110 protein-coding genes and 7 pseudogenes (2 of these 117 running past the window's edge) are annotated in these 110296 nt (G+C 73.1%); 55 read left to right on the top strand and 62 right to left on the bottom strand.

From position 1 onward, the window contains the following. Positions 1-562, top strand: partial view of a ribose-phosphate diphosphokinase gene (locus ACH4J0_RS24815; protein ID WP_396242734.1) — the 3' portion only. 377 nt of this gene lie to the left of the window's left edge; the window shows 562 of its 939 coding nt (coding positions 378-939); its start codon lies beyond the left edge, outside the window; the stop codon is at positions 560-562. Positions 563-747: 185 nt separating this feature from the next. Here ACH4J0_RS24815 and ACH4J0_RS24810 read toward each other — a convergent pair. The 4 genes and pseudogenes from ACH4J0_RS24810 to ACH4J0_RS24795 all read right to left on the bottom strand — a co-directional run bounded on the left by ACH4J0_RS24810 (position 748) and on the right by ACH4J0_RS24795 (position 3598). Next, a pseudogene (locus ACH4J0_RS24810) lies at positions 748-1499 on the bottom strand (RtcB family protein). A 52-nt stretch (positions 1500-1551) separates the two neighbouring features. After that, positions 1552-2175 carry an RtcB family protein gene (locus ACH4J0_RS24805; protein ID WP_396242733.1) on the bottom strand — a complete coding sequence of 208 codons (624 nt, stop codon included), beginning with the start codon at positions 2173-2175 and terminating at the stop codon, positions 1552-1554. Between the two features lie 5 nt (positions 2176-2180). Beyond that, complete coding sequence (locus ACH4J0_RS24800; RefSeq protein ID WP_396242732.1) at positions 2181-3164, bottom strand: CapA family protein; 984 nt, start codon at positions 3162-3164, stop codon at positions 2181-2183. Positions 3165-3190: 26 nt separating this feature from the next. Further along, the gene (locus ACH4J0_RS24795) at positions 3191-3598 is read right to left on the bottom strand and encodes an archease (protein WP_396242731.1); all 408 of its coding nucleotides are present in this window, start codon (positions 3596-3598) and stop codon (positions 3191-3193) included. Between the two features lie 196 nt (positions 3599-3794). Here ACH4J0_RS24795 and ACH4J0_RS24790 point away from each other — a divergent pair, with 196 nt between their 5' ends. After that, positions 3795-4283 carry a DUF2267 domain-containing protein gene (locus ACH4J0_RS24790; RefSeq protein WP_396242730.1) on the top strand — a complete coding sequence of 163 codons (489 nt, stop codon included), beginning with the start codon at positions 3795-3797 and terminating at the stop codon, positions 4281-4283. A 99-nt stretch (positions 4284-4382) separates the two neighbouring features. Continuing rightward, positions 4383-4478 (top strand): annotated as a pseudogene (locus ACH4J0_RS24785) (IS5/IS1182 family transposase); the annotation flags it as partial. Positions 4479-4493: 15 nt separating this feature from the next. On the opposite strand, the gene ACH4J0_RS24780 reads toward ACH4J0_RS24785, so the two are convergent. Further along, on the bottom strand, positions 4494-5366 hold the full coding sequence (locus tag ACH4J0_RS24780; protein ID WP_396242729.1) for an aldo/keto reductase family oxidoreductase: 873 nt from the start codon (positions 5364-5366) through the stop codon (positions 4494-4496). Positions 5367-5496: 130 nt separating this feature from the next. On the opposite strand from ACH4J0_RS24780, the gene ACH4J0_RS24775 reads away from it, so the two are divergent. Beyond that, positions 5497-5940, top strand: coding sequence for a winged helix-turn-helix transcriptional regulator (locus ACH4J0_RS24775; RefSeq protein ID WP_396242728.1), 444 nt, complete (start codon positions 5497-5499; stop codon positions 5938-5940). Between the two features lie 78 nt (positions 5941-6018). On the opposite strand, the pseudogene ACH4J0_RS24770 reads toward ACH4J0_RS24775, so the two are convergent. Beyond that, positions 6019-6299 (bottom strand): annotated as a pseudogene (locus ACH4J0_RS24770) (IS5/IS1182 family transposase); the annotation flags it as partial. 360 nt (positions 6300-6659) lie between these two features. On the opposite strand from ACH4J0_RS24770, the gene ACH4J0_RS24765 reads away from it, so the two are divergent. Beyond that, on the top strand, positions 6660-7787 hold the full coding sequence (locus ACH4J0_RS24765; protein WP_396242727.1) for a site-2 protease family protein: 1128 nt from the start codon (positions 6660-6662) through the stop codon (positions 7785-7787). Positions 7788-8044: 257 nt separating this feature from the next. Here the strand turns inward: ACH4J0_RS24765 and ACH4J0_RS24760 are convergent, their stop codons facing one another. The 3 genes and pseudogenes from ACH4J0_RS24760 to ACH4J0_RS24750 form a co-directional block, all read right to left on the bottom strand. Then, positions 8045-8380, bottom strand: coding sequence for a universal stress protein (locus ACH4J0_RS24760; protein WP_396242726.1), 336 nt, complete (start codon positions 8378-8380; stop codon positions 8045-8047). 256 nt (positions 8381-8636) lie between these two features. Then, a complete protein-coding gene (locus tag ACH4J0_RS24755) occupies positions 8637-9680 on the bottom strand; it encodes an AAA family ATPase (protein ID WP_396242756.1) in 1044 nt (347 codons plus the stop codon). 118 nt (positions 9681-9798) lie between these two features. After that, positions 9799-10623 (bottom strand): annotated as a pseudogene (locus ACH4J0_RS24750) (ATP-dependent metallopeptidase FtsH/Yme1/Tma family protein); the annotation flags it as partial. A gap of 351 nt (positions 10624-10974) precedes the next feature. Between ACH4J0_RS24750 and ACH4J0_RS24745 the strand changes: the two are divergent. Beyond that, the gene (locus tag ACH4J0_RS24745; RefSeq protein ID WP_030555660.1) at positions 10975-11391 is read left to right on the top strand and encodes an Hsp20/alpha crystallin family protein; all 417 of its coding nucleotides are present in this window, start codon (positions 10975-10977) and stop codon (positions 11389-11391) included. A 212-nt stretch (positions 11392-11603) separates the two neighbouring features. Here the strand turns inward: ACH4J0_RS24745 and ACH4J0_RS24740 are convergent, their stop codons facing one another. The 4 genes from ACH4J0_RS24740 to ACH4J0_RS24725 form a co-directional block, all read right to left on the bottom strand. Beyond that, complete coding sequence (locus ACH4J0_RS24740; protein WP_396242725.1) at positions 11604-12167, bottom strand: hypothetical protein; 564 nt, start codon at positions 12165-12167, stop codon at positions 11604-11606. Between the two features lie 926 nt (positions 12168-13093). After that, a complete protein-coding gene (locus ACH4J0_RS24735) occupies positions 13094-13504 on the bottom strand; it encodes a BON domain-containing protein (RefSeq protein WP_396242755.1) in 411 nt (136 codons plus the stop codon). Between the two features lie 250 nt (positions 13505-13754). After that, on the bottom strand, positions 13755-14621 hold the full coding sequence (locus ACH4J0_RS24730; RefSeq protein ID WP_396242724.1) for a universal stress protein: 867 nt from the start codon (positions 14619-14621) through the stop codon (positions 13755-13757). A gap of 243 nt (positions 14622-14864) precedes the next feature. Then, positions 14865-15221: a universal stress protein gene (locus ACH4J0_RS24725; protein ID WP_396242723.1), complete on the bottom strand. Its 357-nt coding sequence runs from the start codon at positions 15219-15221 to the stop codon at positions 14865-14867. 411 nt (positions 15222-15632) lie between these two features. Between ACH4J0_RS24725 and ACH4J0_RS24720 the strand changes: the two genes are divergently transcribed. After that, positions 15633-16985: a phosphoribosyltransferase family protein gene (locus ACH4J0_RS24720; protein WP_396242722.1), complete on the top strand. Its 1353-nt coding sequence runs from the start codon at positions 15633-15635 to the stop codon at positions 16983-16985. Here ACH4J0_RS24720 and ACH4J0_RS24715 read toward each other — a convergent pair. Together ACH4J0_RS24715 and ACH4J0_RS24710 are read right to left on the bottom strand one after the other, a co-directional pair. Continuing rightward, positions 16945-18273 (bottom strand): acyltransferase, encoded by a 1329-nt coding sequence (locus tag ACH4J0_RS24715; protein WP_396242721.1) that lies wholly within the window; start codon positions 18271-18273, stop codon positions 16945-16947. The two genes, ACH4J0_RS24720 and ACH4J0_RS24715, sit on opposite strands and share 41 nt — an antisense overlap. A gap of 158 nt (positions 18274-18431) precedes the next feature. Next, positions 18432-18716, bottom strand: coding sequence for a DUF1540 domain-containing protein (locus ACH4J0_RS24710; RefSeq protein WP_030556207.1), 285 nt, complete (start codon positions 18714-18716; stop codon positions 18432-18434). A gap of 163 nt (positions 18717-18879) precedes the next feature. Between ACH4J0_RS24710 and ACH4J0_RS24705 the strand changes: the two genes are divergently transcribed. After that, a complete protein-coding gene (locus ACH4J0_RS24705; protein WP_396242720.1) occupies positions 18880-19770 on the top strand; it encodes a universal stress protein in 891 nt (296 codons plus the stop codon). Here ACH4J0_RS24705 and ACH4J0_RS24700 read toward each other — a convergent pair. The 4 genes from ACH4J0_RS24700 to ACH4J0_RS24685 form a co-directional block, all read right to left on the bottom strand. Beyond that, a complete protein-coding gene (locus ACH4J0_RS24700; protein WP_396242719.1) occupies positions 19688-20290 on the bottom strand; it encodes a GNAT family N-acetyltransferase in 603 nt (200 codons plus the stop codon). The genes ACH4J0_RS24705 and ACH4J0_RS24700 overlap by 83 nt on opposite strands. Positions 20291-21010: 720 nt before the next feature. Next, entirely contained in the window at positions 21011-21385 is a 375-nt protein-coding gene (locus ACH4J0_RS24695; protein ID WP_396242718.1) for a CBS domain-containing protein, read from the bottom strand. A 98-nt stretch (positions 21386-21483) separates the two neighbouring features. Then, a complete protein-coding gene (locus ACH4J0_RS24690; protein WP_396242717.1) occupies positions 21484-22989 on the bottom strand; it encodes a DEAD/DEAH box helicase in 1506 nt (501 codons plus the stop codon). Between the two features lie 372 nt (positions 22990-23361). Next, positions 23362-23565, bottom strand: a complete 204-nt coding sequence (locus ACH4J0_RS24685; protein WP_344640564.1) for a cold-shock protein — start codon at positions 23563-23565, stop codon at positions 23362-23364. Positions 23566-24035: 470 nt separating this feature from the next. Here ACH4J0_RS24685 and ACH4J0_RS24680 point away from each other — a divergent pair, with 470 nt between their 5' ends. Beyond that, positions 24036-24266, top strand: a complete 231-nt coding sequence (locus ACH4J0_RS24680; protein ID WP_396242716.1) for a hypothetical protein — start codon at positions 24036-24038, stop codon at positions 24264-24266. 240 nt (positions 24267-24506) lie between these two features. Here the strand turns inward: ACH4J0_RS24680 and ACH4J0_RS24675 are convergent, their stop codons facing one another. From ACH4J0_RS24675 to ACH4J0_RS24655, 5 genes are all read right to left on the bottom strand, one after another. Further along, complete coding sequence (locus ACH4J0_RS24675) at positions 24507-24782, bottom strand: MerR family DNA-binding transcriptional regulator (protein ID WP_396242754.1); 276 nt, start codon at positions 24780-24782, stop codon at positions 24507-24509. A 288-nt stretch (positions 24783-25070) separates the two neighbouring features. Continuing rightward, positions 25071-26372: a ferritin-like protein gene (locus ACH4J0_RS24670; protein ID WP_396242715.1), complete on the bottom strand. Its 1302-nt coding sequence runs from the start codon at positions 26370-26372 to the stop codon at positions 25071-25073. Between the two features lie 54 nt (positions 26373-26426). Next, positions 26427-27119 (bottom strand): putative DNA-binding domain-containing protein, encoded by a 693-nt coding sequence (locus tag ACH4J0_RS24665; protein WP_396242714.1) that lies wholly within the window; start codon positions 27117-27119, stop codon positions 26427-26429. Further along, positions 27119-28003 carry a DUF692 domain-containing protein gene (locus ACH4J0_RS24660; RefSeq protein ID WP_396242713.1) on the bottom strand — a complete coding sequence of 295 codons (885 nt, stop codon included), beginning with the start codon at positions 28001-28003 and terminating at the stop codon, positions 27119-27121. The genes ACH4J0_RS24665 and ACH4J0_RS24660 overlap by 1 nt, the downstream gene beginning before the upstream one ends. After that, positions 28000-28656, bottom strand: coding sequence for a hypothetical protein (locus ACH4J0_RS24655; protein WP_396242712.1), 657 nt, complete (start codon positions 28654-28656; stop codon positions 28000-28002). Before ACH4J0_RS24655 ends, ACH4J0_RS24660 begins: the two co-directional genes overlap by 4 nt. A 438-nt stretch (positions 28657-29094) precedes the next feature. On the opposite strand from ACH4J0_RS24655, the gene ACH4J0_RS24650 reads away from it, so the two are divergent. The 5 genes and pseudogenes from ACH4J0_RS24650 to ACH4J0_RS24630 all read left to right on the top strand — a co-directional run bounded on the left by ACH4J0_RS24650 (position 29095) and on the right by ACH4J0_RS24630 (position 34648). Further along, complete coding sequence (locus ACH4J0_RS24650) at positions 29095-29493, top strand: hypothetical protein (protein ID WP_396242711.1); 399 nt, start codon at positions 29095-29097, stop codon at positions 29491-29493. A 543-nt stretch (positions 29494-30036) separates the two neighbouring features. Beyond that, positions 30037-30240, top strand: a complete 204-nt coding sequence (locus tag ACH4J0_RS24645) for a cold-shock protein (protein WP_280697877.1) — start codon at positions 30037-30039, stop codon at positions 30238-30240. A gap of 277 nt (positions 30241-30517) precedes the next feature. Then, a pseudogene (locus ACH4J0_RS24640) lies at positions 30518-30670 on the top strand (STAS domain-containing protein); the annotation flags it as partial. Between the two features lie 425 nt (positions 30671-31095). Beyond that, positions 31096-33090 (top strand): glycoside hydrolase family 6 protein, encoded by a 1995-nt coding sequence (locus ACH4J0_RS24635; protein WP_396242710.1) that lies wholly within the window; start codon positions 31096-31098, stop codon positions 33088-33090. Positions 33091-33145: 55 nt separating this feature from the next. Next, positions 33146-34648 carry a cellulase family glycosylhydrolase gene (locus ACH4J0_RS24630; RefSeq protein ID WP_396242709.1) on the top strand — a complete coding sequence of 501 codons (1503 nt, stop codon included), beginning with the start codon at positions 33146-33148 and terminating at the stop codon, positions 34646-34648. Between the two features lie 282 nt (positions 34649-34930). On the opposite strand, the gene ACH4J0_RS24625 is transcribed toward ACH4J0_RS24630, so the two are convergent. Then, positions 34931-36115: an ROK family protein gene (locus tag ACH4J0_RS24625; RefSeq protein WP_396242708.1), complete on the bottom strand. Its 1185-nt coding sequence runs from the start codon at positions 36113-36115 to the stop codon at positions 34931-34933. A 73-nt stretch (positions 36116-36188) separates the two neighbouring features. Beyond that, a complete protein-coding gene (gene xylB, locus ACH4J0_RS24620; RefSeq protein WP_396242707.1) occupies positions 36189-37619 on the bottom strand; it encodes a xylulokinase in 1431 nt (476 codons plus the stop codon). Positions 37620-37715: 96 nt separating this feature from the next. On the opposite strand from xylB, the gene xylA reads away from it, so the two are divergent. Further along, complete coding sequence (xylA, locus tag ACH4J0_RS24615) at positions 37716-38888, top strand: xylose isomerase (protein ID WP_396242705.1); 1173 nt, start codon at positions 37716-37718, stop codon at positions 38886-38888. A gap of 50 nt (positions 38889-38938) precedes the next feature. Then, the gene (locus ACH4J0_RS24610) at positions 38939-39085 is read left to right on the top strand and encodes a hypothetical protein (protein ID WP_396242704.1); all 147 of its coding nucleotides are present in this window, start codon (positions 38939-38941) and stop codon (positions 39083-39085) included. Positions 39086-39155: 70 nt separating this feature from the next. Here ACH4J0_RS24610 and ACH4J0_RS24605 read toward each other — a convergent pair whose 3' ends face one another. From ACH4J0_RS24605 to ACH4J0_RS24580, 6 genes are all read right to left on the bottom strand, one after another. Beyond that, positions 39156-40244: an aldose epimerase family protein gene (locus ACH4J0_RS24605; RefSeq protein ID WP_396242703.1), complete on the bottom strand. Its 1089-nt coding sequence runs from the start codon at positions 40242-40244 to the stop codon at positions 39156-39158. 131 nt (positions 40245-40375) lie between these two features. After that, positions 40376-41884, bottom strand: coding sequence for an L-arabinose isomerase (araA, locus tag ACH4J0_RS24600; protein ID WP_396242702.1), 1509 nt, complete (start codon positions 41882-41884; stop codon positions 40376-40378). An 11-nt stretch (positions 41885-41895) separates the two neighbouring features. Continuing rightward, a complete protein-coding gene (locus tag ACH4J0_RS24595; RefSeq protein ID WP_396242701.1) occupies positions 41896-42564 on the bottom strand; it encodes an L-ribulose-5-phosphate 4-epimerase in 669 nt (222 codons plus the stop codon). Further along, entirely contained in the window at positions 42561-44267 is a 1707-nt protein-coding gene (locus ACH4J0_RS24590) for a ribulokinase (RefSeq protein WP_396242700.1), read from the bottom strand. The genes ACH4J0_RS24595 and ACH4J0_RS24590 overlap by 4 nt, the downstream gene beginning before the upstream one ends. Before the next feature lie 298 nt (positions 44268-44565). After that, positions 44566-45597: a LacI family DNA-binding transcriptional regulator gene (locus tag ACH4J0_RS24585; RefSeq protein WP_396242699.1), complete on the bottom strand. Its 1032-nt coding sequence runs from the start codon at positions 45595-45597 to the stop codon at positions 44566-44568. Positions 45598-46235: 638 nt separating this feature from the next. Further along, the gene (locus tag ACH4J0_RS24580; RefSeq protein ID WP_396242698.1) at positions 46236-47720 is read right to left on the bottom strand and encodes an arabinofuranosidase catalytic domain-containing protein; all 1485 of its coding nucleotides are present in this window, start codon (positions 47718-47720) and stop codon (positions 46236-46238) included. A 646-nt stretch (positions 47721-48366) separates the two neighbouring features. On the opposite strand from ACH4J0_RS24580, the gene chvE reads away from it, so the two are divergent. From chvE to mmsB, 3 genes are all read left to right on the top strand, one after another. Continuing rightward, positions 48367-49461 carry a multiple monosaccharide ABC transporter substrate-binding protein gene (chvE, locus tag ACH4J0_RS24575; RefSeq protein WP_396242697.1) on the top strand — a complete coding sequence of 365 codons (1095 nt, stop codon included), beginning with the start codon at positions 48367-48369 and terminating at the stop codon, positions 49459-49461. 115 nt (positions 49462-49576) lie between these two features. Continuing rightward, the gene (gene mmsA, locus ACH4J0_RS24570; protein WP_396242696.1) at positions 49577-51124 is read left to right on the top strand and encodes a multiple monosaccharide ABC transporter ATP-binding protein; all 1548 of its coding nucleotides are present in this window, start codon (positions 49577-49579) and stop codon (positions 51122-51124) included. 3 nt (positions 51125-51127) lie between these two features. Next, positions 51128-52363, top strand: coding sequence for a multiple monosaccharide ABC transporter permease (gene mmsB / locus ACH4J0_RS24565; RefSeq protein ID WP_396242695.1), 1236 nt, complete (start codon positions 51128-51130; stop codon positions 52361-52363). Between the two features lie 524 nt (positions 52364-52887). Here mmsB and ACH4J0_RS24560 read toward each other — a convergent pair. The 4 genes from ACH4J0_RS24560 to ACH4J0_RS24545 form a co-directional block, all read right to left on the bottom strand. Next, positions 52888-53259 carry a DUF1304 domain-containing protein gene (locus tag ACH4J0_RS24560; protein WP_396242694.1) on the bottom strand — a complete coding sequence of 124 codons (372 nt, stop codon included), beginning with the start codon at positions 53257-53259 and terminating at the stop codon, positions 52888-52890. Between the two features lie 138 nt (positions 53260-53397). Beyond that, positions 53398-54885, bottom strand: coding sequence for a SulP family inorganic anion transporter (locus tag ACH4J0_RS24555; protein WP_396242693.1), 1488 nt, complete (start codon positions 54883-54885; stop codon positions 53398-53400). Next, positions 54882-55037 carry a hypothetical protein gene (locus ACH4J0_RS24550; RefSeq protein WP_396242692.1) on the bottom strand — a complete coding sequence of 52 codons (156 nt, stop codon included), beginning with the start codon at positions 55035-55037 and terminating at the stop codon, positions 54882-54884. The genes ACH4J0_RS24555 and ACH4J0_RS24550 overlap by 4 nt, the downstream gene beginning before the upstream one ends. Before the next feature lie 28 nt (positions 55038-55065). Then, on the bottom strand, positions 55066-55668 hold the full coding sequence (locus ACH4J0_RS24545; protein WP_396242691.1) for a carbonic anhydrase: 603 nt from the start codon (positions 55666-55668) through the stop codon (positions 55066-55068). A 478-nt stretch (positions 55669-56146) separates the two neighbouring features. Between ACH4J0_RS24545 and ACH4J0_RS24540 the strand changes: the two genes are divergently transcribed. The 3 genes from ACH4J0_RS24540 (at position 56147) to ACH4J0_RS24530 (ending at position 58604) form a co-directional block, all read left to right on the top strand. Further along, positions 56147-57160, top strand: coding sequence for an expansin EXLX1 family cellulose-binding protein (locus tag ACH4J0_RS24540; protein ID WP_396242690.1), 1014 nt, complete (start codon positions 56147-56149; stop codon positions 57158-57160). A gap of 128 nt (positions 57161-57288) precedes the next feature. After that, positions 57289-57819, top strand: coding sequence for a SigE family RNA polymerase sigma factor (locus ACH4J0_RS24535; protein ID WP_396242689.1), 531 nt, complete (start codon positions 57289-57291; stop codon positions 57817-57819). After that, complete coding sequence (locus ACH4J0_RS24530; RefSeq protein WP_396242688.1) at positions 57816-58604, top strand: hypothetical protein; 789 nt, start codon at positions 57816-57818, stop codon at positions 58602-58604. Before ACH4J0_RS24535 ends, ACH4J0_RS24530 begins: the two co-directional genes overlap by 4 nt. Before the next feature lie 124 nt (positions 58605-58728). Here the strand turns inward: ACH4J0_RS24530 and ACH4J0_RS24525 are convergent, their stop codons facing one another. The 3 genes from ACH4J0_RS24525 to ACH4J0_RS24515 all read right to left on the bottom strand — a co-directional run bounded on the left by ACH4J0_RS24525 (position 58729) and on the right by ACH4J0_RS24515 (position 62579). Further along, positions 58729-60756, bottom strand: coding sequence for a fructose-specific PTS transporter subunit EIIC (locus ACH4J0_RS24525; RefSeq protein WP_396242687.1), 2028 nt, complete (start codon positions 60754-60756; stop codon positions 58729-58731). A 105-nt stretch (positions 60757-60861) separates the two neighbouring features. Further along, positions 60862-61821, bottom strand: coding sequence for a 1-phosphofructokinase (gene pfkB, locus ACH4J0_RS24520; RefSeq protein ID WP_396242686.1), 960 nt, complete (start codon positions 61819-61821; stop codon positions 60862-60864). Beyond that, positions 61818-62579: a DeoR/GlpR family DNA-binding transcription regulator gene (locus ACH4J0_RS24515; RefSeq protein ID WP_396242753.1), complete on the bottom strand. Its 762-nt coding sequence runs from the start codon at positions 62577-62579 to the stop codon at positions 61818-61820. Before ACH4J0_RS24515 ends, pfkB begins: the two co-directional genes overlap by 4 nt. 333 nt (positions 62580-62912) lie before the next feature. On the opposite strand from ACH4J0_RS24515, the gene ACH4J0_RS24510 reads away from it, so the two are divergent. Then, positions 62913-63185, top strand: coding sequence for an HPr family phosphocarrier protein (locus ACH4J0_RS24510; RefSeq protein WP_396242684.1), 273 nt, complete (start codon positions 62913-62915; stop codon positions 63183-63185). A 26-nt stretch (positions 63186-63211) separates the two neighbouring features. After that, on the top strand, positions 63212-64885 hold the full coding sequence (gene ptsP / locus ACH4J0_RS24505; protein ID WP_396242683.1) for a phosphoenolpyruvate--protein phosphotransferase: 1674 nt from the start codon (positions 63212-63214) through the stop codon (positions 64883-64885). An 89-nt stretch (positions 64886-64974) separates the two neighbouring features. Here the strand turns inward: ptsP and ACH4J0_RS24500 are convergent, their stop codons facing one another. Beyond that, positions 64975-65100, bottom strand: a complete 126-nt coding sequence (locus tag ACH4J0_RS24500) for a hypothetical protein (protein WP_396242682.1) — start codon at positions 65098-65100, stop codon at positions 64975-64977. Here ACH4J0_RS24500 and ACH4J0_RS24495 point away from each other — a divergent pair. Continuing rightward, on the top strand, positions 65045-65218 hold the full coding sequence (locus ACH4J0_RS24495; RefSeq protein WP_396242752.1) for a beta-propeller fold lactonase family protein: 174 nt from the start codon (positions 65045-65047) through the stop codon (positions 65216-65218). The genes ACH4J0_RS24500 and ACH4J0_RS24495 overlap by 56 nt on opposite strands. Positions 65219-65302: 84 nt before the next feature. After that, positions 65303-65449: pseudogene (locus ACH4J0_RS24490) on the top strand (MFS transporter); the annotation flags it as partial. Positions 65450-65532: 83 nt separating this feature from the next. On the opposite strand, the gene ACH4J0_RS24485 reads toward ACH4J0_RS24490, so the two are convergent. Beyond that, positions 65533-65670 (bottom strand): hypothetical protein, encoded by a 138-nt coding sequence (locus ACH4J0_RS24485; protein WP_396242758.1) that lies wholly within the window; start codon positions 65668-65670, stop codon positions 65533-65535. Positions 65671-65945: 275 nt separating this feature from the next. On the opposite strand from ACH4J0_RS24485, the gene ACH4J0_RS24480 reads away from it, so the two are divergent. Next, the gene (locus ACH4J0_RS24480) at positions 65946-67709 is read left to right on the top strand and encodes an RICIN domain-containing protein (RefSeq protein ID WP_396242681.1); all 1764 of its coding nucleotides are present in this window, start codon (positions 65946-65948) and stop codon (positions 67707-67709) included. A 102-nt stretch (positions 67710-67811) separates the two neighbouring features. On the opposite strand, the gene ACH4J0_RS24475 is transcribed toward ACH4J0_RS24480, so the two are convergent. Further along, positions 67812-67946 (bottom strand): hypothetical protein, encoded by a 135-nt coding sequence (locus ACH4J0_RS24475; RefSeq protein ID WP_396242680.1) that lies wholly within the window; start codon positions 67944-67946, stop codon positions 67812-67814. 191 nt (positions 67947-68137) lie between these two features. On the opposite strand from ACH4J0_RS24475, the gene ACH4J0_RS24470 reads away from it, so the two are divergent. Continuing rightward, the gene (locus tag ACH4J0_RS24470) at positions 68138-69142 is read left to right on the top strand and encodes a LacI family DNA-binding transcriptional regulator (RefSeq protein ID WP_396242679.1); all 1005 of its coding nucleotides are present in this window, start codon (positions 68138-68140) and stop codon (positions 69140-69142) included. A 126-nt stretch (positions 69143-69268) separates the two neighbouring features. On the opposite strand, the gene ACH4J0_RS24465 is transcribed toward ACH4J0_RS24470, so the two are convergent. From ACH4J0_RS24465 to ACH4J0_RS24455, 3 genes and pseudogenes are all read right to left on the bottom strand, one after another. Next, entirely contained in the window at positions 69269-69670 is a 402-nt protein-coding gene (locus tag ACH4J0_RS24465; RefSeq protein ID WP_396242678.1) for a prolyl oligopeptidase family serine peptidase, read from the bottom strand. Positions 69671-69708: 38 nt separating this feature from the next. Then, a complete protein-coding gene (locus tag ACH4J0_RS24460) occupies positions 69709-69906 on the bottom strand; it encodes a PHB depolymerase family esterase (protein ID WP_396242677.1) in 198 nt (65 codons plus the stop codon). Between the two features lie 284 nt (positions 69907-70190). Further along, a pseudogene (locus ACH4J0_RS24455) lies at positions 70191-70445 on the bottom strand (fibronectin type III-like domain-contianing protein); the annotation flags it as partial. A gap of 62 nt (positions 70446-70507) precedes the next feature. Here ACH4J0_RS24455 and ACH4J0_RS24450 point away from each other — a divergent pair. Together ACH4J0_RS24450 and ACH4J0_RS24445 are read left to right on the top strand one after the other, a co-directional pair. Beyond that, entirely contained in the window at positions 70508-70897 is a 390-nt protein-coding gene (locus tag ACH4J0_RS24450; RefSeq protein WP_396242675.1) for a hypothetical protein, read from the top strand. Between the two features lie 40 nt (positions 70898-70937). Further along, positions 70938-71129, top strand: a complete 192-nt coding sequence (locus ACH4J0_RS24445; RefSeq protein ID WP_396242674.1) for a hypothetical protein — start codon at positions 70938-70940, stop codon at positions 71127-71129. A gap of 67 nt (positions 71130-71196) precedes the next feature. Here ACH4J0_RS24445 and ACH4J0_RS24440 read toward each other — a convergent pair whose 3' ends face one another. Further along, complete coding sequence (locus tag ACH4J0_RS24440; RefSeq protein WP_396242673.1) at positions 71197-72144, bottom strand: LysR substrate-binding domain-containing protein; 948 nt, start codon at positions 72142-72144, stop codon at positions 71197-71199. A gap of 138 nt (positions 72145-72282) precedes the next feature. Here ACH4J0_RS24440 and ACH4J0_RS24435 point away from each other — a divergent pair, with 138 nt between their 5' ends. From ACH4J0_RS24435 to ACH4J0_RS24425, 3 genes are all read left to right on the top strand, one after another. Continuing rightward, a complete protein-coding gene (locus tag ACH4J0_RS24435) occupies positions 72283-73008 on the top strand; it encodes an SDR family oxidoreductase (RefSeq protein ID WP_396242672.1) in 726 nt (241 codons plus the stop codon). Positions 73009-73053: 45 nt separating this feature from the next. Further along, positions 73054-73665, top strand: a complete 612-nt coding sequence (locus ACH4J0_RS24430) for an ester cyclase (RefSeq protein WP_396242671.1) — start codon at positions 73054-73056, stop codon at positions 73663-73665. 81 nt (positions 73666-73746) lie between these two features. Then, a complete protein-coding gene (locus tag ACH4J0_RS24425; RefSeq protein ID WP_396242670.1) occupies positions 73747-74715 on the top strand; it encodes an NAD-dependent epimerase/dehydratase family protein in 969 nt (322 codons plus the stop codon). Positions 74716-74801: 86 nt separating this feature from the next. On the opposite strand, the gene ACH4J0_RS24420 is transcribed toward ACH4J0_RS24425, so the two are convergent. Next, positions 74802-75161, bottom strand: coding sequence for an ArsR/SmtB family transcription factor (locus ACH4J0_RS24420; protein WP_396242669.1), 360 nt, complete (start codon positions 75159-75161; stop codon positions 74802-74804). Positions 75162-75259: 98 nt separating this feature from the next. On the opposite strand from ACH4J0_RS24420, the gene ACH4J0_RS24415 reads away from it, so the two are divergent. The 3 genes from ACH4J0_RS24415 (at position 75260) to ACH4J0_RS24405 (ending at position 80399) form a co-directional block, all read left to right on the top strand. Then, positions 75260-77254: a heavy metal translocating P-type ATPase gene (locus ACH4J0_RS24415; RefSeq protein WP_396242668.1), complete on the top strand. Its 1995-nt coding sequence runs from the start codon at positions 75260-75262 to the stop codon at positions 77252-77254. Positions 77255-77467: 213 nt separating this feature from the next. Beyond that, positions 77468-78190 carry a hypothetical protein gene (locus ACH4J0_RS24410; protein WP_396242667.1) on the top strand — a complete coding sequence of 241 codons (723 nt, stop codon included), beginning with the start codon at positions 77468-77470 and terminating at the stop codon, positions 78188-78190. A 46-nt stretch (positions 78191-78236) separates the two neighbouring features. Continuing rightward, entirely contained in the window at positions 78237-80399 is a 2163-nt protein-coding gene (locus ACH4J0_RS24405) for a bifunctional polysaccharide deacetylase/glycosyltransferase family 2 protein (RefSeq protein WP_396242666.1), read from the top strand. 48 nt (positions 80400-80447) lie between these two features. Here the strand turns inward: ACH4J0_RS24405 and ACH4J0_RS24400 are convergent, their stop codons facing one another. Together ACH4J0_RS24400 and ACH4J0_RS24395 are read right to left on the bottom strand one after the other, a co-directional pair. Further along, the gene (locus tag ACH4J0_RS24400; RefSeq protein WP_396242665.1) at positions 80448-81191 is read right to left on the bottom strand and encodes a G1 family glutamic endopeptidase; all 744 of its coding nucleotides are present in this window, start codon (positions 81189-81191) and stop codon (positions 80448-80450) included. Positions 81192-81376: 185 nt separating this feature from the next. Beyond that, positions 81377-82846, bottom strand: coding sequence for a PTS transporter subunit EIIC (locus ACH4J0_RS24395; RefSeq protein ID WP_396242664.1), 1470 nt, complete (start codon positions 82844-82846; stop codon positions 81377-81379). Positions 82847-83069: 223 nt separating this feature from the next. Here ACH4J0_RS24395 and ACH4J0_RS24390 point away from each other — a divergent pair, with 223 nt between their 5' ends. From ACH4J0_RS24390 to ACH4J0_RS24365, 6 genes are all read left to right on the top strand, one after another. Further along, on the top strand, positions 83070-84848 hold the full coding sequence (locus ACH4J0_RS24390; RefSeq protein WP_396242751.1) for an MFS transporter: 1779 nt from the start codon (positions 83070-83072) through the stop codon (positions 84846-84848). Then, complete coding sequence (locus ACH4J0_RS24385; protein ID WP_396242663.1) at positions 84845-85315, top strand: MarR family winged helix-turn-helix transcriptional regulator; 471 nt, start codon at positions 84845-84847, stop codon at positions 85313-85315. Before ACH4J0_RS24390 ends, ACH4J0_RS24385 begins: the two co-directional genes overlap by 4 nt. A gap of 124 nt (positions 85316-85439) precedes the next feature. Further along, the gene (locus ACH4J0_RS24380) at positions 85440-85685 is read left to right on the top strand and encodes a hypothetical protein (RefSeq protein ID WP_396242662.1); all 246 of its coding nucleotides are present in this window, start codon (positions 85440-85442) and stop codon (positions 85683-85685) included. A gap of 1052 nt (positions 85686-86737) precedes the next feature. Next, on the top strand, positions 86738-87175 hold the full coding sequence (locus ACH4J0_RS24375; protein WP_396242661.1) for a universal stress protein: 438 nt from the start codon (positions 86738-86740) through the stop codon (positions 87173-87175). A gap of 68 nt (positions 87176-87243) precedes the next feature. After that, positions 87244-87900, top strand: a complete 657-nt coding sequence (locus tag ACH4J0_RS24370) for a HemK2/MTQ2 family protein methyltransferase (protein WP_396242660.1) — start codon at positions 87244-87246, stop codon at positions 87898-87900. Continuing rightward, positions 87884-88180, top strand: coding sequence for a CDGSH iron-sulfur domain-containing protein (locus ACH4J0_RS24365; protein ID WP_396242659.1), 297 nt, complete (start codon positions 87884-87886; stop codon positions 88178-88180). The genes ACH4J0_RS24370 and ACH4J0_RS24365 overlap by 17 nt, the downstream gene beginning before the upstream one ends. Here ACH4J0_RS24365 and ACH4J0_RS24360 read toward each other — a convergent pair. Continuing rightward, a complete protein-coding gene (locus ACH4J0_RS24360; RefSeq protein ID WP_396242658.1) occupies positions 88127-89215 on the bottom strand; it encodes an iron-containing redox enzyme family protein in 1089 nt (362 codons plus the stop codon). The genes ACH4J0_RS24365 and ACH4J0_RS24360 overlap by 54 nt on opposite strands. A 197-nt stretch (positions 89216-89412) precedes the next feature. Further along, positions 89413-91227, bottom strand: coding sequence for an alkaline phosphatase family protein (locus ACH4J0_RS24355; RefSeq protein ID WP_396242657.1), 1815 nt, complete (start codon positions 91225-91227; stop codon positions 89413-89415). 238 nt (positions 91228-91465) lie between these two features. On the opposite strand from ACH4J0_RS24355, the gene ACH4J0_RS24350 reads away from it, so the two are divergent. Further along, entirely contained in the window at positions 91466-91699 is a 234-nt protein-coding gene (locus ACH4J0_RS24350) for a hypothetical protein (RefSeq protein WP_396242656.1), read from the top strand. On the opposite strand, the gene ACH4J0_RS24345 is transcribed toward ACH4J0_RS24350, so the two are convergent. Both ACH4J0_RS24345 and ACH4J0_RS24340 read right to left on the bottom strand, forming a co-directional pair. Continuing rightward, the gene (locus tag ACH4J0_RS24345) at positions 91681-92055 is read right to left on the bottom strand and encodes a hypothetical protein (RefSeq protein ID WP_396242655.1); all 375 of its coding nucleotides are present in this window, start codon (positions 92053-92055) and stop codon (positions 91681-91683) included. The two genes, ACH4J0_RS24350 and ACH4J0_RS24345, sit on opposite strands and share 19 nt — an antisense overlap. Further along, entirely contained in the window at positions 92030-92701 is a 672-nt protein-coding gene (locus ACH4J0_RS24340) for a hypothetical protein (RefSeq protein WP_396242654.1), read from the bottom strand. Before ACH4J0_RS24340 ends, ACH4J0_RS24345 begins: the two co-directional genes overlap by 26 nt. A 109-nt stretch (positions 92702-92810) precedes the next feature. On the opposite strand from ACH4J0_RS24340, the gene ACH4J0_RS24335 reads away from it, so the two are divergent. The 6 genes from ACH4J0_RS24335 to ACH4J0_RS24310 all read left to right on the top strand — a co-directional run bounded on the left by ACH4J0_RS24335 (position 92811) and on the right by ACH4J0_RS24310 (position 97871). After that, positions 92811-93245 carry an Hsp20/alpha crystallin family protein gene (locus ACH4J0_RS24335; protein ID WP_396242653.1) on the top strand — a complete coding sequence of 145 codons (435 nt, stop codon included), beginning with the start codon at positions 92811-92813 and terminating at the stop codon, positions 93243-93245. Positions 93246-93360: 115 nt separating this feature from the next. Beyond that, on the top strand, positions 93361-93645 hold the full coding sequence (locus tag ACH4J0_RS24330) for an STAS domain-containing protein (protein ID WP_396242652.1): 285 nt from the start codon (positions 93361-93363) through the stop codon (positions 93643-93645). A 58-nt stretch (positions 93646-93703) separates the two neighbouring features. Continuing rightward, entirely contained in the window at positions 93704-94108 is a 405-nt protein-coding gene (locus ACH4J0_RS24325; RefSeq protein WP_396242651.1) for a DUF2267 domain-containing protein, read from the top strand. A gap of 85 nt (positions 94109-94193) precedes the next feature. Next, on the top strand, positions 94194-94595 hold the full coding sequence (locus ACH4J0_RS24320) for a DUF2267 domain-containing protein (RefSeq protein WP_396242650.1): 402 nt from the start codon (positions 94194-94196) through the stop codon (positions 94593-94595). Between the two features lie 536 nt (positions 94596-95131). Then, positions 95132-96034 carry a universal stress protein gene (locus ACH4J0_RS24315; RefSeq protein WP_396242649.1) on the top strand — a complete coding sequence of 301 codons (903 nt, stop codon included), beginning with the start codon at positions 95132-95134 and terminating at the stop codon, positions 96032-96034. A 310-nt stretch (positions 96035-96344) separates the two neighbouring features. Continuing rightward, the gene (locus tag ACH4J0_RS24310) at positions 96345-97871 is read left to right on the top strand and encodes an FMN-binding glutamate synthase family protein (protein WP_396242648.1); all 1527 of its coding nucleotides are present in this window, start codon (positions 96345-96347) and stop codon (positions 97869-97871) included. Between the two features lie 83 nt (positions 97872-97954). Here the strand turns inward: ACH4J0_RS24310 and ACH4J0_RS24305 are convergent, their stop codons facing one another. The 4 genes from ACH4J0_RS24305 to ACH4J0_RS24290 form a co-directional block, all read right to left on the bottom strand. Beyond that, a complete protein-coding gene (locus ACH4J0_RS24305; protein WP_396242647.1) occupies positions 97955-99274 on the bottom strand; it encodes a cryptochrome/photolyase family protein in 1320 nt (439 codons plus the stop codon). Beyond that, positions 99271-100818 carry an SDR family oxidoreductase gene (locus tag ACH4J0_RS24300; RefSeq protein ID WP_396242646.1) on the bottom strand — a complete coding sequence of 516 codons (1548 nt, stop codon included), beginning with the start codon at positions 100816-100818 and terminating at the stop codon, positions 99271-99273. The genes ACH4J0_RS24305 and ACH4J0_RS24300 overlap by 4 nt, the downstream gene beginning before the upstream one ends. A gap of 52 nt (positions 100819-100870) precedes the next feature. Continuing rightward, complete coding sequence (locus tag ACH4J0_RS24295) at positions 100871-101812, bottom strand: MerR family transcriptional regulator (RefSeq protein ID WP_396242645.1); 942 nt, start codon at positions 101810-101812, stop codon at positions 100871-100873. Positions 101813-102138: 326 nt separating this feature from the next. Next, entirely contained in the window at positions 102139-102615 is a 477-nt protein-coding gene (locus tag ACH4J0_RS24290) for a hypothetical protein (protein ID WP_396242644.1), read from the bottom strand. Between the two features lie 175 nt (positions 102616-102790). On the opposite strand from ACH4J0_RS24290, the gene ACH4J0_RS24285 reads away from it, so the two are divergent. Further along, positions 102791-104278, top strand: a complete 1488-nt coding sequence (locus tag ACH4J0_RS24285; RefSeq protein ID WP_396242643.1) for an MFS transporter — start codon at positions 102791-102793, stop codon at positions 104276-104278. 3 nt (positions 104279-104281) lie between these two features. After that, the gene (locus ACH4J0_RS24280; RefSeq protein ID WP_396242642.1) at positions 104282-104761 is read left to right on the top strand and encodes a flavin reductase family protein; all 480 of its coding nucleotides are present in this window, start codon (positions 104282-104284) and stop codon (positions 104759-104761) included. A gap of 172 nt (positions 104762-104933) precedes the next feature. On the opposite strand, the gene ACH4J0_RS24275 is transcribed toward ACH4J0_RS24280, so the two are convergent. Beyond that, complete coding sequence (locus ACH4J0_RS24275) at positions 104934-105410, bottom strand: DNA starvation/stationary phase protection protein (RefSeq protein ID WP_396242641.1); 477 nt, start codon at positions 105408-105410, stop codon at positions 104934-104936. A 429-nt stretch (positions 105411-105839) separates the two neighbouring features. Here ACH4J0_RS24275 and ACH4J0_RS24270 point away from each other — a divergent pair, with 429 nt between their 5' ends. Further along, the gene (locus tag ACH4J0_RS24270) at positions 105840-106109 is read left to right on the top strand and encodes a hypothetical protein (protein WP_396242640.1); all 270 of its coding nucleotides are present in this window, start codon (positions 105840-105842) and stop codon (positions 106107-106109) included. Positions 106110-106253: 144 nt separating this feature from the next. Here ACH4J0_RS24270 and ACH4J0_RS24265 read toward each other — a convergent pair whose 3' ends face one another. Continuing rightward, positions 106254-106409, bottom strand: a complete 156-nt coding sequence (locus ACH4J0_RS24265; protein ID WP_396242639.1) for a DUF6131 family protein — start codon at positions 106407-106409, stop codon at positions 106254-106256. A 265-nt stretch (positions 106410-106674) separates the two neighbouring features. On the opposite strand from ACH4J0_RS24265, the gene ACH4J0_RS24260 reads away from it, so the two are divergent. Continuing rightward, on the top strand, positions 106675-107643 hold the full coding sequence (locus ACH4J0_RS24260; protein WP_396242638.1) for an LLM class F420-dependent oxidoreductase: 969 nt from the start codon (positions 106675-106677) through the stop codon (positions 107641-107643). Between the two features lie 106 nt (positions 107644-107749). Continuing rightward, a complete protein-coding gene (locus ACH4J0_RS24255; RefSeq protein ID WP_396242637.1) occupies positions 107750-107920 on the top strand; it encodes a hydrophobic protein in 171 nt (56 codons plus the stop codon). A 140-nt stretch (positions 107921-108060) separates the two neighbouring features. On the opposite strand, the gene ACH4J0_RS24250 is transcribed toward ACH4J0_RS24255, so the two are convergent. From ACH4J0_RS24250 to ACH4J0_RS24240, 3 genes are all read right to left on the bottom strand, one after another. Continuing rightward, the gene (locus tag ACH4J0_RS24250) at positions 108061-108534 is read right to left on the bottom strand and encodes an ATP-binding protein (protein ID WP_396242636.1); all 474 of its coding nucleotides are present in this window, start codon (positions 108532-108534) and stop codon (positions 108061-108063) included. 118 nt (positions 108535-108652) lie between these two features. Further along, entirely contained in the window at positions 108653-109048 is a 396-nt protein-coding gene (locus ACH4J0_RS24245; protein ID WP_396242635.1) for an STAS domain-containing protein, read from the bottom strand. A 75-nt stretch (positions 109049-109123) separates the two neighbouring features. Further along, a complete protein-coding gene (locus tag ACH4J0_RS24240) occupies positions 109124-109996 on the bottom strand; it encodes a SigB/SigF/SigG family RNA polymerase sigma factor (RefSeq protein ID WP_396242634.1) in 873 nt (290 codons plus the stop codon). 287 nt (positions 109997-110283) lie between these two features. On the opposite strand from ACH4J0_RS24240, the gene ACH4J0_RS24235 reads away from it, so the two are divergent. Then, positions 110284-110296 carry the start of a HAMP domain-containing protein gene (locus ACH4J0_RS24235; protein ID WP_396242633.1) on the top strand. It continues 3443 nt past the right edge of the window, so only the first 13 of its 3456 coding nucleotides appear in the window; the start codon lies at positions 110284-110286; its stop codon lies off the right edge, out of view.

The following is a 110296-nucleotide window of genomic DNA, read 5'->3' as shown; positions in this document are numbered from 1 at the left end:
CGACCCGCACACCCCGACCCTCGAAGCGATGAGCAGCATCCCCGTCGAGACGCTCAGCGCGGTACCGCTGCTCGCCGCCGCGCTGGCCGAGCACACACCCGCAGCCGCCGTGGTGGTCTCGCCCGACCTCGGCGCCGTCAAACTCGCTGAACACTACGGCGAGTTGCTCGGCCGGCCGGTCGCCGTCGTCCGCAAGACCCGCCTGTCCGGCAGCAACGTAAAGGCCGAGGAACTGGTCGGCGATGTCGTCGGCCGGCCCGCGGTGATCGTCGACGACATGATCAGCACCGGCGGCACCGTCAGGGCGGCCGTCAAGGTCCTGCTGGCCCATGACGCGGCACCGGACATCACCGTCGCCGCCACCCACCCCCTGCTCGTGGACCGCGCCACCGACCGGCTCGCCCGGCTACCGATCAGCCGCCTCGTGGTCGCCGACACCGTCCCCCCGCCCCGTATCCCCACGCTGCCCCACCGCGTACGCACCGTGGCGCCGCTGCTCGCCGAAGCCATCGCTCTGCTGCACGGCGGCGAGCCGTTGGACACCCTTCTGCTGCGCGGCTGACGCACTCCGCCCAACCCGCCGCTCCACGCCCCCGCATCCACCTCGGGCAGCCTCTGGCTCGGCAGCGCCCGGGGCACCAGGCAGGACGCGGCCACCCCCTTCCCGGGCTCAGATCTTCTCCAAGCCCCTGGCTCATCACCGCCGGGTGACCCGGCGATCGGGGCCGCCTTCCGCCGCGACCATCGTCAGCCCTTAACAACACCCAGCGGCACCAGGCGGGCGACGAGCCGGGCGAGCCCCGCGCCCCCGGTGGCGGCGGCAACGGCGTCGACGTCCTTGTACGCCTCGGGCGCCTCCTCCGCGAGCCCGCGCCACGACGACGGGCGCACCGCGATGCCGCTCGCCTCCAGTTGGTCGCGCAGCCGCTCGCCGCGCACCATGCGCAGCGCGTGGTGGCGGCTCCAGACGCGGCCGGCGCCGTGGCAGGCGGAGTGGAAGGCGTCGTTGCCGGGCAGGCCGACCATCACGTAGGAGGCGGTGCCCATCGTGCCGGGGCCAGTACCGGCTGGCCGGCGTCGGCGAGGTCCTCGGGCAGGTCGGGGTGGCCGGGCGGCAGTGCGCGGGTGGCGCCCTTGCGGTGGACGCACAGCGGTCGTTCGACGCCGTCCACCTCGTGTGTCTCGAGTTTGGCGGTGTTGTGGGAGATGTCGTAGATCAGTTCCAGTCCCGCCCCGGCGGCTGTGGCGAAGGCGCGGCGGGTGGCCTCGGTGAGCAGTTGCCGGTTGGCGCGGGCGTAGTTGGCGGCGGCGGCCATCGCGCCGAGGTAGTCGCGGCCGGGCGGGGAGTCCACGGGTGTGCAGGCGAGCTGCTGGTCGGGGACGACGATGCGGTAGCCGTGCATCGAGCGGTCCATGGTGCGGACGTGGTCGGTGCAGACCTGGTGGCCCAGTCCCCGCGAGCCGCAGTGGATCATGGCGCAGACCTGGCCGGTGTGCAGCCCGAAGGCGGCGGCGACGTCGGGGGCGTAGAGGTGGTCGACGGTTTGTACTTCAAAGGAAGTGGTTGCCGCTGCCGAGGCTGCCGACCTGGTGGAGGCCGCGTTCCACGGCCCGGTTGCTGACCTGTCCGGGGGCGGCGCCTGCGAGGACGCCGTGGTCCTCGCAGCGGGCAAGGTCGCGTGGGACGCCGTGGCCGTGCTCGACGGCGTAGCGGGCGCCGCCGACCAGCAGGTCGTCCATCTCCTCGGTGCCCGACAGCTTCCACAGGCCGCCGCGTCCCATGCCGCGCGGGATGGTGGTGTCCAGGATGTCCATCAGGTGCCGCATCCGGTGGTGGCCGAGTTCCTCGCGGTCGATGCCGGCGGCCAGCAGCCGTACGCCGCAGGAGATGTCGAAGCCGACGCCGCCGGGCGAGACGACCCCTCCGTGGGCGATGTCGGTGGCGGCCACCCCGCCGATCGGGAAGCCGTAGCCCCAGTGCACGTCCGGCATGGCGAAGGAGGCGCGGACGATGCCGGGCAGGGTCGCCACGTTCGCCACCTGTTCCAGCGCCTTGTCGCCCGCAGCCTGCGGCAGCAGCTCCCTGGACGCGAACACCACCCCGGGTACCCGCATCTGATCCCTCTGCTCGATACGGAAGCGGTAGGGGCTCTCCTCGACAAGCGTGATCTCCACGTCACTCATCTCCAGTCGACCGTCAGCCGCCCGGCCCGCTCGCCCACGTCGGTGCCGAACTCGGCGCAGGCGGCGGTGAACCGCCCGCGAATCCACTCCCACTCCTCGCCGCGAGCAAGGCGGGTGTGGCAGAAATCGAGGAACAGGGGCAGCGCCTCCAGCCGGACCGGGGCCAGATGTGCGGGCTCGAGCCCGTCGAAAGTGACCAGGAACAGCAGCCCCAGGTCGTTGCGCAGCGCCGGGTGGACGGCGTAGTCGTCGACGAAGTCGCCCATGTCGTAGATGATCCGGTCGGCGACGCCGTGGAAGACGTGGGCGGAGTGCCCGGCGACCAGCGTCGCACCGGCCGCCAGCAGCTGTGGGGCCGCCGCGAGCACGTGTGCCGGCGGCCGCGAGGTCATGTTGGGGCCCCAGTGCGCCGTGACCAGCACGACATCCGTCTCCCGCGCGGCCCGGGCCACCAGCGAAGCCAGCCAGTCGGGCACGCCACTGTGAAGGTCGGCCCAGGCCACCCCCGGACGCTGCCCACCGGCCGCGTAGTCCTCCGGGTGGTCCGTGACACCGACCACCGCCAGCCGCGCCCCGCCTGCTTCCAGCACCGCGAACTCCCGTGCCGCCAGAACGTCCCGACCTGCGCCCACCGTGCGAACGCCTGCGCGCTCCAGCAGGCCTCGGGTGTCGACGAGGGCGTCGTAGCCGTAGTCCAGGGCGTGGTTGTTGGCCAGGGTCACGCAGTCCACGCCCAGCTCGGCGAGCACGTCGGCGGCGGCGGGAGGGGCGCGGAAGAAGAACGGCTTGTACGGGTTCGGCCAGCGGTTCCCCCGGTCGGAGATGCAGCACTCCAGGTCGAGCACGACGAGGTCGGCTTCCGCGAGTGCCCGCCGTACCTCTGTGGCGAACAGTGCCTGCGGCGTCGGCGAGCGCCGCAGATGCTCGGCCACGCCGCGCCCGAGCATCGTGTCACCGGCCAGTGCCACCGTGAGCGCCATTCTTCCGCCCCGTTTCCCCATCGTGTTCAGACGTCGAGCGTCACCTGGCAGCTCCAGCCCTCGCGGCCGCCGGTCAGGTGGAGGCGGTGCAGCGAGACGGCCTTGGGCACCGCCCCGATCTGTTCGGCGGTGTCGGCTTCCGCCATCGTGAAGCGGACCGACACCGCCCGGCCGCCCCCGGCGGCGCGGACCGTTTCGACCTCCGTGTCGAGGGGGATCTCGCCGTCGACGTCCATCCGGTAGATGACCTCCTCCAGGACGGACACCAGCAGATCCTCGTCGCTGTCCGCCGTGACCGCGCACACGCGCTCCCCAGCCGGCCGGGCCCCGGAGGTGTCCGCGAAGCCCTCGACCACGGCGCGCACCGCCTCGCGGACGCAGCCCTCCGCAGTCGGCGCCCACGCCTCCACTCGCAGGTCCGCCGTGTGCGCCACAGCCCGATGACCGCTCCGTGGCCCCTGCTGCCCGGTCACCGGCGACAACTCCCCTCGTGCCCATCTGCGGCTGAAACCGCTCACCCTTCCAGGCTCATCCCTCGCACCACCGCAGGCAATCCGTGCCAGGTACCGCAGGCGGACACGGCCACGAAGCGCTCGGCAGGCCTTACCCTCCCCGGCAGACACGCGCCAGGTGCCCGACGACCGGCTCTCGGGATGCGAAGCCTCCACAACCAGGACAACTCTGGAGGGGACGGCCCCCGTCCACTGGGCGCTGTCCGACGAGCCCTGGCCGGAACGGATCGGCACATTCGACGTGATTCCGGCGGTTCGCCAGTCGCCGGGTCGCGCTCCCACAAGCCCGGAACCCGCACCACCGAGGAGGCAACTGCGCGACCGGCTCCCGACCGACGTCGTGGCTCACCTCGGCGCGCAGCTGCCGACCCTCGTCCGGGGCGTCTTCTACGAGGGCTGGAACCCGCACCCCACACCGGCGAAGTTCGACCGGCAGGAGTACCTCGACCGTTTCTCCCACGAGGCCTCCCTCCCGGCCGAGGATGCCGAGGACATCGTCCGCGCCGTCACCCGAGCCGTGTTCCTGCACATCCCACCGGAGCAGCTGGAGCACGTCTTCGACACGCTTCCGCACGATCTGCGGTCACTCGTCACCCCTGCGGCATAGGGGCTGCGCAGATAGGCGGGGTGGGGTGCCGGGTAGTGAGGCGGGCACAGGTGTACGTGATCATGGAGTTGCGACGCTCTGTGATCACTGGGGAGACCTGTGCCCGTCCTTCGAGGATGGCTGACTGACCCGCTGTGGGACCAATTCGCGGCGCTGCTGTCCGAGCGTCCCGCGGTCGGTCCGGCCCACCCGCTGTGTAGCGCCGTGGGATCAGGAGCCGATCTTGTCAAGCTCGGCGAGATCGTCCTCGGAGAGCGGAAGTGCCGCACCGGCGACGTTTTCGCGCAGGTGTGCCACCGATGAGGTGCCGGGGATCAGCAGGATGTTCGGCGACCGCTGCAGCAGCCAGGCCAGGGCGACGGACATCGGCGTCGCGTTCAGCCGGGTGGCTACGGCCGTGAGCGCCGAGGACTGCAGCGGGCTGAAGCCGCCGAGGGGGAAGAAGGGCACGTAGGCGATCCCCTGCTCGGCTAGATCGTCGATCAGACCGTCGTCGTGACGGTGGGCAAGGTTGTACATGTTCTGCACGCACACGATCGGCGCGATCGAGCGTGCCTCGGCGACCTGTTCCGCCGTCGCGTTGCTCACGCCGAGGTGCCGGATCAGGCCCTGCCGCTGGAGGTCGACGAGCGCCCCGAACGCCTCCGCGAGCGAACCGGGCACGGGGCCCTGGGCGTCGCCGAGCCGAAGGTTGACCACGTCCAGCGTGTCGAGGCCGAGGTTCTCCAGGTTCTCGGTGACGGCCCGGCGCAGCTCTTCAGGCTTTCGTGCCGGAGGCCAGCCTCCCTCCTCGTCGCGGGTCGCGCCGACCTTGGTCACGATGTGCAGCGAGTCGGAGTACGGGTGCAGCGCTTCGCGGATCAGCTGGTTGGTGATGTGCGGCCCGTAGGCATCGGCGGTGTCGATGTGGGTGATGCCGAGGCCGACGGCCTCGTGGAGAACAGCGAGTGCCCCGTCGCGGTCGGCGGGCGGACCCATGACCCAGGGGCCCGCGAGCTGCATGGCGCCGTAGCCGAACCGGGTGACGGTCAGGTCGCCCAGGGTCCAGGTGCCGCCGGGAAGCGAGGTGGAGGGGGTGCTCATGGTGTGCCTTTCGTGTCGAGCCAGGGGATGGTGCCTGACGGCGCCTTGCACCACTATTAGTGCGTAGCTTTATATCGGGAAGTAGGCACTTCGAAGTGCGTAGGGCACCCGCGGGTGAGAGGAACGGTCCATGGCGACGATGACGGCGGCCCAGCAAAGGGCACAGGCCAAGGTGGAGTACGACGCCTTCGTGGCAGCCTGCCCCAGCCGCAAGCTGCTCGACCGGATCTCGGACAAGTGGGTCACGCTGATCCTGGCCGCGCTCGGCAGCGACAGCGCGCATCAGCCCGGCGCCGGCTGCGCCGGCGGGCCCCGGGTGATGCGCTACTCAGAGCTGCAGCGCCTGCTGGCCGGCGTCAGCCAGAAGATGCTCACCCAGACGCTGCGCTCCCTGGAGCGCGACGGCCTGGTGTCCCGCACCGTCGTACCGACCGTGCCGGTCACGGTGTCCTACGAGCTGACCGATCTCGGCCTGTCGCTGTACGAGATGATGCGCGGCCTCAAGGCATGGGCCGAGGTGCACATGGACGAGGTGCTGGCCAACCGCGAGACCTACGACACCCGCGGCGCCTGAACCACAACAGGGCTGCTGATCAGCGCCGAACGGTCTGCGCGGAAGAGGCCGGGCAGATGGGCGGGGCTCATGGGCGTCGATCCGGTCGTAGGACTCCAGCGCGATCTGCTTGAGCCGGGCGAAGACGCCAAGCCGGATCCACTCGTCGCGGCGGTTGCCGAGCAGGTGGTGTCGGCGATCGCCTGGTACGAGCAGCCGAACCGCAGCAGTTGCAGTAACTTGTCGAACACGATCCGGTCACCGATGGGTGGCCGGTGACACCCCAGCGGGTGGGCCGGATCGACCGCGGGACGCTTGGGCAGCAGCGCCGCGAATTGGTCCCACAGCGGGTCGGTCAGCCATGCTGGAAGGACGGGCACAGGCCACGACCCGCGCACCCACCCCGGCGCCGTCCGCTACACCAGCCTCAGCCACCAGGGCGCCCTCGCCCAGGGCGCCCGGGTGACGGACACCACCGCCTTGGTCCTCACTGCCGAACACCACCTGACCGTGCACGTCTTCGACGCCGCCCCACCGGTGCGATGCGCGCGATCTGCCAGGACCGCGACATCGGCACCCGTATCTCCGGCCGCGATCCGGCCGGGCAATCCCGGCAGCATGAGGCGGCGGTCCTGGGCCCGGCAGCCCTGGCGGCAGGCCCGTACGGCCCTGTGCCAGCCCTCGCGGCGGGAGGACAGTGGAGGCTCGAAGGCGTTCGGGGAGCCTTGGGAGAGGTCAGGATGCACGGGTCCGTGCGGCTGGGCAGGGTCTTCGGCATACCGCTGCGGATCCACTGGAGCGCGCCCGTCCTGATCCTGTTCCTCGGCGTCGGCCTGGCGGGGCAGACGCTCCCCGCGTGGGTCCCCGGCCGCTCCTCCGTAGCCTACGGCTTCGCTGGCCTGGCCGGGGCCCTGCTGCTCACTGTGAGCCTCCTGCTGCACGAAACGGCCCACGCGGTCACCGCACGCCGCGCGGGCATTCGCGTCGACGACATGACCGTCTTCGCGCTCGGCGGCGTCACGCGGATGGGACGTCCCCCGAGCCCACGGCTGCAGTTCGCCGTCGCCGGGATCGGGCCGCTCACCAGCCTGGTACTGGGTGGGCTGTCCCTGGCCGCCGGGCTCGGCGCGCTGCACACCGTGCACTGGGCGATGCCCTCGGCGGTACTGCTGTGGACCGGCTGGACCAACCTGCTGCTCGGTGTGTTCAACCTGCTGCCCGCCGCGCCCCTGGACGGCGGCCGACTCCTCCAGGCGGCGGTCTGGTGGCGCCGGGGCGACCGCGAACGCGCCGAGCGCGTCGCCGGCCGGGCCGGCCAGGCCGTCGGCCTCCTGCTGTCAGCCGCCGGCTGGGTAGAACTGCTCTACGGCAACGGAGCCGGAATCTGGTTCGTCCTCATCGGCCTGTTCATGTGGTCCTCCGCCACGGCCGAGGTCCGCCGCGCCGCGCTGGTGGCCGCGCTACGCGGCGTCCGGATCGGCCAGGCCATGATCCCCGCGACCGCCGCGCCCGACTGGCTCACCGCGGACCGCCTCCTCGCCGACCCCGCCGCCCGCGCCGCTCACCAGCCGATGGTCCCCCTGGTCGACGTCGACGGCCGAGCGAGCGGCCTGCTCGACCTGCGCCGCCTCACAGCGGTCCCGCCCGCCCACCGTGGCGAGGTGCGAGCCCGCGAGTTCGCCACACCGCTGTCGCGATGCCTGACCGCCGCACCGCAGGACGATCTCGTCGAGGTCCTGGACCGTGCGGCCGCTCCGCCACCGGTCCTCGTCCTGGACGACGGCCGACTGGCCGGGATCGTCACCGCCGAGGTCCTCGACCGGCTGGCCCGCAGACGCCTTGCCACGACTGGGACCACCCCGCGCTGATCCCGGCGTACGACCGATCGGCGGTCTCCGCGGATACCGCGGGGCGGGGCGCAGAACCGGCATCGGAGCAGATGCCTGCCACCGCCGACGGCCTTGGCCTGCCCTGGAATTCGTGTCGCGCGAACCGGGCCGGGGCCCGAGGCGCCGCCGGACTCGGGGCCGGGTGGCCCTGGCCCGCGGAGGCCACCGGGCCGCCCTACGGGGCGGCCGAGGAAGCCAGGCGGTGACCCGCGTTCGGCAGGCGCGGCGGCTCTGCGTCAGCGACCGCGCATGATCACGACTGGACACGGGGCGTGCTGGGCGCAGTGCTGGCTGACGGAGCCCAGCAGGGCACCGGTGAAGCCGCCGACCCCGCGGCTGCCCACCACCAGCAGCCTTACGTCGTCAGCCGCGGCGGCCTTCAGTAGCGCCTGAGCCGCAGTGCTCTCCTCCACGCGGGTGGTGAAGTCCACCGGGGGTTCGGTGCCCACCGCCTTCTCGATGCTCTCGGCCAGGACCTTCCCTGCGATGTCCGCGAGCACCTGCTCCTCGACGGCCGGGACCTTGCTGCCCCACCCGGAGAACGGCGGCTCCCAGGCGAGGACGGCCTCCACGCCTGCGCTTGTACGCGGCGTCCAGGTACGGGTGCGCCCGCCGACACCCCGGCGAGCGTGCCGAGTGTGGACAGGTCGATCGGCGCTCCGGCGCGGACCAGTTCGCCGATGGCGTAGTCATCCAGGCCACCGCCGGCCGTGATCCGGACCCTCGGCAGCCCGGCGGCATCCGACAGCACACGGCCGCCCGGCCATGGAAGGCGTGCCGGACGGTTGGCGCCGGCCGGCTCGGGAACGGTCTCGGCCGACTCCCTGCTCATTCCTCCGCGCCGGGCCCAGCACGCCCCGCGTCCCGCGCGGGAACCCGGGCGTGATCCGGCGGCTCGCGGGACGGGGTGGGTAGCGGCTTCGCGCCGAGGATGGCGAGTACGACCTTCCCGTCCACGGTCTCTTCCGCCATGAGCAGCGCGGCGAGTTCGTCCAGGTGCTGGCGGTGTCCGCGCAGGAGGGCCACCGCCCGCTGCTCGGCCTGGCGCAGCAGCCGGGCGACTTCTTCGTCGACCGTGCGCTGGGTCTGCTCGGAGTAGGGGCGGTGCAGCCGGTCGTCGGGGTTCTCGCCGAGGTACTGGGGGGTGCCGGCCGCGTAGCCGACGGGTCCCAGGGCTGAGGAGAGGCCGAACTCGCGGACCATGCGGGTGGCGACCGAGGTGGCGCCCGCGAGGTCGTTGGCGGCGCCGGTGGAGCCCTCGCCGAAGACGATCAGTTCCGCGGCCCGGCCGCCGAGTTGGACGGTGAGCAGGTCGTTCAGGTAACTCTGGCTGTAGAGGTGCCGTTCGGCCTCGGGGAGTTGTTCGGTGGCGCCGAGGGTCGTGCCGGCGGGCAGGATGGTGACCTTGGCGACCGGGTCGGCGTGTTCGCACAGGGCGGCCATCAGGGCGTGGCCGGACTCGTGCACGGCGACCGCATGGCGCTCCTCCGGGAGCAGGGCGTTGGAGGACTCGCGGCGGCCGAGGAGGACCCGGTCGCGTGCGGTGTCGAGGTCGCGCGCGGTGATGACGGTGCGCTCGGCCCGTACGGCGTTGATGGCGGCCTCGTTGACCAGGTTGGCCAGGTCCGCGCCGGAGAAGCCGGGGGTGCCCCGGGCGATGCGGTCCAGGTCAACGTCGGCGGCGAGGGTCTTTCCGAGGGCGTGGACGGCGAGGATCGCCGAGCGCTCGGCCTGGTTCGGCAGCGGGACGGTGACCTGCCGGTCGAAGCGGCCGGGCCGCAGCAGCGCCGGGTCGAGGGCGTCGGGGCGGTTGGTCGCGGCGAGCACCACGATGCCGGTGGACTGGTCGAAGCCGTCCGTCTCGGCGAGCAGCTGGTTGAGGGTCTGTTCGCGTTCGTCGTTTGCCGCCGAGCCGCGCGCCGCCGGCGCGCCGGCCGCCGACCGCGTCGATCTCGTCGATGAAGATGATCGACGGTGCGCGCTTGCGAGCCTCCTCGAACAGGTCGCGGACCCGGGAGGCGCCGACGCCGACGAACATCTCGACGAACGCGGAGCCGGTCACGGAGAGGAACGGCACCTCGGCCTCGCCGGCGACGGCGCGGGCGAGCAGGGTCTTGCCGGTACCGGGCGGGCCGACCATGATCACCCCGCGCGGCCCCTTCGCGCCCGCGGCGGCGTACCGGCCGGGGCTGCGCAGGAAGTCGACGACCTCGCTGACCTCCTGCTTCACACCCTCGTAGCCGGCGACGTCGGCGAAGCGGGTGTTCGGCCGCTCCGCCTCGATGATCTTCGCGCGGGACCGCCCGACCGTGCTCAGGCCGCCGCCCATCGTTCTCGTCGCCGTCCGCCCTGACCAGAGGAGGAGCCCCAGGAGGATGAGCATCGGCAGGAACGCGAGCAGGGCGGTCAGCGCCGAGCCTCCACTGGTGGTCTTCGCCGTGATCACGACGTGCTGGGACTGCAGCTGCCGGCTGAGCCCGCTGGTGTCCAGCGCGGTCGGGATCTGGGTGGTGAACTTGGTGCCGTCCTTGAGGGTGCCGCTGACCGCGCCCTTGTCGGTGATCTCGACGGTCTTGACCTGGCCCGCGTCCACCCTGCCGGCGAAGTCCGTGTAGGCGTAGCGCGTCCCCGTTCCGGACGGAGCCCGGGACAGCAGGACGAACAGCGTCACGGCCACGGCGATCGGCAGGATCCACCGCCGCCAGCTCGGTGGCTCCTGCGCCGGCTTCGGCGCGGGCTTCGGCGGGTCGGACGGTGGCCCGGGTCTGGCCCGCCCGGTCGGATGCCGGGCGGGGAAGCGACTGCGCGTGATCATCACGTACCTCCGCCCCCATCGTCCGCCACCGGGAACACCGCAGGCAGGGCCGACCGGACCACCCGACCGGGCCCGCCGACCCTGCCGCACTCCGGGAATGTGGCACTGGGCTGAACCCGCCGGAGGGCCGCGGCGCAGCACAGCCTCAGAAGCTTGGAGCCGCGGTGCTGCCCGGAGTCGCGTGTCGGCCGCCTGCGTCCGATCGGGGCCGCAGCCGTAGCGCACTGTCACAGCACGTGAACACTCCGACCGGAGACGGGAGTTGATGCCGGACGGTTGGCTCCGATCGCGGCCTCGCGGTCGGCGCCGCAGCATGGAGGAAAGGGATCAGCCGAGCGAGGAGGATGCGAGATGGCCGGCGATCTGCTTCAGCGGCGTGCGCACTGGTGGCCGTCGTTCTCGGAGCTGTTCGAGGACTTTCCCGCGGACCTGCGGATGGGCGAGCACCTCATCCGGGTCGAGGAGTCCGAGGAGGACGGGGCCTACGTGGTGAAGGCCGAGCTTCCGGGGATCGACCCGGACAAGGACGTCGAGATCACCTTCGAGGGCGGGGTCCTGACCGTCCACGCCGAACGCAGCGAGGAGAAGAAGGAGAAACAGCGTTCCGAGTTCCGCTACGGCTCCTTCACCCGCAGCATCCGGCTGCCCGAAGGCGTGAAGGAGCAGGAGATCACGGCCAGTTACGACAACGGCGTGCTGACCGTGAAGGCCCCGATCGGTGAGGTCGAGAAGCCGACCCGACGGATAGAGATCTCCAGAGGAACCTGACACACGACCAGAGCGGGGCCTGGCCGGACCGCTTCCGGGGCCGGCGGGGCCCGCTCGTCCGCCCGCCTCAAGCTGTCGGAAGGTGCTCTGGCCTGTCGCGGTCGGACATGTTGTCCCCCAAGCGGGCAGTGGCTGAACGGCCCGCCTCCGCGGGCCGGTCGGCCCGATCCGACCGGACAGCGACGGTCCGATCCTCGGCCCCGCCGCCTCGCTCAGCTGGGAAGCCGCTTGGACCAGCGCGGCTCGACCTGGCTCCACTCCGCGTCCCACTGGGCGTAGCGGTGGTGGTCCAGCACGCGGACCGAGCCCTTCCAGGCGGCCAGGCACAGGAGTGAAAGGGTTCCGGCGGTCATGGCGGCGGTCGTCCAGGCGGCCGCGGCGGCCTGGACGCGGGTGATGGGCGCGGAGGTGACCGCGTCCTGGTGGTCGACCCATAGCGGGACGGGGGTACCGGCCCGTTCTCCGGGCCACACCCGGACGGTGGCGGTATGAGTGGTGCCGTCGGCTGCCGTCCAGGCGGCGGTTGCCGGGACCTGGCTGTAGTCGTTGTTCGACGGGACGGGCGCGGCGGCGGTCAGGTGCGCGGTGACGGTGTGCCGGGCCGAGGACTGGACGTGCCCGGTGTGCATCTGGGCTCGGTAGGTCAGTAGGCCGGCACTGACCGCGGCGGCGGGAAGGCCGATGACCATGACGGCGAGCAGGATGCGGGCGAGCCACCACTGGATGCGGTCCGAGGTCCGCCGTACCGGGTTGTGCCGGTTCGGATGCGTGGACATGGTGTCCGCCTCCCACCCTTCCTGGGGCATCGGCTGGGCTGTCTTCCATCCTTGACCTCAGGGCCTCGCCGGTCATGGTCCAGGTGGCCCATATCGGACCGAAGACCGGCCCTGAACGGACAGGGCCGACTATGCGAACGAGACCTGGTCACGCGCTGATAGGGCCGGTGGGTCCCTATCCGCGTGACAGTCCGTCTGGCGACGGGGGCTACGCTCGTCCGTCTTCCGGCCGGTTGGGACGTGGGGGGTGTGTAGGTGCGGCCCTCGCTCCCCCATTCGCCCCACGGTGGCCGGTGGCCGGCGTCGATCGCACGCAGGCTGGGGCGGCCGATGTGGGCGAACACCAGACGCCGCACGCCCCGCCGCTGGGCTTCGGCGGCGACATCGCGGACGCTCATGTGACCGCCGACGCCGCCGTGGAAGCGGATCGGCCGATCCCAGCCGGAGGCCTCGGCGAACATCAGGTCGGCTCCGGCGGCCCAGGCGGGGAACTTCCAGCACTCCGGTGCCCACACGGCAACCAGGCCGTCGGCCTCGATCCGGCAGCCCCAGGCGGGATGTGAGGTGTGCACGACCGGACACGCCCGGACGACCAGCCCGTCCAGGTCGAGGTCCCCCGCGTGGAGGACGAGTCCGTGCTCGGCTGCCATTCGGTGCATGGCGGAACGGAGTTCCGCGTGTTCGTCCGTCACCAGCCAAGCGTCCAGGCTCACCGGGGGTTCTGCGCCCGGGCCGTCGTCGAAGGCCACGGCACTCCGGCCGTGGCGCAGCAGAAGTCCGGCGGGCGCGTACCGGGGGAGTTCATGGCGCCCACGCCCAGCAGCGTCAGGTGCGGGCCCTTTCCGCGCGACCTGCGGGCGGGGGGTGTCGGCATCGCCGCGCCTGCCAAGCGGCGTGGCGGTCCGGGGCAGGGAACTCGGGTGCGGTCACTTCGGGTGGTGAGCTGCGGAGTGTGGTCCGGGCATGCCGCGTGTCGCGGCGGTGCTGATGTCGATGTGGCTGTCGTCGGACGTGTGGTGGAGCGTCTGGTGGACGACCACGACTCCGTCGACGCCGCGGCAGAGGCGCTCGATGATGGGGACGAGGCTCTTGCGTTCGACCGTCCCGGTCAGGGTGACGACGCCGTTGTCGACGGTGACGTCGACGGCGTCCGGCGGGAGCCAGAGCGTGTGGTCGAGGATGTCCTCGACGATCTCCTTGCGCAGCATGTCGTCCGGGCGCAGGAACGGCCGCAGCAGGTCGCGGCGGCTGAGGATGCCGACCAGGCGGCCGTCGCGGTCGGTCACCGGCAGGTGCTTGACGCTGCGGCGGTCCATCAGCCGGGCGGCCTCCACCAGGGTCCATTTCGGGCCGTGCCGTGACGGCCGGGCTGCTCATCAGGGTGTCGGCGTTCTCGGCCTCGGCGCGGGACCTGCCGTGGGGAGGGAGCCAGCGCGCCTCGGGGCGGCCGGTGGCGTCCGGTCGGTGGGCCTGCGCGCGGATGAGGCGGTGTCACGGTGCGCGACGACCACCTCCCGGGTCATCACGTCCTGGACGGTGCGGTGCATGGTCTTCGCTCCTTCTCGGGCGCGCGGGTGGCCTCTTGCCTCAGTCATGCGGGATGACGGCGAGCGGGCAGGGCGCGTGGTGGATGGCGGCCTGGGTGACGGGGCCGATCCGAGGTGCCAGGGTGGTCCGGTACCCGCCGCGGCCGACCACGAGCAGACGCGCTCCGGTCGCGGCGTCGACGACGGCCCGGGCGGGGCTGTCGTGGCTGAGCCGCTCCACCACGTCCACGCCCGGGAACTTCTCCCGCCAGGGGCGCAGCGTCGCGCTCAGTTCGTGGCGGTCGGCCTGCTGGACGGTCTCGTCGGGCGAGCCCTGCCAGGTGGTCAGGGACGGGCGGCGACTGGTGGCGTGGACAGCCAGCAGTGAGGTGTGCCGTCGGTCGGCGGCGTCGAAGGCGACCTCCAGGACGTGGTCGTAGCCGGAGCGCTGGCTCACGGCGACGGCGACCGGCCCGGACTGAGCGGCCGGGGTCAGGGTGCCGTCGGGGTCGTCGTGGGCGCGGACGAGCACGACCGGGTGCTCGGCGCGGGCGACGGTGTACAGGGCGAGCGAGCCGACCAGGTAGCCCCCTGCGGTGCCGATGCCCTGTGAGCCGAGTACCAGCAGTTGCTCGTCGCCCGCGGCGGACAGCAGGGCGGCGGGAGTGGCGGCGGGCAGCAGTTCGGTGGTGAAGGAAACGTCCGGGTAGTGCTCGCGCAGCTCGCTCTCCGCGTCCCGGAGAATGCGCTGCCCCACGGCTGTCCGAACCTCCCCGCTCGGGAGGTGCGGCGCCGCGACAGGGCTGAGCAGCCACAGGTGCAGCAGCCGTACGGGCAGTCCGCGCAGTTGGGCCTCCCGCGCTGCCCACCGGGCGGCCGACAGGCTTTCGGGGGAGCCGTCGAGGCCCACGGTGATCTCCGGTCGCATGCGAGTTCGCCTCCTACGAGGTGTCCGGGCCGACGAGGCTGTGCGGCAAGCGGCTGGGCCGGCCGCCTGCCCGCGCTGATCAGGACGTCAGTCGGCCTGCTTCTCATCGTGGCCCCGCGGAACCGTCCCGACATGGGCCGGTGGGCCCATACCGGGACAGTGATGGACCTTGCCCGTGCCGGGTCCGAGCTGGCGAAGTCGCCCGGCCCGGGCAGCCCGCCCCCTGGTCACCGGCCCGCCGGTTCAAGCGGGCGGCGCGCCCGGCACGACGAGGACGGGCAGGTGGGCGTGATAGACGATCTCGGTGCTCGTCGAGCCGAGTGCGAGACGGCCCCAGAGGCCTGCGCCGCGGGACCCGACCACGAGCAGGCCCGCGTCCTGGCTCGCGTCCAGCAGGACCTGCGCGGGGCGGCCGCGCTCGCAGTGGACCTCGACCTCGACGAACGGCTCGCCGACCTGTCGGCGCAGTTCCTCGACGGAGTCCGTCACCTCGCGGGCGACCACGTCGTGCAGGTGCGTCACCGGCTCACCGCTCGTGCGGGGCTGGACAGGCGTGCTCAGGCCGGACGGGTCGGCGTGGCCGGAACCGTAGGCGTGCACGGCCCGTACCGACGCCGCGCACCTGGGCCTCGCGCAGGGCGAAGACCACGGCCTGGCGGGCGGGCTCCGAACCATCCGTGCCGACCACGACGGGACCGGCGGAGCCCGGTGTGGGAGTGCTGCTCACGGGGGCCTCCAGGGCGCGCGCCTCGACTGTCCGTACGGACCGGCGCGACGGATCCGGATGCTCCGAGGGCGTGCGGTCGCCGACTGGCCCGCCTGCTTTCATGCTCCCCCGCCGCCACCACCGCGGCACGTCCGCCCCCGGCGCCCGGCGTCCGTCCGGGAGTCGGCGGACGGCCGCGGCGCTCCGGCTCGGTCACTCGCGCGCGTCCGGCGGCAAGAGGATCGTGGAAAGCGGCGGGCCGGCGCGGGGTCCGGGTCCGGCCGCGATCCCGGAAGAGGTGGATCATGTACTTCGTCGATCGTGTGGACGCGGGGCGGCGTCTCGCCGAGCGGGTCAGGCACCTCGCGGGCCGCGAGGTGATCGTCCTCGGGCTTCCCCGCGGCGGTGTTCCGGTGGCAGCCGAGGTCGCGAAGGCGCTGCACGCCCCGCTGGACGTGATCGTGGTGCGCAAGCTCGGCGTGCCGTTCCAGCCCGAGCTGGGCATGGGCGCGATCGGCGAGGGCGGGGTGCGCATCGTCAACGACGCGGTGATGCGGGCAACCCGGACCACCGAGCAGGACCTCGCCGAGGTGGAGGCGCGGGAGCGGATCGAGCTCGACCGAAGGGCACGGCGGTACCGCGGTGACCGGCCCCGCACTGAGCTCGCCGGCCGTACGGCGATCGTGGTGGACGACGGGATCGCGACCGGCTCGACCGCGCTGGCGGCGTGTCTGATCGCCAGGAACCAGGGCGCGGCCCGCGTGGTCCTCGCCGTCCCCGTCGCCCCACCGGGCTGGACCCGCAGACTGGCGGACGCGGCGGACGAGCTGGTGGCGCTGTCGACGCCCGGGGAGTTCTACGGGATCGGGCAGTTCTACGAGGACTTCGCGCAGACCACCGACGCCGAGGTGATCGCCTGCCTGGACGAGGCCGCCGTCCGGATGGCCGGTGGCCGGCCACCCGACCCCGCCTCGCGGCTGCCCGCTCGGTCCGTTCCGGCGAGGGCCGACGATCCGGAAGTGGTCGTGGACGCCGGGCCGGTGCGGCTCGGCGGCCAGCTGACCGTACCCGAGGGGGCGGCGGGGATCGTGGTGTTCGCCCACGGCAGCGGCAGCAGCCGGCACAGTCCGCGCAACCGGTTCGTCGCGGGCGCGCTGAACCGGGCGGGTCTGGCCACCCTGCTGTTCGACCTGCTCACCGAGGAGGAGGCGTTCGACCGGGCGAACGTTTTCGACACCGCGCTGCTCGCCCGACGCCTGACCGACGCCACCCGCTGGCTGCACGGCCGCGACGACGTCGGCGGGCTCGCGGTCGGCTACTTCGGGGCCAGCACCGGAGCCGCCGCGGCACTGTGGGCGGCCGCGGAACCGGCCTCCACGGTCCGGGCGGTCGTCTCCCGCGGCGGGCGGCCCGACCTCGCAGGCCCCCGCCTGCCCGCCGTCACCGCACCCACCCTGCTCATCGTCGGCGGCGACGACCACGTGGTCCTCGACCTCAACCAGCAGGCCCAGGCACGGCTGCACTGCGAGAACCAGCTCGCCGTCATCCCGGGCGCCACTCATCTGTTCGAGGAACCCGGCACACTCGAAGAGGCCGCGGACCTGGCCGCGCAGTGGTTCACCGCCCACCTCGCCCCGGCGCCGGACCGCGCACCCTGAGGCCGACGCCCCGCAGCCGACCCGACCGACGGCGCCGGCGGCAGGAGAACAGCACCAGCAGGAACCCGCCGACGTACGCCGCGAGAACACCCCACCCCAGGTGCCCGGCCGGGGCGAAGCCGCCAATGGCCAGTCGGGCCAGGGCGGGCAGGACCACGGCCAGGCCGCAGGCGAGCAGAACGGCCGCCCCGCGCCCACCGCCTCCCGGGCCTGCGGCAAGGCGGCGCAGCGGCCGCTGCGCCCGTTGCACGGCCAGGGTCAGCGGGGCGAGCAGAAGGGCCAGGGCGGCGAGCCAGAGCGGCCGCAGTGCCCACCACTGCCAGGAGCCGACAGCGGGCTGGGGCGCGATCCCGGGCGGGTAGAGCGTGATCGTGACGATCACCACCGGGACGGGGTGCCACAGGTAGACCGTCATCACCGCCCGGTTGAGGCGGGCGAGCCGGTCCTGCCGCTTCGCGGTGGCGAGCAGACGCTGCCCGGAGGGCTCCGCCGCCAGGAGGAGGCCGCACTGCGCGGCGGCGAAGGCGAGCAGGGCGATGGACGGCGGCGTGGTGTTGCCGGCGCGGCTGCCGGTACCGACCATGTCCACCGGGAACGGGCCCCAGGCCAGCAGACCCGCGAGGAGGACGGCGCCGGCTGCGGCCAGTGCGAACGGGCGTCGACCGCTGGTGAGTTGACCGTCGTACCAGGTGAATCCCCACTGGTGCATGGAGCCCCACACCAGCAGGTAGTTGGCGAAGCCGACCACTGGCAGACGCGGGCCGAGTACCGCGAGATCCACGGCCGCGGCGGCGACCGCCATCACAAAGGGCACCCGGAGACCCCATCGGTGGTGCGCGGCAAGAAGTACGGGAGTGAGGGCGATCAGCAGCAGGTAGACCGGCAGGAACCACAGGTGCAGGGCGATGTACCAACCGGTCAGCGCCAGTTCACTCGCACCGGCGCCGCTCGCCCGGGCGGCGGTGACCCCGAGGAAGGCGGCGGCCAGATACACCGTGGCGGGCCAGAGCAGCCGGAGGGCCCGTCGGCGCACCCAGCTCACCCAGTCGCCGCCGTGGCTGCGGTGCTCGGTCCAGGAGGCCGCGTTGGCGAAGCCTCCGACCAGGAAGACGGCGGGCATCACCTGGAAGAGCAGGGTGAGCCAGCGGCCCCAGGCGACGTACTGCAGCGCGTCCTGACCCGAGAGCTGCCCGCTCTGGTAGGTGGGGTTCGTCAGCAGCCAGTGGCCGAGGACGACCGTGCCGATCGCCCCCACGCGCAGGAGGTCCGCGTAGCGGTTGCGTTCCACGGTCCGCCTCCCCGGCCACGGACGGTCCGGGCCCACGCGCTGCGGGGACGATCACGCGCAGGAGCCCGGCGCGGACGGATCTCGGCGTGCTCCCCTTTGCGGGCGTCGGCGATTCGCAACGGCGCGCCCCTCTCAACCCGGGCCAGGGGTGCCCTCCGTCAGGCGGGTGCGTACGTCAGACAGTCGATGTCGCTCTGGTGGAACCCGACCGTGATGCCGGTGGCGCGGCACTCCAGGCCGACGTTGTGACGGCAGTCCGACATCTTGCACGCACCGACCCTGCCGTTGGCGGAGGGGTCGCCGCCCTTGGGCGGGGCCTGCAAGTAGGTGTCGCAGTGCGCGTGACGGGCGTCGCCGACTGTGATGGCCAGGGCGTGGCAGGCGAGGTCCTGGTTGTAGGCGCAGCCGTCGACCGAGCATCCGGTGATGACGGGCATTTCCATGGCGGGGTCCTTCGGTCGTGGCTTGCTCACGTGACGGCAGCTGGTGGCCGGGGTGAGCATGCGAGCCTTCCGTTCGAGCATGGGCAGTGGTGTGGTCCGCGGCCACTGGCGTTAGCCCAGCGGGAGCCGCGCTGCGGCTCTTCGTTTCGCCGCAGCGCGACATGTGAAGGCCGAGCGGCGGCGGGGTCGGTGCCCGGGCTCCTGTGGCAGGCTGCGCCCGCGAGGCGGAGCCTGGAGAGGGGTGAAGGAAACGGTCTTCCACGCAGGGCGGTGCCCGTTGCTGATCGCCCATGTGCTTCCGGCCTGGGAGTTCGATTTCCCGTTCTTCCCCCCGGGGCGTTCTCAGGGCCTCAGTCGCCGGGGCGCGGAGATCCTGGCCGAGGCGGTGGCGATAGCCAAGGAAAGCCATCCGGGACTCGAAGTGGAGTCCGACCAGGTCTCGGGTTCCCCAGCCGAGGTTCTTCGTGCGGCGACCGAGCGGGCGTGCTGTATGGTGCTCGGCGCCCGCGGCGAGGGAGGGCTCGGCAACCTGCTGATGGGCTCCGTGAGTCTGCAGGTCGCCGGGCACGCGGCCTGCCCAGTGGGCGTGGTCGGCGAGATCGCCACCGGTCACGGACGTGTCCTCGTCGGCACCGACGGCTCCGAACACTCGACCGCCGCCATGGAGTTCGCCTTCGAGGAGGCGTCCCTGCGCGGCGTCCACGTTCACTCCCTGCGCGCTTGGAGCATGCCGACCAAGCCGGAACCGTCCGAGGACGGACCTGGCCCGGACGAGGTCGAAGCCGAGCAACGCCGCCAGCTCGACGACCAGCTCGCACCCCTCCGGCACCGCTATCCCGACGTCGAGATCGAGACAACCCTGGTCCGGGGGAAGCCGGTGACCGAACTCGTCCGCGCCTCCGGCCGAGCGGACCTCGCCGTGGTCGGCTCACGCGGCAAGGGCGGCTTCCACGGCCTGGCCCTCGGCTCGGTCAGCCACGGCCTGCTCCACTACGGCATCTGCCCCGTCGCGGTCGTACGCCCGCCGCAGCCTCGGCACACACCATCGGCGTGATCGCCGGCCCCTTCCAGAACGGAGCTGCCTCGTCCACGATCCACAGCCTCGACGGTCCCCAGCAGCACCCGAGCCATAGATCCCACCACCGAGCGGCACTGACCCGATTGCCGCTCGGCTCAGCAGCCGGAGAAGTCCCGCACCGAGCGGCCTGCCCCGTCGCCGTCGTCCCCCCGCCGACCACGGTGCCCGTTTTGGCCGCTCCCCGGCCGCATCGTCGTCTCAACTGCATCTCGACAGCCTCCCCGCCGGGCTGCTCCCCCTGGTCCGGGCCCACGTGTCCAAGGGCCCGGCCCAGCGTTGCGATCTTCCGAAGCTCGTGGACGAGGGCGGATCCGATGCCGCGGCCGCGGAAAGCGGGGTGGGTCTGGAGGTGGTGGATGGTGCCCCAGTGCCCGACGAGTCGGTAGGGATCGCGGTTGAGGATGACCCATCCGGCAAGGACGCCGTCGACCTGGGCGGTGAGGAGTCGGCTCTGCTGCGGGTCGAGACGGCTGAGGAGCTTGTCCGCGACCGGCACGACGTCGTCCTGGCCGACCGGAGGGAACGGGAATCCTGCGGCGCCGCCGGCATTGGTGACCGCGTCCCTGCACCCGTTCGCCGGCGGCGGCACCGCCGCAGCCGGGCGGGCCGGTGTTCAGCATCTCCGGCCGCAGCCGGTGTCCAGCTGCGCCCAGACCGCTTTCCCCCGGTCTGGGCGCAGCTGGCATCCCAGCAGGTGGTGAGCTGGGCGAGGATGCGCAGGCCGTAGCCGGCGGGCTCGCCGGTCCGGGAACGCGCCGCTGCGGCGGCTCGGGATTGGGGTCGCTGATCGTGATGCGCAGGACGCCGGGGCCGATGTCGAGGATGAGTTCGGCAGGGCCATGGCCGTGGCCCTGCCGCAGTGGAACCTGCTCGTGCCAACGCTGTGCCGGCCCCCATCTGGCCGAGGACGTTCTCCTGGTCGTCGGGGAGCTCGTGGCCAACGCCTGCCGCCCGGGTGAAGGCCCGGGCGGCAGTGCTGGGGCCGTCGGCGAGAGGTGGGCGAAGCCGCGGGCGCAACTGCCCGTGGTGGGTGGGACGCATCGCACGGTGACCCCGTCTACCGTCGCGGGTTCTTCGACTGCCCGGCTACCCCGGCCGTGGGCGGGGCCACGCTGCAGCTCGCGGGACACGAGCTGCACCGCGGGCTGTGGAACCGACGGACCCTTGTCACGGCAGGTTCCCTGCCTGCCGCTGTGGTGCCGCGATTCGGGTCTAGCTAGAGGCTGAGCAGGCCGATGGCGTGGCCGTCGTGGTCGACTACCGGCCATGCGCGCAGGTCGCGGGAGCGCATGGCGGCTGCTGCGGTGGTGGCCGGCATGTCGGCTGTGGCGAAGGGGGCGCGGTCGAGGGCTACGTCTCGGACCGGGGTGTGGTCGGTGTACCAGGACCGGGCGTGGAACGGTGCGAGGTGCGGGCGGGTGAGCAGCCCGGCGCAGCGGCCGTCCTCGTCGCGGACCAGGAGGTGGTCGGCGCCGGAGCTCTGCAGGATGTGCATCGCGGTGTCGACGGTGACGTCGTCGCTGATCTGCAGTGTCGGGAGGTTCATGAGGTCGCCGACGGTGGCGGTGGGGTGTTCGAGGGCAAGGGTCATTGTGGTGTCCTGGTCTCGATGTGGCCGGGGGATTGTGAGGCCCGGTTTCAGCCGGGCGACGCGGCCGTTCGCGGTTTGGCGCGAGGCGCTTGGCGCTGCTACCTGGCAGCTACGGGGCGCCCGAGTGTTCGGCGACGGTCTGAGGGGCTCTGGTTGTCGCGGCCGTTGGCAGTGCGGGTGCCGGCAGCGGTGCGGGCGGGCCGACCGTATCGGTCTCGGCTGGTGGAGGCGTTGCGCCGCGGCCGTTCGACGACGGGGTCGGGGATCGTGGTGGGGATGCCGGTGGGTGTGCGGGCGCCGGTGATGCGGGCCAGGTCATCGCCGCCGGCGCGGACCTTGGTGGTGGCGGGGGTGATGGCGGCCTTGGCCATCAGGCGGGCCATCTCGCGGCGTTGGGCGGGCAGCACCAGGGTGACGACGGTGCCGGATTCGCCGGCGCGGGCGGTTCGCCCGCCCCGGTGGAGGTAGTCCTTGTGGTCGGCCGGCGGGTCCAGGTTGACGACGAGGTCCAGTCCGTCGACGTGGATGCCGCGGGCGGCGACGTTGGTCGCGATCAGCGCGGTCACCGTGCCGGTGCGGAACTGCTCCAGGGTGCGGGTGCGCTGGGGCTGGGACTTGCCGCCGTGCAGGGCCGCGGCCTTCACCCCGTTCGCGAGCAGGACGTCCACCAGGCGGTCCGCGCCGTGCTTGGTGTCGGTGAACATGATCACCCCGCCCTCGCGGGAGGCGATGTGGGTGATCGTGGCGTCCTTGTCGAAGGACTGCACGTGCAGCACGTGGTGCTCCATCGTGCCGACCGCCGCGGTCGACGGGTCCACCGAGTGCGTGACCGGGTCGTTCAGGAAGCGCCGCACCAGGCGGTCCACGTTCCGGTCCAACGTGGCGGAGAACAGCATCGTCTGACCGTCTTCGGCGACCTGCTCGAGAAGCTCGGTGACGTGCGGCAGGAAGCCCATGTCGGCCATCTGGTCGGCCTCGTCCAGCACCGTGACGCCGACCTGATCCAGTTGGCAGTCGCCGCGCTGGATCAGGTCCTTGAGCCGCCCCGGGGTGGCCACCACGATCTCGGCCCCGCGGTTCAGCAGCCGTGCCTGCCCGCCGATCGACATTCCGCCCACCACGCTCGCCGTTCGCAGCCGCAGAGCGTGGGCGAAGGGTGTGAGCGCCTGGGTGACCTGCTGCGCGAGCTCGCGGGTCGGTACCAGCACCAGCGCCAGCGGGCGGCACGGCTCGGCCATGCGCCCAGCGGTGCGGGCCAGCAGCGCGAGCCCGAACGCGAGGGTCTTGCCCGAACCCGTCTGCCCGCGCCCCAGCACGTCGCGGCCCGCGAGCGAGTTCGGCAGCGTCGCGGCCTGGATGGGGAACGGCACGGTGACGCCCTGGCGGGCCAGGATCGACAGCAGCGCCTTCGGCATGTCCAACTCCTCGAAGGACGTGACGGCCGGCAGTATCGGCGTGGCGCTGACCGGCATCGCGAACTCACCCCGTGCTGAGCCTCCCTGACGGTCAATCCGACTGGAGGAGAGGCGGCCGGTCTGGACGGAGCCGCCGCCGACGGGGCGGCGGCGGGCGTCGTGGTGCGGGGAGCGGCTGGAGCGGTTCATGCGGGAAACCTTCCTCGGAGCGGCGCGTCACGAGGAAGACTCGGCCGGCGCTGGGCGTCGGCGAAGACCGCAAGGAAACGGGCCGGGAACTGCGATGGGCGGAGCGTGGACGGGAGAACCGTGCGGCACGCCACCCACTGGCTGCGGCTCGCCGCGCAGGGCCGAAAGCGGACAAGCGCGGCGATGAGGCGTGACATGGGTAGAACGCCGATCCGACCGCGGCGCTGTGTGTCTCGCGGGGCTGGTGCGGTCGGCCGCGGTGGAGCCGAGAGCTTTCCCCCGGCCCGGTGCGTTGGCCTGCGATGCCGAGGGGCCCGCACTGGCATGTAAGCAGTGCGGGCCCCTCGCTGCCAGGCGGGTGCCGTGGCAGTACTACAGCGGGCGAATGTTCTCGGCCTGCGGGCCCTTCTGGCCCTGCGTGACGTCGAACTCGACCTTCTGGCCCTCGAGCAGCTCACGGAAGCCGTTGGCGTTGATGTTCGAGAAGTGGGCGAAGACGTCCGGGCCGCCACCCTCCTGCTCGATGAAGCCGAAGCCCTTCTCCGAGTTGAACCACTTCACAGTGCCATTAGCCATAAAAAAATCTCCTTCAGGGGGCTGTTCGAAGTACGCGACCGCGACTCCGTACGCCGCATGGAGAACCCGCCCGGGGAAGAGCCGGGGGAACAAAAATGCGCCCGCAACACAGGCAGGCGCACACAAAGTTCATGGGAACCACTACTGCAACTAAGACGACTCTAGCAGCCCGGAGCCCGAAACGGCAGGATTTCTTCTCCCCGGTTCCACGCGAGCCGAGCCCTCAGGGCCTCACCCACACACCCAGATCAGGACCAAGCCGCATACCCAGAAGGCTACTTGAGGAGGATATCGCCCTCCCGTCGGCGCCCGTCCGTCCCCGGTCCCTGCTTCGCGACGGGGCCGGGGCAGACAGGTTGCCCAGAACGGGCGCCCGAAACCTGCGGGACAACCACGACTCCGGCGCGACCCGCAATTTCCACACAGCGCCGGGGTGTCCATTTCCCGTTTTCCGGCGCACACTGACAGCAATGAAAAATTTCGCAGCACCTCGCCGCCCCATGCCTACCAGCCCCTTCAAGAGCCGAACGCAGGCCCCGCCGCCCAAGCACTTCGCCATCGGCGACCGTGTCACCCACGACCGATTCGGCCTCGGCCGGGTCATCGACGTCGAAGGCGAGGGCGCCATCGCAGCCCTCGTCGACTTCGGAACGCGCCAGGAACGCCTCACCCAGCCCTACACCGCGATGTACAAGCTCTGACCCCGGCCGCGCCGGTCCTGGGCCTGCCGCAGGACCCGCGAAGCAGGACGTCGGTGCTCTGCCCGGCGGGCAACCCGCTGGGCAGCCGCTCGCAGGCGAGCTCGAAGGTCGATGACCGGCGGGCGGCGGCAGCAGATCCGTGCGATTCGGGCACCCGGATGCGGCAGCCGGCTCACGTCAGCACGTCCGGTGCAGGGGTTCGATCTTCGCGCTCCCGAGTGAAGCACGTCGGCGCGTGCGCTAGCCGGGGTGGTCGCGGCGGAGTTCGGCGTTGATGCGCAGGGCCTCTTCGAGCTGGCCTTCTAGGATGATGATGTGGCATGCCGCGTCGAGGGGGGTCCCCTGGTCGACGATCTCGCGGGCGCGGGCGCGGGCGCGGGCGCGGGCGGCGATGCGCGAGGGGTACCGGTAGCGGCGGTGGCCGCCGGCGGAGCGCTGCGGGGTGATGAGTTTGGCCTCGTCGAGGCTGCGGAGGAAGCCCGGTGTGGTGCCCAGGATCTCTGCGGCCCGGCCCATGGTGTAGGCGGGGTAGTCGTCGTCGAACTTGCTCTCTGCGAGACACCCGCCGCGGGACACCGCGCGCTGCCCAGCCACCGGCGCTTCGCAGGAGGTGACCACTGCGGACGGACTAGACGCCAGTCGGCCAGACTGAGGCGGGTGAAGGTCAGGCCGCTGTGGACCGGGTCGTCCGAGCTGCCCGTCTGGAGGTCGAGGGGTACGACTTTCAGTGTCGCGGGGTCATGGGGAACGGTTTCGTTGCGGGGTGTTCCCGCGGCTTCGGGGAGCTGGACGTCCGGCCGGTCACTACGACCGGGGGCGGGCGGCGGGTGGTTGGGAGGGGAGGTGGTCGATGTCGGGCATCTTGGTGATCAGCCAGTGGACGCTGTTGTCCCCTCCCAGTCGGGGGAAGTCGGTGATGGCCTGGTTGCAGAGGTGGATCAGGTGCTCCTTCCTGGTGTGGTGGGCGCCGACCTTCCTGATCTCGCTCGGGAAGTCGTAGAACTCGAAGGTCGGCGCGGCGCACGGCGGTGGGGCGTCCGGGTTCGGGTGCGGCCTGCCGGTCGGTGTCTGCATGAGCAGGTCGGCGATGGGGTAGAGCAGGCCGCTCATCGCTGAGACGAAGGTGCGCTCCACGTGGTAGCGGGGGCTGGGCGTCTCGGCGGTGAAGGTGGCGGGCAGGTTGTAGAGCTCGTCGAGCATTGCGAGGGTGTAGCAGTACGAGGCGTTGAAGAGCCTCGCCAGGCCGGCGACGGGCTCCTCGAAGTCGCCGACCTTCGGGTCGGTCACGATGTTGCGGACGGTCCCGATCGGCTCGATGCCCTGCTCGATGCGCTTGAAGCGGGCGTAGTGGGAGAGTTCGTCCAGCCCGGGGGTGGGGTTGACCGGGTCGATGGGGACGGTGGCCTTCGCGGGGTCGACCCCTTCACCCTGCTCGACGACCACCTTCAGTGCCTCCAGGGCGGAGGGGAGATCGGTGATCAGGATGGGCTCCCCACCGCCGTCACGGTTCCAGTAGGCGCGCTGGTACTGCCAGGGGATGCTGTCCTCGGCGTACTTCCAGAGGTTCTTTCCCTCGGCGGCGTCCACGCGGATCAGGCCGTCCTCGATCGCCTGGTAGAACTGGCCGAGCGTCTGGTACCGGTCGGGCTGCGGCGGGGCGTCCTGCGCGGCGGGCAGCTCCAGCGGCATGAAGACGTTCTTCATCAGGTCGGGTGAGCAGGCCTGCAGATGCAGCTCGAGGTCGGGCACCCGGTGCAGCATCTTGCTGGGGTAGCCGGGGATGAACTGTGGGTCGTTGAAGGTGATCCGGTCGCCGGCGCCGAGGGCGACCAGGAGGTTGCGCACCAGGCACAGGTGCAGCATCTCCTCGATCGCGATCGCGACGATGGTGCGGAAAGCGGAGATGCCGGGCTGCCACTGGTTGTGGCCCTTGGTCTGGATGGAGTAGGCGGCGAACAGGTACATCGGGATGGTGGACATCTCCACCTGGGCTGCCTGGTGCAGGTGGTTGACCAGGGTCTCGTAGTCCTGGATCGGCTCGTTCGCTCTCACCGGGGCCAGCGGCTTGACGGCGAACGGTAGGCCGGAGGAGGCGAGGGTTGTCATCAGTGCTCCGTTCGGGTGTCCGGGTACGGGCGACCCGGACGGGTGGGAGGGGGGTCATGCCGGCGTGGGGGCATGTGCCGGGTGGGGCTGGGTGTCGAGGGGGTTGGTGACCAGCAGTGATTCCTCGCTGACGGCTACCCTGTGGCCGAGGCGGCGCAGTGTCAGCAGGACCGGCCGGGCCGGGGGAGGCACGGGGTCCCGCCCGCGGGCGACGGCGTGCACGTAGGTGTGCACGGGGTGGCGGCAGCGCAGGACACGGCGGGGGTCGGGTTCGGCGGCGTCGTAGACCTCGGCGAAGGCCCGTTCGTAGCAAGCCAGTTCGACCACCAGATCGACCCACGGATCCCGTTCGTCGACGGGATCGTCCGCGTCGGGCCGGTCCTCGGCCAGGTGGACGGGAAAGCCCTGGACGAAGTGGTCGAGGGTGTAGCTGCTCGGGGGGACGGCGTCGAGGTACTCCTCCGCCAGTACGTCGAACGCCTGGTGGCCCAGCAGGTGGCGTAGTGCCGGGAAGCTGGCGTGCAGGCAGCCCAGCAGGCGCAATCGGTAGGCGCGTTGATACACGGCCAGACGCTCGGCTGCCGTCTGTCGCGCAGAGCAGGTCAGTACCGCCGGGACGTCGTCGACTACTCCGCGATCCGGGCACACGATTGCTTTCCGGAGCCAGAGTTGAAGACCAACCAGGTCGGCCGGAGGGACGGCGTTGGCGCGGTCGACCGCGCCATGCGTCCGGGCGTTGCTGCGCATCACGCTCCCGCCGGTGCGGCTGTCCCCGCAAACTGCCGGGCCGGGCCGAGTTCACGTACCAGCTCGGGGAACGAGGGAAGCCGGTCGTCCCACTCCAACAGGGCGGAGACCGGGCCCACTCGGGCCAGAACGTCGGCGTACAGGTCCCACACGGGGGACGCGACCGGCGCGTCGTGGGTGTCCACCAGGTGCGTGCCGGCGTCGGTGTGGCCGGCCAGGTGGATCTGCACCACACGGTCAAGCGGAAGCGCCGCCAGGTACTCGGACGGGTCGGTGTCGTGGTTGACCGCTGAGACGTACAGGTTGTTCACGTCCAGCAGCAGCGCGCAGTCCGCCTCGACGGCAAGGCGCGCGACGAACTCCTGCTCCGGCATCGCGGAGGCGGCGAAACCCACGTACGAGCTGGGGTTCTCCAGCACCAACGGGCGCTCCAGCAGGTCCTGGGCGGTCCGTACCCGCTCGGCCATGTGAGCCAGCGCCTCCTCGGTGAACGGCACCGGAAGCAGGTCGTGCGTGTTGAGGCCCGCCACGCCGGTCCAGCAGATGTGGTCCGATACCCACGCCGCACCGACGGCGTCCGCCAGCTGGCTTAACCGGCGCAGATAGTCGACGTCCAGTGGATCGACGCTGCCCACGGACATCGACACCCCGTGCAGCACCACCGGACACCGCTCGGCCACTCGGTCCAGCACATGGCGCGGGAAGCCGCCGGAGTCCAGGTAGTTCTCGGTGATCACCTCCAGCCAGTCCACCCCCAGGCCGGTGTCGAGATGCTCAAGTACCCACCCGTGGTGCAGAGCGCGAAGACCGACTCCGAACCCCAGGAAGGGAAGATCGAACCGCGACCCCGCACCGGTACCGACGACCCCGGACGGCGACGTCACGCGACGGCCCCGTCCGACCCACTACCGTCGCCGCTTCCGGCGGAGCCGCTGCCGGCCGCCACGGTGGTGTCTCCCAGCGGCCGCCGGTCGCGCTTCGGCGCCTCGTACGAGGGGACCAGGTCGTCCGGGTAGCCCTCGCCGGGCGCGGGGCCGAACGGGATCCCGGCCTCGTACATCCGGGCCTCGAAGATCTGCCGGGCCAGCTTCCACACACTCTTGCCCTTCAGCGGGCCGCCGGCGAACACCCGGCTCTCGTTGATCGGGCTCGCGCAGCTGCCGTTATAGCGGCAGGCCTGCTCCCCCGGCTTGGCCAGCTCGGCGTCCGACCCGGTGTAGCCGCACCCGCCCTGCCCTCGGCACTCGTTGGCGCCATGGCACACATGCAGCACCGTCGCGCACCGGCCCATGCCCGCCATCGGCGCGGTGCCGTCCCGATCGTGGCCCTTGCAGGCGTTCAGGCCCATGCACACATGCAACTCGGTGAGTTTCTGCAGCTCCGCTGCCTCGGCCCGCGGCCCGCCCGACTCGCTCGCCATCCGCCGACGCGCCCGGCCCAGCGACCCGCCGACGCGGACCGCCTCGATCGCCTCCAGGGTCGCCGGATCGCGGGTCACCTGGCCGTTGTCGCTGCCATCACTGCCGGTTACGGACATCCGTCCTCCATCCAGAACGCCCCGAACATGGGCCGGTCGGGTCGGTACGGAGTGCCGACCCGCTCCAATCCCAGCATCGGGGCACCCGACGGACGGCGCACGGACGGCGCCGCCATCCGAAACAGCACCGCCGCCGACCCGACGGTGATCACCGGCCGTGGTACGCCCGGGGCATGGGTCGTAGCGGACGGCGTGTCCCCTGCCGTGGTGGAACGCCACTGAAGCCTCCCGAATCTGCCCGTGGCCGGTCGTTTGCCGCGATCGGCTGTGGGAGGCCGCGCCGGGACCGCCAACACGGGAATGATCAACAGGTCCCGGTGCTCCCCGGGCCTCCCGCACGTGGAACGGAATGGCGGTGGCGACGATTCTCGAACGGACTCGGAAATCGATTAGAGGAGGGGGGCCTGACCGGTTTCCCCTTCTCGGTAGGCTGCAGGTATGACGGATGACTACCAGCAGCGAGAAGAGTGGCGGGCTGCCTTCGCCCAGCAGGTCATCACCGACTGCCTGGGCCAATGGCTGCGATCGGCCAATGAGGCGGCGGTGGCCGCGGTCGGCTCGGAGCACGCCGCCGAGAGTGCCCGCCTGGCGCGGCAGGCAAAGGACAAATTGACCCGCTGGCGGGAGAAAGGCGACCTCCGCGGCGACACGGCGGCCCGGATCGCCGACGCCGTGGTCGAGAGAATGGAGCACGACCAGAAGAACTCCCCGCCTCCGGAGGAGCCCGACGAGTCCTTTCCCTGCTTCGACAGCGGCTACCGAGCCGCGGTGACCTGCCAGTGGCTTCGCGACCAGGGCTACGACATCCCCGCCTACCCCGGGGGCCCCGAGCTGTGAGCGGGATCCCGCGGACCTGCGCGGACCTCCAGCAGCCGGACCTGTGCAAGAGCGTTCTCCTTGCACAGCCGGAAGTCCGCCGGCTCCCGGTTCCTCCTTCCCGCGGTGTCAGCCCGCCACCTCGCTCACCCCTGTCCGCCTCGTCCCGGCGGATCCAGTCCGGCAGCACCGAATATCTCCATGGGGCACGGACGCAACTCCAATGGCCGATCGCCATCTCCTGGGACCCACTCCCGCCGACCGGGTGCGGTCACTCTCTCAACCAGCCTGCCCGCCTGGCGAGTTGACGGCGTAGGAGTCTCGCTGCCGACGGCCCCGGGGGAGACTCCCCGGAATTCCGGGATGAAATGTCCACCCGCAGCGAGCCCAGGCCTGCTAGGTTCGAAGTCAGCTGCAGTAGTGGTCCCCATGAACTTTGTGTGCGCCTGCTGACGTATCGCAGGCGCATTTTTGTTCCCCGGATCTTCCCCGGTGGGCGATCATCGCGGCGACTCGAAGCCCGTGCCGTGCGGGCGTCGGGCAGTCCCTTAAAGGAGATTTTCAATGGCTAATGGCACTGTCAAGTGGTTCAATTCGGAAAAGGGTTTCGGCTTCATCGAGCAGGACGGTGGCGGCGCTGACGTCTTCGCCCACTACTCGAACATCAACGCCAACGGTTTCCGTGAGCTGCTCGAGGGCCAGAAGGTCGAATTCGACGTCACGCAGGGCCAGAAGGGCCCGCAGGCCGAGAACATTCGTCCGCTGTAGTTCATCTGTCAAGACACCTGCCCAGCAGCGAGGGGCCGGCACCGCGTCCATGATGCCCGGTGCGGGCCCCTCGGTATTGCGCCGTCACGCGCACCCGGCCTTCAGCACGCCGGGCTCCTCACCCCGAGCAGGCCGTGGACACGGGGCACCGTGCTCGCCGTCCTCGGGGAACTCGACCTCGACTCGGTCGACAACCCGTAGGCAGCGCTCGACGACGCGCTGAGGCTGCCCGGCACGGTCGTCGTGAGCGACTGCGCCGGGATGCTTCTGTGACTCCACCGGGCTCAGAGTGCTGTTCCGGGCCCATACCGAAGCCGCCTCGGAGGGCAGCCGCATCGTCCTGGCCCGCCCCCGGCCGCTGGTTCGACGGCCGCTCGAACTGGCAGGCGCCGCCGACGTATTCATGATCCGCGCACCCCTGCCCGGGTGACACTTCGGCCGTCCCGCCGACGGCGACGCCGCGTGCACGCCGTCCTTCTGATGCGGGCCCCTCGGACCGCGCGGACGGAGCCCGGGCGCAGCGTGTTTGTCGCCCCCATCCGGAACGCGACGTTGTCGCGCGGGGGCGAGGCCCACCACGACGCCGCGAGTGGGTCCTCGACCAACTCCGCAAGCTCACCGCCGAACTCGGACTCCTGAAGATCGGGCTGCACGACCTGCGCCACACCGGGATCCGGCCCGCAGGCGTGGCGGCGTGTAAGTTACAGGGTCGCATGGGAGCGCTCCCGCAAGTTGTTGACGGCGATTCGGGCGCGCTGGCTTGATGTGGAGGGGATCGCCGCGCCCCGCGGTGGGCGCGTTCCCACCCGGTTCCGCGATCCGCCCGTAATCCCACCCAGCCGAAAGGACCCGGACGTGCCCCATCCCGCCCTGCGTCGCCTGCGCACGGCAGCGGCCGCCACGCTGCTCGGCGCCACCGGCCTGCTGCCGAGCCTCGGAGCCGCCACCCCCGCACACGCGGCCACCGTCCACGTCGCCAACCCGTTCGCCGGCGCGATCGGGTACCTCAACCCCGACTTCACGGCCGAGGTCAAGGCCCAGGCCGCCTCCGACGGCGGCACCCTGGGCGCTCTGGAATCCCAGGTCGCCGCCAACCCCACCGCCGTCTGGCTGGACCGCATCGGCGCGATCACCGGTGACGCCTCACACCTCGGACTCCAGGCCCACCTCGACCACGCGCTCGCCCAGCAGCAGGGGAGCACGCCGGTCGTCTTCCAGGTCGTCGTCTACGACCTTCCGGGCCGGGACTGCGCAGCCCTCGCCTCCAATGGGGAACTACCCGCCACAGCAGCCGGGTTGACCACGTACGAGACGCAGTACATCGACCCGATCGCGGCCGTGCTCTCCAACCCGAAGTACGCCGGCGTCCGGGTCGCGGCCGTCATCGAGCCGGACTCGCTGCCCAACGCCGTGACCAACCAGTCCAAGCCGGCCTGCGCCACCGCCACCCCGTACTACGAAGCGGGCATCGAGTACGCGCTCGACAAGCTGCACGCGATCCCCAACGTGTACGACTACCTGGACATCGGCCACGCGGGCTGGCTCGGCTGGTCCAACAACATGGTGCCGGCGGGCCGGGAGTACGCCAAGATCGCCCAGGCCACCACCGCCGGGTTCGCCAGCATCGACGGCTTCGTCAGCGACACCGCCAACACCACGCCGCTCAGCGAGCCGTTCCTCCCCGACTCCGGCCTGACCGTCGGCGGGCAGCCGCTCAAGTCGGCCAACTTCTACCAGTACAACCCCCAGTTCGACGAGTACCACTACGACACCGCGATGTACGCCACCCTGGTGTCCAACGGGTTCCCGAGCAGCATCGGCATGCTGGTCGACACCTCGCGCAACGGCTGGGGCGGCTCCACCCGGCCCACCGCGCTCAACTCCGCCCCCACCACGGTGGACGCCTACGTCGCGGCCAACAAGGTCGACCAGAAGCACTTCCGGGGCAGCTGGTGCAACATCAACGGGGCCGGCATCGGCGCCCGTCCGCAGGCGCAGCCGTACGGCGCCGGCAGCCCGATCATCGCGTTCCTGTGGGTCAAGCCGCCGGGCGAGTCGGACGGCGACTACCCGACCGCTTCCCACCCCCACGGCGACCCGCACTGCGACCCGAACGGCACCCAGACCGACGGCAACGGCAACACCTATCCCACCGACGCCATCCCCGGTGACGACATCCCTGCCGGACAGTGGTTCCCCGCCCAGTTCCGGCAGTTGGTGCAGAACGCCTACCCGGCGTTCGGCAGCACCGGCGGCGGCACCGGCCCGACCGCGCCGAGCGGACTGACCGTCACCGGAACCACCAGCGGCAGCGTGTCGCTCAGCTGGACGGCGTCCACCGATCCGGCCGGCGTGACCGGCTACTCGGTCTACCGGAACGGGGCAAAGGTCGCGACCGTGACCGGCACGGGCTACACCGACTCCGGGCTCTCCCCCGCCACCGCCTACCAGTACACCGTCACGGCGCAGGACGCGGCGGGGAACGTCTCCCCCGCCTCCGCCGCGGTGACCGCCACCACGGCGTCGAGCGGTGGCGGTGGCGGCAGCAGCGGCTGCTCCGCCGGCTACGCGGTCGGCAATGACTGGGGCAGCGGGTTCACGGCCGGTGTCACGGTCACCAACACCGGCACCACACCCATCAAGTCCTGGACCGTCACCTGGAGTTGGGGCGGGAACCAGCAGATCACCAACAGCTGGAACGCCACCGCCGCCCAGAGCGGCAGCACGGTGACGGCCGCCAGCCAGTCCTACAACGGCGCGCTCACGCCCAACGCCAGCACCAGCTTCGGCTTCCAGGCGACCTACTCGGGTGGCAACACCGCTCCGTCCCTGACCTGCACCGCGAGCTGACCTCAATCCGCCGGGGCCGCACCGGCGGCCCCGACCCCACCCCCGAGGAGTCGGCATGCCCCGCACCGCCCCTCCGCGCACCGCTTCCGTCCGCACCGCCGCCCTCGCGGCCGCCACCGCCGCGTGCGCCGCCCTGGCAGTGCTCCCCCTCACCGCCGAGGCGGCCCCCACCGCCGGCGTCTCCTGCGACGTGAGTTACGCCGTCAACGACTGGGGCGGCGGCTTCACCGCCAACCTCACCATCACCGACACCGGCACCACCGCCATCGACGGCTGGACCCTCGGCTACGCCCACACCGGCAACCAGACCCTCCAGAACGGCTGGAACGGCACCTGGACCCAGACCGGCCAGAACGTCACCGTCACCAACCCCGGCTACGCCCCCACCATCAACCCCGGCGCGGCCTACACCACCAGCGCCAACTTCTCCTACACCGGCACCAACACCGCCCCCGCCGCCTTCACCCTCAACGGCACCCCCTGCGGACCGCGGTCGAGCCCGTCACCGAGCCCCACCCCCACCACGACCCCCACTCCGCCGCCGAGCGGCCCCGCCCCGGCCGTGCACGTCTCGGGCAGCACACTGGTGAAGCCCGACGGCACCCCGGTCACCCTGCACGGGGTCAACCGCTCCGGGGCCGAGTTCATGTGCGTCCAGGGTCACGGCATCTTCGACGGACCGGCCGACCAGGCCTCCGTCACCGCGATGAAGGCCTGGCGCGTCAACGCCGTCCGGGTGCCGCTCAACGAGGACTGCTGGCTCGGGCACTCCAACGTCGATCCCGCCTACGCCGGTCCGGCCTACATCGGCGCGGTGCGCAGCTACGTCGACCTGCTGCACCGGAACGGCCTGCTGGCCGTCCTGGACCTGCACTGGACCGACGGGGCCTACACCGGACCGTCCGCCGGCTGCCCGGACCCCAACGCCACCTGCCAGAAGCCCATGCCGGACGCCGCCGGTGCGATCCCGTTCTGGACCTCGGTGGCGCAGACCTTCAAGGGCGACGACGCGACCGTCTTCGACCTGTTCAACGAGCCGTACCCGTCCCGGGCCACCGGTGGCGAGGCCAGCGGCTGGGCCTGCTGGCGGGACGGCGGCAGCTGTCCCGGAATCGGCTACCAGGTCGCCGGCATGCAGGCGATGGTCGACGCGGTGCGGTCGACCGGCGCGGACAACGTCCTGCTGCTGGGCGGCCTGGAGTACGCCAACAGCCTCACCCAGTGGGCGGCCTACCGACCGGCCGATCCCCTGCACAACCTGGCCGCCTCCTGGCACTCGTACAACTTCAACAGCTGCAGCACCGCTTCCTGCTGGGACGCCCAGATCGCCCCGCTGGCGGCCCTCGTACCGGTCGTGACCGGGGAGTCGGGCGAGAACGACTGCGCGCACGGCTACCTGGACGCCCTGCTGCCGTGGCTGGACCGGCACGGCATCTCCTACCTCGCCTGGGCTTGGAACACCTGGGACTGCGGCAGCGGCCCGGCTCTGATCAGTTCCTACGACGGCACGCCGACGGCCTTCGGCGCCGGCTACCGCGCCCACCTGGCCGGCCTGTAGCCACACCCGCTCGCGGATCCCGCCGGACGGCGTCAGGCTCCGGCGGGATCCGGGTCATGAGCGATGCGCGCCCTTGCGGCGGCACCGGAGCCGCGGCCCTGTCGCGAGTGAACAGCATTGTGCCGAAGCGCAGTTGGTCGAAGTCACCGCTGTTCGGGCCGTAGTCGCCCCCACCTCCCTCGGGCGCGAGCTTCGCCGCCATCGCCTCGGTGTGGGGCGCGGAGAGGCCCCGGCGGTTGACGTCCGGCCCTGCTGCCCGCCGGCGCGGCTCGGGGCCCCGGGTCAGCCCGCGGGCAGCAGGGTCGGGTCCGTCATGATCCGACGGACCGTCGTGAGCGCCGCGCCCAGCAGCGGCCCGCGCCGCCCCAGCGCGGACGGGCGCAGCGCCTCCGGGGCCCACGGCCGTACGGTGACGCGGGCGGCCAACTCGGCGCGCACGGAAGGGAGCAGCCAGTCGGCGAGCTCGGCGTAGGCGCCGCCGAGGACCAGACCGTCCGGATCGATGAGTTCCACGGCGGAGGCGAGGGCGAGTCCCAGGGCCCGCCCGGCGCGGTCCAGCGCCGCCAGGGTGGGCGGGTGCCCGGCAGCCGCGCGCTCGGCCAGCAGGACGATCGGGTCGCCCGCGGGGGCCGGACTGGCCCCGGCGGCACCGCCGTGCGGCGCGAGAGCGGCCTCGCGCAGCACCGCCGCCTCGCCCGCGTACTGCTCCAGGCAGCCACGGGCACCGCAGGCGCACTCGACGCCGTCCGGCTGGATGGGGACGTGGCCGAGTTCGCCGGCGAAGCCGCGGGCGCCCCGGAACAGGCGCCCGTCGATGACCAGGGCGGCGCCGATCCCGGCCCCGGCGGAGACGTGGACCAAGGTCTCCACAGCCGGTTCGGCGCTCCAGCACTCGGCCAGCGCCCCGAGGTTGGCCTCGTTCTCCGGTTCGGGCACGGTGTCCGGGTCGGGCCAGTGGTCGGCGAGCCGGACGCCGTGCCAGCCGAGGTTGGGCGCGCGCTCGACCAGTCCACCGGGCCCGTTCGGCACCACCCCGGGCACGGCCAGGACGCGGCCCTCGACCCGCAGTCCGAGGGCGGCGGCCTCGGCCTCCGCCTCGGCGGCCAGCGCGGCGACCTCCGCCAGCACCCGCCCGGCCGGGCGGCCCGCGTTGGCCCGTTCCACCCTGCGCCGCACCCGCGGCTCGCCGCGCAGGTCCACCACGCACGCGCCGAGGTGGGTGACGCCGATCTCCAGGCCGAGGCCCGCCGGGCCCTGCTCGCTCACGGCCAGCGCCCGTCCGGGCCGGCCGACGCGTCCGCTGGCCGTGGCCGGCGCCTCGGTCAGTGCGCCACGGCCGATCAGCTCGTCGACCAGGGAGGAGACCGCCGCCCTGGTCAGCCCGACGTGTCCGGCGACGTCCGCACGGGAGAGCGGGCTGTGCACGCGGACCGCGCCGAGGACGACCGCGAGGTTCTGTCGTCGCATGTCCTGCTGCGATGCCGGTCCACTCGCCGACAACCCGTCCGCCCTGCCCACCGCTGCCACGCGCCCGCCCCTCCTACCGGTCCTGGGCCGGGGCGCCCTGCAAGGCCCCGGCCCGACGCAGGGTATCCCCGATCAGTTCGAGCGCGTCGTCGTCCCGCTTCACCGGGTCCAGCACCGGGCCCCGGGCCGTCCTCCAGCGGCGGGCGACTGCGTCGGCGGGCTCGCCGGTGAGCAGTGCGGCGGCCTGGGCGGCGGCGCCGAGCGCGACCAGCTCCCGAGCCTCCGGCACCTGGACCGCGCGGCCCGAGAGCCGCAGCACGGTCCGCTGCCAGGCCTGCCCGCGGGCGCCACCGCCGATCAGCAGCAGCGGTTCGTCGCCCGCCGGGTCCGCGCCGCCCGCGCGCAGCACACCGTCCAGGGCGGCGAGCAGGGCGTGGGCGGCGCCGTCGTAGGCGGCCTGCAGCAACTGGCCGGGGGTGGTGTCGTGGCGCAGCCCTTGGACCAGGCCGGAGGCACCCGGGAGGTCCGGCGTCCGCTCACCGTCGAGGTAGGGCAGGACGACGGCGGTGCCGCCTTCCTCGACCTCGTCGCGGCCGCGGCCGAGCAGGGCGGCGAAGCGGTCGACGGCGAGGGTGCAGTTGAGCGTGCAGGCCAGTGGCAGCCAGCCGCCGAGGGCTTCGGCGAAGCCCGCGACGGTGCCGCTCGGGTCGGCGGGCCTGCTCCGGCCGACCGCGTAGACGGTGCCGGAGGTGCCGAGGCTGAGCACCGGTTGCCCGGGGAGCAGGCCAAGCCCGAGGGCGGCGGCCATGTTGTCGCCGGTGCCGGTGGCCACCGGCGTGCCTTCACGCAGCGGCGTTCCGGGGCGGACGACGCCGGCCCGGGCGCCCGGGGGCAGGACCTCGGGCAGCAGGCCCGGGTCCAGGCCGATGCGGGCGAGGACGTCCCGGTCGTAGCCGTCCGGGCCCCACCAGCCGGTTCCGGAGGCGTCGCCCCGGTCGGTGACCGCCGCCCCGGTCAGTCGCTCGGTGAGGAAGTCGTGGGGCAGGCGGACGGCCGCGACCCGGTCGGCGGCGGCGGTCTCGTGGGCGCGCAGCCAGGCCCACTTGGGGGCGGTGAAGGCGGCGGTGGGGACGCTGCCGGTGCGGCGGGCGAGTTCCACGGCGCCGATCGCGGCCTTCAACTCGGCGGCCTGGGGCGCGGAGCGGACGTCGTTCCAGAGCAGCGCCGGGCGGACCGGCGCTCCGGCCGCGTCCAGGGCGACGAGGCCGTGCTGCTGGCCGGCGACCGAGACGGCGGCCGCGCGGTCCGCCCAGCCGGTTCCCGCCGCGGCCTGCCCGAGCGCCTCCCACCACTGCTCGGGGTCGCTCTCCCGGTCGGCTCCCCTGCTGACGGTGTGCGGGGCGCGGCCGTGGCCCAGGACGGCGCCGGTGTCGAGGTCGACGGCGAGCGCCTTGGTGGACTGGGTGGAGCTGTCGAAGCCGATCACGACGCGCTGCGCAGCCATGCGTTCCTCCGGTGGGGTTCCTTCTGACGTTCCGGCATATTAATTTGTTGAGAGCCCTGACAAACACCCTCTCGGCACTGAATCCGGAGCTGCTCCATGGCCAGCGACACCCTCGTCCCCACCCCCGCGCACAAGTTCACCTTCGGCCTGTGGACCGTCGGCTGGCAGGGTCGCGACCCCTTCGGCGACGCAACCCGCCCCGCCCTCGACCCGGTCGAGACCGTGCAGCGACTGGCCGGGCTCGGCGCCTACGGCGTCACCTTCCACGACGACGACCTGATCCCCTTCGGGGCGGACGGGGCCACCCGCGAGCAGACCGTCAAGCGCTTCCGCACCGCGCTGGACACCGCCGGCCTGAAGGTCCCGATGGCCACCACCAACCTGTTCACCCACCCGGTCTTCAAGGACGGCGCGTTCACCGCCAACGACCGCGACGTCCGGCGCTACGCGCTGCGCAAGACGATCCGCAACATCGACCTCGCGGCCGAGCTCGGCGCCTCGGTCTACGTCGCCTGGGGCGGCCGCGAGGGCGCCGAGTCCGGCGCGGCCAAGGACGTGCGCACGGCGCTCGACCGGCTCAAGGAGGCCTTCGACCTGCTGGGCGAGTACGTCGAGCACCAGGGCTACGACCTGCGGTTCGCGATCGAGCCCAAGCCCAACGAGCCGCGCGGCGACATCCTGCTGCCCACGGTCGGCCACGCCCTGGCCTTCATCAACGCGCTGGAGCGGCCCGAGCGGGTCGGCATCAACCCCGAGGTCGGCCACGAGCAGATGGCCGGGCTCAACTTCCCGCACGGCATCGCCCAGGCCCTGTGGCACGGCAAGCTGTTCCACATCGACCTCAACGGCCAGTCCGGCATCAAGTACGACCAGGACCTCCGCTTCGGCGCGGGCGACCTCCGCCAGGCCTTCTGGCTGGTCGACCTGCTGGAGTCGGCCGGGTACGACGGCCCGAAGCACTTCGACTTCAAGCCGCCGCGCACCGAGGACTTCGACGGCGTCTGGGCCTCGGCGGCCGGCTGCATGCGCAACTACCTGCTGCTGGCCGAGCGCTCCCGCGCCTTCCGGGCCGACCCGGAGGTCCAGGCCGCGCTCGCGGCGTCCCGCCTGCCCGAACTCGCCCTCCCCACGGCCGAGGACGGCCTGACCGGGCTGCTCGCGGACCGATCCGCGTTCGAGGAGTTCGACGTCGACGCCACCGCCCGACGCGGCATGGCCTTCGAGCAGTTGGACCAGCTGGCCCTCGAGCACCTCATCGGCGCCCGCTGACCGCCGCCATGACCGGGCCGGGCCGTGCGGCTGGCACGGCCCGGCTCTCGATGCTCGTGCAGCCCGTAGTTCCGATCGGACGGAGCAGCGGAACCAACCTGGAAGTCGAAAAGGACGTGCTGGGCGGCGCCTCGGTGCCCGCCGGCGGGTCGGTCTCGCTCGGTGCCTGGGACGTGCGGGTCTTCGTCGCGGGCTGAGGACGCGAAAGACGGAGGGGTGGCGGGCCCCGCCGGGCCCACCACCCCTCCTGCTCACTCCCGGCGGTCGCTACTGCGCCGAGAAGCGGTACACCGTCCTCGACCGGTACTTCTCCCCCGGACGGAGCACGGTGGAGGGGTAGTCGGGCCGGTTCGGCGAGTCCGGGAAGTGCTGCGTCTCCAGCGCGATGCCCGCGTACGCGGTGTAACGGCGCCCGGAGCCGCCGATCAGCGAACCGTCGAACTGGTTCCCGGTGTAGACCTGGAGCCCCGGCTCCGTGGTCAGGCACTCGACCTGGCGGCCGCTCTCCGGGTGGCTCAGCACGGCGGCCCGCCGGAACCCGGAGCCGTCCAGCACCCAGTTGTGGTCGAACCCGTCTCCGGCCGCCCGGAGCTGGCGGTGCTCCGCGCTGATGCAACTGCCGATCCTGCGGGCGCAGCGCAGGTCGAAGGGGGTGCCGGAGACCTGCTCGACCGGGCCGAGCGGTATCAGGTCCCGGTCCACCGGGAGGTATCCGCCCGCCTCGACGCGCAGCAGGTGGTCGAGCACCGTTGCACGGCCCTCGCCGGCCAGGTTGAAGTAGGCGTGGTTGGTGAGGTTGACGACCGTCGGGGCGTCCGTGGCCGCCTGGTAGGTGATCGAGAGCTCACCGTCGGCATCGAGCAGGTACGTCACCTCGGCGGTGACGGTCCCCGGGAACCCCTGGTCCCCGGCGGGGCTGCGCAGCCTGAAACGGACACCGACCTGCCGGTCCGCCCGGACCGGCACGCCGTCCCAGACTCGGGTGGCGAAGCCGTCCGGGCCGCCGTGCAGGGTGTGCCCGGTGAGCTGGGTGGCCAGCCGGTGGGTCTTTCCGTCGATGGGCAGCACACCCCCGGCGATCCGGTTGGCGTAGCGGCCGACGGTGGCTCCGAAGTACGACGCCTGACCGAGCAGGTCCTCCACGCTGTCGCTGCCGAGGACCACATTGGCCCGCCGCCCTGCACGGTCCGGCACGTTCAGGGCCTGGAGGCGGGCGCCCAGGCTGAGCACCTCCACCGTCACCCCGTTCGGGGCACCGAACGTCCAGCGGGTGACGCGCCGGCCGTCCGGCAGGACCGTGGCGACCTCCTGGGTCGCCATCAGGACACCGGGTGAGACGAGTACGTCTCTGGGCACGGGCTGCTCTCCGTTCGACGGTTCGCGGAAAAGAGGCGCGGAAAGGGAATCGGAAAGGGACTCGGGCCGGGAGTCGGAAACGGGGCGACGCCCGCCGAGCGGGCGGGCGTCGCCGATCCCGGACACCGGACTCACAGCCCCTGGGCCAGCCGGTGGTAGGCCTGGTTCCACCGCATCTCCCTGGTGAACTGACGGATGCTGGTGTCGTCGTCGATCATCAGGAGTTCCACCCCGAGCATCTCAGCGAGGTCTTCGAGTTCGTCGGTGCCGACCGCACCGGAGAGCACGGTGTGGTGCGGCCCACCGGCCGTCAGCCAGGCCTCGGTGGAGGTGTGGAGGTCGGGCCGCGGCTTCCAGACCGCCCGGGCGACCGGAAGGTTGGGCAGCCGCGCGGGCGGCGCGACCACGTCCACCTCGTTGGCGACCAGCCGGAAGCGGTCGCCCAGGTCCGCGAGTCCGACGACGACGGCCGGGCCGGGCTCGGCGTCGAAGACCAGGCGGACCGGGTCCTCCCGTCCGCCGATGGACAGCGGGTGGATCTCGCAGGAGGGGGTGTCGGACGCGATGCTCGGGCAGACCTCCAGCATGTGCGCGCCGAGGATCAGTTCACGGCCGAACTCCAGGTGGTAGGTGTAGTCCTCCATGAACGAGGTGCCGCCGGCCAGTCCACCCGCCGCCACCTTGAGGGTGCGCAGCAGGCTGGCCGTCTTCCAGTCGCCCTCGCCGCCGAAGCCGTAGCCGTCGGCCATCAGTCGCTGCACCGCGAGGCCGGGCAGCTGGCGCAGCCCGCCGAGGTCCTCGAAGTTGGTGGTGAAGGCCTTGAAGCCGCCCTGCTCCAGGAATCCGCGCAGCCCGAGCTCGATGCGCGCCGCGTAGCGCAGTGACTGGTGGCGCTCGCCGCCGGCCCGCAGCTCGGGCACCAGACGGTAGCTGTCCTGGTACTCCTCGACCAGCGCGGTGACGGCGACGTCGTCGGCCTCGTCCACCGCGGCGACCAGGTCGTTGACGCCGTACGTGTTGACGGAGACCCCGAACCGGCGCTGGGCCTCGACCTTGTCCCCCTCGGTGACGGCGACGTCGCGCATGTTGTCACCGAAGCGGGCCAGCCTGAGGCCGCGCAGTTCGGCGCGGCCGGCCGCGGCGCGGGCCCAGGTGGCGACCCTGGCGGCCACGGCCGGGTCGCTGACGTGTCCGGCGACGGTCTTGCGGGCGACGCCGAGACGGGACTGGATGTAGCCGAACTCGCGGTCGCCGTGGGCGGCCTGGTTCAGGTTCATGAAGTCCATGTCGATGGACTCCCAGGGCAGTTCGACGTTGGCCTGGGTGTGCAGGTGGAGCAGCGGCTTCTGCAGGGCGTCGAGCCCGGCGATCCACATCTTGGCCGGGGAGAAGGTGTGCATCCAGGCGATCAGGCCGATGCAGTCGTCCGCGGAGTTGGCCTCCAGACAGACCCGACGGATGGCGCTCGCGTCGGTGAGGACGGGCTTCCAGACGACCTCGACCGGGACGGCCGGGTCGCGGTTCAGAGCCGCGGCGATCCGCTGGGACTGCGCGGCGACCTGGCGCAGCGTCTCCTCGCCGTAGAGGCCCTGGCTGCCGGTCAGGAACCAGACCTCGCGGCCTTCGAGTGGCTTGGGCATGGGGTGGCTCCTCACCGGGCCTGGGGCTGGCCGTAGACGTTCTGGTAGCGGAAGTTGAGACTGTCGATGTCCGCCTGGGCGATCGGCAGCGGTTCGCCGAGCTGGCGGGAGAGGTGGACGGTGCGGGCCACGTCCTCGCACATCACGGCGGCCTTGACCGCCGACTTGGCGTCCTTGCCGATGGTGAAGACGCCGTGGTTCTGCATCAGGACGGCGGGCGAGCGGTGGCCCTTGAGGGTGTCCACGATGCCGCGGCCGATCGCGTCGTCGCCGATCAGGGCGAACGGGCCGACCGGGATCTCGGCGCCGAACTCGTCGGCCATCGCGGTGAGCACGCAGGGGACGGCCTCGCCGCGGGCCGCCCAGGCGCAGGCGTAGGTGGAGTGGGTGTGGACGACTCCACCGACCTCGGGCAGGTGGCGGTAGACGTAGGCGTGCGCGGCGGTGTCGGAGGAAGGTGAGTGCTCGCCGTCCACCACATTGCCGTCGAGGTCGCACACGATCATGTTCTGGGGCGTCAGCTCCTCGTAGGAGACGCCGCTGGGCTTGATGACCAGGAGGTCCTGGCCGGGGACGCGGGCGGAGACGTTGCCGGCGGTCCAGACCACCAGGTTGTAGCGGACCAGCTCCTGGTGGAGGTCGCTGACCTGGCGGCGGATGAGGTCGATGGTCGCGTTCACAGAGCCTCGCTGGGGGTGGTGAGGGTGGTGAGGGCGGCGTTGCGGATGTCCCGCAGACGGTGCAGGGCCTTGTCCGCGCCGAGCCCGAAGTGGTCGTGCAGGGCGCGGTACTCGGCGAACAGCCGGTCGTAGGTGTCGGCGGCGGCCGGGTCGGGCTGGTAGGCGCCCCGCCGCACCCGGCCCATCGCGGCGGCCGCGGTCCGGACGTCGGGGTGGGCTCCGGCGGCGACGGCCGCGTGGATCGCGGAGCCGAGCGCCGGGCCCTGCTCGGACTCGGCGACCGAGACCGGGCGGCGCAGCACGTCGGCGTGGATCTGCATCAGCAGGGCGTTCTTCTTGAGGCCGCCTGTGACGATGAACTCGGTGACCGGGACGCCGCCCTGCTCCAGGGCCTCGACGATGACGCGGGTGCCGAAGGCGGTGGCCTCCAGCAGTGCGCGGTAGATCTCCTCGGGTCGGGTGGCCAGGGTGAGCCCGACGATCACGCCGGAGAGGTGGTGGTCGACCAGGGTGGAGCGGTTGCCGTTCATCCAGTCGAGCGCCACCAGGCCGTGGGCGCCGACGGGTTGGTCGGCGGCCTTGCGGGTGAGCAGGCGGTGCAGGTCCTCGCCGTTCGCCTCGGCCTCGGCCAGGTAGTCGGCGGGTACGCCCTGGCGCAGCCACCAGGCGAAGATGTCGCCGACGGCGCTCTGGCCGGCCTCGTAGCCGTAGGAGCCGGTGACGATGCCGTTCTCGACCACGCCGCAGATGCCGGGGACGTCGGCGAGCGTGGCGCCGTTGACGACGTGGCAGGTGGACGTGCCCATGATGGCGAGGAGCTGGCCGTCGCCGACGGCCCGGGCGGCGGGTGCGGCCACGTGGGCGTCGACGTTGCCGGCGGCGACGGCGATGCCCACGGGCAGGCCGGTCCACTCCGCGGCCTGCGCGGTGAGCGCGCCGACCCGGGTACCCAGCGGGGAGAGCGGGTGCTCCAGGCGGGTGCGGGCGAAGTCGGCGAAGTCCGGGTGGAGCGCTGCGAGGTAGTCCTCGCTCGGGTAACTGCCGTCCTGGTGGATGCCCTTGTAGCCCGCGGTGCAGGTGTTGCGGCTCTCGGCGCCGGTGAGCTGCCAGACGATCCAGTCGGCGGCCTCGATCCAGCGCTCGCAGGCGGCGTAGACGGCCGGGTCCTCCTCCAGCACCTGGAGGGCCTTGGCGTACTGCCACTCGGCGGAGATCCTGCCGCCGTACCGGGAGATCCACTTCTCGCCACGGGCGTGGGCCAGCGTGTTGATCCGGTCGGCCTGGGGCTGCGCGGCGTGGTGCTTCCAGAGCTTGGGCCAGGCGTGCGGGCGGGCGGCCCAGGCGGCGGTCTCGGCCAGCGGGGTGCCGTCGGCGAGCACCGGCAGGACGGTGCAGGCGGTGAAGTCGGTGGCGATGCCGACGACGTCGGCGGGGTCGACGCCGGCGGCGGCGAGTGCGGCCGGGACGGCGGTGCGCAGCACCTCGCGCCAGTCCGCCGGGTGCTGGAGCGCCCAGTCGGGCGGCAGGACCCTTCCGGTGCCCGGCAGTTCGCGCTCGATGACGGCGTGCGGGTAGTCGTGGACGGCGGTGCCCATTTCCTCGCCGTCCCGGACCCGGACCACCAGGGCGCGGCCGGAGAGGGTACCGAAGTCAACCCCGACCACGTAGCGGTCGGCGTCGGGGGCGGCAGGATTCACGGTCACTTGCTCATCCTTCGTACGGGAGGCCTGCGTCATCACCTGTCGCCGGTGCGATCCGTAGCCGGGGCAGGGTGGTACGCACCGGCGACAGGCTTCGTTCCGCCGTCACCCTCAGTAGGGCGGAACGCTGGCCGTCGGCCGGACCACGGAAGCGGGGATGCGGGTGGCCCGGCCGGCGGAGTGGGAGGGGCGTCGAAGTCAACGCTCACGCCGATTGTTAACGTTAACAATCAGCGTGTCAAGGGAGGTCCACGACCCGAGGGCCGTGAACCGGGTGGTCAGGGCGTTGTCGAGTCCCGGCTCAGCGGCGGGCGGCGGGGCCCACGCTGCGCCGCAGCACCATCTCGGCGGAGATCTGCACATGGGCGGGCGGGTGCGGCACGCCCTCCAGTTCCTCCACGAGCAGTTCCAGGGCCCTGCGGCCGAGTTCGCCGAAGTCCTGCCGCACGGTGGTCAGCGGCGGGATGAAGTACGCGGCCTCCGGGATGTCGTCGAAGCCGACCACGCTGATGTCCCCCGGGACCGATCGGCCGGCCTCGTGCAGGGCGCGCAGCAGGCCGAGGGCCATGTGGTCGTTGGCGCAGAAGACGGCGGTGACGTCGCGCAGTCCGGAGATCCGCAGGCCCGCCTGATAGCCGGAGCGGGCGCTCCAGTCACCTCGTTCCACGTCCGGCACGGGGGCACCGGCCGCCTCCAGCGCGCGGCGCCAGCCCTCCTCCCGGTCCCGGCTCTCCAGCCAGTTGGCCGGCCCGGCGAGGTGGTGCACGGTCCGGTGCCCCAGGTCGAGCAGGTGCCGGGTGGCCGCCTCCGCTCCCGAGCGGTTGCCCACCGAGACCATGGGCACCTGGGTCTGGTCGCCCGAACCGACCGCGACGAGCGGCACGGAACTGGAGAGCCGGGCCACCGCGCTGACCGAGGAGGTCTGCGGCGCCACCACCACGACCCCCTCGACCCCCTGGTCGCGCAGCCGGTCGACGGCCTCCTGGACCGAACGGCCGTCGAGGGAACGCAGGCTGGACACGCTCACGAAGTACCCGGCGCTGCGCGCGGCCCGCTCGATGCCGTCCAGCATCGAGGCGGGGCCGTAGAGCGTGGAGTCGAAGCTGACCACCCCGAGGGTCTGCGAGCGGCGGGTGACCAGCGCGCGGGCGGCGGAGTTGGGCCGGTAGTCCAGCTCCCGGATGGCCGCCAGCACCCGGTCCCGGGTGTCGGGCCGTACGTGCGGGGCGCCGTTGAGCACCCGGGACACCGTCTGGTGGGACACTCCCGCCAGTTTCGCCACATCCGCCATCACGGGCTGGCGCTGTTCCGTCCCGGCGCTGTCGGTTCCCACTCGCAGTACCCTCCTTGGTTGTGGACCACAGTACGCGACCAGGTCCAGGCCAGTCCGTCACCCTGGGTTCAACCGGCGGCCCTCTTCATATCAGCCCCGCAGGCCGTCCACATGTGCCGATACCGCCAAGTTATCGCTCACACCCGCTCCACGGGAGCGCTTGCCGTGATACCGCCCCACTGCCCGCACCGGACTCGGTGGCCGGCGGGCGGTCGGACTGCGGAATGCGTTCGGGCGAGCAGGATCGGGTTGGTGAGCGCCGCCATCCCGCCTTCGGCGTCGCGGACCTCCACCCGGGCGAACCCCGCGTCCGCCGCGTCCACCACGCCGATCGGCCGCTCCAGACCGGCCGCACCGGTGCCGGACAGTGACCCGTCGGCCCCCGGCCCCCGGCGGTGTGGAGGCTGACCGTGCCGGAAGGCACACCCCGTTGCCGAGCCGCACCACGCCGGCGCACCGCCCGGCATCACCATTTAGCCAGGGCCTGTCCGGCGGATCCTGCGCCCGGCAAGATCCGCCGGACAGGCCGTAGTCACCTCTGACGGCACGTGCGGCGTCCCGCCACCCGCGGCTACCGACGCACGGCCCGGTCGCCGCGGGGTCGCGGAGACCGGGCCGGGTCCGGACGGGGCTGGGTGCTACCCGATGGTCCACCGCTGGTTGGCGCCGCCCCAGCAGTTCCACAGCTGGACGGGCGTGCCGTCCGCGACGGCCGCCCCGTCGACGTCCAGGCACCGGCCGGACGGAACGCCGGTGACGCTGCCGTCGGCGTTGAAGCGCCACTGCTGGTTGGCGCCGCCGTTGCAGGGCCAGGCCACCACCTTGGTGCCGTCGGCCGTCCCGCCGCCGTACGCGTCCAGGCACAGCGTGGTGCCGGAGACGTCCACGGTCAGCCGTCCGTCGGCGGTGCGGCTCCAGATCTGGCCGGCTCCTCCGGAGCAGCTCTGGATCCGTGCCTGGGTCCCGGGTGCGGTCGAGGTGTTCGGGACGTCGAGGCACTTGCCCGAACCGGTGCCGTGCAGCGCCCCCGTGGCCGCCCCCGCGGGGTCGGCGTAGCCGGCGGCGACGATGTCGGCCTGGACGGCGTTCTCGGTGGCCTCCGACGGGTAACCGGAGGTCATCACGCCCTCGTAGAAGGTGCCCTGGGCGCCCTTGCTGTTGTCGCCGCCGATGCCGAGGATGATCGCCCCCTCCTTGTGCATCGGGTTGTAGCCGGACGCGTTCGGGCGCGGACCGGAGTAGAAGGTCGACAGCCCGCCGGACCGGGCGTCGCCCGCGCGGATCGCCCACTGGTTCGGGGCGCCCTTGACCATGGCCGTCAGGTAACGGTGGTTCACCGTCGGGTCGTTGGCGTTGTAGCGCGTGTCGACGCCGGAGAACAGGCCGTTCTCCAGGTCGGCCATCACCCAGGGGCCGGGCCCGCTGCCGTAGCCCCAGACCTTGATGTTGCCGAAGTAGATGGCTTCCATGTGACCGTTGCCGGTGTCGTTGCTGCTGGTCTCGGCGTTGCCGTAGTCGAAGCAGCAGCCGCCGTTGTAGTGGGTGCCGTCGAGGATCGCGTACATCCCCTCGGGCTGGTCGCCGGTGGCGACGCCGGAGGTGTGGTTGTCGCGGTAGCCGGTGCCCGGCGCGACGTACACGCCGTAGGCCCGGTGGCCGTTCAGCGTGGTGGGCGCCAGGGTGGCGTCCGCGAGGTCGTCCGGGCCGCCGGCCGCCCCGCCGCCGGGCGCCTGGGTGAGGTGGTTGCCCCGGCCGCTCTGGTCGTAGATCGCGGTGATCACGCAGCCGGTGCCGGCGCAGAAGGAGTCCTGGGCTGCCGCGTCGGCGTACCCGCCGGCGCTCAGCACCCCGATGTTCCGTAGCGCCCCGTCCGACGCGCGCCGGACCTGGTACAGCGGCCCGCCGTACCCGGCGTACAGCGCGCGGGTGGTGCTGTGCGCCGCCACGCAGGGCGTGCCGCCGGCGGCGTAGAGGTCGCACGGGCCCCGGGTGGCGGCCTGGGCCACGCCGGCCGTCGCGGTGGCGCCGGCCAGGGCGCCGACCAGGACGGCGAGCGCCGCCCCGGCCCGGGCGAGGCGGCGCAACGCACCGCTTCCACGGGTTGTCCTGTCGTTGTCACTCATGGGTGCTCCCTGCTCATCGTCGAGCGTGGCCAGGGGAAAGTGAGCGCTAACAATCCAGCCCGCGGCGGCAGACTTCGACCCGGGCGGGAGGTGGAGGCTCCTGGACCGGTGACAGTGCCCGGTTCGACCGTGTCCCGTCAAGACTTTCGACGGATCCGGCGGCACCGCCGCCGACCGGACCGAACGCCCGAACCTGTCGCCAACCGATTCTCGGGGCAGGGCCGTTGAGGAGAGATCGACGCCAGCGCCCACCCCCCGATCCGGCGCGTCAGCGCCCGGTCCGCCCCGCGCGGGTCGCGGTGCCACGGGCAGCCGACGCGCTGGCCGGTTGCTTCCTGCAACAACCCTGACATTCATTCTTCGTTCGCCTGATGTTCATTCACGGCGCACGGCAACGGCCCCCTCGCCCGGCACTTCGCACCCCTGCCGCGCCGTCGGCGGCCAGCCGCTACCCAACGGTGATCCCAGGGGCCTTGACGCGGGTCTTGTGAGCGTTAACACTTCATTTCACGCCAGGCCAGAGCTACCGCAGCCCCGACGTTCCACAGCGCGAGGGACCCGCTCCGGCCGACCCCGCTCGACCGCTCCCAGTCGCCCAACCAGGGGCGCTCTGCGCGGTCGCGGAACACCATTCACTGGAGGAACTGTGCGGAAGCTTTCAGCGGGCCTCGTCGCGGTGGGCTTGACGCTCTCCCTGGCGGCCTGTGGTCAGAGCAGCAACGGAGTCGGCGACGGCGCGGCCAAGGGGGATGCCAAGGGCGGGCTCGTGGGCATCGCCATGCCGACCAAGTCGTCCGAGCGCTGGATCAACGACGGCAACAACATGGTCAAGGACTTCCAGGCCAAGGGCTACAAGACCGACCTGCAGTACGGCGACAACGTGGTGGAGAACCAGGTCTCCCAGGTGGAGAACATGATCACCAAGGGCGCCAAGCTGCTGGTGATCGCCGCCATCGACGGCTCCTCCCTCACCAACGTGCTGCAGAAGGCCGCCGACGCCCACATCCCGGTCATCTCCTACGACCGGCTGATCCGGGGCACCCAGAACGTCGACTACTACGCGACCTTCGACAACTACAAGGTCGGCGTCCTTCAGGGCAGCTACATCGCCGACAAGCTCGGCCTCAAGGACGGCAAGGGCCCGTTCAACATCGAGCTGTTCGCCGGCTCGCCGGACGACAACAACGCCACCTTCTTCTTCAACGGCGCGATGAGCGTCCTCAAGCCGTACATCGACCAGAAGAAGCTGGTCGTGCAGAGCGGCCAGACCGACTTCAACCAGGTCGCCACGCTGCGCTGGGACGGCGCTCTCGCCCAGTCGCGGATGGACAACCTGCTGAGCAAGGCCTACACCAGCGCCCACGTCGACGCCGTGCTGTCACCGTACGACGGCATCTCGATCGGCATCCTGTCCTCGCTCAAGGCCGTCGGCTACGGCACCGCCAAGTCGCTCCCGATCGTCACGGGCCAGGACGGCGAGCTGGCCTCGGTGAAGTCGATCATCGCGGGCGAGCAGACCCAGACCGTCTACAAGGACACCCGGCAGCTCGCCAAGGCCGCCGTCCAGATGGGCGACGCCCTGCTGACCGGCGGCAAGCCCGAGGTCAACGACACCACCCAGTACAACAACGGCGTGAAGGTCGTCCCGGCGCAGCTGCTCCAGCCGGTCAGCGTCGACAAGGACAACTACCAGAAGGTCCTGGTCGACAGCGGCCAGTACACCGCGGACCAGCTCAAGTAGCCCGTGGGGCCCGCCCGGCGGGCCCCACGCCGAAACCGGCGGTGCGGAACCCGGGCTCCCGGAGCCCGGGGCCTCCTCACCCACCGCACCGCCCCGAACGATACGGACGCACAACATGGCTGGACCCGTTCTCGAAATGCGGTCGATCAGCAAGTCGTTCCCCGGCGTCAAAGCGCTCTCCGAGGTCAACCTGACCGTCGCCGCCGGCGAGGTGCACGCCGTCTGCGGTGAGAACGGCGCCGGCAAGTCCACCCTGATGAAGGTGCTCAGCGGCGTCTACCCGCACGGCGACTACGAGGGCGAGATCCTCTTCGAGGGCGAGCCCTGCCGCTTCAAGGACATCCGGGCCAGTGAGCAGCGCGGAATCGTCATCATCCACCAGGAGCTCGCCCTGGTGCCGTACCTGTCCGTCGCCGAGAACATCTTCCTGGGCAACGAGCACGCCACCCGCGGCGTGATCAGCTGGCACCGCACGCTCACCCACGCCGCCGAACTGCTGCGGCAGGTCGGTCTGGAGGAGAGCCCGCACACCAGGATCGCCGACCTCGGCGTGGGCAAGCAGCAACTGGTCGAGATCGCCAAGGCGTTGGCCAAGAAGGTCAAGCTGCTCATCCTGGACGAGCCGACCGCCGCGCTGAACGACGAGGACAGCCGCAAGCTCCTCGACCTGATCCTCGAACTCAAGGCGCAGGGCATCTCCTGCATCATCATCTCGCACAAGCTGAACGAGATCGCCCGGGTCGCCGACGCCGTCACCATCCTGCGCGACGGACAGACCATCGAGACCGTCACGATCGGCCCCGAGGGCATCTCCGAGGACCGCATCATCCGCGGCATGGTCGGCCGCGACCTGGAACACCGCTACCCCGAACGCACCCCCGACATCGGCGAGATCGCCTTCGAGGTCGAGGACTGGACCGTCCGGCACCCGATCGACCAGCAGCGCACCGTCGTGGACGGCGCCTCGCTGAACGTGCGCCGCGGCGAGATCGTCGGCATCGCCGGCCTGATGGGCGCCGGCCGCACCGAACTCGCGATGAGCGTCTTCGGCCGCTCGTACGGCCGCTGGAGCGGCGGGCGGGTGCGGCTGCACGGCCGGGAGGTCCGCACCCGGACGGTGCCGGAGGCGATCGGGCACGGCATCGCGTACGTCACCGAGGACCGCAAGCACCTCGGCCTGAACCTCATCGACGACATCACCCGGAACATCTCGCTGAGCGCGCTCGGCAAGGTCTCCCGGTACGGCCGGGTCGACCGGCACGAGGAGAGCAGGGTCGCCGAGTCCTTCCGGAAGACCATGAACATCAAGGCTCCGACGGTGTTCACCCGGACCGGCACGCTCAGCGGCGGCAACCAGCAGAAGGTCGTCCTCAGCAAGTGGATCTTCGCCGAGCCCGAGGTGCTGATCCTCGACGAGCCCACCCGGGGCATCGACATCGGCGCCAAGGCGGAGATCTACACCGTCATCGCCGAGCTGGCCGCCCAGGGCAAGGCCGTCCTCGTCATCTCTTCCGAACTCCCCGAACTCCTGGGCCTGTGCGACCGGATCTACACCATGGCCGAAGGCCGGATCACCGGCGAGGTCGCCCGCGCCGACGCCACCCAGGAAAACCTCATGCGGCTCATGACCATGAGCACCGCATCCAGCAACGAGCAGGTGTGAGGCATGGCCCCGACCGAGATCATCCCGGATTCGTCCCCGAAGGCGCCGCAGGCCGGCCCGACCCCCTCCATCGGCTCCGCCCTGGCCGGCGCGCTGCGCGGCAACGTGCGCCAGTACGGCATGCTGGTCGCGCTGGCCCTGATCGTGCTGCTGTTCCAGGTCTGGACGGACGGCATCCTGCTCCAGCCGCTCAACATCACCAACCTGATCCAGCAGAACGGCTACATCCTCATCCTGGCGATCGGCATGATGATCGTCATCATCGCCGGGCACATCGACCTCTCGGTGGGATCACTCGCCGCCTTCGTCGGGGCAGCCGCCGCCGTCATGATGGTCAAGCAGCACCTGCCCTGGCCGGTGGCCGCACTGGCGGCGCTCGTGATCGGTGCGCTCGCCGGCGCCTGGCAGGGCTTCTGGATCGCCTATCTCGGGATTCCGTCCTTCATCGTCACCCTGGCCGGCATGCTGCTGTTCCGCGGCGGCACCCAGATCCTGCTGCAGGGCCAGTCCGTGGCGCCGTTCCCCAAGGGCTTCCAGAGCATCAGCAGCGGCTTCCTCCCCGAGGTCGGCCCGCACACCGACTACCACAACCTCACCCTGCTGCTCGGCCTCGCGGTGCTGGCCGTCGCGATCGTCCAGGAGCTGCGCGGGCGCCGGCAGACCGCCTCGTACGGGCTGGAGGTCCTGCCGCTCGGGCTGTTCCTCGCCAAGCTCGCCGTGATCACGGCGGCCGTGCTCGTCTTCACCCTGCTGCTCGCCAGCTACCACGGCGTGCCGATCGTGCTGCTGATCCTCGGCGCCCTGCTGGTCGGCTTCGGCTACCTGATGCGCAACTCGATCATCGGTCGGCACACCTATGCGATCGGCGGCAACGAGGCGGCGGCCAAGCTGTCCGGGGTGAAGAGCAAGCGGGTCGTCTTCCTGGCCTTCACCAACATGGGCGTCCTCGCGGCGCTGGCCGGGCTGGTCTTCGCCGCGCGGCTCAACGCGGGCACCCCGCAGGCGGGCATCAACTTCGAGCTGGAGGCGATCGCCGCCGCCTTCATCGGCGGCGCCTCCGCCAGCGGCGGTGTCGGCACCGTCCTCGGCGCGATCATCGGCGGCCTGGTGCTGGGCGTGCTGAACAACGGCATGTCGATCGTCGGCGTCGGCACCGACTACCAGCAGGTCATCAAGGGCCTGGTGCTCCTCGCCGCCGTCGGTTTCGACGTCTACAACAAGCGCAAGGCCGGTTCGTGACCTGACTGACCTGGGCCGACCCTGAACCGGGCGGGGACCGACACGGTGCGTGTGGACACCGTGCCGCTCCCCGCCCGTTCGTCTGCCCTCCGCCCGGCCTCCTCGTGCGGGCCTCTCCCCCCACCCGGACTTCTCCGTGCGGGAGCGGTCCCAGAGCCCGGCACGGAAGACTGGAGCCGACGCGGCGGGGTGATCCCCGAACGCGGGAACCTGCCCGCCGCCGTGACCGGCTTCGTCGGCAGGCGGCACGAGATCGCCGAGATCCACCGGCTGCTGGGCACTCGCCGCCTGGTCACGCTCCCGGGCAGGGGCGGTGTGGGCAAGACACGCCTCGCGCCGGAGGTGGCCGCCGCCGTCCGGGAGACCGACTTCGCCCCGGTGCCCCCAAGGATTTCGGCCGACCGTGTCAGTGGGTTCTCCGTCGGATCACAGCTGTCCGGCAGGCCGGACCGACACGCGGTCGTGAGAAGGCCGGAGGGGTGCCTCTCGGGAGAAGCACCCCTCGGTGGACGGTCGTTCGGGATTCAGCGGGCCAGGAGCACCAGGACCAGTACGACCGCTGCCGGAACGGTCTGCACGAAAAGGATCTTCCGGGAGGACGTCACCGCGCCGAACAGCCCGGCGACGGCGACGCAGGAGGCGAAGAAGACCCGCACCGGGAACCCGACCGGGTCGGAGGCGAACGCGCCCCAGAGCAGCCCGGCCGCCAGGAAGCCGTTGTACAGACCCTGGTTGGCGGCCATCGCCTTGGTGGAGCGCGCGAACTCGGCCGACGTGCCGAAGGAGGCCCGAGCCCGGGGAGTGGTCCACAGGAACATCTCCAGGACCAGGATGTAGACGTGTAGGAGGGCGAGCGCGACAACCGCAATCACGGCAACTGTGGACACACCAGGCATCCTACGCAGTGGCCGCGGGCCGGCAGGGCGCCATGTGAGCGATCACAATCGGTGAACCGGCATTCTTCCGAGCCCTTTGCCGAATCGTCAAGTGCGAGCTGCCGGACAGCCCGCGCGCGCCCGAGCCGGGCCTCCCGGTCAGGCCGCCGCCAGCGGCAGCCCTATCAACTCGGCGGAGCCGCTGCGGTTGTGGCGCTCCTGCCACTGCTCCAGGGCGCTGCGACAGGCGTGGTCGAGGTGACGCACGCCGGAGAGGTCAAGCCGGACGGGACGGTCCCCGGGCAGCTCCGCCAGGGATTCCAGGGTCTCCAGCAGCCGGGGCAGCCGGAGGAAGGTGGCGTTCCCGCTCAGGGTCACCCGGACCGGACCGTCGGCCGGATCGGTGACCGCGATGTGCAGGTGCGAAGTGTCCCAGGCGCTCTTGAGCACCGCGAGGAGCAGACCGAGCAGCACGCCTTCGAGCAGGTTGGTCATCACGATGGCCACCGCGGTCACCGTCAGGATCGCCGCTTCGCCGCGATCGGCCCGCCAGAGCGGGCGCAGCGCACGGACCGGGACCAGCTTGGCACCGGCGTGCACCAGGACGCCGGCCAGGGCGGCGACCGGGACGACTGAGAGCGCGGCCGGGAACAGCGCGGCGAAGAGCAGCAGCCAGGCGCCGTGCAGCACCCGGGAGGCCTTGGTGCGGGCACCGGCTTGCACGTTGGCGGCACTGCGGACGATCACGGCGGTCATCGGGAGCGCGCCGAGGACTCCGCAGACGGTGTTGCCGACGCCCTGGGCGAGCAGTTCCCGGTCGTAGTCCGTGCGCGCGCCGTCGTGCAGGCGGTCGACGGCCGCGGCGCTGAACAGGCTCTCGGCCGAGGCGATCAGCGCGAATGCGAGCGCCGTGCCGAGGACGCCGACGCTGCCGAGCGCCGCGAGGTCGGTGCCGCCGGGCAGGTGGACCACCCCCGCGAGACCGGCCACCCGGACCCGGGCGACGGGCAGGTCGGACAGGGCGGTGACGGCCGTCGCGGCGGCGACGGCGGCGAGCGGTGCGGGCACCACGCGGACCCGGGCGGGCAGTCGCGGCCAGAGCACCAGGACCAGCACCGTCCCGGCCCCGATCGCGGCGGCGGCGAGGGCGTGCGGGCTCCTGGCGGCCTCGACGGCGAGGCGCGGCAGGCCCGCCAGTTTGCCGAGCCCGTCGGCCGGCCCCTTAGCGTCGGCCAGGGCGTAGAGCTGACCGGCGATCAGGACGAGGCCGATCCCGGCGAGCATGCCCTGGACGACGGAGACGGATATCGCCCGGAAGAGTCGGCCGAGCCGGGCCGCACCCATGACGAGTTGAAGCAGGCCGGCCACCGCGGTGATGACGCCGAGCGTGGCGAGGCCGTGCTCCTGGACGGCGGCGAGGACCAGCACGGTCAGGCCGGCGGCGGGGCCGGACACCTGGAGGCTGCTGCCGGGCAGCAGCCCGGTCACCAGGCCGCCCACGATGCCGGTGATCAGGCCGAGTTCGGCCGGCACGCCGGAGGCGACGGCGACGCCCACGCAGAGCGGGAGCGCGACCAGGAAGACGACGACGGAAGCGGGGAGGTCAGAGCGCAGAGTGCTCAGCCGAAGGGCGGGACGACGGGTCATCGGGTCCTCGGGAGAGTATCGGTGCGGACGGTGTCGGTGCGGACGGTGTCGGTCCGGACGATGTCGGTGCGGACGATGTCGGTGCGGACGGTGTCGGTCCGGAGGGTGGTGGTGGCGCGGTGTGCGGGGCCGGGTGGGATGCCGTGGGTCACCGGCGGGTCACACCGGTTCACAGCCGCTTCACAGCGGCAGGAAGAGGTCGGCGTCGGGCTGGTGGGCGAGCACCAGCCCGGTGTGGATCTCGTAGAACCAGCCGTGCAGCCGGATGCCACCCTCGCGCAGCCGTCGGGCCACCGTCGGATAGCCGCGCAGGCGGTCCAGCTGAGCGAGGACGTGACGCTGCACGGGGCTGGCGACCGTGGGGTCGAACACGTCGGCCCCGTCCGCGCCGAGTTCGGCCGGGTCGGCCTGGCGCAACCAGGCGCGGACGGCGGGGACGACGCTGAGGTCCTCGCCGCGGACCACGGCGCCGACGGCACCGCAGTGCGAGTGGCCGCAGACCACGATGTCACGGACGCCGAGCACCTCGACGGCGTACTCGATGGTGGCGGCCTCCCCCGAAGCCCGGTCGGCCCGGTAGGCGGGGACGATGTTGCCCGCGGTACGGAGTTCGAAGAGGTCGCCGGGGTCGGCGCTGGTGATCAGGGCGGGCACCACGCGCGAGTCCGAGCAGGTGATGAAGAGGGCCTGGGGTGCCTGGCCGGCGGCGAGGCCGGTGAGTGCCCGGCCGGCGTCGCCGGCGCGCTGCGGAAAGGCCCGGGCCCGGTCGATGAGCGGATCCATGGAGTTGGTGCCTCCTTCGTGCCCCTGTGGCTTCCGCGGAGGGGCGATGGACGGGGGGGCGGTGCCTCGGAGCCGAGTGCTCCGGGCGGAACGGGTGGCGTCAGCACGACGACCGCGGCACGCCGCTGGGCCGCGCCGTCGTCGGTGCCGGTCCGGCGACCTGATGAAGCGTCAAGACCGAGTAAAGCATGGCTATGGGAAGGGCAAAGACCCGTTCCGGGCGCAAGTTGTGCGGATCTCGTCAACATCCTGTCGCCCCGGATGACAGGGGGCCTTCCGCTCCGGCAGCCCGCGGCCCAGCGGCGAACGAATCCCGGACGGGCGACGACCTCCGCCGCGACGGTGGCGACTGACGGACGGCACCGACGGCGTCGCGCCGGCGGTCGCGCGGAGGAAACCGGGGCCGGAACGGCAACCTTTCCGGCCCCGGCGGCCACTGAGCGGTGAACGTCGACTCGATCTACCGAATTGGATGGGCATGAGGGACACGAAACACGCCGCTCCCCGGGCACGGCGCGGGCGAGGGCCGGTCAGGGGCGTCCCGTTGGCGGTGGCGGCCGTCGGGGTACTGGTGTGCCTCGGCCTCTCGCTCCTCCTCGGGAACGGGTCCGGCACCGGCACCGCACAACCGGCCGCCGCCTCCGTCGCGGCCACCGAGCCCGGCTCCCCACCCGTCTCCGGCACCTCGGTCGCCGTCACACCCTCGGCCCCGCCGTCCTCGGCCACCAGCCCCTCACCCTCGGCCTCGCCCTCGGCCGGCGGCTCGCCGTCGCCGTCGGCCCCGCCCACGGCGCGGCCGACGGCCTCCACCACCGTCCCGTCCCCCTCCGCCGCCACCAGCGGCGCCCGTACGGTGGCCTCCACCGCCCCCCTGGCCGGGCGGATCAAGCCGGGAACGAGCTACTCGGGCGTCGCCACCTCCTACGACGCCGCCGACGGCAACGGCGCCTGCCTGTTCGGCCCGTCCGACGACCTCATGGTGGCGGCGATGAACCACACCGACTACGACTCCTCCAACGCGTGCGGGGCGTACGTACTCGTCCGCGCCGCCAACGGGGCGAGCGTCACCGTGCGGATCGTCAACGACTGCCCGCTGCCCTGCGCGCCCGGGCAGCTCGACCTCAGTCACCAGGCCTTCGCCGAGCTCGCCGAGCTCTCGGTGGGCCGGCTCCCGATCACGTGGACGCTGCTGAGCCCCGCCGTGGCGCCGGCGACCATGTCGATCCGGTACAAGACCGGCTCCAGCCAGTGGTGGTGCGGGATCCAGGTGATCGGCCACCGGAACCCGGTGGCCGCGCTGGAGGTCCGAACCGGCGGCGGCTGGCGGAGATTGTCCCGCACCGACTACGACTACTTCCTCTCCCCCGACGGCAGCGGATGCGGCGGAACGATCAGGGTCACCGACATCTACGGGGAGCAGCTGACCGTCGACGGGCTCGCGGTGAAACCGGACGTCGCCCAGCCGACGAGCGTCCAGTTCGCCCGGCGTTGACCGCGCTGATCGCCCCTCGGCCGCCGGTCGCGCCCCTCCGGGGGCGGACACCGGCCCCGGAAGGGCGCACTGCTAGGCTCATGCCGATTGTTAACGCTCACATTGTAGGGAGAGGGCGACCGGGGGACATGCTCCTCGATGACACCTCCACGGAATTCCACGACTTCTTCGACCGCCACTACGCCGAACTCGCCCGTCTCGCACACCTCCTGACCGGTGAGGCGGACGCGGCCGACGACCTCGCCGCGGACGCTCTGCTCGCACTGTGGCAACGCTGGGACCGCCTCCGCGCGGCCGACCACCCGCTCGCCTACGCCCGCGGGGTGGTCGCCAACATGGCCCGGGAGCGGATCCGCAGCGCGATCCGCGAACGGCGCCGGGTCCTGCTGTTCTGGACCCGCAGCCCGGAGAGGACCGACGGACCGGACGTGGCGGGCGTACTGGACGTCCGGGCGGCCCTCGCCCGACTACCGTTCCGCAAGCGGGCCTGCGTGGTGCTGCGGCACGCCTTCGACCTCTCGGAGAAGGACACCGCCGCGGCGCTGGGCATATCGGTCGGTACGGTGAAGAGCCAGACCTCGAAGGGGATGGCCGCGTTGGAGAGAGCGCTCGGCGCACGAGCGGTCGGCGAACTGACGACGGGAAGGAGGAACCGGTGAACGAGCACATCGCCCGGCAGCTGCGCGAGGCCGCCGAGGCCCACCAGCCCGACAGGGCAAGGATGCTGACCCGCGTGCAGCGCGGCGCCGCCGGTCCCGTCGTCCGTCACCGTGCGCGGTCGGGCCTACGGTCCTGGCCCAAGCTCGCGCTCGCCGGTCTCGCCGCCGTCGGCGCCCTGGCCACCGGCGGACTCGCCGTGGCCGGCATCACCCCCTGGACCCCGCAACCGACGGACACCGTCACCACGGCACCGGCCGAGCCCTCGCCGACGGCCATCCCGACGCCGACGCGGTCCGCTCCCCCGCCCGCGGCCCCGGCACCGGCGGTCACCACGCCGCCCACCGCCACCCCGGCCGTCCCCCGCCCGACCGCGTCGGCGAGCAGCCGGACCCAGAACGGACCGCTCTGGGCGGAGGGGTCGATCGACCCGCACAGCACCGTCTACTGGGCCCAGAACGACCTCACGCTCAGGACCACCCAGCCGCTCACCGCGCTCACCGTCGAACTGCGCGTCGCGCAGACCGGCGACGTGCGCGACACCGGCAACTGGCGGACCCTGCCCGTCGACGACTTCACCGTCTCCGTCCAGGAGTCCGGCGGCGCACTGCTCTACCGCTGGGTGCTCAAGCCGGGCCGCACCGTCCCGGCCGGGCAGCACGAGTTCGCCGCCCAGTACAACCACGCCACCGGCGTGCGCGGTTCCACGAACGACGGCTACCGCGTGGAGGCCCAGTCCGCGGGCGGCTCCGCATCCGTCTGGGGAGGCTTCCCGCCGGGCCGGTGAGGGGCCGGACGGCTCCGCCTCAGGGACACGGAAGGGGCGCCCGCTCGACTGGGCGGGCGCCCCTGTTCCGGCTCGAACTCCGGCCTGCCGGATCACCCCGGCCGCACCTGACCGGCCGTCGGTGTCAGGCGCCGACCGGTTCCGCCGCGGTGGCGAGGGACTCCGGCGCCGCCGAGGTGGCGGGCTTGCGCATGCCCTTGAGCAGGACGACCACCGCCGCGGTGACCACCGTGCCCGCCGCGATCGCGACCAGGTACAGGAACGGGCTGCCGATCAGCGGGAGCACCCAGATCCCGCCATGTGGGGCCCGAAGGGTGGAGCCGAAGGCCATCACCATGCCGCCGGCCGTCATGCTGCCGACGATGCTCGCCGGGATGACCCGCAGCGGGTCCGCCGCCGCGAACGGGATCGCGCCCTCGGTGATGAACGAGGCTCCGAGCACCCAGGCCGCCTTGCCGTTCTCCCGCTCCTCGGCGGTGAACAGCCTGCGCCGGACGACGGTGGCCAGGGCCATGCCCAGCGGCGGGGTCATACCGGCGGCCATCACAGCGGCCATCACCTTGAGGCTGCCGGCGTCCGGCGTGGTGCCCGCCGTGGTGAGCGCACCGGCCGCGAAGGTGTACGCGACCTTGTTGAGCGGACCACCCATGTCGAAGGCCATCATCGCGCCGAGCAGCAGGCCGAGCAGGATCGCGTTAGAGCCGGAGAGGCCGTTCAGCCAGTCGGTCAGGCCGTTCATCGCCGAGGCGATGGGCGAACCGACCACCACGAACATCAGGAAACCGACCGCCGCTACCGACACCAGCGGGATCACCACGACCGGCATGACGCCCTTGACCGCGCGCGGCACGTTCCAGCGGATCATCCACAGCACCAGGAAGCCCGCGGCCAGGCCCGACACGATGCCTCCGAGGAAGCCCGCGCCGACCGCCACCGACACGGCGCCCCCGGCGATGCCGGCGGCCAGCGCCGCCCGGTCCGCGACCGCCCAGGCGATGTATCCGGAGAGGACCGGGACCAGGAAGCCGAACGAGGTCTTGCCGGTCTGGAACAGCATCGCCGCCCAGCTGTGCGAGGAGGTCCAGTCGAAATGGCCCAGCACGGACGGCGCGGAGGCGATCTGGTAACCGCCGATCGCGAAGGCGAGGGCGATCAGCAGACCCCCAGCCGCCACGAAGGGGATCATGTAACTGACGCCCGTCATCAGGTACTTGCGCAGCCGCTGGGCCCAGTGCTCACCCGTCGGCGTGGCCGGAGCGGGAACCGGTGCGCCGTCGGGGCGCCTGCCCCCGCCGTGCTCGGCCACCAGCCCGGCGGCCTGGGCGATCAGGTCGTCGGCGCGGTTGACGGCGGCCTTCACCCCCACGTCCACGGTCGGCTTGCCGGCGAAGCGGGCCCGGTCCCGGACCTCGACGTCATGGGCCAGGATCACCGCGTCGGCAGCCGCGATCACCTCGGGCGCGAGCACCGTCGTCCCGGCCGACCCCTGGGTCTCGACCTCGATCCGCGCACCCGCCCGGGCGGCGGCCAGTTCCAGGGCCTTGGCGGCCATGTAGGTGTGGGCGATCCCGGTCGGGCAGGAGGTCACGGCGACCAGCCGCAGTTCGCCCTGCGGAGCGGCCGCCTCCGGAGCCGTCTCCGGAGCCGGGGACGGGGACGGGACCGGAGTCGGCACCGCTTCCGGAGCGACGGCCGGCGCCTCCTCGCCGTTGATCAGGGCCGCGACCGCGCCCGGGCTCCCGGCGTCGCGGAGGGCACCGGTGAAGGCGGGGTCCATCAGTCGGCGGGCCAGCGCGGCGAGGATCTGAAGGTGGGCGTCGTCCGCGCCGGCCGGCGCCGCGATCATGAAGATCAGGTCGGCCGGCCGACCGTCCGGGGCGTCGAAGTCCACGCCCCTGGTGCTGCGGCCGAAGGCCAGGCTCGGCCGGGTGACGTGTGCCGATCTGCAGTGCGGGATGCCGATCCCGTCCCCCATCCCGGTCGGGGCCTGGGCCTCCCGGGCGGCCACGTCGGCGAGGAAGCCGTCGAGGTCGGTCACCCTGCCCTCGGCGACCAGCCGCTGGGCGAGGGAGCGGAGGGCTTCGCCCTTGTCCGTCGGGGCGAGGTGGAGATCAACGAGTGCGGGTGCGATCAGTCCGCTGGTGTCGCTCATCGTGTCGGTCCTTCGACTGGTGCCTGTCAGTCTTCCCTTGCCCCCGGGAATGGTCGCCCTGCCGTCCCACACGGTCGGGCGTGCTGCCTCCGGCTGGAGGCGTTCTCAACCGCGGAGCGGTCGTTCGAGCGGGATGTCCGCCGTCACGACCACCGCGGCCGGGTCCAGATCGGCCGGGGTCGGCATGACGCTCCCCGGCAGTCGCACGGCGGCGGCGCCGTGCGCCAGGGCCGCCGCCAGCGCCTCGGGACCGGTGCCACCGGCTCCGAGGAAACCCGCGAGGGAGGCGTCGCCCGCTCCCACGTCGCTGCGCACGACGGCAACCGGTGCGCTGCCGTACCAGCCGCCCTCCTCGGCGATCAGCAGCATCCCGTCCGCGCCGAGGCTGGCCAGGACCTGCTGGGCGCCGCGCTTGCGCAGTTCCCCGGCCGCGTCCACGGCGTCGCCGACGGTCGTCACCTGGCGGCCCACCGCCTCGGCGAGTTCCTCCCGGTTGGGCTTGACCACGTCGGGACGGGCCGAGAGCGCGGCGAGCAGCGCGGGACCGGAGGTGTCCAGGGCGATGCGGGCGCCGCCCGAATGCACCTGGGCCACCAGCTCGGCGTACCACTCCGGCGCCAGTCCGCGCGGCAGGCTGCCGCAGCAGGCCAGCCAGTCGACGCCGTTCCCGGCGCCCCGTCCGATCCGCTGGGTGTCGCGGACGAGCGCCAGCAGCGCGGCCGACTCGGCGGCGCTGAGCTCGGGGCCCACCGCGTTGACCTTCGTGAGGCTGCCGCCGTCCTCGGCGATCGAGACGTTGATCCGGGTGTCGCCCGAGATCGCGACCGCCGCGACGTCGATGCCCTGGCGGCGCAGCAGGTCGGCGAGCAGCTGCCCGGAGAGGCCGCCGAGCGGCAGGACGGCGGTGGTGCGGTGGCCGGCGGCCGTGAGCGCCCGGGAGACGTTGACGCCCTTGCCGCCGGGGTCGAGCCGGTCGTGTGCGGCGCGGTTGACCTCGCCGAGGGCGAGCGTTCCCAGCTCGTAGGTGCGGTCGAGGCTGGGGTTCGGGGTGATGGTGACGATCATGCGCGGATGACTTCCGGTCCGTGGTTCTCGATCTCGGCGGCCTGCTCGTCGGTCAGTCCAGTGTCCGTGACCAGCACGTCGACCTGGTCCAGCGAGCCGAACCGGGCGAAGTGGCGGACACCGTACTTGGAGGAGTCGGCGACGAGCACCACCCGGCGGGCGCCGGCCAGCATGGCCCGCTTGACGGCCGCCTCGGCGAGGTCCGGCGTGGACAGACCGCCCTCCACGGCGAAGCCGTTGGTGGCGACGACCGCGACATCCGCGTGGACGTCGGCCAGGTCGCGCAGCGCCCAGGCGTCGACGGCGGCCTGGGTGCGGTGCCGCAGCCGCCCGCCGACCAGGTGGAGGGCGAGCTCCGGGTGGTCGGCCAGCCGGGCCGCGACCGGGAGGGCGTTGGTGACGACGGTGAGGGCGCAGTCTGCGGGCAGCAGACCGGCCAGCCGGGAGACGGTCGTCCCGGCGTCCAGGATGACGCTGCCCTCGCTGGGCAGCAGGGCCAGGGCCGCTCTGGCGATGCGCTCCTTCTCGGCCGCGGCGGTCGAGTCCCGTTCGGCGAGGCCGGGCTCCAGGTGCAGTGCTCCGGCGGGCAGCGCGCCGCCGTGCACCCGGTGCAGCAGACCGGCCCGGTCCAGGGCGCTCAGGTCACGCCGGATGGTCTCCTGCGTGACGCCGAAGTCCTCGGCCAGCGTCGGCACGTCCACCCTGCCCTGTCTCTGGGCGAGGCGGAGGATCTGCTGCTGTCGCTCCGGTGCATACATGTGGTTTCGGGTCCGTTTCATGTCCGTTCATGCCTGATGAGGCCCGACCATACGCGCTCGCACCGAAAAAGCAAGAGCTTGTTCCGCCTCCGCTTCGACCGGCACAGAATGTCCGAATGTGTTGACATCCCTCGGCAACCGGGCGTAAAACCAATCGAACAACACGCCAACGGGCGTGAAACCACGCACCGCCCGGTTCCGCCACTGCCCCCGTACCGCGAGGACCAGGCACGAACACGGTGGCCCGCGCCTCACCCTCCGCGCGGCCACCGTGCCCATCTCCGCCGGCCCGGCTCCCACCCGGGTCGGCGACCGTCTCCCCGAGGAAATCCGATGCACTCGATCCAGGTCACCGTCGGCTCCGCGAGCGGCCTGCACGCCCGCCCGGCGTCCACGTTCGTCAAGGCCGCCGCCCAGCAGCCGGCCAAGGTCACCGTCGGCCGCCCGGGCCAGACCCCGGTCGACGCCCGCAGCCTGCTCTCCGTCCTCGCCCTGGCAGCCGGCCGCGGCGAGACCCTGGAGCTCACCGCCGACGGCGACGGGGCCCAGGACGCGGTCAAGGCGCTCGCCGAGCTGCTCGCCTCCGACCTCGACGCGACGGCATGAAGCGAGCCGGGCTCATGAGCTGTCCGATGCGCGGCATCGGCGTCGGCAGCGGCAGTGCGGCAGGCCCCGTCGCCCGGATGGCACCCGCGCCGACGCTACCCGCACCGAGGCCTGTCACCGACCCGGCGGCCGAGGCCGCGGCCGTCCGCGCCGCCCTCGGTGCGGTCGCCGCCGACCTGGACGAGCGCGCCGTCCGCGCGAGCGGCCCCGGCTCCCAGGTACTCGCCGCCCAGGCCATGATGGCCGCCGACCCGGCCCTCGCCGACGGGGCGGCCGCCCTCGCCGAGCAGGGCACCGACGGCGCCCACGCGCTCACCGCCGCCTTCGACGGCTTCCGCACCGCGTTGGCCGCCGCCGGCGGGTACTTCGCGGAACGCGTCGCGGACCTGGACGACCTGCGCGACCGCGCCGTGGCCCGCCTGCTCGGTCTGCCCGTGCCCGGCCTGCCCGATCCCGGCCACCCGTACGTCCTGGTCGCCGACGACCTGGCGCCCGCCGACACCGCCCTGCTCGACCCCGAACGGGTGCTGGCCCTCGTCACCGTCCGCGGCGGGCCGACCAGCCACACCGCCATCCTCGCCAAGGCGCTCGGCCTGCCCGCCGTGGTCGGCTGCGCCGACGCCGCGGCACTCACGGACGGCTCGCAGGTCCTGGTGCACGGCGCGGACGGTGTGGTCGAGCCCGACCCGAGTCCGGAGGCGGTCGACCGGGCCGCCGAGCGCGAGCGCCGTCGCCGCGAGGTGTCGGCCGGATTCCGGGGACCGGGCCGGACCGCGGACGGTCACCCGGTCGCGCTGCTGGTCAACCTCGGCGCACCGTACGAGCTGCCCGGCGCGGCCGCCGCCGACGCCGAGGGCGTGGGCCTGTTCCGCACCGAGTTCCTCTTCCTGGACCGCGCCGAGGCACCGGGCCTCGCCGAACAGGCCGCCGCCTACCGGCAGGTCTTCGCCGCCTTCACCGGCCGCCGCGTCGTCGTCCGCACGCTGGACGCGGGCGCGGACAAGCCGCTGCCCTTCGCGAGCTCCACCGACGAGGAGAACCCGGCGCTGGGCGTCCGCGGCCTGCGGACGGCAGCCCGCGACCCGCAGCTCCTGGAGACCCAGCTCGCCGCGATCGCCCAGGCCGCCAAGGACAGCACCGCGCAGGTCTGGGTCATGGCCCCGATGGTCTCGATCCCGCGCGAGGCCGCCGAGTTCGCCGCCCTGGTCCGCGCGCACGGCCTGTCGCAGGCCGGCGCGATGATCGAGGTCCCGGCAGCCGCCCTCCGGACCGACCGGCTCGCCGAGGTCTGCGACTTCTTCAGCATCGGCACCAACGACCTCGCCCAGTACACCTTCGCGGCCGACCGGACGCTCGGCACGCTCGCCGAGCTGCTCGACCCGTGGCAGCCCGCTCTGCTCGGGCTGGTCGCCACCGCCGCCGGATCGGCCGCCGAGCACGGCCGGCCGATCGGCGTCTGCGGCGAGGCCGCCGCCGACCCGGCGCTCGCCCTGGTCCTGGTCGGCCTCGGGATCACCAGCCTGTCCGCCGCGCCCGCCGCGCTCCCCGAGGTGCGGGCGGCGCTGGCCGCCCACACCCTCGCGCAGTGCCGCGAACTCGCGGAACTGGCCCTGCTCGCCGATGACGCCGCCACCGCGCGCGACCTGGTCCGGTCGCGGATGGCAGGGCGCGGTGAGGAGCAGCCGCCCACGGCTGGGTGACAAGCGGTCACGGGCGTTCCACGACAGCGCTCGGCCAATGGAACACCCCGGCCGTCCGGAGCCCCGTGCGACTCCGGACGGCCGGCGGGTCAGGAGGACTGCCGCACCACCAGCTCCGTCGGCAGCTCCAGCCGGGACAGCTCCCGCTCCTCGCCCGCGATCTGCCGCACAGACGTCGCCCTCAGTTCCGACGGGCGGCTCCTGTTCTGCGCCAACCAGGGCTCCGACACCCTGACGGCCTTCCAGCGCGACCCGGCCACCGGGCACCTGACCCCCGCCTGCGAGCCCCTCGTGATCACTGAGCCCACCTCCGTCCTGTCGATCGGCCCCTGACCGGCGCAGGCCGGCACCCTACGACCCGGAGCCCCCGTGACCGGCCACCAGACCTCGCAGCGCGTCCCCGTCGAGCAGGAGTGCGCCGGAGCCCTGGTGATCGCCGCCTCGATGGTCGGCGGGGTGGCGGCCGGACCGGCTCCGGGCACGGCCATCGAGTGGTCCGGGATCCGCACGGTGCCGCTCCTCCTCGAGGCCCTGCCGGCCCTGTGGCTGATCCGCGCCACCCGCGGCCCGACCGCCGGACGAGACGGCAGCAGCCCGCACCCCCACCCGCGGTGGGTGCGGGCGCGGGCTGCTGCCCGTCGCCCCGGTTACCGGGCGTCCGGCTCGTGGACCTCGACGATCCGCTCGAAGAAGTACTCGTGCTTGAGGAAGGAGACGTCGTACTCGTGGCCCGGGTACGGCGGGATCAGCTGCGCGGCCTGGAAAAGCCGCCGGCCGTCCTGCAACGCCTCCAGCCGGATTCTCGCGGGCCGCGGCAACCTTTCCGGTACCGGCGACAACCAAGTGTCGTCCGGCCAGGAGGTCCGGTCAGAGGCAGCGGCTGAAAGAGAGCACTGATATGTCCCCCAGCCCCTCCACGCCGTCGGAGGCGTCTCCCCCCAGCGGCCACGGCCACCGTCGCCCGTCGTTGCGCTCAGCCGCCCCGGGGCGACGGCAGACTCATCGTCGCCGTCGGCTGTACCAGCGCCGGGGCTTCTGGGCGGCCGTCGGCCTTGCTGTCGTGGGCGGCTCCGTGGTCGTGGTCAACACGGCCTCCGCGGGAACCGTGAGCGTGGACACCAAGCCCTGGTACCTGCTGGTCAACCGCAACAGCGGCGAGGTCCTGGACGGCCTCAACTACGCCGCCAACGACGGTGCGCCGGCGGTCCAGTGGGCCCGTCACGACGGAACCAACCAGCAGTGGCGGTTCATCGACTCGGGTGACGGCACCTACCGGCTGCAGAACCGCAACTCCGGCAAGGTGCTGGACGACTACGGCTGGTCGAAGACCGCGGGCTCCACCCTGGTCCAGTGGCACGACCTGAACGGCGCCAACCAGCAGTTCCACCTGGAGCAGTCGTCGGACGGCTACGTGCGCCTGATCAACCGCCACAGCGGCCTGGCCGTCGAGGTCCAGGACGGGTCCAGGGCCGACGGAGGCCGCGTCGCCCAGTACCACGACCGGGGCGGCGCCAACCAGCAGTGGCAACTCGTCCCGGTGGGCAGCACCGGCGGCGCCGGGACCGCGGGAGGCTCCGACAGCGTCGCCATTCCCACCAATCCTGCCAGGCCCACCAGTCCCGTCCTGCCCACCACCCCGGGCCACAGCACTCCGACGAGCCAGGCCCCGAGCAGCACCCGACCGACGGCGCCGTCGGCTCCGGCTCCGGCTCCGGCCGCCGGCGGCAGTGGCGGGGGCAGCGCCGTGGCGACCCGCTTCATGGGCAGCAGCACGGTACTCGTCGGCGGCTCGATGAACGACGCCTCGGCGACCGCCGCGCCCTTCGACGTGCGGTACAACTACGTGCACAGCCAGCCCGCACCCTCGTCGGACTACTACACGGCCTCGCGCTGCAAAGCCGAGTGGTCGAGCTGGTGGGGCTGCTGGAGCGGCGAGACCACGGCGCCCGGCTTCTACGTGACCTGGGGCGACGACCACGTGGCCCAGGCGACGTACCAAGGCAAGCCGCGCCCGCAGAAGTACTTCTGGACCTGGTACTCGCTGCGCGACCTCGGGGACCTGGCGGGCCAGGGCGACGGTCCGGGCGAGGTCGTCGCCATCAACAGGACCGACCTGCTCACCCGCTACCTGAACGACTACCGCTTCTTCCTGCAGAAGATCGGCACCTCGCAGGACATGATCGACATCGAGCCCGACTTCTGGGGCTACGTCCGCTCGCTCGGCGATCCGCACAAGGTCGCCGCGCAGGTCACGGCCTCGAACCCGACGGACTGCGGATCACAGGAGAACAGTGCCGTCGGCCTGGTCCAGTGCATGATCGCGATGGCGCACAAGTACGCGCCGAACACCGGCGCGGGGCTCCACCTCACCTGCTGGGACTGGACGACCAACATGCGGGGATGCGCCAAGGACTACACGGAACTCGGGGCGAAGAACGCCGACTTCCTGGTCGCCGACGTGGTCGACCGCGACGCCGGCTGGTACGCGAAGCCGGAGCACGGCGGCCGTGACACCTTCTGGAACGACCGGAAGGCCGACGCCGCGCTCGGGTGGTACAAGACGATGGCCGAGACCGTGGGCAAGCCCGTGGTCCTGTGGCAGATCCCCGTCGGCAACATGGCGCAGAACAACACCCTCAACCACTACAAGGACGACAAGGTGGACTGGCTCCTCTCGCACATGGACCAGGTGGCGAACGCGCACGTCGCCGCCCTCCTGTTCGGTGCGGGGCAGCAGGAGCAGACCGGGATCGAGACCGACGGCGGAAACCTGATCAACAAGACGATCGCCTACCGCAACTCGGGCGGTACACCGCTCAGGTAGACGCTCGCAGCCGACCGAGGCGTTCTCGGCACGGTGCGCCCAGGCGCCTGAGCCCGATCCGTGCGGACCGGGCTGAGGCGCAGCGGGCGTCAGGCGAGCCGCTCAGCTGCCCGGGTTCACCGTCGGGAACAGCTGGGCGAAGGTGTCGAAGGCGGTGGCGATGTCCGCCTCGGCCCAGAACCGGTGGTAGTTGAAGACGCCGCAGGAGACGCCGGTGGACGCCGCCGCGGCGGGCACCGTGACGGCACCGCCCGCCGCTCCGACCAGGAATCCCCGCCCCGCGCCGGCGGGAACGCCCGGTCCCTTGACGCTGATCGTTCATCCGGCCAAGCTGGCAGGGGTGGTGGCCCGGCGCGGGTGGTGGCCCGGCACGGGTGACGGGTCCGAGGGTGGAGTTCCCCTGTCGAGGATCGATTCAGGACGGCCCCATGCCCCAACCCTTTCGCAGCAACGACGCGGCGCCGACGCTGGCCGAGGTCGCCCGTCGCGCCGGTGTCTCCACGGCGACCGCCTCCCGGGTGCTCAACCGTTCCGCCCGCGTCTCCACCGAGGTGACGGCCCGGGTGGAACGGGCGGTGCACGAGCTGGCGTACGTCCGCCGCCGGGCGCCCCGCACCCGGGCGACCGGCGTGGTGGCCGTCGTCGTCTTCGCCGATCCGCTGCAGTACCACGCGGACGCCTTCCCGGTCCGGCTGCTGGCCGGGCTGCGGCGCTCCCTGCCGGGCACGGAACGGGAGTTGGCCGTGTTCACGGTGCCCAGGCGCTCCCGGCGGCCACCGCTGGTGCGCTACCTGTGCGGCGGCCACGTCGACGGTGTGCTGCTGGTCGGCCCCTGGGGGGACACCGCGCTCGCCCGGCTGCTGCACGCGGCCAGGGTGCCCGTGGTGTCACTGGGCCGGCCGCCGGAGCCGGGCACGGTGGCCTTCGTGGACGCCGACAACCTCACCGGCGCCAGGGACGCGGTGCAGCGGCTGTACGCGTCCGGGCGCCGCTCGGTGGCCACCATCGCAGGGCCGCCGGACACCGCGGCGGGCGCGGACCGGCTGGCCGGCTACCACCAGACGGTGGCCGCCGTGGCCGCGGCACGGCCGGCCGTGGCGTACGGCGATTTCAGCGGCGCCTCCGGTGAGCACGCGATGCAGTGGCTGCTGGACCAGCGCCCCGACGTCAACGCGGTGTTCGCCGCCTCCGACCAGATGGCCGCGGGAGCCCTCAGGGCCCTGCGGCGGCGCGGCCGGCGGGTCCCCGAGGACGTCGCGCTGGTCGGCTTCGACGACTCTCCCCTCGCGGCGCGGTGCCGGCCGGGGCTGACCACCGTCCGCCAGCCGGTGGAGGAACTCGGCTCCCGTGCCCTGGACCTGCTGCTGCGGAACCCGGCCTGCGGCGAATCGTTGGTGCTGCCCACCCGGCTGGTCGTCCGGGCGTCGGGCTGAACGCGCCGCGCACCCGGGGCCGCCGGGTGCGCCCGCGCCGTGCCCGGTGCCCGGCGGGCATCCCGCCGGGCACCCGTCGCCGGTACCGGTCGGCCTCGAAGCCGCCGAGGGCCCTGGCGGACGACACTACCGACCCCGGGCGCCGCCGCCCGTCAGGAACGGGACGTCCGTCCACTGCTTGATCTCTTCGCCGAGGTTGTTGTGGTTCAGGATCGGGTCGGCGGTTCCGTGCCACAGCTGCACGCGCGGACGCGGACCGCTGTAGCCGGGATACCCCGTGTTGCGGACCAGCCCGCCCCACTCCTGCGGGCTCATCGAGACCTGGCCCTGGGCGCAGGCCGGGTTCCAACCGCGTACGGAGCCGGTGTAGAAGCAGTGGTAGGGCACTCCCATGAACGCCGCGCCCGCCTTGAACACCTCGGGGTAGTCGGCGAGCATGACGTTCGTCATCATCCCGCCCGAGGACTCTCCGGTCACGTACACGGCGTCGGCGTTGCCGCCGTAGTACTGCTCCGTGTAGGTGATCATCGGCATCAGCCCGGTCGGGTCACTGCCGCCCTTGCGGGTCAGCGCCTGGTCCGAGGAGACGTCCCAGCAGCTTCCGCTCGGGTTCGTCGAGGGGTGATGACCAGGAACCCGTAGCGGTCGGCCAGCGACCCGAAGTCGGTGCTGGAGTACAGGTACGGGCCCGTCCCCTGGCACCCGTGCAGGGCCAGCAGGATCGGCGGGTTGGCCCTGACGCCGTTCGGCACGTACAGGTGCATCAGCAGACCGGTCGGGTTGGTGCCGAAGTCCGTGATCTGCGTCAGCGAGGCGGCGAGCCCGGCGAAGGGGGCGGCGGCCCTGGGGGGCGGGGGCGGTCCGGGAGGCGGCGGTGGCCTGGGGGGCGGTCCGGAGGCTCAGGCCGACCGCGAGGCCGACCGCGGCGACGATGCCCAGGAGACGGGACGGTAACGAGCGGGATCGGAACATGGGACCTCTCCGTCGGGGCACGGAATTGCCATGGACGTGGGGGGAAGGTTCCGCCGGCGGCCGCCGCGGTCACGGATCAGGCGCACCGGAACTCCGCGTGCAGGCGCCGGGTGTGGTCCAGGACTCGGACCGGGCCGTCCAGGCGGACGGTGGCGGTGAGCCGGACGTCGGTGCTGGAGGCGGCGACCCGCAGCTCCAACTCGCCGGGCTCGACGATGCGTCGGCCGTCGCGTCCGGTGAAGGACGCGAGGTCGGCGGGGACGCGGACCCGCACCCGGGTCCGCTCCCCCGCTGCGAGGGGGATCCGCCGGTAGCCGATCAGCCGCCGGATAATGACCTGGCCGCCGGCCGCCCGCGCCCGCGGCACCGAACCATCTGAGAGGCGGAGGACGGATGACCCTGGAGGCAGGACGACGCGTCAGGCTGACGGCGGACCTCGGGATCGGTGAGGCCTTCACCCAGGAACCCGGTGAGCCGGGGGCCGGGGCCGTCGTCGGGTTCCTCTCTCTGGGGGCCGGGGCCGAGGGCACCGTCGAGCGGGTGGACGGCGAACTCCCGGAGAGCGAGGAGGCCCGCGAGTACCAGCGGCTCAAGGCGCTCTTCGAGGACTACGGGCACACCATGCCGGAGGCCAGCCGGGAGCGGCTGGAGGCACAGATCGCCGCACTGGAGCCGGAGTGGGCCGCACACCGGGCGCGCGGAAGCCGGGTGACGGTCCGGGTCCGCCTGGACAACGGCTTCGTCCTGGACGGTGTACACCAGGACGTCCTTGCCGCAGTGTGAGAGGACGTCAGTGCACCCCGCGAGCAGGGGAGGAAGAGCGATGCCCGATTGGTCGGGAGGCAAGGCGGTGCCCGAGGTGACAGGAGGCGAGGCGGTGCCCGACATGACCGGCGGGAGTGCCGACCGCGACGCGGCGGCTCCCGACGAGACCAGCCCGAGCGGGACGACCCCCGGTGAGGCTCCGGCCGCGGCCCAGCGGGAAGAGGAAGCCGAGAGCGCGCCGAACGACTGAGGCACAGCTGACCTGCGGCGGCCGGGCCCCGGCCGCCGCGGTGTTGCGTCCGCAGCGTCCGCTCCCGCTACGGGATCCGAACAGGCGGGTTGATCCGCGCCCGCTGGGCGAGGAGTTCGGCGAAGGCCACGGTGAGCGGGTCGGGCCGGGTGCGGGTGTAGGCGGTGAGGGTGCGGCGGATCGGCGGGTCGGGGCGGAGCAGGAGGCCGTCGAAGTGCGGCGGGATGATGTCGGCGGGCACCAGGGCCGGGCCGAGACCGGCCGCGGCGAGCAGCGGCGCGGCGGAGGTCTGTTCGGCGCGGACCGCCGCCCGGGGGTGGAAGCCCGCGCGGGCGCAGGCCTGGTCGAGCAGGTCGGCGAGGCCGTTGTCGGGGGCGTAGTGGACCCAGGCGCGGTCGGCGAGGGCGCCGAGTGGGACGGAAGCGCCGGACGGGCCGTCGGCGACCAGCGGGTCGTCGGCGGCCGACGAACCGTCGGCGGCCAGGGGATCGTCGGCGGCCAGGACGACCGTGAACTCCTCGACGCCGAGTTCACGGATCGGCCCCTCCCAGCCTTCCGGTGCCGGTCCGACGGCGAGGTCGGCCCGGCCCGCGGCCATGGCCTCCTGGAGCCGGTCGGCGTGCGCGTACTCGCGCAGCCGGATCCGCACGCCGGGGTGCCGGCGGCGCCAGGCCCGTAGCACCGGCGGCAGGATGCCGAGGCTGACCGAGTAGACGGCGGCGACCTCCAGTTCCCCCTCCTCCAGCCCGGTCGCCCGCCGGGCGACCGCCTGCAGCCGGTCGGCCTCGGCCAGCGCGGCGCGGGCGTGCGGCAGTACCGCCCGGCCCGTCGGGGTGAGCCGTACCGAACGCGGCAGCCGTTCGAGCAGCGGGCCGCCCAGCGCAGCCTCCAGTGCCCGGATCTGGTGGGACAGCGCGGGCTGGGTGACGTGCAGTTGCTCGGCGGCGCGGGTGAACGAGCCGGTGTCGACCACGGTGACCAGGTATTCGAGCTGGCGGAGCGTCGGTGTTGCCATGAAGGAATCTTATGGCTGCGGTAGAGAACATGCCTTGGACTCATCACCGGAGGTCGGGAGAGAGTCGTGGTGCGGCCGCCGCAGGGGAACAGCGGGCGGCCGAATCCCCCGATGACTCGAGCTCGAAGGAGTACTCCCGTGTCCGATGGCACCTCTCTGCAGGGACAGCGGCTGGTCGTGGTGGGCGCCGGTTCGCGCACCGGACGGGCCCTGGCCAGGGCCGCTTCGACGGCCGGCGCCGCGGTGGTGCTGGCCGGCCCCGATCCGCGCAAGCTCGAGTGGACGGCCGGCGAGCTGACCGGGCCGTCCGAGGTGATCGCACTCGACCTCACCGACGAGCGCTCGATCGCCGACTTCGCCCGGCAGGCCGGCCGGTTCGATCACCTGGTCTCGACCGCCGCGATGCCCGCCAACGGCCCACTGAAGGACCTCGAACTCGCTGACGTGCAGCGGGCGTTCGCCGCCAAGGTGATCGGCCCGATGCTGCTGGCCAAGCATCTGGCAGGACAGGTGTCCGAGCGCGGGTCGTTCACCTTCTTCTCCGGTGTGGCCGCCTGGCGCCCGGCGCCCGCGCGCACGGTGATGGCCACCACCAACGGCGCGCTGGCCTTCCTGGTGCAGGCGCTGGCGGTGGAGATCGCCCCCGTCCGGGTCAACGCGGTCTCCCCCGGCATCGTCGACACCGGCTCCTGGGACGGCCTGGGCGCCGACAAGGAGGCGTTCCTGCGCGGGGTGGCCGAGCGCAACCCGGCCCGCCGCGTCGGCAGCACGGAGGACCTGGTCAAGGCCGTGTTCTACGCCGTCGACAACCCGTACGTCACCGGCACCGTGCTGCACGTCGACGGCGGTGGCCGGCTCGCCTGACCGGCCGTCCGTCCCCATCCCACCCGATCCGAGGAGCAACTCCCCATGCCCTGGCGCACCCTGACCCGCCCCGCCGCCGTGGCCGCAGTCGTGGCGAGCCTGGCGGCCGGCACCGCCGCCGCTGCCCCCGCCCACCACGACGGGCGCCCCGAGCCCACCACGCACGCCTGGCCTCAGCGCCTGGTCGACCGCTCGCCCGACCTGGTCCAGCCGCAAGCGCTCACCGTGGACCGCTCGATCGGTGCCCGGCGCGCCGCCCAGGAAGTCCGTCTGGCGCAGCAGTTGTACACCTTCTGGAACACCGGACAGCAGCGCTACCTGGACGCGGCGATCAGCCCCCGGTTCCGGGACGACACCCTGCCGCCCGGCCGCCCCCAGGGCCCGGCCGGGCCGCTCGCCGCCTCCAGGACCTTCCGGGCCGCCGTGCCGGACCTGACCTGCGAGCTGTCCGACGTCCTGGTCGCCGGCGACAAGATCACCGCCCGGCTGGTCTTCCGCGGCCACTTCACCGGCACCTTCAACGGCGTCCGGGGCGGCGGCCAGAGCGTCGAGTTCAACGCCATCGACATCCAGCACGTCGGCGCCGACAAGATCGTCGAGGACTGGCACATCGAGGACAACCAGACGCTGCTGTCCCAGCTGGGCATCCGCGGCTGACGGCCCCGGAACGCGCCCCGGGCCGGGCCAGGACCACATCGGTCCCTGGCCCGGCCCGCCCGGAGCTGCCACCATGGCCTGATGCGCATTCTGATCATGGGCGGCACCAGGTTCGTCGGTTACCACTTCGCCCGGGCGGCCCTCGCCGCCGGGCACGACGTGACGGTGCTGCACCGGGGCAGGTCCGGTGCCCACCTGCTCCCGGACGCCACCCACCTCATCGCCGACCGCGACGACGACCTGTCCGTCCTGCGCGGCCTCGCCTGGGACGCCACCGTGGACGTCAGCGCCTACTTCCCGCGCCAGGTGCGGCAGTTGGCCGCCGCCCTGGACCCCGGCGCCGCCGGACGCTACCTCCTGGTGTCGTCCATGGCCGTCTACGACGAGCCGGCCGCCCCGGGCTTCACCGAGGACTCCCCGCTGCTCCCCGCCGAGGGCCCCGAGCCCGAAGCGATCACCGCCGCCAGCTACGGCGTCCTCAAGGTCCAGTGCGAGCGGGAGGCCCGGGAGTCCTTCGGCCCGGACGTGCTGCTGGTGCGTCCGACCTACGTGATCGGCCCCGAGGACTACACCCACCGCTTCGACCACTGGGTGCAGCGGCTCGCCCGGGGCGGCGAGGTACTGGCCCCGGGCCGGCCCGACACCCCGATCCAGGTCGTCGACGCCCGCGACCTCGCGGACTGGATGCTCGGCCTGCTCGACCGGGGAGCCGCCGGCGCCTTCCACGCCGCGACGCCCCCGCCCTTCACCATGGGCGACCTGCTCGGCGCCGTCGCCTCGGCGGTCGCCCCGCCCGGCACCACGCTCACCTGGGTGGACGACGACTTCCTCCGCACGGCCGGCGTCCAGGACCAGGCGCTGCCGCTGTGGAGCACCAACCCGCTGATCCGCGCCACCGGCACCGCGGACCCGGCCGCTGCCCTCGCCACCGGCCTCAAGCTCCGGCCGGTGGCCGACTCCGCCCGCGACATCCGGCCGTTCGACCCCCTGCCGCAGACCCTGACCCCGGACCAGGAGGCCGAGCTCCTCACCGCCTGGCACCAGCGCTGAGCCACCGACTCCCCGTCAGGTCGAACCGCCGGGTCGAGCCGCCGGGTCGAACCGTCGGGCCGGCCCGACGGGGAGTCAGCGGGGGCTCAGTCGAGCGCCGTGTCGGTGAGCCCGAGGCGCAGGTGCTCGATGTGGTAGACGGCCTGGTCGAGCAGGGCGGCGACGTGGTTGTCGTAGAGCGCGTAGACGACCGAGCGGCCCTGCCGCCGGCCGACCACCAGGCCGAGGTTGCGCAGCAGCCGGAGCTGGTGGGAGCAGGCCGACTGCTCCAGCCCGACCTCGGCGGCGAGTTCGGTGGCGGCGCAGGGGCCCTCGCGCAGGCGGGAGAGGATCAGCAGGCGCGAAGGGGTAGCCAGGGCCTGAAGGGTGGTGGCCACCCGGGCAGCACTGGCTTCGTCCAGGCGGGTGTGCGGGACGGCGGTTGCGGGGGCGGCTCCATGACCCATGCGGGCAATAGTACAACTCATACATGAAGGACGGTTCATATGTTCATGTATGGTGGATGAGTCACTGGCCCCGCCCTGCCCCGAAGGGTCCCGCCCGCATGCCCACCACCCTGATCGAGCGACCAGCGCCCCTCGTCGCGCCGCGTCCCGACACCGCCCCGCGCCGTCGCACCCGGGTTTTCGCCCTGCCCGAGGCCCGCTGGGCCGCCACCGCCACCGTGCTCTTCCTGATCGCGCTGCCGCTCCAGCTCACCGGCGCCCCCGCCTGGGCCTGGGGCCCGCTGTACGCCCTGGCGTACGCCACCGGCGGCTGGGAGCCCGCCTGGGCCGGCCTCCGGGCACTGCGCGAGAAGACCCTCGACGTCGACCTGCTGATGATCGTCGCCGCCCTCGGCGCCGCCGTCGTCGGCCAGGTCATGGACGGCGCGCTGCTGATCGTCATCTTCGCCACCTCCGGCGCGCTGGAGGCCCTGGCCACCGCCCGCACCGCCGACTCGGTGCGCGGACTGCTCGACCTCGCCCCGGCCACCGCCACCCGGCTGCTGGACGACGGCGCCGAGGAGAACGTGCCGACCGAGCTGTTGGCGGTCGGCGACACGATCCTGGTGCGCCCCGGCGAGCGGATCGGCGCCGACGGGCGGGTGCTGGACGGCGCGAGCGAGGTCGACCAGGCCACCATCACCGGCGAGCCCCTGCCCGCGGCGAAGGAGGTCGGCGACGAGGTGTTCGCCGGCACCCTGAACGGCACCGGCGCGCTGCGGGTGAAGGTCGAGCGCGACGCCTCCGACTCGGTGATCGCCCGGATCGTCGCCATGGTCGAGGAGGCGTCGGAGACCAAGGCGCCCACCCAGCTGTTCATCGAGAAGGTCGAACAGCGCTACTCGATCGGCATGGTGATCGCCACCCTCGCGGTCTTCGCGGTGCCGCTCGCCTTCGGCGCGGCCCTCACCGGCTCGCTGCTGCGGGCCATGACCTTCATGATCGTCGCCTCTCCGTGCGCCGTGGTGCTCGCCACCATGCCGCCACTGCTCTCCGCGATCGCCAACGCCGGACGGCACGGCGTGCTGGTGAAGTCCGCGGTGGTCATGGAGCGGCTCGGCCAGATCGACGGCGTCGCCCTCGACAAGACCGGCACCCTGACCGAGGGCACGCCCCGGGTCACCGACCTGCGCCCGCTCACCGGCTCCGGGCTCACCGAGGACGGCCTGCTCGCCCTGGCCGCGGCGGCCGAGCACCCCAGCGAGCACCCGCTCGCCCGCGCCGTCGTGGACGCCGCCCGGACCCGCGACCTGCCCCTCACCGCCGCCGAGGACTTCTCCTCCGCCCCCGGCATCGGCGTCACCGCCACCGTCGACGGCCGCGCCGTCGCGGTCGGCGCCCCGGCCCGGCTGCTGAGCGAGGACGAGAACGAGGAAGAGGACGCCGTCGCCGCCCGCGCCGCCGCCATCGCCGCCGAGTTGGAGAGCGGTGGCCGCACCGCCGTCCTGGTCGAGGCCGACGGTGTGCCGGTCGGCGTGCTCGGCATCGCCGACCGCCTGCGCCCGGACGCCGCCGCCACCGTCACCGCGCTCACCTCCCTGACGGGCACGGCGCCGGTGCTGCTCACCGGCGACAACCCGCGCGCCGCCGCCCGTCTGGCCGCCGAGGTCGGCATCACCGACGTCCGCGCCGGGCTGCTCCCCCAGGACAAGGTCACCGCCGTCCAGGAACAGAAGGCGGCCGGCCGCAAGGTCCTGGTCGTCGGTGACGGCGTCAACGACGCGCCCGCCCTGGCCGCCGCCCACACCGGCATCGCGATGGGCCGGGCCGGCTCCGACCTGGCGCTGGAGACCGCCGACGCCGTCATCGTGCGCGACGAACTCGCCACCGTCCCCGCCGTGGTAGCGCTTTCCCGGCGGGCCCGCTCCTTCGTCGTGCAGAACCTGGCGGTCGCCTCGGTGTTCATCTCCGTACTGGTGGTCTGGGACTTGGTCGCCACCCTCCCGCTGCCGCTGGGCGTCCTCGGCCACGAGGGCTCGACCGTCATCGTCGGCCTCAACGGCCTGCGGCTGCTGCGCGAGGCCGCCTGGACCAGGGCCCGCGCCGGGGGCTGAGCCCCTCGCCACCGAGAGGCCGCCGCCCCGGCTCGGAGGCGGCGGCCCGCTGCACGTCGGAGGCGCCAGGAGCGCAAGGGGCGTCAAGAGGGGTGTGACAATCCGCCGGGTGTCGGCGCTGAACAGTCACGACCGGTGCACCGCCCGATCCAGCAGGGATCGGCGCGTGCCGTCGTGGCAGCACGCGAACCGACGACCCCTGGACCCGACACCGTGACCGTCAAGCCGTACGACCCGTGGCCCTTCGCCGAACGACCGCCCCACCCCTCGGAGGCCCCTGGGCACCTCCCCGGCACTCCGGACGGCGGAGCGGTCCACGGAGCGCCGACCGGGTACCTCGCCGTTCCGGCCCATCCCACCGCGTACCTGCCAGGAGCCGGCGAGGCGGATCCGCCCACCGCCGAGCTGCCCCCGGTCGCCCCGGCTGTGGACCCGCAGACGGAATTCCCGCCCCCGCCGGTGTTCGTGGACGCCTCCGGCCGCCGACAGCGCCGGATCCGCCGACTCGGAGCGGTCCTGGCCGTTCCGGCGGGCGGGTACCTGGCCCTGCTGGCCAGCGCACTGCTCGGCGGTCCCACCGTGAACGCGCCGTTCCTCCCCCTGCCCCAGCCGCCCGCGCCCAGCGCACCTGCCCCGGAGGCCACGCCGTCCGAGGCGCCGTCCGCCGCCCCGCAGGCCGCGGCCCCGCCCGACGCCGAAGGCACGCAGGCACCCGCCCACCGGGGCGGTGCCACCCCGGTGGGCCTCCAGCACCCGCCGACGGCAGGTCCGGCCGGGCCTGCCCCGGCCCAGCACACCCCCGCGGCCACCACCGCGCCCGCTCCGGCCACCACCCCGGCGGCACCTGCGGCCACCACGCCGACCGGCGCGGCCACCCCCACCCCCGGGCACGGCCGCCCGACCACCTCGCCGGGCAAGGGACCGGGCAAACCCTGACCCCCCGACCGCCCCTCGAACCGTCCCCGCCCCAGAAAGCAGCACCATGAGCGCCACCCGCCGCCGAAGAGCCCCAGCCCCCGACCGCACCCGCCGAGGCCGGCGCGGCGTCGTCCGTCAGCGCCCGCTACGCACCCACTGGCTCCTGCTGACGGCCCTGCTGCTCACGCTCATCGGCGCCCTGGTCCTCCAGGGCTACGCCCAGCACAGCTTCGACGACCGCCCCGACCAGGCGGCCGCCCCCGCCGCCGCGGACGCCGTACCGGCGGCGATCCGCGACGGCGGCCCGGTGATCGACGCCGCCGCCCCGCAGCCGCGCAGCGCCTCCCCCGGGCCCGGCACCATCGCGCTGACCTTCGACGACGGCCCCGACCCGACCTGGACACCGAAGATCCTGGACGCCCTGCACCGAGCCGGGGTGCACGCCACGTTCTTCGTGGTCGGCACCCAGGCCGCCGCCCACCCCGACCTGATCCGCCGGATCGTCGCCGAGGGGCACCAGGTCGGCATCCACACCTTCACCCACACCGACCTCGGCGCCGCCCCCTCCTGGCGCCGCACGCTGGAACTGCGCGAGGCCCAACTGACCGTGGCCGGGGCGGCCGGAGTCACCAGCTCGCTGCTGCGCCCGCCGTACTCCTCGACGCCCGAGGCCGTGGACGACCCCGGCTGGTCCGCCATCCAGCAGGCCGGCCGCGAGGGCTACCTGACCGTGCTCACCACCCAGGACAGCGAGGACTGGCAACGCCCCGGCGTGCCCTCGATCGTCAAGGCGGCGACCGCCGGCACCGGCCACCAGGGCCAGGTCCTCCTGATGCACGACGCCGGCGGCGACCGCTCGCAGACCGTCGCCGCCCTCGACGGCGTGCTGAGCACCCTGAAGGCCCGTGGCTTCCGCTTCACCACCGTGAGCGACGCCGTCGGCCTGCCCGACCCGGTCCGCTCGGCCGGAACCGGCGACCACTGGCTCGGCCTGGCCCTGATCTGGCTGCTGACCGGCGGCAACTGGGTGCTCACCGCACTGGACTGGCTGCTGTGGGCGGCAGGCGCGGTCAGCGTGGTGCGCGCGGTCGTCGTGCTGTACGCCGCGCGCCGCCACAAGCGGATGCGCCGCCGCGGCTGGGGTGCGCCGGTCACCGAGCCGGTCAGTGTGATCGTCCCGGCGTACAACGAGACCGCCGGGATCGAGCCCGCCGTCCGTTCGCTGCTGGCCTCCGACCACCCGGTCGAGGTGATCGTGGTCGACGACGGTTCCACGGACGGCACCGCCGACCTGGTGGAGTCACTGGACCTGCCGTACGTCCGGGTGATCCGGCAGGAGAACGCCGGCAAACCGGCCGCCCTCAACACCGGCATCGCCGCGGCCCGCGCCGAACTGCTGGTGATGGTCGACGGCGACACCGTCTTCGAGCCGGACGCCGTCCGGATGCTGGTGCAGCCCTTCGCCGATCCCACCGTGGGCGCCGTCTCGGGCAACGCCAAGGTCGTCAACCGCGGTGGACTGCTGGGCCGTTGGCAGCACATCGAGTACGTGGTCGGCTTCAACCTGGACCGCCGGCTGTTCGACCTCGCCGAGTGCATGCCCACCGTGCCCGGCGCGGTAGGAGCCTTCCGCCGCTCCGCGCTGCTGGCCGTCGGCGGTGTGGGCGAGGAGACCCTCGCCGAGGACACCGACCTCACCATGGCCATGTGCCGGGCCGGCTGGCGGGTGGTGTACGAGGAGCGGGCCAAGGCCTGGACGGAGGCCCCCGCCTCACTGGGCGCCCTGTGGCGGCAGCGCTACCGCTGGTGCTACGGCACCCTGCAGGCGATGTGGAAGCACCGCGGCGCCCTGGTCCAGGGCGGCCAGGCCGGCAAGCTGGGCCGGCGCGGCCTGCTCTACCTGCTGATGTTCCAGGTGCTGCTACCCCTGCTCGCCCCGGTCGTGGACGTCTTCGCGCTCTACGGACTGGCCTTCCTCGACCCGGTCCGGATCATCGGCCTGTGGGCGGCCTTCCTGCTGGTGCAGGTGCTGATGGGCGCCTACGCGTTCCGGCTGGACAAGGAGAAGCTCGGGCCGCTGTGGAGCCTGCCGCTCCAGCAGTTCGTCTACCGGCAGTTGATGTACCTGGTGGTGATCCAGTCGGTCTTCACCGCGCTCGCGGGCTCCCGGCTCCGCTGGCAGCGCATGCAGCGCTACGGCACGCTCCGGGTACCGGCGGGCGGCTGAACCGGGTGGACGGGGCCGCACCCGCGGCGCGGCCCCGTCCACCATCCATCAGCTGTGCTTCCAGGTCACCGAGAAGGCGCTGCCGCCGCTCAGCCCCGAGGTGGTGGCCTTGGTGGTGCCGCCCGAGGCCATGGTGATGCTGTCCGGGTTGAAGCCGCCCAGGGCCTGGCCGTTGACGGTGGAGCCGGAGAAGGAGACCGAGCCGAAGTTCGAGAGCGGCAGCACCCCGCTGGAGCTGGAGGGGGCCTCGGCGATCACCTCGGCGGAGGCCAGGGCGGCGCTCTTGAGGGACTTGTTGACGGTGTGGCTCCAGCCGGCCGTGGTGTCGGAGAGGGTGAGCGTGAAGGAGCCGCTGCCGCTGGTGGTGACGCTCGCGGTGAAATGGTCGCCCGGCCGTACGGTGCTGCTGAAGTTGGACGGGTACTGCGGGTACATCTCGTACCAGGCGGAGTACACCGGGGTGCCGCCGGAGCAGTCGGCCTCGGTGCCGGTCTGCTCGACGGAGTTGCTGCCGTCGCCGTCGAGGCCGACCCAGAAGCTGGACCAGGTGTCGGTGCCGTTGCAGGAGACGGCGGGCTGGACCCAACTGGCCTTGACGCTGGTGAACCGGCCGCCGGTGGCGGCGTATCCGGCCCAGTTGCCACTGGTGCTGTGCAGCAGGCCGCCGCCGTGGTGGGCGAGCGGGGCCTGCACGAGGGTGGGGGCGGTGGCGGCGACGGCCGGTGCGGCGGTGCCCAGGAGGGTCAGCAGGGCGGTGGACACGGCGAGGGTGCGCCGACGGGCTTCGGACATGGCTACTCCCTTGTGAGGATGTGGAGTTGGCCGAGCGTCGACAAAGGTAGACCCGCCGGGTCAGGTGCGGATGTTACGGGGGCGTAACGAAACGCCACCGCGCGCGAAGGGAACGGAGGAACCGTCGGGCGGGCGGGGTGGTACGCACCGTCAGCCCGACGCGAGGACTGGCGGGAAGAGTTGGGCTACTCGGTCGCGACGGCGGGAGCGGGACCGGGGTCCGAGGCGGCGACGTCGTACTCGGCGAGCGTCTCCCGGGTGAAGCCGAAGAAGTACGTGGCCAGGAAGCCCACCGCGTACCCGGTCAACAGCCCGCCGGCGTAGACGGCGGCGCTCGCGGCCGTCCCGTGCGGGCCGGCCAGCAGCGGGAACAGGGCCCAGCCGGAGGGGCCGACGGCCGTCGAGCCGACCGCGCTGCCGAGTTGCCCGGCCACCCCGACGAAGGCGCCTCCGGCGGCGCCGCCCACGCAGGCCGTGACGAACGGGCGGCCCAACGGCAGGGTGACCCCGTAGACCAGCGGCTCGCCGACGCCGAGCAGTCCGGCCGGCAGGGCGGACCTGATGGTCGCCCGGACGGAGGCGTTGTGCCGCAGCCGCAGGTAGACGGCCGCGGCGCAGCCGACCTGCCCGGCGCCTGCCATGGCGAGGATCGGCAGCAGGACGGTGGAGCCCTGCTGTTGGATCAGGGTGGTGTGGATCGGGATCAGCGCCTGGTGCAGGCCGAGCATCACCAGCGGCAGGAAGAGGCCGCCGAGCACCAGCCCGGCGAGCAGCCCGCCGTGGGCGAGCAGCCAGGTGGTGGCGTGGCCGATGGCGGTGGAGACCTCCCCGGCGACGAACATCAGGCCGTACAGCGCGGCCAGGCCGCCGAACAGGACGGTGACCGTGGGGGTGAGCAGGACGTCCAGCGCGGCGGGCAGGATCCGCCGGGTCCACCGCTCCAGCTGGACGGCCAGCAGCGCGGCGAGCAGCGCCCCGACCACCCCGCCCTGTCCGGGGGTGAGGTGGCGGCCGAACGCCTCCACCTTGGCGACCCCCGCGAATACGATCACACTGGCCACGGCCCCGCCCAGCACGGGTGTGCCGCCGAACTCCTTCGCCGTGTTGTAGCCGACGAACACGGCGAGCAGCGACATGAACCCCGAGGAGACCGGGCCCAGGGCGGTGACCAGCGCCGGGGCCCAGCCGAGGTTGGCGAGCGCTCCGGCGAGGGCGGCGACGATGCCGCAGCCGATCAGGGCGGGGATCAGCGGGACGAAGACGTTCGCGATCCGGCGCAGCATCCGCTTCACCGGGGTCGCGTTGCGCACCCGGGCCCTCGCCCGGATCCGCGCGCCGCGTCCGGCGAGGTCCTCGGCCGTGGGAGCGGCCGTAGGACCTGCGCCGTCACCGGCCCCGCCGGAGTCCAGCAGTCGGCGCAGCTGCGCGGTGACCCCGGCGACGGCGCCGGGGCCGAGGACGATCTGGTAGGTGTCGTCCTCGACCGTTCCGAGGACGGCCGGCAGCGCCCCGAGCGCCGCGCGGTCGACCAGCGAACGGTCCGCCAGGCCCAGCCGGAGCCGGGTCATGCAGTGGGCGACCGAGCGGATGTTGGCGGCGCCGCCGACCAGCGGGAGGATCGCCTCGGCCACGGCGCGGTGCTTCTCGTCGGACATGCCAGGGGACGTACCCGGATGGTCCGGGCGCTCAACCGGGGGACCGTCGGGGTCAGTCGCCCGAACGGCCGCCGGGACTATCGTTAGTTGGCGGAAGCTATCGAGATCCCCACTCCGATCCGGCGGCCGGCCCAGGCCCGGCCCGGGCCAGCAGGAGGCAGCGGTGGCGACACGACTCTCCGGCGGCGGCGCGACCGGGCGACGGCGACCGGCCCGTACGGGGGTGGAGGCGGACCATCCGCGGTACAAGTGGGTGGCGCTGTCCAACACCACGCTCGGCACCCTGATCGCCACCATCAACGCCTCGATCGTGCTGATCTCGTTGCCCGCGATCTTCAACGGCATCGGCCTGGACCCGCTGCGGCCCGGCAACGTCAGCTACCTGCTGTGGATGCTGATGGGCTACATGCTGGTCACCGCCGTCCTGGTGGTCACCCTCGGCCGGCTGGGCGACATCCACGGCCGGGTGCGGATCTACAACGCGGGCTTCCTGATCTTCACCCTCACCTCGGTGGCCCTCTCCCTCGACCCGCTGCACGGCGGGCCGGGGGCGCTGTGGCTGATCGGCTGGCGGGTGGTGCAGGCGGTCGGCGGGTCGATGCTGATGGCCAACTCGGCGGCCATCATCACGGACGCGTTCCCGGCCCGTCAGCGCGGCACGGCGCTCGGGGTCAACATCGTCGCCGGCATCGCCGGGTCGTTCATCGGCCTGGTCCTGGGCGGACTGCTGGCGGAGTGGAACTGGCGCTCGATCTTCTGGGTCAACGTGCCGATCGGCGTCCTCGGCACCGTCTGGGCCTACCGCTCGCTGCGCGAGACCGGGGTGCGCAAGCCGGCCCGGATCGACTGGTGGGGCAACATCACCTTCGGCGTGGGCCTGACCGCCCTGCTCGCCGCGATCACCTACGGCATCCAGCCCTACGGCGGCCGCACCATGGGCTGGACCAACCCCTGGGTGCTGACCGGGCTGGTCGGCGGGGTCGCGCTGCTGGCCGTGTTCTGCCTGGTCGAGGCGAGGACCGCGGAGCCGATGTTCCCGCTCTCGCTCTTCCGCGACGCGGTCTTCACCGGCGGGAACGCGGCCACCCTGCTGGGCTCGATCGCCCGCGGCGGGCTGCAGTTCATGCTGATCATCTGGCTCCAGGGAATCTGGCTGCCGCTGCACGGCTACGACTACGCCGACACCCCGCTGTGGGCCGGCATCTACCTCGTCCCGCTGACCGTCGGCTTCCTGGCCGCCGGGCCGATCTCGGGCTACCTGTCGGACCGCGCCGGGGCCCGGCTGTTCGCCGCCGGGGGGCTGGTGGTGATGGCCGTCTCCTTCGCCGGGCTGCTCCTGCTGCCCACCGACTTCGGCTACCCGTGGTTCGCGCTCCTGGTCTTCCTCAACGGCCTGGGCGGTGGCCTGTTCGCCGCCCCCAACACCTCGCTGATCATGTCGAGCGTGCCCGCCGCGGCCCGCGGCGCCGCCTCCGGCATGCGGGCCACCTTCCAGAACGCCGGGATGGTGCTGTCGATCGGGGTCTTCTTCTCCCTGATGGTGGCCGGGCTGGCCGGCTCGCTGCCGCACACCCTGACCGCCGGGCTGACCGCGCAGGGCGTGCCCGCCGCCGATGCGCGCACCATCGCCTCGCTGCCGCCGGTCGGGACCCTGTTCGCCGCGTTCCTCGGCTACAACCCCGTCCAGCAGCTACTGGGCCCGCACGTGCTCGGCGGGCTCCCGCCGGACAGCGCCCGGACGCTGACCGGCCGGGAGTTCTTCCCCCAGCTGATCTCGGGGCCCTTCCACGACGGGCTGGTGGTGGTGTTCTGGCTGGCGATCGCGATGTCCCTGGTCGCGGCGGCCGCCTCGCTGGTCCGCGGCCGGCCCCGGTCCGCCGCCGAGCACTCCGGCACCGTTCCGGCCGGGCCCGGCCCGTCGGCGGCCGCCCGGCCGGCGCCCGACCGGTCCACCGCTGCGGCGGACCGCGGTGCCCCGCCCACGAAGGAGCACGGGCCGTGAGCACGGACGGCGGCGGGCTCTCCGCCGAGGCGCTGGTCCGGCTCCGCCTGGCGATCGGCCGGCTCAACCGCCAGCTGGTCCGCGCCTCCGGCGACCAGGACCTCACCTCCGCCCAGCTGTCCGCCCTGGCCCGGGTCGAGCAGCACGGCCCGCTGCGGCTGGGCGAACTCGCCGCGCGGGAGGGCGTGGCCGTCCCGTCCATGGTCCGTACGGTCGCCCCCCTCGTCGCCGACGGCCTGATCGGCAAGACCCCCGACCCCCAGGACGGCCGCTCCCAGCTCCTCGCCCCCACCCCGCACGGACGGGACACCCTCGCCCGGATCCGCCGCGAACGCACCGCCCTGCTGGCCAGGCGCAGCACCCGCCTCAGCCCCGAGCAGTGCCGAGCGCTGGAGGCGGCCCTGCCCCTCCTGGAGCTGCTCCTCGACGAGCCCGACACACCGGCCGGCGAGCGACGGGCGGGCTGAATTCCTGTTCGCAGCCGACGTGTTGACGGTCCGAAGGTTCGAAACTGCCGCTCTCGCCGCCACCCCCGATGACAATGGACATGCCGAGAACCACGGGGTCCATGGTGACGGGAAGGGAACGGATGTGTCGTTTCTCCGGGACGGGCACGGGCGGGAGACCAGCCAACAGGAGTCCAGCCCACACCGTTTCAGCCAACAGGAGTTCGGCCGACAGGCCTTCAGCGAAAGGGAGTTGAGCAGGCGCGGGTTCATCGGGGTGGCCGCCCTCGCGGGCGCGGGCGCGGCGCTCGGACCGGCCGTCACGACGGCGGCAGCCGCGGACGCCCTGGCCGCCCGGCCGTCGAGGGTGCTGGGTTCGCCGTCCCGGTAGCGCTTCCCTGGCCGTCGACGGCACCGTGGTCTCGGGCGACGAGGACGTCTCACCGCTGCCGCCCCGCCCACGGGCGAGCCCCGGCGGATCACCGACGGGGCGGCCGACCACCCGTCCTGGTCGGGCGACTCCGCCCGGCTGCTCCATCTCGCCGTACGCCGTCGGCCGGGCGCTGCGCCGCGACGGCTGCTGCGCCCTGTAGCGACCACGACCCGCCGACGGCGTTCGTCCACGACCGCCCGCCCGAGGTCCGGCCCCGCGCAGGACCGGCCGCAACGGCCGAGGCCCCCACCGGCCTCGGCCGTTGCGTGCACGAGGTGAACCGCCGCTCAGCGGGGGCGACGGCGGTTCGGCGCCACTGGCGACATCCCGCCCGGTCAAGCCTCGGTCATGGCACGGACGCCGGCCTTGTTCGCCGGTGCGGGCTTGGCTACCTTCCTAGCGCCGAGGCCGTGCAGGCCCGGCACGACCCTCTTGGCATGCCCTGATCATTCCTCGTCACGGCCGGACGTCCCGTCCCCCACGGGCCGACACTCCACGCCCCGCCGGACGCCAGGGCTGCCTGCTGCACGTGCGCGTTTCCCCCCTCACCCCCGGGCCTGCCCCCGACCGCCGCCCACCAGCGGCGTTGCGCGCACGCCCAGGGCCCGACCCCCCATGGGAGGGCTCCGTTGCACACCTTCTTCCGCTCCACCTCGCGGCCCGGCGGACTCCGCGCCGCCACCGCCCTCAACGCCTCCTGACCCCGGACCCGCGTGGGGCCGCAGCCCGGCTGCGGCCCCACCGGCCTGCCCGCGAGGACGGTGTGCGGGCGGCGCTCCAGCTCCCCGACCAGCACCCGGAGCCTGCGCCGCCCGGGGCGGAACGGCCTGGTCGGCCGGCACGTGCACCCGGTGGTCCCGTCCGGGCGAAGTACCGGCTGAGGAAACCGGGGCACACCCTGGACCCGCCGTCGACGTCACCCGGGTGCCGGACCGTACTGGCGGTGGCGGCGGGCCGTCCGCACCGTGGTGGGGAGGAGCGACGGCCACACCCCCCAGGAGACGGTACCGATGGATGCGAACGACTCTCTCCCCCGTGTCGTGGTCGGTGTGGACGGCTCTCAGCCGTCGCACGCCGCGCTGCGGTGGGCGGTCCGGCACGCCGGGATGATCGGCGGCGTGGTGGAGGCGGTGGGGGCGTGGGAGCCGCCGAGCCACTTCGGCTGGTCGGCGCCGGTCGTCGACTCCACCTTCGACCAGGAACTCGCCGAGCGGAGGTTCGCCGATGAGCTGGGCGCCGTCCTCGGCGCGGACTGCCCGGTGCAGGTCCGCAGGACCATGGTCATGGGCGACGCCTCCGACGTCCTGCTGGACGCGGCGAGGGGCGCCGAGCTGCTGGTGGTGGGCAGCCACGGTCGCGGCGGCTTCACCCGGGCGCTGCTCGGCTCGGTGAGCACCCGCTGCGCGCAGCACGCGACCTGCCCGGTGGTCATCGTGCGCGCTCAGTGAAGCGGTGCGCCCCGGTTCCGGGTTCCCGGGACGGGTGTGGACGGCGGCGGAGCGGGCACCCGCTCCGCATGCTGTTGATCCGACCGCCGGGCGTCTATCCGCCCCAGGGCGACACCGAACTCCTGGCCGACTGCGTGCGTCGGGAGCCCCTCGACGGCTCCAGCCGGGTGCTCGACCTGTGCACCGGGACGGGTGCCGTCGCGCTGGTGGCCGCCCACAGCGGCGCGCGGGTCACGGCGGTGGACCTGTCCGCCCGCGCGATCGTCGCCGCCTGGTGCAACGCCCGGCTGCACCGCCGGCGGATCCGGCTGCGGCACGGTGACCTGCTGGTCCCGGTGGTCGGCCGGCGCTTCGACCTGGTCACCGCCAACCCCCCGTACGTCCCCACCAGGGCCGGCGGCCTCGCCCCCGGGCGCGGCGCCGCGCTGGCCTGGGACGCCGGATCGGACGGACGGCTGGTCCTGGACCGGATCTGCCGCACGGCCCCGCGCGTGCTGGCCGTGGGCGGCGTCCTGCTGGTGGTGCAGTCCGCGCTCGCGGACGTCCCGGCCACGCTGGCGGCCTTGCGCCGGTCCGGGCTGCGCGCGGACGTGGCGGCGCGGCGGCGGCAGCCCTTCGGGCCGGTGCTGACGGCCCGCGCCGCCCTGTTCGAGCAGCTGGGGCTGATCCGGCCGGGCGAGCGCGAGGAGGAGCTGGTGGTGGTGCGCGGTGTCCGGGAGCGCTGACCACGTCACCCGGGTGACGGTCGTGCCGGGCGGTCCGCTGCTGGTCGAGGGACCGGTGGAGGTGGTCCTGCCGGACGGCTCGCGCCGGGTGTCCGAGCGCCCCGTGGTGGCGCTGTGCGCCTGTCGGCGCAGCCGGACGTACCCGTTCTGCGACACCAGTCACCGGCGGCACGGCGGGCCTCGGCGGGGGTCCCCGAGGCCCTCCGGAGCGGAGCGTCCGGAGCCTTCAGATCGTTCGGAGCGGCGTACCGGGGAGGCCCCCGTCACCGGGCAGGGCTGAGCGCAGGGACGTCCGTCCGCGTTGCCAGCAGTCCACCAGATGCTCCCCGAAGCGCCTGTCCAGGGCGTCGGCGGCGGCGATGCCGAAGGCGATGTCCGGGGCGGCCCCGGGCTCGGCGTCCACCAGTTCGCCGATCACCCCGCGGCGCACCAGTTGCTCGTGGACGGCGTCCGCCTCGACGTGCTCGCGGTAGAACAGCACGCCGTCGGGCCCGCCGCCCAGGCGCTCCAGGGCGTTCGCCAGCCGGGCCGAGCCGGGCGAGGAGGTGATCTCGATGGCGGCGAACTGCCCGACCGCCGCGTACCGCAGCGCCCGGTGGAGGCCGAACAGCATCATCAGGTTGACCGTCGCCAGGGTCGGTGCGGGGACCAGGTCCAGGTAGTGCCCGTAGCGGGGATCGAGGCCGAAGGCGACCATCATCCGGGCGAACAGCGAGGCGTGGGCCCGTTCCGGGCGCCCGGCACCGTACTCGTCGTAGGCGATCGACATCAGCACCGCCTGTGCGGGCCCGTGCACCCTGGGCAGCGCCCACAGCTGCGGGTCCGCCTCCTTGAGGTGGTAGACGGAACGGTGCACCAGGTACTCCCGGGCATAGCGGCGCTCGCCCTGCCCCAACAGGAAGTAGGACGGCCCGGTGCCCTCCACCGGCTCGGTCAGCAGCTGATCCAGCACCTCGGGCAGCGGCGGCACCGGTTCCACCTCGGCACGGACCGCCGCGAGGAAGGGGCGCTCCAACTCCCTTCGCAGCGCCAGCAGTTCGGGTTCCCACTCCCAGCCGGGGTGGACGCCGGGCAGGCCCCGGCCGTGCAGCTCGTAGCACAGGTACAGCGCGAGCTGGTGGTCCTCGCCCCAAGGGTCGGAGAGTGGGCCGGGCGGGGCGAGCAGCCGGCCGGCGCCGGGCGGCCCGGCGGTCACCAGCCCGAGCACCGCCGCCGACAGCGGTCCGCGCGGCCCGGGCAGGCCGCTCGTCGCGCCGTCGTCGACCCGGCCCTCACCGTCCGCTTCCCGATGGCGCTCCGGTGCGCGCCCGTCCATGCCGCCGCCTCCTCGCCGCGAAACCCTCCTGGTCCGCAAGAGCGGGTGCCCGAAGCGAGCGGTCCCTAACACGCCGAGTGGTTCCGGCCCGATGTGCCGTGCGATGCCGGGGCGGCGCTCGACCGCGCTGCCCCTGGCCGTGGCGCGCTCGGCCGGCCGCTGAGGGGCCCGCGCGCCGCGGGCCCCTCTCGCCGCCGTCAGCCGACGGTCAGGGTGAACGGTCCGGCCAGCACCGAGTAGCCGTCGTTGGCCAGGTAGTACGCGTCGTAGCGGCCCGGGCCCTTGAGCTTGCCGGTGGCGAAGGTGACCGCGCCGCTCTGGTTGGGCGTGTAGGACCAGGTGAGCGCGGACTGGGATCCGGGGGTGACGCCCGCCGGGTAGAGGCCGACCCAGTTCTTCGCACCGGCCTGGGACGCGGTCGGCAGGCCGTAGCGCAAGGTGACGTTGCCGCCGTTGGCCACCGCGTTCAGGTCACCGGTCAGCGCCGGTCCGGCGGCGGTGGACGGCGCGAAGGCGGCGTTCAGCGGCGTCGCGTAGGTGTCGTTGGCGGTCAGCCCTGGCAGGCCGAGGGCCGACTCGATGGTGCGCCCGATGCCGTAGTGGTCGTTGTGCAGCGGGCTGCTGGTACCGGCCGGGACGGTGCCCTGGGAGCCCAGGACGACGGTGGCGACGTGGTTGTAGCCCTCGTTCTGGCTCTCGTCCCAGGTCAGGAGCAGCAGCGAGCGCTGCTGGGTCCAGGCCGGCGAGGACAGCACCGGGGCGAGGGTCTGCTGCAGCCAGCCGTCCTGGGTCTTCAGGCTCGTGGCGCTGCCGTTGCCGGAGGCCTCGCCGTCGTAGTAGTCGTCGGCGGCGATCCAGGAGAAGTTCGGCGTGGTGGCGGCCGACTTCAGGTCGGTGGTCAGCTGCGTGGTGTCGAACAGGTGGGCCGCGCAGCGGGCCGGATCGCCGCTGATGTCGGTGTAGTTGATGAAGGGCGCGTCGTCGGGCATGTAGTACGTGTCGTTGTTCTTGTTGGTGTTGCAGGGCGTGCCCATGCCCTGTTCGTAGGCCTTCCAGGTCTTCCCGGCGGCCTCGACGGTGTCGCCGAGGTTGCGCTGCGGGGAGTTGATGTTCGGCCAGTACGTGGCGCCCTTGGTGTAGGTGTCGCCGCCCGCGATGGCGAGGTAGTTCTCGTCGCTGGGGTGGTAGACGCCGTGGGCGTCGGTGAGGGTGGCGCCCTGGGCCATCAGGCCGTGGATGTACGGGGTGTCCGCCGGGTCGTTCATGATCTGGGAGTAGTCGGTGTTCTCCATCATGACGGTGAACACGTGGTCGTAGCCCGGCACTCGGGAGGCGGGCGGGGTGAGCGGCGCGGGCGCGGCGACCGGGGTGTCGAGGGTGAGCGAGAGGTTGTCCAGGTAGCCGGTCTCGTTCGTGGAGGACAGGAACTGCACCTCGACCTGGATCGACCTGGTCCCGGCCGGGACGGCGCCGGTGGCGGTGCGGGAGAGGAACTCGGTACTGAGGCCGCGGTCGGTCGCGGAGACGGTCGGCAGCTTCGCGGTCGGGCCGAGCGGCCTGCCGGCGGCGTCCTGGAAGTGCAGGCCGACCGCGACGTAGCCGCCGTACGTGGTCCAACCGCCCAGCCAGCCCGCCAGGTCGTAGTGCACGCCTCCGCCGTCGATCGCGGTGGCGGCGGAGGAGACGTCGACGGTCTGGCTCATCGAGCCGTCGCCGAAGTTGCCCGGCCCGAAGAAGGCCTTGCCGGGCGTCCTGCCGTCGTTCGGCAGGCCGAAGGAGCCGACCGTGGAGCACATGACGTCGACGCCGCCGGCCTCGGTCGTCCAGCCGGGGACGGTGGTGGCGGCGCTCCAGTCGTCGGTGCAGTAGCCGCCGGCCTCGGCGTCGCCGTTGACGATCAGGTTGCCGCTGCCGCCCGCCGCCTGCGCGGTGGCGGGCGCGCCGACGACCAGGGCGCCGAGGAGCGGGAGGGTGGCGAACAGTCCGCCGAGTGGGCTCCAGCGCAGTCGCATTGGGGGTACCTCGTCCCGTTGGTTGCGTGAGGGTGGGTGCCGTGGCGTTGCACCACGGGCGGGACAGAGATACCGGTTCAGCGCGGCCCGGGGAAGGGCGCGCGGGCGAACGGCGGCCGAACTTGCTCAGACAACTTCGCTGAAGACTCCACGGTCTCCGACCGGCTGTGCGCGAAGGAGCGCCGGACCCGGGGCGCGCCCGGAGGTGAACTCGGCCGGGCGGCCTCGTTGACCGGGCATGACCGTTGCCACACGCCTCACCGCCCTGGCCGTCCTGGCCGTCCTGGCCACGGCCGCGCTCCCGCTGGGCGGGGTCCCGGCCTTCGCCATCGACCACGTCCGCCACCTCGACCCGGCCGTCACCGTGCTGCAGTGCGAGGAGGGCGGCGGCTTCGTGGCCGCCGACATCCGCACCCGTCGCGGGTTCTGCGTCGGCGGGGAGTTCAACGACCACTACGTCGTCTGGGAGTAGCCGTGCGCGGGCACCCCGGGGCGGCGCTGCCCGGGGCGCGCCCCCGGGTCCTCACACCTCCGGCCCGTACGCGCCGAAGCCGCGGCAGACCAGGCCGTCACGGAAGGTGAGCACCTCGGCGACGGCCCGGCCGCGCTCGTTGCGGTAGCGTCGGGGCTCGTCGGGGGCCAGGGCCGGGTGGCGAGCTCGTGGCGCAGGGCGTCGAGCCGGGCCAGGCAGGCGTCGATCGTGGTCAGGGCCGCGCCGCCGTGCTCCCGGATCCGGCGTTCCAGGGCGGAGAGCCGTTCTTCGATGTGCCGCCAGCGGTCGTCCTGGGCGTCGGCGCAGGGCTCAGGCGCGTCGTTGGTCGCTGTCATGGCGGAGGCGGTCGGTGTGGCGGGCGAGGTCATCGAGGCGGGTGGCGAGCTCGGGATGGGCGTCGGCGAGGTGCGGACGCATGTCGGCCAGGGGCGCTATGAGGTCGGCGGGGTCGGCGGCGCCGAGGGCGATGGTGAGCGCGGTCAGCGCGGGCCCGGCGGCCGGGGCGTGGCCGGAGGCGGCGGTGATCTGGGCGGCCAGCACGCGCAGGCCGGCGGCGTGGTCGCGGGCCCAGGCGCTGACGGCGCGGTCGGCGGCCCGGCGGTCACGCACGGCCTTGAGCCGCTCCGCTCCGGTCTCCCCCGCCGCAGGAGCGCCGGCGGGGCGTAGCCGCAGGTAGCGGTTCTCGGCGGCCTGGCGGCTCGCGACGCCCATGGGGCGGGCGAGGTCGGCCCAGGTCGCGCCGCCGGCGCGGGCCGCCTCGACCAGCGGGGCCTCCCAGTCGGCGAGCCGGGCGCGCAGCTCCCGCAGCAGCACCAGGGCGGCCAACGCCTGCTCGGCCCCCTCCTCCCGTGGTTCCTCGGGCTCGGCGGAGGGCGCGCGGGCGGCGCGGACCGCGTCGTCGATGGCGGCGAGGGCCGACGCGGCGGCGAGGAAGGAGACCGGCTCGGAGCCGGGCACGGGCTTCGACGGCTTCGTACTCATGGCGTCATTCTACGGACGACAGTTTGCCTTTGTCATCGAACCGACGACGTGCTACAACAGTGTCAGGTGAAGCGCACTGGCACCCATCGATCAATGGAGGTGTTTCGCGATGCTGATGCGCACTGACCCGTTCCGCGAGCTGGACCGGCTGACCCAGCAGTTCCTCAACACGACCGGCACCTGGTCGCGGCCGACCCCGATGCCGCTGGACGCGTACCGCACCGGTGACGAGTACGTGATCTGCTTCGACCTGCCCGGGGTGGACCCGCAGGCGATCGACATCGACGTCGAACGGAACATGCTGACCGTCAAGGCCGAACGCCGCCCGCGCCAGGAGGGCGAGGGCGTGAAGTGGGAGCTGTCCGAGCGCCCGCTCGGCGTGTTCTCCCGGCAGGTCATGCTCTCCGACACCCTCGACCCGGAGGGGATCACCGCCGACTACGACTCCGGCGTGCTGACCCTGAGGATCCCGGTCGCCGAGAAGGCCAAGCCCCGCAAGATCGCCATCGGCCACAGCGACGGCCGCAAGCAGATCCAGGCCTGACCCCCTCCCGAGGCCGTCCCGTGCCGCCCGGTCCCCCCGGCGGAGCGGCACGGGACACCCCGGTCCGGTTCTCCACCTGCCCGGCACACGGGCCGGACGGACAGCGAGCAGTCCCATGACCACCCAGGCGACCCCGTTCGTGGTGACGGCGCACGGCGAGATCGACCTCGACACCGCCCCGCACCTGCGCCGAGAGATCTCCCGTGCACTGGCGGAGCACCAGGAGGTGGTGCTCGACCTCTCGGAGGTCACGTTCATGGACTGCTCGGGCCTGGGCGTCCTCGTCCGGGCCCGCAACCAGGCCGACCGCAGCGGCCGACGCCTCGTGCTACGCGGCATCGGCCGCCCCGTAACCCGGCTCCTCGAGCTCACCGGCCTAGGCCGCCGCCTGGCCCCGTGATCCGGCCGGCGACGGACCGGACCTCGTTCGCCCCCGATCCCGGAGGAAGGAGTGCACGGTGACGATCCGTTGGGAAGCGTTCCTGGACCAGGTCCGGGAACGCGGCGAGTACAGCACACCCGAGGAGGCCGAGCGCTGCGCCCGCGTGGTCCTGGCCCTGCTCGGCGCCCACCTGGTCGGCGCCGTGCGCGCCCGCCTCGCGGCCCGGCTGCCCGAGACCCTCGCCCTGGTCCTGCTCAACCCGCTCCAGGCCGCCGAACCGCTCAGTCCCGAACGGTTCGTGCGCGCCACCGCCGCCTGGATAGAAGGCGCCACCGAAGCCACCGCCCCGTGGGACATCGGCGCCGTCCTGTCCACGGTCGCCGACGCCGCCGACGACCAGCTCATGGAGCAGGTCCTGCTCCAACTGCCGCCCGGCTACGACGTCCTGTTCGGCCGCCCGGACGCCGTCCGACGCCCCTGACCCTTCGACCGCCGGTCCCCGACCACCAGCCCCGACCGCCGTTCCGGCCGCCGCGTGCGGCGGCCCGCCCCGGAAGGCCACCGCCATGACCCGGCACCGCCGCCTGATCCAGCAGGTCCGCACCCTCGGCCGCTACCCCGGTGACGAGGAGGCCGAACGCGTCCTCGACGCGGTCCTGGCCCTGCTCGGCTCACAGCTCACCGGCGACGAACGCTGCGACCTCGCCTCCGTGCTTCCCGAGCGGGCCCGCGTCGTCTTCTCCTCCCAGATCCCCCTTCCGACGCCGGTCGGCGCGCCCGCGTTCGTCGAAGCCCTCGCCGACGTCCTGGGCACCAGCCTCACCGCGGCCCGCTGGGACGCCTCCTCCGTCCTGGCCGCCCTCGCCGACCTGGCCGGCGACCACCTCACCGACCGCGTACTCGCCCGACTCCCCCACGGCTGGGCGCTGCTCTTCGGCCGCGCCGACCTGACCCCGGCCCCGGCCTGAGCCGCCACCCCCGCGACCCCGGCATCGGCCCGCCGAGCGAGGGGCTCGGCGGGCCGGGGGTGGCACCACGGATTCGTCAGGCCCAGGGTTCGGTGAAGGAACGGCCGGGGACGGGCTTGGCGATCAGCGCGATCGCCACGAAGAAGTTGACCTGGCCGATGGCCGTCATCAGGGTGGCGAGCGCCTTCTCGGGTGGTCAACGTCGTGTTCCTCTCGGGCTGTTCGGTGCTTTCACCGACCCGACGGATCGCGAGGCGTGAGTGTGACAGCTCCCCGCAGAATCCTTTCCGGCCCGCCCACGCCGGCGAACCCCTCGCCGACGGCTGCCTGCCGCCGCAGTCGTCGCCCGTGTCACCCCCGGACGGCCGCTGGCGACCCGGGTCCGGCCCCGCCCCGGCCTCCCGGGGTGGAGGGCCGCCCCCGGGAGCCCCGGGAGGTGCCGGGCGCGGCCACCACCGATACTGGGGTCGCAACCCGAGGCGGCCCCGGCGGCCGGCTACGGCCCTCGCCGCGCCGCGGAACCTGAGGAGCACGCCGTGACCGATCCCGCCCCGACCGGGCCTCCCCCCGGCGGAACCCCCACCGGACCCCCCACCGGGCCCGTCGTCGTCGGCTTCGACGGCTCGCCCGAGAGCCTGACCGCCACCGAGTGGGCCGCCCGCGAGGCGCAGCGCCGCGGCGTCCCGCTCGAAGTCCTGGAGGCCTGGCCCTGGCCGAAGCGGGACGTGGTCGGCAGCGACCAGACGTACCACCGCGCCCTCGCCCACCTCGCCGACCGCGAGTCCGCGCTGTCCGCCCTGGTGCCCGGGGTGCCGGTCTCCTCCGCCCCGGTGTCCGCCGACCCGGTGGAGGCCCTGGAGGAAGCCTCGCACCACGCCGCCCTGCTGGTGCTCGGTTCCCGCGGGCTGGGCACCCTGCGCGGCTTCCTGGTCGGCTCGGTCAGCCAGGAGGTGCTGCGCCGCTCCGTCTGCCCGGTAGTGCTGGTCCGCGCCCGGGAGGACGAGCCGGACGGCGCCGTGACGGTCGGCATCGACCTGGCCCACCCCCCGGAGAACGTGCTGGCCTTCGCCTTCCGGGCCGCCGCGCTGCGCTCGGCGCCGCTGCGGGTCATCCACGTCTGGTCCCCGCCGGCCGGCAGCGAGTACATGTCCTACGGCGCCATCGGCGGGCTGGAGGGTGAGCTCTCCAGCGTCGAGTGGACCGGCCTCGCCGAAGCCCTCGACCCGCTGCGGACCCTTCACCCCGAGGTGGAGGTGACCGCCGACCTGGTCCGCGGCAAGCCTGCCGTCGAACTCGTCGACGCGGCCGCGACGGCCCGTCTCCTCGTCCTCGGCCGCCGCCTGCGCCACCTGCCGTTCCGGCACCACCACCTCGGCCCCGTCGCCCACGCCGCGATCCACCACGTCCACTGCCCGGTCGCCGTCGTCCCGTACGACTGACCTCGTGGAGCGGCGCCGAGCAAGGCCGGAAGTGCTCCCCTCCCGCGGCCCGGCTCCCGACATGACGGGGAGCACGGGGGACCGAGGAGGTTCCGGCGTGCGGGCGGGGAAACAGCAGGAGAACGCCGGGCGCTGAGGCCCCCCTGACCGCGGAGCGGCCAGGGGGGCCTCTTACGATCAGTGCGCATTCTCCGACGGACGCCGACGCCCGACCGGCCGGCCGCCCGCCGTCCAACGTCCTGCACCACCCGACGCACGACACGACGACTCCACCGGTGGCGATGGGGTCGGCCATCGAGGAGGAACCTCCATGCAAGCCCGGAAGATCGGCGCGGCCGCCGCGACAGCGGTGGCGCTTCTGGCTGCCCGCGACCTCGTCCAGAAGAAGCACGCGCTGCTCCGGAACTTCCCGGTGCTCGGGCACGCCCGGTACCTGTTGGAGACGATCGGGCCGGAGCTGCGGCAGTACATCGTGACGTCGAACGAGGAGGAGCGCCCCTTCAGCCGCGACCAGCGCACCTGGATCTACGCGTCGGCCAAGGAGGAGAACAACTACTTCGGCTTCGGCACCGAGGTCGACGTCGCGCACGTCCAGGGCCACGCGTACCTGAAGCAGCGCACCTTCGCCGACGCGGTGCCCGACACCCACGACCCGCAGTCCCCCCTGCCCTCCGCCAAGGTGCTGGGCGGGCCGCGCGGGCGCGCCAAGGCCTTCCGGCCGGCGAGCGTGGTGAACATATCGGCGATGAGCTTCGGCTCGCTCTCCGGCGCCGCCATCTCCGCCCTCAACAAGGGCGCGGCGGAGGCGGGCGCGATGCACAACACCGGCGAGGGCGGCCTCTCCCCGTACCACCGCCAGGGCGGCGACCTCGTCCTCCAGCTCGGCACCGCGTACTTCGGCTGCCGCAACGAGGACGGCAGCTTCAACCTCGGCAAGCTCAAGGACGTCGTCGCCGGCGCACCGGTCAAGGCGATCGAGATCAAGCTCTCCCAGGGCGCCAAGCCCGGCCTGGGCGGAATGCTGCCGGGCGCCAAGGTCACCCCGGAGATCGCCGCCATCCGCGGCATCCCGGTCGGCCGGGACTGCGCCTCCCCGTCGCGGCACACCGCGTTCGGCGACGTCGACTCGATGCTCGACTTCGTCGAGCTGCTCGCCACCGAGACCGGCCTGCCCGTCGGCATCAAGAGCGCGGTCGGCGAGCTGGGCTTCTGGCAGGAGCTGGCCACCCTCATGGCGCGCCGCGACCGCGGCGTCGACTTCGTGACCGTCGACGGCGGCGAGGGCGGCACCGGCGCGGCGCCGCGGATGTTCGCCGACTCGGTGTCCCTTCCCTTCCGGATGGGCTTCTCCCGGGTCTACGGCACCTTCGCCGAACAGGGCCTCACCGACGAGCTGACCTTCATCGGCTCCGGCAAGCTCGGCCTGCCCGAGAACGCCGCCGTCGCCTTCGCCCTGGGTGCCGACATGATCAACGTGGCCCGCGAGGCCATGCTGTCGATCGGCTGCATCCAGGCCCAGAAGTGCCACACCGACCGGTGCCCCACCGGTATCGCCACCCAGAACCCCTGGCTGGCCCGCGGCCTCGACCCGGCCTCGAAGTCCACCCGCGCCGCCGTCTACCTGCGCACCCTGCGCAAGGAACTGCTCAAGGTCTCCTCCGCCGTCGGCGTCGCCCACCCGGGCCTCATCACCGCCGACGACATCGAGATCCTGAACGGCGACTACGAGGCCCGCACCCTGGCCGGCGTCTACGGCTACAAGGACGGCTGGGGCGAACTCGGCCCCCAGCTCGCCAAGGAGATCACCGCCCTGGTCGCCACCGAGCCCGCCGCCTGACCGGACCGATCGGACGATCCCCCCGGGTCCCGTCGCACGCCGGCAGGCAGCCGACGCGCGACGGGACCCCGGCCGGCGCTCCTTCAGTCGAGGCCGCGGGCCCGGCGCAGGCGGGTCGAGAGGGTCTCGGGGGCGATGACCGGGTCCGGGTAGTCGGGGGCGAGCGGCCAGGGGCGGTGGACGGCGGGCCCGGGCAGGTGGGCCAGCTCCGGTACCCAGCGGCGCACGTAGTCGCCGTCGGGGTCGTAGCGGTCGGCCTGGCGCAGTGGGTTGAGGACCCGGTTGGGGCGGGTGTCGGTGCCGGTTCCGGCCACCCATTGCCAGTTGAGCTGGTTGTTCGCGACGTCGCCGTCGACCAGCAGGTCGAGGAAGTGGGCGGCGCCGATGCGCCAGTCCAGGTAGAGGGACTTGGCCAGGAAGCTCGCCGTCAGCAGGCGGGCGCGGTTGTGCATCCAGCCTTCGTGGGCGAGCTGGCGCATCCCGGCGTCGACGATCGGGTAGCCGGTGCGGCCCTGCCGCCAGGCTTCGGCCTCGTGCTCGTCGTGGTGCCAGCGGTCGCCCTTGGAACGGTAGTCGTGGTGCGCGGCGTCGGGCCGGGCCGCGAGGACCTGGTGGTGGAAGTCGCGCCAGGCGAGCTGCCGTACGAAGGCCTGTGCCCCTTCGCCGCCGTGCCGCAGGGCGCGGGCGGTCAGCTCGGTGGGTGAGAGGCAGCCGAAGTGCAGGTACGGCGACAGCCGGGAGGTCGAGTCGCCCGCGAGGTCGTCGTGCCCCTGGGCGTAGCCGTCGAGGTCCCAGCGCCGCCAGCGCGCCCGCGCCGCGCTCTCGCCGCCGCGGGGCAGGGCCGGCGAGAGCGGGCCCGTGACCACGAGGTTCTCGCTGCCGATGCCCTCCGGCGTGCGGATCACCCGGGGCGCGCCCAGCACCGTGCGGTGGGGGGCCTGCTGCCAGACCCGGTGGTACGGGGTGAACACCGCGTAGTGGTCGCGGCCCGCCGGGGCGATCCGCCCGGCCGGGACCACCGTCACGGAGGCGTCATGGACGTGCAGACGCTCGCCGAACAGGGCGAGCAGCCCCGCCTCGCGCCGACGGGCGAACGCGCTGACCCCGGCCGCGACGTGCACCGTCCCCGCACCGCTCTCGGCGGCCACCCGGGCCGTCTGCTCGGCGGTCGCGCCGCGGCGCACGATCAGGCGCGAGCCGGTGAAGCGCAGCGAGGCGTCCAGGTCGGCGAGGCAGTCGGCCAGGAAGGCCAGCCGGTTGGAGGCGGCGAAACCGGCCGCCTCCACGGCGGGATCGAGGACGAACAGCGGCACCACCTGGTCCGCGGCGGCGCGGGCGGCGTGCAGCACCGGGTTGTCGTGCAGGCGCAGGTCCTGGGTGAACAGGACGATCGAGACGGTCATGGGTGGGCCCTCGGAGCGGAATCGGTCGGGGTTCTCGGGGTGCTGCGCGGCACGGCGGCCCTTCGGGCGCGTTCCGTGATGTTGCGCGCCATCGCGCCGAACACCAGCGAGTGGAACGGCGCCACCGACCACCAGTAGGCGTGGCCGGCCAGTCCGTGCGGGTGGAACAGCGCGCGCTGGCGGTAGAGCGTTCCGCCCTCGCCGTCGGGCGCGACCCGCATCTCCAGCCAGGCCAGTCCCGGCAGGCGCATCTCGGCACGCAGGCGCAGCAGGCGCCCGGGCTCGATCTCCTCGACCCTCCAGAAGTCGAGGGCGTCGCCGACCCGCAGGTGGTCCCGGTCGCGCCGGCCGCGGCGCAGTCCGACGCCGCCGGCCAGCCGGTCGACGGTGCCGCGCAGCGCCCAGGCGAACGGCAGGGAGTACCAGCCGTTCTCGCCGCCGACGCCCTCCACGACCCGCCACACCGCGGCCGGATCGGCCGCCACCCGCCGTTCCCGCAGGTCCTGGTAGAGGCTGCCGCCCGCCCAGTCGGGGTCGGTGGGCAGCGGGTCGCTGGGGACGCCAGGGAGCGAGGCGGAGGACCAGCGGGTGGTGACCCGGGCTTCGCGGATGCGGCGCAGGGCGAGTTCGACGGCGCGGTCGAAGCCGGTCAGTCCCTGCGGTGGGTCGGGGATCCAGTGGGCGATGTCGTGCTCGCCGCAGACCACCTCGTGCCGCAGCGACTCCACCAGCGGGCGGGCGAGCGAACCGGGCACCGGGGTGACCAGGCCGACCCAGTGGCTGGACAGCGCCGGGGTCAGGACGGGCACCGGCACGATCAGCCGCCGGGGCAGGCCGGCCGCCCTGGCGTACCGCTGCATCATCAGCCGGTAGGTCAGCACGTCCGGTCCCCCGATGTCGAAGGCCCGGTCGACGTCCGGCGGCAGCGAGGCGGCGGCGACCAGGTAGCGGAGCACGTCGCGCACGGCGATTGGCTGGATCCGGGTGTTGACCCAGCGCGGGGTGACCATGGCGGGCAGGCGTTCGGTCAGGTAGCGGAGCATCTCGAAGGAGGCGGAGCCGGAACCGATGATGACGGCGGCCCGCAGTTCGGCGGTCGGCACGCCCGCGGTGCGCAGGACCCGGCCGACCTCGGCGCGCGAGCGCAGGTGAGGCGAGAGCTCGGCTTCGGGCACCCCGGCGGGCAGCAGCCCGCTGAGGTAGACGATCCGGCCCACCCCGGCCCGGGCGGCCGCGCGGGCGAAGGCCCGGGCGGCGCGGCGGTCGGTGTCCTCGAAGTCCGGTCCGGTGCCGAGGGAGTGCACCAGGTAGTAGGCGACGTCGACGCCGTCGAAGGCGCCGTCCAGGGTCGGGGGCCGGGTGACGTCGCCGGTGACGGCCGTCACCCGGCCGCGCCACGGCTGGTCGCGCAGCCGGCGCTGGTCCCGGACCAGGCAGCGCACCCGGTACCCGGCGGAGAGCAGTTCGGGGACCAGCCGTCCGCCGATGTAGCCGGTGGCGCCGGTGACCAGGCAGAGTCTTCCGGTCTGGGCTCGCTCGTCCACGGTGTTCCGCTCCTTCCGGGGGACGGGTGCCGGGGGCCTGGCCTGCGGCGGATCAGCGCAGCAGCCCCTCCAGCAGGTGGAGTGCGGTGGTGAGGTCGCGGGGGCGCAGGGTGCCGGGAGGGCGGCGGGGGCCGGCCCAGCCGGGTCCGGCGAGCAGCACCACCGGTCGGGTGCGCGCGCCCTGCGGGCCCCAGGCGGTGCGGACGACCCGCTCGACCAGGGCCCGGTCGGCGGTACCGGGGACCTGCGACCAGAGCAGCACGGCGGGCGGGCCCGTCCGGCGCACGGCTTCGAGCAGGGCGTCGGGCGGCAGCGCCGCGCCGAACATCCGGAACGGCAGGCCGCGCTCGGCCAGGGCGGCGGCGAGCGCCTCCAGCGCGAGGGTGTGCAGTTCCGTCGGCATGCCGGCGAGCAACGCGGCCGGGCCGAGGTGCGGCTGCACCTGGTCGGCGGCCCGGCGCAGGGCGGCGCAGACGTGCCAGGACAGCAGGTGCTCCACCTCGACGTAGCGCTCGCCCTCGGTGGCCCACTTGCGCCCGACCGCCCGCAGCGCCGGCGCCATCACCTCCGTCCAGGCGGTGACCAGGCCGAGCTCGTCGACGTTGCGGCGCAGGATGAGGGCCATCTCGGGGGCGTCGAGCCGGACGGCGGCACGGGCCAGGCCCCGGCACTCGGGCCGTACGGTGCCCACGGGCAGGGTGGTACCGCCGGAGACCGTTCCGGTCCGTGCCTGCGGCGGGGTGGGGCCGACCCCCGCCACCGCGACGCGCGCGGCTTCGGCGGGGGTGACGCCCCGGGCGGTGAGCCGGCACATCTCCTCCAGGACGGCCACGTCGTCCGGTGCCCACCGCCGGTGCCGCCCGGGGTCTCGGCGAGCGGGGCCGATGCCGTAGCGGCGCTCCCAGGACCGGACGGTGGTGGGCGAGACGCCGAGCCGGCGCGCGAGGGCTCCGGTGGTCAGTCCGGCCGGGTCGGGGACGGTCGGGGCGGTCACGCCGGCGAGCCTACGACGGGGCGCAGGAGCCCGGCCGGCCGACGCGCCCGCGACGGGAAGCGGTCTGCCGGGGGCCACGGGCCAGGTGGACGGCCGGTGAGTGACCGCCCGTTCGGTGGTTGCCTGCACGGTTCGACCATGGCGCAGCGGCTGACGGTGCCGCCAGGCGCATCGTTTTCGCAGCGTTACCGGCACTTTCGCCGCGCCGCGTACCGTCGACTGCTGTTCCACCCGTCCAACGCCCCCGACCTGAGCGCGGGGCGGGCGAAGCAATCCCCGACCGGGCGCCGGCGTCGAAGGGCGGGTCCCGGTGTCGCCGGTGGGTGTCACCGGCACGAGCGGCGCAGGCCGTGCAGGACGGCGGTGGCAGCGCCGTAGGCCCGGTGCGGCACGATATCGGCGGCCCAGTCGGCGGGCTCCCACTCCTTCGGGTCGCTGATGCCGAGCGCGGCCATCGGGCCGTCGGAGGCGGCCAGTGCCGCCGCTGCGGCGCTCACGGCGGCGACGCAGGCCCCCGTCCTGGTGGGCGGGCCCCCGGCCACCCCGGTCAGCACGCCGATGCCCCGGCCCAGGCCCACGCCCAGTCCGGCGGCCAGGCCGAGCAGCGGGCCCAGCCCGGAGATCCGGTTGCCGCGTTCCTCGCGGCCGCCGGGGACGGACACTCCCGTCCGGTCGGCCAGGGCCTCGACGGCCTCCCGGACGCGGTCGACATCCTGGCGGACCAGGTTCGCGGTGGACTCGGTGAGGCGGCGCGCCGCGTCGCCCACGCCCTGCTCGGCGCCACCGTGCCTCGTCGTGTCCATTCTCGTCCTCCTCCACCGGTTCGGGGACGCCCGGCTGCGGACGACACGGACGTCTCGACGCCCGCGCCTACCCGGCCTCGGCAGGCTCTAACGGCGCGCCGCGCCAACGGGCTTGGGCTCCGCAGAAGCGGGCAGACGCGGAACGATCACCGACCCGAGGAGAAGGAGGTCCACCATGGCCGAACCGGCGAACCCGTCCGCACGCACACGGGAAACGGAACCCGGCGTGATCACCACCGACGTCCCCGCCCGCCTCGACCGGCTGCCCTGGTCACGCTGGCACTGGCGGATCGTGATCGGTCTGGGCACCGTCTGGATCCTGGACGGCCTGGAGGTGACGATCGTCGGCAACATGGCCGGACGCCTCGCCCAGCACGGCAGCGGGATCAGCATCAGCACCGCCCAGGTGACCACCGTCGCCGCCGCCGTCTACGTCGCCGGCGCCTGCAGCGGTGCGCTGTTCTTCGGCTGGCTGACCGACCGGCTCGGCCGCAAGAAGCTCTTCATGCTCACGCTCGCCGTCTACCTGGCGGCGACCGCCGTCACCGCCCTCTCCTGGTCGGCGTGGTTCTTCTTCCTGTGCCGCTTCTTCACCGGCTTCGGCATCGGCGGCGAGTACGCGGCGATCAACTCGGCGATCGACGAACTGATCCCCGCCCGGGTGCGCGGCCGGATCGACCTGGTCATCAACGGCAGCTTCTGGATCGGCGCCGCCTTCGGCGCCTTCGCGTCGATCGCGCTGCTCGACACCTCGCTCTTCGCCACCGACGTGGGCTGGCGGCTCGCCTTCGGGATCGGTGTCGTGCTCGGCCTGGTCATCCTGTTCGTCCGCAGGCACGTCCCCGAGAGCCCGCGCTGGCTGTTCACCCACGGGCGGGCCGACGAGGCGGAGCGGATCGTGGCGGAGGCGGAGCGGACGGTCGAGCGGCAGACCGGCACGCCCCTGCCGCCCGTCGAGGAGGCGCCCATCCGGATCCGCGCGCGGGAAGCGCTGGGATTCGTCACCATCGCCCGCACCGTGTTCTCCCGCTACCCGCGCCGCACCGCGCTGGGCTTCGCGCTGTTCGTCGGGCAGGCGTTCCTCTACAACGCCGTGACCTTCGGCTACGCGACGATCCTGACCACCTACTTCGACGTCCCCGAGGGCGACACCGGCTACTACTTCGCGGTGATCGCGGTCGGCAACTTCCTCGGCCCGCTGCTGCTCGGCCACCTCTTCGACTCGCTGGGCCGCAAACCGATGATCGCCGGCACCTACATCGGCTCGGGCGTGCTGCTCTTCGCCACCGCCGCCCTCTTCCAGCACGGCTCGCTCTCCGCCACCACCCTGACCGGCTGCTGGACGGCCGTCCTGTTCCTCGCCTCGGCCGGCGCCAGTTCGGCCTACCTGACGGTCAGCGAGATCTTCCCGCTGGAGACCCGGGCCCTGTGCATCGCCTTCTTCTACGCCATCGGCACCGCCGTCGGCGGCATCAGCGGCCCGTTGCTCTTCAACGGCCTCGTCAGCAGCGGCAGGGTCTCCGACACCACGCTCGCCTTCTGCACCGGCGCGGCACTGATGACGGCCGCCGGCCTGGTCGAGGCCGTCATCGGCGTCAAGGCCGAGCGGCGCAGCCTGGAGTCGCTGGCCGCGCCGCTGAGCGCCGTCCGGACGGAGGCCTGAGAGATGGCCGGTTTCGACGCGTTCACGGGCTTGCTGGACTATCCGGTGTACGTCGTGACGGCGGCCGGACCGCGGCCGGCCGGCTGCCTGGTGGGGTTCGCCGGGCAGTGTTCGATCGATCCGGCGCGGTTCACGGTGTGGTTGTCGAAGGCGAACCACACCCACGCCGTCGCCCTGGGCGCGCGAGTGCTCGGCGTCCACCTGCTGCCGCCCGACCACCGGCTGGCCGAGTTGTTCGGCGGCCGGACCGGCGACGAGTGCGACAAGTTCGCCGACACGGCCTGGCACCGCGGGCCGGGCGGCGCCCCGGTCCTCGACCTGGCACCGGCCTGGTTCGTCGGCACTGTGCTGGACCGGGCCGACTGGGGCGATCACACCGGCTTCCTCCTGGAGCCGCTGCACGTCCACGCGCCGGGCTCGGCGACGACGCCCGTGCTCTCGTTCCGCGACGTGGCGGACATCGAGCCCGGACACCCGGCATGACCCGGCTGCCACGAACCACGGCGGACGCCGGCCGACACCCGCCGACGCCCTCCTGACAACCACTGACGCCCGCCCGGCGGAAAGCACCGGGCGGGCGTCAGTGGGCCGGTCGGGGGCCGGCGCGGCCGCCGGCCGGCGTCGGGCCGTGCGCGCCGCGCACGGCCCGCGGGCGTCAGCCCCGGCTCTCCGCCTGGAACATCCAACTGTGCTTCTCCAGCGCGGCCGTGAGTCCGATCAGGAGGTCCTGGGTGACCGGGTCCGCCGGGCCCGTCTCGTCGATCCGCGCGCGCATCCGCTCGATCACGGCCCCGAACGCCTTCACCAGGTGCTCGACCACCGCCTCGTCGGGCGTCCAGCCCTCGGGGAACCCGGGCAGGCCGCTGGAGGCCGCGACGGTGGCGGCCCGGCCGTCCGGGCTGACGCCGATCGCGGCGGCACGCTCGGCCACCTCGTCGGCGAAGCTGCGCGCGGTGGCGACCACTTCGTCGAGCTGCAGGTGGACGGAGCGGAACCGGGGCCCGTAGAGGTTCCAGTGCGCCTGCTTGGCCACCAGGGAGAGGTCCAGCAGGTCCACCAGGGCGCCCTGCAGCGCCTCCCCGGTCGTCTTGCGTTCGTTGTCCGGCAGCGGGCTGCTGATGACGATGCCCATCGCTGAATTCCTTCCGGGTCGGGGGAGCCGTCGTCCGGTCTCCGTACGGTGGTGGCGGCCCGCCGCCCGGCGGTTCGGCCCCGGTGGGGAACCGTGCCCGCACGCACGCGGGCGACCCCCTCGGCGTCCGGGACGGGCGCGAACGACCGGCAGCGGATGGTCGGCGGCTTCCCCCTCTGCCGGCGCGGAAACCACCCGGCCCGCCGGCGCACCGTCCCGGTTCCCCGGACGCCGCGCTCCCGGTGACGGCCGGGGGAAACGGTGACGTCCCCGTCCGCCTGCCGCCTGAGCTGCGGTGCTGCGGGCGAGTGCGCCCGGCCGGGCGGGGTAGACGGACGCCAGCCGTGGTCCCGATCCGGCTCGTCCCTCCCCCGGGACTGCCGAGCCGCGGAACGGCAACCGAAAGAACCCAGGAAAGGAACGGAATCCGTGATCACCCACTCGCTCTCCGCCGCGGAAGCCGCCGGCCCCTCGGCGGCGGGCGTCCTGGCGCCCGCACTGGTCATCGCGGCGGTGCTCATCGGCGCCTTCGCCTGGGGCAGTCACCGCTTGCTCCGCCGACGGCCGCCGCGGCCCGCTGAGGGCGCCGCCGCCGAGCGGGCCGACTCCTGGCGCACCCCCGACGGCGAGGGCCCCCACTCCGACGAGGAGCCGCCCGCCGCCCCCGGTCCCGGCCGTCCCGGCCGTCCCAGCCGCTGAGGTCCGCGTGGTCCCGGGCTCCGGCGCCGGAGCCCGGGACCACGGCGACCGCCGTTCTCACCGCGTCGCGCCGCGAACGGACGCACGCGCGACGGTCCGGGCCGGCACCTGGTGGTGTCGGCCCGGACCGCTGCTCAGGCCGGGTCAGAAGTAGTGACGACGTCCGCCGACGGCGTGACCGAGGGCCCCGGCGAGCCACAGGATGAGGCCGATGACGACCAGGATGATGCCGATCGTCCACAGGATCGGGAAGCCGATCACAAAGCCGATGATCAGCAGGATGACGCCGAGAATGACCACGATGTCCTCCCAGGTGGGTGACGGGACGGGTTGTCGTGAGGGCCGGCGCCCGCGCTTGCGGAGCCCGGGCCGCGCCCCCGGGTGGTGGAGCCGTCGTCTGTCCGGCCGCGCCCATGGACCGCGTCTACCGCACCACGCGCGCGGCAAACTCCCTGCGGGGTTCCGGTGTCACACCGGCGGAGGAACGCGGTGGCCGGTGTTCGTACGATCGAACGAAGACCGGCTGCGGGAGTGGACGGCGCCCTCCGCGGGGCAGACGCGGGTCATGGTGCAGATCGGATACACGATGATGACCGAGCAGCGGGCCCCCCGGGACCTGGTCTGCGACGTGGTGCGCGCCGAACGGGCGGGCTTCGACTTCTCGGTGGTCTCGGACCACTACTTCCCGTGGCTCGACGAGCAGGGCCACGCCCCCTACGCGTGGGCGGTGCTGGGAGCGGCCGCGCAGGCCACCTCCCGCATCCCGCTCATGACGTACGTGACGTGCCCGACCTTCCGCTACCACCCCGCTGTCGTGGCGCAGAAGGCGGCGACGCTCCAGCTGCTGTCCGAGGGACGCTTCCGGCTGGGGCTCGGCAGCGGGGAGAACCTCAACGAGCACGTGGTGGGCCGCGGCTGGCCGGCCGCGTCGGTCCGGCTGGAGATGTTCGCCGAGGCCGTGGAGATCATCCGCGCGCTGTTCGACGGCGGGTACGTGACGCGGCACGGCAAGCACTTCGACGTGGTCGGCGCCCGGCTGTGGGACCTCCCGGACCAGCCGCCGCCGATCGGGATGGCGGTGTCGGGCCCGGCCTCGTGCGCCCTGGCCGGGCGGCTCGCCGACCTCGCGATCGCCGTCGAGCCCGACGCCGGGCTGGTCTCGGGCTTCGCGGAGCACGGCGGCGCCGGCAAGCCCGCGGTGGGCCAGCTGCCGGTGTGCTGGGACCGCGACCGGAACGCGGCCGTGCGCCGCGCCCACGAGCAGTTCCGCTGGTTCGGCGGCGGCTGGAAGGTCAATGCCGAACTGCCGGGCACCGCCGGGTTCGCGGCGGCCGGCCGGTTCGTCCGCCCCGAGGACGTCGCCGGGGCGATCCCGTGCGGCGACCGGGTCGAGGACTTCGTCGAGGCCGTGCGGCCCTTCGTCGACGCCGGATTCGAGGAGGTCGCCCTCGTACAGGTGGGCGGGGACGGCCAGCCCGCCTTCCTGGAGTGGGCCGAGGAGACCCTCCTGCCCGCGCTGCGCGGGGCGTTCTGACGCCTGGGCGCCGCACCGGCCGGGACATAAGCTCCGAAACCGGTACATACCCCCGGGCCTCCGGGGCAGAAGGACGGACACATCACCCACTCGAGGAGGTAGACCCATGGTCCCGCTTCTGCTGGTCCTTCTGCTCGCCCTGATCCTCTTCGGCGCCGGGTTCGCGCTGAAGGTGCTCTGGTGGGCAGCCGTCATCGTGCTCGTCGTGTGGCTGCTCGGCTTCATCGCACGGGGCACGACGGCGGCGGGCGGACGGAGCCGCTGGTACCGCTGGTAACCGCTCGGGGAACGCGCCGGTCCGGCCGGCACGCAACAGGCGAGGGGCCGCCCGTTCCGGGCGGCCCCGCCGCGTTCTCCTGCTCCGCTCGCCGTCGGAGCGTCCTTCCCGTGGTGCGACGCGCCGTGGGTTTCGTGACGTCACGAACCCCGCAGGCGGAGGGCGTCGAACTCGGCCCAGATGGTCTTGCCCTGGACGTGCGGCTCGGCGCCCCAGCGGTCCGCGATGCGCTGCACGATGAACAGGCCGTGGCCGCCGGGCAGGGCGGGGTGGTGCGGTTCCCGGGGGGCGGGCATGTCCGTGCTGCGGTCGCTGACCTCGATCCGCAGCCGGGCGGGGGTGAGGTCGAGGATCAGCTCCAGCGGGCCGTCGCCGTGCAGCATGGCGTTGCCGACGAGTTCGGCGACCACCAGGACGATGTCCTCGGTGATCCCCTCCCCGGCACCGGGGGCCGGCGCGCACCAGTCGCCGAGCGCACGGACGGTGTGGGTCCTGGCACGGGCGACCGGCTTGGTGAGCCCGGCCAGGGGCAACCGTCTGCGCTGCCCGCCGGCGGGCAGCACGAGCCCGCCCGGGTGCGGGTCGCCGTCCAGGGTCCCCCGGCTCATCGACATCTAAGGGCACCCTTCCGCATCGACGACTCTCGCAGCTCGGTTTCCCGGCAGCTCCGGGATTATGCCTCTCCCCGGCCGCCGCCCGGTAGCCGGGCGGACCACCCCGCCGCCCGGGCGGTCAGGCGGCCAGGGCCCCCTCGACCGACTCGTGGATGGTGAACACCGTCCGCGCGCCGGTCAGTTCCAGTACCCGCAGCACCGTCGGCGCCACCGCCGCGAGCCGCAGGTGCAGCCCCTCCTTCTCCGCCGCGAGGCGGGTGCGGAGCAGCAGGTTCAGCCCTGAGGAGTCACAGAAGGCGACTTCCCGCAGGTCGATGACCAGCGCGGACGGCCGCTGCGCGACCAGCTCGGCGAGCGGCTCGGCGGCCGAGGCCAGCGTCTCGATGTCGAGGTCGCCGGCGAGCGCGCACACCACTGCCCCGGTCTCCGTGGTACGGCTGCGCACCACGAGACCGGGCCGGGGTACGGCGGTCACCAGAGTGGCTTCGCCCTGGCCGTTGTCGGATGGCATCATCGTCGTCCCCTCCATGTTCGTGCCTTCCGACCTTACGTAGACCGGGCCGCTGCGCCAAACACGGCCCGGCGCCCGTCAGTCGCTCTCCAGCCCTTCCCGCAGCTTCCGAAGCGTGCGGCTCAGCAGCCGGGAGACGTGCATCTGGGAGAGCCCGAGGCGGGCGCCGATCTGGGACTGCGTCATGTCCTCACAGAAGCGCATGGAGAGGATGAGCCGTTCCCGTTCCGGCAGCGCGGCCACCAGCGGCTTGAGCGCCACCAGGTCCTCGACCCGGGACAGGCTCTGGTCCTCCTCGCCGAGGCGGTCGGCGAGCGGGCCGGGGCCGTCCTCGTCCTCCGCGGCGCCGAGGTCCAGCGAGCCCGCGGTGTGCCCGTTGGCCGCGGTCAGTCCCTCGATGACCTCCTCGACCGGGAGCGAGAGGTGTTCGGCGAGTTCGGCCGGCGTGGGCGCGCGGTCGAGGTCGTGAGCGAGCTTCTCCTGGGCCCTGGCCAGGACGATGCGCAGTTCCTGGAGCCGGCGGGGCACGTGCACGGCCCAGGTGGTGTCGCGGAAGTGGCGCCGCAGTTCGCCGAGGACGGTCGGCATGGCGAAGGTGGTGAACTCCACGCCGAGGTCCGGGTCGAACCGGTCGATGGCCTTGACCAGGCCGACCGCGCCCACCTGGAGGAGGTCCTCCTTCGGCTCGCGGTGCGAGGTGAAGCGGCGGATCGCGAACCTCACGAGGGAGAGGTTCATCTCCACCAGGGTGTTGCGGACGTACGAGTACTCCCTCGTCCCCTCCTCCAGCGTGCAGAGACGGCGCAGCAGGACGCGGGTGAGTTCCCGAGCGTCGGCCGGCGCCATCTCCCGCAGCTCCGCTCCTCGGGGCAGATCGACCGGGAGCGGCTCCCGCGCGATCTCCCCCGGGGCGGTTGTGGAAACGAGCAGTTCACCGGTGGGCGTGGGCATCCGAGTCCTTTCCCGAGAGGGCACGACGGGGGCCCTGCTACCCCGGAGCGGGAGATCGATGCGGCCACCCGTCGTGAAGATTCAGTGAAACCCGCTCTGCATCGGATCCGCCACTCGGAGTCGCTCCGCCCCGGGGGCAGGCGTTTCCCGGTGGTGCGGACGCTGCGGTAGCCTCCGTGACGGTACCCACCGCACCCGACCGACGACCGGAACCACCCGGCCGGGTTCGGTGATGCCCACGACCGGATGCGGGCCCCCGGCCCGGCGTTCTACGGAGGCGACGTTCGATGCCTGGCCCGA

This window comes from Kitasatospora sp. NPDC017646 (genome assembly GCF_044329365.1).
Lineage (GTDB): Bacteria > Actinomycetota > Actinomycetes > Streptomycetales > Streptomycetaceae > Kitasatospora.
The sequence above is the reverse complement of the archived record's forward strand: the minus strand, read 5'-3'. Positions and strand labels throughout refer to the sequence as shown.

Bases quoted from the DNA above. Each gene is read 5' to 3' on its own strand.
- ACH4J0_RS24310 (WP_396242648.1), top strand. From the start codon at position 96,345: ATGCAAGCCCGGAAGATCGGCGCGGCCGCCGCGACAGCGGTGGCGCTT.
- ACH4J0_RS24275 (WP_396242641.1), bottom strand. From the start codon at position 105,410: ATGGGCATCGTCATCAGCAGCCCGCTGCCGGACAACGAACGCAAGACG.
- ACH4J0_RS24545 (WP_396242691.1), bottom strand. From the start codon at position 55,668: ATGGATCCGCTCATCGACCGGGCCCGGGCCTTTCCGCAGCGCGCCGGC.
- ACH4J0_RS24260 (WP_396242638.1), top strand. From the start codon at position 106,675: ATGGTGCAGATCGGATACACGATGATGACCGAGCAGCGGGCCCCCCGG.
- ACH4J0_RS24510 (WP_396242684.1), top strand. From the start codon at position 62,913: ATGCACTCGATCCAGGTCACCGTCGGCTCCGCGAGCGGCCTGCACGCC.
- ACH4J0_RS24710 (WP_030556207.1), bottom strand. From the start codon at position 18,716: ATGGAAATGCCCGTCATCACCGGATGCTCGGTCGACGGCTGCGCCTAC.
- ACH4J0_RS24350 (WP_396242656.1), top strand. From the start codon at position 91,466: ATGACCGTTGCCACACGCCTCACCGCCCTGGCCGTCCTGGCCGTCCTG.
- ACH4J0_RS24420 (WP_396242669.1), bottom strand. From the start codon at position 75,161: ATGGGTCATGGAGCCGCCCCCGCAACCGCCGTCCCGCACACCCGCCTG.
- ACH4J0_RS24580 (WP_396242698.1), bottom strand. From the start codon at position 47,720: ATGAGTGACAACGACAGGACAACCCGTGGAAGCGGTGCGTTGCGCCGC.
- ACH4J0_RS24740 (WP_396242725.1), bottom strand. From the start codon at position 12,167: ATGTCCACGCATCCGAACCGGCACAACCCGGTACGGCGGACCTCGGAC.
- ACH4J0_RS24800 (WP_396242732.1), bottom strand. From the start codon at position 3,164: ATGGCGCTCACGGTGGCACTGGCCGGTGACACGATGCTCGGGCGCGGC.
- ACH4J0_RS24675 (WP_396242754.1), bottom strand. From the start codon at position 24,782: ATGGGCCGGGCCGCAGAGATCCTGGGCACCACACCGGGCTTCCTCCGC.
- xylA (WP_396242705.1), top strand. From the start codon at position 37,716: ATGGCCAGCGACACCCTCGTCCCCACCCCCGCGCACAAGTTCACCTTC.
- pfkB (WP_396242686.1), bottom strand. From the start codon at position 61,821: ATGATCGTCACCATCACCCCGAACCCCAGCCTCGACCGCACCTACGAG.
- ACH4J0_RS24745 (WP_030555660.1), top strand. From the start codon at position 10,975: ATGGCCGGCGATCTGCTTCAGCGGCGTGCGCACTGGTGGCCGTCGTTC.
- ACH4J0_RS24395 (WP_396242664.1), bottom strand. From the start codon at position 82,846: ATGTCCGACGAGAAGCACCGCGCCGTGGCCGAGGCGATCCTCCCGCTG.
- ACH4J0_RS24655 (WP_396242712.1), bottom strand. From the start codon at position 28,656: ATGTCCGTAACCGGCAGTGATGGCAGCGACAACGGCCAGGTGACCCGC.
- ACH4J0_RS24540 (WP_396242690.1), top strand. From the start codon at position 56,147: ATGAGGGACACGAAACACGCCGCTCCCCGGGCACGGCGCGGGCGAGGG.
- ptsP (WP_396242683.1), top strand. From the start codon at position 63,212: ATGCGCGGCATCGGCGTCGGCAGCGGCAGTGCGGCAGGCCCCGTCGCC.
- ACH4J0_RS24695 (WP_396242718.1), bottom strand. From the start codon at position 21,385: ATGACCCTTGCCCTCGAACACCCCACCGCCACCGTCGGCGACCTCATG.
- xylB (WP_396242707.1), bottom strand. From the start codon at position 37,619: ATGGCTGCGCAGCGCGTCGTGATCGGCTTCGACAGCTCCACCCAGTCC.
- ACH4J0_RS24430 (WP_396242671.1), top strand. From the start codon at position 73,054: ATGCCCTGGCGCACCCTGACCCGCCCCGCCGCCGTGGCCGCAGTCGTG.
- ACH4J0_RS24250 (WP_396242636.1), bottom strand. From the start codon at position 108,534: ATGTCGATGAGCCGGGGGACCCTGGACGGCGACCCGCACCCGGGCGGG.
- ACH4J0_RS24775 (WP_396242728.1), top strand. From the start codon at position 5,497: ATGGCGACGATGACGGCGGCCCAGCAAAGGGCACAGGCCAAGGTGGAG.
- ACH4J0_RS24685 (WP_344640564.1), bottom strand. From the start codon at position 23,565: ATGGCTAATGGCACTGTGAAGTGGTTCAACTCGGAGAAGGGCTTCGGC.
- ACH4J0_RS24335 (WP_396242653.1), top strand. From the start codon at position 92,811: ATGCTGATGCGCACTGACCCGTTCCGCGAGCTGGACCGGCTGACCCAG.
- ACH4J0_RS24645 (WP_280697877.1), top strand. From the start codon at position 30,037: ATGGCTAATGGCACTGTCAAGTGGTTCAATTCGGAAAAGGGTTTCGGC.
- ACH4J0_RS24665 (WP_396242714.1), bottom strand. From the start codon at position 27,119: ATGCGCAGCAACGCCCGGACGCATGGCGCGGTCGACCGCGCCAACGCC.
- ACH4J0_RS24720 (WP_396242722.1), top strand. From the start codon at position 15,633: ATGTACTTCGTCGATCGTGTGGACGCGGGGCGGCGTCTCGCCGAGCGG.
- ACH4J0_RS24370 (WP_396242660.1), top strand. From the start codon at position 87,244: ATGCTGTTGATCCGACCGCCGGGCGTCTATCCGCCCCAGGGCGACACC.
- ACH4J0_RS24290 (WP_396242644.1), bottom strand. From the start codon at position 102,615: ATGGACACGACGAGGCACGGTGGCGCCGAGCAGGGCGTGGGCGACGCG.
- ACH4J0_RS24470 (WP_396242679.1), top strand. From the start codon at position 68,138: ATGCCCCAACCCTTTCGCAGCAACGACGCGGCGCCGACGCTGGCCGAG.
- ACH4J0_RS24610 (WP_396242704.1), top strand. From the start codon at position 38,939: ATGCTCGTGCAGCCCGTAGTTCCGATCGGACGGAGCAGCGGAACCAAC.
- ACH4J0_RS24440 (WP_396242673.1), bottom strand. From the start codon at position 72,144: ATGGCAACACCGACGCTCCGCCAGCTCGAATACCTGGTCACCGTGGTC.
- ACH4J0_RS24425 (WP_396242670.1), top strand. From the start codon at position 73,747: ATGCGCATTCTGATCATGGGCGGCACCAGGTTCGTCGGTTACCACTTC.
- ACH4J0_RS24515 (WP_396242753.1), bottom strand. From the start codon at position 62,579: ATGTATGCACCGGAGCGACAGCAGCAGATCCTCCGCCTCGCCCAGAGA.
- ACH4J0_RS24525 (WP_396242687.1), bottom strand. From the start codon at position 60,756: ATGAGCGACACCAGCGGACTGATCGCACCCGCACTCGTTGATCTCCAC.
- ACH4J0_RS24255 (WP_396242637.1), top strand. From the start codon at position 107,750: ATGGTCCCGCTTCTGCTGGTCCTTCTGCTCGCCCTGATCCTCTTCGGC.
- ACH4J0_RS24445 (WP_396242674.1), top strand. From the start codon at position 70,938: ATGCCCGATTGGTCGGGAGGCAAGGCGGTGCCCGAGGTGACAGGAGGC.
- ACH4J0_RS24245 (WP_396242635.1), bottom strand. From the start codon at position 109,048: ATGATGCCATCCGACAACGGCCAGGGCGAAGCCACTCTGGTGACCGCC.
- ACH4J0_RS24625 (WP_396242708.1), bottom strand. From the start codon at position 36,115: ATGCGACGACAGAACCTCGCGGTCGTCCTCGGCGCGGTCCGCGTGCAC.
- ACH4J0_RS24560 (WP_396242694.1), bottom strand. From the start codon at position 53,259: ATGCCTGGTGTGTCCACAGTTGCCGTGATTGCGGTTGTCGCGCTCGCC.
- ACH4J0_RS24345 (WP_396242655.1), bottom strand. From the start codon at position 92,055: ATGACAGCGACCAACGACGCGCCTGAGCCCTGCGCCGACGCCCAGGAC.
- ACH4J0_RS24320 (WP_396242650.1), top strand. From the start codon at position 94,194: ATGACCCGGCACCGCCGCCTGATCCAGCAGGTCCGCACCCTCGGCCGC.
- ACH4J0_RS24330 (WP_396242652.1), top strand. From the start codon at position 93,361: ATGACCACCCAGGCGACCCCGTTCGTGGTGACGGCGCACGGCGAGATC.
- ACH4J0_RS24680 (WP_396242716.1), top strand. From the start codon at position 24,036: ATGAAAAATTTCGCAGCACCTCGCCGCCCCATGCCTACCAGCCCCTTC.
- ACH4J0_RS24765 (WP_396242727.1), top strand. From the start codon at position 6,660: ATGCACGGGTCCGTGCGGCTGGGCAGGGTCTTCGGCATACCGCTGCGG.
- mmsA (WP_396242696.1), top strand. From the start codon at position 49,577: ATGGCTGGACCCGTTCTCGAAATGCGGTCGATCAGCAAGTCGTTCCCC.
- mmsB (WP_396242695.1), top strand. From the start codon at position 51,128: ATGGCCCCGACCGAGATCATCCCGGATTCGTCCCCGAAGGCGCCGCAG.
- ACH4J0_RS24285 (WP_396242643.1), top strand. From the start codon at position 102,791: ATGGCCGAACCGGCGAACCCGTCCGCACGCACACGGGAAACGGAACCC.
- ACH4J0_RS24630 (WP_396242709.1), top strand. From the start codon at position 33,146: ATGCCCCGCACCGCCCCTCCGCGCACCGCTTCCGTCCGCACCGCCGCC.
- ACH4J0_RS24460 (WP_396242677.1), bottom strand. From the start codon at position 69,906: ATGCACCTGTACGTGCCGAACGGCGTCAGGGCCAACCCGCCGATCCTG.
- ACH4J0_RS24305 (WP_396242647.1), bottom strand. From the start codon at position 99,274: ATGACCGTCTCGATCGTCCTGTTCACCCAGGACCTGCGCCTGCACGAC.
- ACH4J0_RS24340 (WP_396242654.1), bottom strand. From the start codon at position 92,701: ATGAGTACGAAGCCGTCGAAGCCCGTGCCCGGCTCCGAGCCGGTCTCC.
- ACH4J0_RS24360 (WP_396242658.1), bottom strand. From the start codon at position 89,215: ATGGACGGGCGCGCACCGGAGCGCCATCGGGAAGCGGACGGTGAGGGC.
- ACH4J0_RS24405 (WP_396242666.1), top strand. From the start codon at position 78,237: ATGAGCGCCACCCGCCGCCGAAGAGCCCCAGCCCCCGACCGCACCCGC.
- ACH4J0_RS24730 (WP_396242724.1), bottom strand. From the start codon at position 14,621: ATGCGACCGGAGATCACCGTGGGCCTCGACGGCTCCCCCGAAAGCCTG.
- ACH4J0_RS24375 (WP_396242661.1), top strand. From the start codon at position 86,738: ATGGATGCGAACGACTCTCTCCCCCGTGTCGTGGTCGGTGTGGACGGC.
- ACH4J0_RS24240 (WP_396242634.1), bottom strand. From the start codon at position 109,996: ATGCCCACGCCCACCGGTGAACTGCTCGTTTCCACAACCGCCCCGGGG.
- ACH4J0_RS24450 (WP_396242675.1), top strand. From the start codon at position 70,508: ATGACCCTGGAGGCAGGACGACGCGTCAGGCTGACGGCGGACCTCGGG.
- ACH4J0_RS24650 (WP_396242711.1), top strand. From the start codon at position 29,095: ATGACGGATGACTACCAGCAGCGAGAAGAGTGGCGGGCTGCCTTCGCC.
- ACH4J0_RS24280 (WP_396242642.1), top strand. From the start codon at position 104,282: ATGGCCGGTTTCGACGCGTTCACGGGCTTGCTGGACTATCCGGTGTAC.
- ACH4J0_RS24535 (WP_396242689.1), top strand. From the start codon at position 57,289: ATGCTCCTCGATGACACCTCCACGGAATTCCACGACTTCTTCGACCGC.
- araA (WP_396242702.1), bottom strand. From the start codon at position 41,884: ATGCCCAAGCCACTCGAAGGCCGCGAGGTCTGGTTCCTGACCGGCAGC.
- ACH4J0_RS24465 (WP_396242678.1), bottom strand. From the start codon at position 69,670: ATGATCACCTACACGGAGCAGTACTACGGCGGCAACGCCGACGCCGTG.
- ACH4J0_RS24355 (WP_396242657.1), bottom strand. From the start codon at position 91,227: ATGCGACTGCGCTGGAGCCCACTCGGCGGACTGTTCGCCACCCTCCCG.
- ACH4J0_RS24555 (WP_396242693.1), bottom strand. From the start codon at position 54,885: ATGACCCGTCGTCCCGCCCTTCGGCTGAGCACTCTGCGCTCTGACCTC.
- ACH4J0_RS24690 (WP_396242717.1), bottom strand. From the start codon at position 22,989: ATGAACCGCTCCAGCCGCTCCCCGCACCACGACGCCCGCCGCCGCCCC.
- ACH4J0_RS24400 (WP_396242665.1), bottom strand. From the start codon at position 81,191: ATGTCCGAAGCCCGTCGGCGCACCCTCGCCGTGTCCACCGCCCTGCTG.
- ACH4J0_RS24415 (WP_396242668.1), top strand. From the start codon at position 75,260: ATGCCCACCACCCTGATCGAGCGACCAGCGCCCCTCGTCGCGCCGCGT.
- ACH4J0_RS24670 (WP_396242715.1), bottom strand. From the start codon at position 26,372: ATGACAACCCTCGCCTCCTCCGGCCTACCGTTCGCCGTCAAGCCGCTG.
- ACH4J0_RS24780 (WP_396242729.1), bottom strand. From the start codon at position 5,366: ATGAGCACCCCCTCCACCTCGCTTCCCGGCGGCACCTGGACCCTGGGC.